Raw genomic sequence first — 84,284 nt, 5'->3', positions numbered from 1 at the left:
CTCCGGGTTTACGCTGGTAACGCGGGGTGGAGCAGCCCGGTAGCTCGTCAGGCTCATAACCTGAAGGCCGCAGGTTCAAATCCTGCCCCCGCAACCAATATTCCCTCTCAAAGGCCCGCCTAACGCGGGCTTTTTGCGTCTTGCCAACGCCTCATGCCTCCAAACCAACAGCAAGCCCTCGCAACAACCCAAACAATGCAACACGGAACCAAGCGTTCTCAATCACCAAGGTCAGCTATCGCAGGCCCAAAACATAAGCGAGCGTTTATAGATCTGCGTTGTAGCGCTTTCGCCGGGATAGGCGACGGCTGCTCAGTCAACGGACTCGCTCAGCGGTGATGATCCATGCGCGGGAGTCGAAGAGCACGCCTTCGCAGGTCATGTGCGCTTCCAGCAAATTACGCAGCCGCTGCAGTGGTTGGTCGGGTGCCTCGTTGGTGTGCATGAGTGCGTCCTTGACCATATAGAGGCCGGCAAGGGCATCGAGGGCGGCCTCGACATTTGCTCCATAAAACACTGGTTCCTTCACCTCGGTGAAGTCGATCGAGGTGAAGCCGGCAGCGCTTAGCAGCTCTTTGGCTATGGTGGGATTGCCAAGCGAGAACGGCTTGCCGGCATTTTCTGGAATTGCGCTTCCCGGAACCAGCGCATGCCTGATGGCGCCAGACCATTCGTTGCGCTCCTGGCTTTGCCATACCATCCAGGCGATGCGTCCACCCGGGCGGATTGCTTGGGCGATGTTGGCGAATGCCACCGGCGGATCGGCAAAGAACATAACGCCGAACCGGCTGATGCATAGGTCGAAGCCGGCTGCTGGAAAGTCGTGGTTTTGAGCGTCACCCAGCTCGAAGCTGACGTTGCGCAACCCCGCCTCAGCGCTACGCTGGCGGGCAATCTCTAGCATCTCGGCGGAAGTGTCCACGCCGACCGCGCTGCCTTGTGTTGCGGCAAGAGCTGCTTCGCGGGTAGTCTGCCCAGCGCCGCAGCCGATATCGAGTACACGGTCATGCGGCCGAACGCCGGCGGCGGCTCGCAAATGCCGGTTATGCCGTGATAGTTCAGCGTCGTAAAAATCAGCACATTGCAGCACTACAAGCCTCCCCTGTCTCGCCTCGATCTCCATCGGGCGCAGTTCTTGCAAGATCTTCCAACAGCTCCAACGGCATTATTCCCACGCAATTCCGAATGGAAAACTGCTGAGCGCTTTTCTGGAACTGCTCTGACGGACGTCGATGACCGTGTTGCAGCTTCCTCATAAACTGATTGCATAATAAGATCAGTTATGCAATATCAATCCAGTTGCGATTTGCAATCGGATGGATTCTGTCATGGAAGAAACGAGATCATTCATCGCCACCGAGACGTCAATCGAGGTCAAGGGAGCGAAACTTCAGACCCAGGCTTTCGGTGATCCCTCCAGCCCGCCCATCATATTGATCATGGGGATGATGGCTTCGATGCTGTGGTGGCCGGACAGGTTCTGCGAGGCGCTTGCCGCCCGTCAACGCTATGTGATCCGATATGACCAGCGCGATACAGGTCTCTCGACACATTATCCGCAAGGCGAGCCCCTTTATTCGTTCAGCGACCTTGCCGACGATGCCATCGCCATTCTCGACGGCTATGGATTGGAAACAGCGCATGTGGTGGGCATGTCGATGGGCGGCGTCGTTGCGCAGGAAGTCTCGTTGCGCCACCCTCGACGTGTTCGGACGCTCACGCTGATCAGCACATCACCGCTCGGCGTCGAGGGCTTGCCTTCCTCGACAAAGGCCTATCAAGAGCATTCCAGGTCTGCCGAAGCAATCGACTGGTCGAACCTCAAGGCCATTGCCGATTTTTTGCGTCGCGATACGGCCATGCTTGCCGGCACCCGGCACCCGCATGATCATGACGCTGCAAATGCCCTGATCGCCCGTGACATGGCCCGGGCACCGTCATTTGCGAGTGCTACGAACCATTTCACGCTCGTGAGCGAGGAAAGGCCCGAAAGACTTCAAGCTTCCGATATCAAGCTGCCGGTGCTTGCGATCCATGGCACGGCCGATCCGCTGTTTCCTGTAGGACACGGCGAGGCCTTCACCAAGGTCGTGCGAGATGCCCGGCTGCACCGGGTCGAGGGTGGAGGGCACGAAATCCACGAGCGCGATATTGACGAGATTGCGCAGGCCATCATCGATCACACGACCTGACAGGCGTCCGGCCCGACAGACGACCGGAAAGCAAGGCATGACCTCGCTTTCCGGTCTGTTGGAGATCAGCTTCTCGGCTTCAGGTTCTCTGCGTCGTAGAGCGGTTTGTAGCCGACGCCGGCGACTTCGACCGGGTAGGTCTCGCCGAAATATTCGACCTTCAGCTTGCGGCCTTCCTGGGCATAGGACCAGGGGAGATAGGCGAGCGCAATGTTCTTGCCGATGGTCGGGCCGTAGGCGATCGAGGTGGTGAAGGAGCGGCGGCCGAGCTCGTCGACCAGGGTTTCGCCGGTTTCGGGATCCATGACTGGCAGGATGCCGACGGGGTAGCGGGCCACGCCGTTGGAGTCGATATTGTCGGTCATCACAAGCGTGCAGAGCATGGCCGGCTGATGCTCGCGGGCGCGGTATTCGAGGTGCTTCGCCTTGCCGCGGAAATCGGCCTCCTTGACCTTCGGGCGGGCGAGATCGGCTTCGAGAAGATTATATTCCGTCAGCAGGTCGGCATTCTGCAGGCGCAGGCTCTTTTCCATGCGGCGGCTGTTGGCATAGGTCTCGACGCCGACGGCAATGGCGCCGGTCGAACGCAGCGCATCCCAGACCGCCAGCGCATCACCATAGGCCATGTGCAGTTCCCAGCCCTGTTCGCCGACATAGGAGATGCGGAATGCGGTGACGTTCTTGCCGGCAATGCGGATCTGCCTGATCGCGGCGAAGGGGAAGTTTTCGTGCGAAAGGCTTTCCGGGTTTTCGACGACCTTCTGCAGGTTGGTGCGGGCATTCGGTCCCCAGATACCGATCGTGACATAGCGTTCGGTGACGTCGGTGATGGTGACGTCAAAGCCCTTGTCCTCGGCAACGCGGCGCATGTAGTGGAAATCGCGCGGGCCGGCATCGGCGCCGTCGATCAGGCGGCAACGGTCGGCCATGCGGATGACGGTAAAATCGGCCCGCACCATGCCCTCGTCGTCGAGGAAGTGGGTGTAGATGCCCTTGCCGATATTGGCATCGCCACCGATCTTGGCCGCACAGAGCCATTCCAGCAGCTCGACATGATCGGGGCCCTCGATGTCGTACATTGCGAAATGCGAGAGGTTGATGATGCCGCAATCTTCGCTGAGCGCCAGATGCTCGGCATTGGAGACGCGCCAGAAATGGCGGTTATCCCATTCGTTTTCGCGCACGGGGATGCGATCGCCATATTTTTCCAGCAGGTGCTCGTTGGCGGCATAGCCATGCGCACGCTCCCAGCCGCCCAGCTCCATGAAATAGCCGCCAAGCTCCTTTTCCCGCTCATAGAAGGGCGAGCGGCGGATGTTGCGGCCGGTCGCGTAGGGCTCGCGCGGATGGACGGCGGGATTGTAGATCTTCTGCGCGGCCTCGGTGCAGCGGCCTTCGATGAATTTCTCTTCCAGCATATGCGGGTAGAAGCGGGAATAATCGATCCTGTTGTGATCGATCGGCGTGCGGCCATCGGTCATCCAGTCGGCGACCAGTTTGCCGAAGCCCGGGCCGTCCTTCACCCAGATGGCGACGCAATACCAGAGGCCGCGGACCTTCTGGCTTTCGCCGACGGATGGGCCGCCATCGGTCGTGACCTGCAGGAGGCCGTTGAAGGAATGGCCCTCATTGTAGCCGAGTTCGCCGAGGATCGGCGTCAGCTCCATGGCGCGTTCGAGCGGCTCGATGATCTGCTCCATATCGAGATCGCGCTGCGAGGGAGAAAGACGGGCCTCGTGCTTCTCGAGGAGATCACGCGGGTGGCAGAGGCGCGGGTTCTTCTCTTCGTAATAGCCCCATTCGATCTGGCCGCCTTCGGCGGTCTTCGGGTCGCCGGTGTCGCGCATATAGGCGGAGTTGCCCTGGTCGCGCATCAGCGGGAAGCCGATTTCCTTGCCGGTATTGGCAAACTCGTTGTAGGGGCCGAAGAAGGTCAGCGGATGGTCGACCGGCATGACCGGCAGGTCCTCGCCGACCATTTCGGCGATCAGGCGGCCCCAGAGACCGGCGCAGACGATCACATATTCGGCTTCGATCGTGCCGCGATGGGTGACGACGCCGCTGATGCGGCCATCCTTAACGATCAGTGACTGGGCCGGCGTATTGGCGAAGGATTGCAGCTTACCGCTCTTCTCGCCCTGGTCGATCAGCTTGCCGGCAACGGTCTGCGAACGGGGAATGACGAGGCCGGCATCCGGGTCCCACATGCCGCCCTGAACCATGCTTTCCTCGATCAGCGGGAATTTTTCCTTGATCTCGGCAGGCTCGATCAGGCGGGCGCGCGTGCCGAAGGCCTTGCCCGAGGTCACTTTGCGCTTGATTTCAGCCATGCGGTCATCATCGCCGACGCGGGCGACTTCCAGGCCGCCGACGCGGGCATAGTGGCCGAGCTTATCGTAGAAATCGATGGAATAGAGGGTCGTCCAGCAGGAAAGGAAATCATGGCTCGTCGTATAGCAGAAGTCGGAGGCATGCGCTGTCGAGCCGATATCTGTCGGGATGCCTGATTTGTCGATGCCGACAATATCGTCCCAGCCGCGCTCGATCAGATGGTGGGCGATCGATGCGCCGACGATACCGCCGAGACCGATGATGACGACCTTCGCCTTTTGAGGAAATACTGCCATTGCGTGCGACCCTGATTGATATTGAATACGGATTTTATGACGTGTGCGGCGGCGACCAGAGCCTGTCTACGACATATTGAAGATGCTTGCACGACGACCGTCATGCTGTCCCGTCCGGAATGGTTGGGTTTATTGGCGACATATGATCAGGAGAACTGTCGCAAAGGCGACTTTGTGACAACCGGAGAGTTGCTGCCGCATTATTGCGGAATCGACTGCATCATGATCTCGCGGCGCAAGACCGGGCCTTCCTCGCCGAAATAGGTGGTCAGCAGCTTGGCGAAATCATCCGACTGGTAGATCTCGGTTAGCGTTTGATCAACGAGCAGGCGGAAGGCGGAGTCATCCTGCCGGAGGGCGATGCCATAAGGCTCATGTGTGAAGAGACGGTTGCCGATGGCGAGTGTGGACGGATTGCGGGCATGAGAAGCGAGATCGAAGAGCAGGGCGCGATCGGCAAAATAGGCATCGATCTTGTGGTTTTCGAGCGCGACCAGGCCGTCCTGATGCGTAGCGAAATCGGCGATCCGCGTCTTCGGCACGTCGGAGCCCAGCGCTTCGCGCAGGGTCGCGCCTGTCGTCGTGTCGGCGCGAACGCCGATCGTGCTCGTTGCGGGGGCGGGCTTGGCGGAGACTTGCGCCAGCCGCTTGTCGAGGAACAAAGCCATCAGATAATCGGGCGAATCCTTGCGCAGCAGGGCGCTTGCGCCGGTGATGAAGATCGGCTGCGAGAAGTCGACGCTTTGACGTCGTCCGAGATTGATGGTGATGGCGCCGCAGAGAAGGTCGACCTGACCACTTTTGACTGCATCGAAGCCATCGGCAAGCGTGGTTTCGACATAGTCCCGCTTCAGATTGGCGACCTTGGTACCGACAGCATCGGCGATCTTGTTGCAAAGATCGATGGCATATCCCGTTGGGTTGCCATCCTTCTTCTTAAAGGAGAAGGGTTCTTCGTCGCTGATATAGCCGATGCGGATCGTGCCCTTTTGCGCGATAGTGTCGAGTGTCTGTGCGGCCACCGCCGTATAGGCAGATATGCCTAGGAGAATGCCTGCCAGAACCAGTCGTCTCATGCAGTTTGCCGGCATGATCCCGATCTCCAAAAGAAAAATGGGCAATCGCAAGGGCTTAGGCGCAGATTATGGGCTGGCAGGTTTTTGTCAACGATGGATTGTTCCCGATGGTTAGCGATCGAGCAGGAGTGGCGCAAGGCTCTCGCTCGATTACAAGGCCTATCTGGAGAAGGCGTGACGATCCGCCCACTCGGAAATCGCTGACGCGATGGCCTCCGGCTGATCTTCCGGCGCATTGTGCCTGGCCGGCCCGCAATTCCTGATCTCGAGGCCGGCTATGTTCTCCCGGCACCAGGCGGTCATCACCTCGCCGATCAGCAATGTCTCTGCCGGTCCTTCGAAGGTCAGCAGCAGCTTCGGGACATCAGCGCTTTCTGCCAGCCAGGCGTCATAGGCTTCGATGCGCATGATCACGTCGGCCGGTTCTCCTTCGATTGGCATCGAGCGGGGCCAGGCGAGCAGCGGCCGTCGGCTGTCGCGCGTCAGATAGGGTGCCGCGTAGACGGTATGATCCTCTTCGCTGAGGCCGTTGAGAACGGTAACCTTCAATGCCTGCTCGATGAAGAAATTCTCGTCCAGCACTTTGGTCTCACCGATACCAGGCGACCGGAGAGCTTCAAAGCGAGGACGCGCGCCCGGAAAATCGTCCCAGGTCATCGGCCGGACGATCGTTTCCATGAAGGCGATGCCGCGCACACGCTCTGGATGGCGAGCTGCCCAATCGAAGCCGAGCGCGCCGCCCCAATCGTGGCCGACGAGCACGACATCGTTCAGCGCCAGGGCGTCGAACCAGGCGTCGAGATAGCGGGCGTGATCGTGGAAGCTGTAGGTAATATCCGGTTTGCCGGAGCGGCCCATGCCGATGAGGTCAGGCGCCAGACGACGGCCCGACGTGGTGACGCCAGGCGACACATTTCGCCAGAGGTAAGATGAGGTGGGATTACCATGTAGGAAGACGAAAGGCGTTCCCGTTCCCGTGTCCTGATAGAAAATGGTTGAATCCAGCACGTTAAGCGAGGGCATGTGGATATCCTTTCCTTGGTAAGAATGGTAAGGTACCTGTCTATCTACCATAATAGTCAGGCGCCTGTCTATATTCATGAAAGAACCTATTTCCCCCCATCTGTCGCTGGGCCTGCTTTTGCGGCTCGTTCATCAGCATTATGCGCAAGCTGTCGATGCCGCGCTGGAGGAGGCCGGCTTTCGTGACATCCGCCCGCCGCATTCCAACGTCTTCACCTTCGCGCGTCCGGAAGGCATCCAGGTGAGCGAACTCACCAAGCTCGCCCATGTGCGCAAGCAGACGATGACCCAGGCGGTGGAGGAGCTGGAGCGCCTGGGTTATGTCGAACGGCAACCGGATCCGAACGACCGGCGTGCGCGGCTGGTGTTTCTGACCGAGCGCGGCAAGGGTGTGCGGCCGGTCGCCATGGCCGCCGGCAAGATGGTGGAGCAGCGTTGGTCCGACATGGCCGGTTCGGGCGAAATCGAAGTGATCAGGCAGGGATTGCAAAATCTGCTGGAGACGCTGCGTGGTGGCGAAAAAGGTAGCGAACAGCCGTCCGACGATGCCGGCGCCTAAAGCAATTGCGGGAAAAGTGCGCAGCGGTTTTCCGTCCGGGATTGCGTGAAAACAAAGGGATAGAGCGGCTCAGAGATTCCGTGGAAAACTGAACCGCTCTAGCGGCTCCCTGTCGCTCGCCGTGATCTGGGCGGGCAGCGCATCACGAAGAGTTTCGGTGCCCTGTCGGAATTTATGGCCTATCTCTCTTCCACCACCGTCAATCCAAGAGGACGTCGATGCAGGAGAGGAACTCGATCAGAAAAACAAGCGGCAGGGTTGGCAAGACAAGCTTTGCATTCGGTGCGGGTTTTGCAATCCTATGCATAGGCTTCAGTTCTGCGCTGGCCTCGCCGGCAGCCGCCCAGACGATCATCGATGACTGGCAGAAGGTGAAGCCGCCGGCGGCGCCGGAGCTGAAGGAGGTTACCGTCGATCCGAAGACGACGGCGCTTCTGATCCTTGATTTCAATGGCGCACAGGACCCGACCAAAGGGCCGTGCAATGCAAAAATCAAGCCGCGTTGTCTGGCGTCCGTCCCCAAGGTCAAAACTCTGCTCGATCAGGCGCGCGCCAAGGAGATGCTCGTCGTCTTCAGTCTGGCCGGCGCTGGCGAGGCGCAGGATATCGCAACGGCGCTGGCGCCTCTGGCGAGCGAACCGATCGTCAAATCCGGCCCGGACAAGTTTATCGGCACCAACCTGCGCAGCATTCTTTCCGACAAAGGCATGAAGACCGTCATCGTCACGGGTACGGCCTCTGAGGGCGCGGTGCTCGATACGGCAACGGATGCCGCATTGAATGGTATGAATATCGTGCTGCCCGTCGACGGCATGTCATCGACAGAGCTCTATGGCGAGCAATATGTGGCCTGGCACATGGTCAATGCGCCCGGCGTCTCCCAGAAGACGACGCTGACCAGCATCGACAGGATCAAGTTCTGATCTCTGGATCGGATAGCGGCATCCCGCTCGTGATGCCAACGGGATGCCGTCATCGATCGATTACACCAGGGCTTCCTCGAACAGGTTCAGCAGCCGCTTCCAATGCCTTTCGGCGCCGGTCTCGTCATAGACGCCATGATCCGGCACGGTCCATCCATGCGCCATTCCGACATAGTTTTCGATGGTGTGATCGACGCCGCCAGTGCGGAGCGCCTCGGCAAGACGCGCCGATTGTTCCGGCGGAAAGCTGTTGTCGACGCCGGCGACACCGATATAGGCGCGCGCCTTGATATTGGCGGCGAGCCGGTGCGGGCTGTCTTCCGCGTCGCTCGCAAGATTGCCGCCGTGGAAGCTTGCGGCTGCCGCGATGCGATCGGGATAAGAGGCAGCGGCAGTCAGCGCGCGGCCCCCGCCCATGCAATAGCCTACAACGCCGGCCGCGCCTTTGGCTCCGGCAGCTGAGAGAGCGTCGAGGAAGGTGGCACTATCGACTTTGGTCATTTCCTGCGTCGTGCCGCGCAGCATCGTCATGATCGTTTCACGGGAGGCCGGATTGCCAAAGGCACCGCCGTCGAAGGGGCCATAGGCGCCGAAGCGATAGAAGAGATCGGGAAGCAGCACGATATAGCCGGCATCAGCCAGCCGCTGCGCCATGCCATCGAGCGCCGCGCGCGGACCCATGGCATCCATATAGAGTATCACGCCATGCTCGGCTGACGCGCCATTCTCGGGGCGGAATATGGCGGCTTTGGCGGTGCCGTCGGCCGTCTTGATTTCGATATCCTGTTTCATCGTCGTTTCCCTTGCGATCTCATTATGGGCTGATGTCCCCGCGGCACATACCACTTTGGCAAACGATATATAGACCCTCAAGATCATGGTTCTTCGAAAAGGCTGAGACCATCAATCAACATCTCTTGAGTTTCGGCGCTTGTCGTCTGTGACATAGTATCGCCAGTAATGACGTCTATGCGACGATCCCCTTGGAGGATGTGATTTCATGTCTTTTCGCCAGATGGTTCCCGGCCTGGCGCTGGCCCTTTCGCTGCTATCGGCAACAGCGTCCGCCGCTCCGCCCGAGCAAGGTCATGGCACGCCTGCAAGCGCCGGTGGCGTGCTCTCGCTCCTGCCGCCTGATGCGGTGAGCGATCATGTGCTGAATGCCGATGGCAAGACCATTCCCTACACGGCGACAGCCGGAACGCTCGATCTTTTCGGCCAGGATGGTCAGCGCAGTGCCGCGATCTTCTACACTGCCTATGTCGCCAAGAACCGCGATACGAGCCGCCCCGTGACCTTCGTGTTCAATGGCGGGCCGGGCGCGGCTTCGGCCTTCCTCAATCTCGGGCTCGTCGGCCCACGCATCGTCGATTTCGGCGCGGACGGGCGCGATGGCGCCCATGCCAAGCTGGTCGACAATCCGCAAAGCTGGCTCGAATTTACCGATCTCGTGCTGATCGATCCGATCGGTACCGGTTGGAGCCGCACTGCCAAGCCCGATGATCAGAATGATTTCTATAGCGTCGACAGCGATGCCGAAAGCCTTGCCAAGGCGATTGCCCTCTACGTCGCCCATAACAGCCGGGCGGCATCGCCGAAATATATTCTCGGGGAGAGCTATGGCGGATTTCGTTCGATTAAGGTTGCCAACAGCCTGCGCGAGGATCAGGGCATTCTGATTTCCGGCGTCGTGATGCTGTCGCCCCTGCTGGAGGGCCGGTTTGTCTTTGGCGGCGGTGAGGATGCGCTTGGCGCAGCCTTGCAACTGCCGTCGCTGGCGGCGGCCGAGCTGGAACGGCAAAATGCCTTCAGCGAGAAGGCGGTTCAGGATGCCGAGGCGTTTGCCCTAAACGAATATCTGCCAATTCTTGCAGGGCGTCCGCCCTCGGGAGATGCCGGCCAAGCCTTCTACGGGCGCGTGGCGAAGCTGACCGGCATACAGCAGGATGTCGTCGCCAAGAACCAGGGCTTTCTCGGCGGGGTCTATCGCAAGCATTCCGATGGCGATGGGGCGGATGTGGCGAGCGCTTATGATGCTTCCTTCCTGGCGCCCGACCCCTATCCGCAGTCGGAGGCCGAGCATGGCGGCGATCCGGTTCTGGATGGCTTCGTCCGCGCCTATGGTGGTGCCTTTTCCGGCTATGCCCGTGACGAGTTGGGCTTCCATACCGACATGACCTACACACTGCTGTCCTCATCCGTGAACAGGGAATGGAAATGGGGTGGGCGCAATGGCGGCTCACGCGGGACCGCCGGTGTTGGCGACGATCTCAAGGAGCTGCTGTCGCTCTCGCCATCATTCCGGGTGATGATTGGGCAGGGTTACAGCGATCTCGTCATTCCCTTCGGCGTGAACAAATATGTGCTCGACCATATGCCACCCGCTTTTGCGGATCGCATGGAGATGAAGCTCTATCGCGGCGGCCATATGTTCTACACGCGGCCAGCGTCGCGCGAGCAGTTCACGGGCGATGCCAAGTCGTTTTATACGGGGCAGGTCAAGGCGGTGCCGACACCGCAATCGAACTGACCGCCATGCGGGGCTCTACCTGGAATGCGGCGGCGTTGGCTGGCCTTCATCTGTTTCTCGCAACCATGGCCTTGATGGTTTCAAAGAGTTCGTCCTTTGCCTGCTGCGGGCTGATATCCCCCGTCGTCGCGGCATAGGACAGGGCTTCGGCCGCACCCAGCATCGCCCAGAGGCCTGCCGATGCAATGGAACCGGTAGTAGCGAAGGGAGCAAGCAACGCACGGCACTTCTCGAGGAAGGCCGTTTCATATTCGCGCTTGATTTTTTCAAGCTCCGGCGAGCCCGCGAGCGCGGCGATAATGCCGGGTATTTCGCGCCCCTGCAGCAGCACGCAATCGACATAGGAGGCCGCTATCACCTCCGCCCGACCTGCCAGTGTCGGGGTACTTGCATCAAGCGCCTTGTCCATCACCTCCGTCTGCCTGATATCGAACTCGCGATAGAGCGCAGCCAGCAGGCCGGAACGGGTCGCGAAGTGGTCGTAGACCACAGGTTTCGTCACGCCGGCACGCTCAGAAAGCCGGCCCAATGTCAGGGCTTCCGTTCCCTCTTCGCCGATGATTTGCCAGGCAACCTGAATGAGCTGCCGGTAGCGCTCCTCCCGCGTCAGCCGGCTGCGGGACTCCGGTTTCTTTGTCTGCATGCTTGACATCGCTATATACCAAAAGTAACTTACTAAAAGTATATAAAACTGAGCCGCCGCTCACAATGTGTCAGCAGGAGTTTTTCACATGCACGCGCTTATCGTCGTCTCCAATCCGAATTCGGCTTCGGCTTCTTTCAGCCACTGCGTCGCGGCCAAAGTCGCCGAGGGTGTAACGGCTTCGGGCGCTACATTCGAAATCGCGGATCTTACGGCGGAAGGTTTTGATCCGAGGTTCAGCGCTGCCGATATCGCAGCCCATCTCAGAGAAGGTCCATCGCCCGAGGATGTCGTTGCCGAGCAGGCGCGGATCGATCGTGCGGATGCACTGGTACTCGTCTATCCCGTCTATTGGTGGTCCATGCCCGGACTTCTCAAGGGATGGATCGACCGGGTGTTCAGCAATGGCTGGGCCTATGACGACATACCGGGTAACGGAACGATCAAAAGGTTAGGCCATCTCCGCGTCCATCTGATCGCCATCGGCGGTGCGACCATGCGCACCTATGCGCGCCACGGCTATTTCGGCGCCATGAGGACGCAGATCGATCATGGAATTTTCGGTTATTGCGGCGCTCCCGTCGCGACCTCCGAATTGTTGCTGACGGAGACGCAGGATATGAGTTCCCATCTCGACACCGCCCGCGCCATCGGGCGAAATCTCTTTGCTGTTTCGCGATCGACGAAGGCAGCGGACGCGGCCTAATCGTGCTGCTGCAGTTGAAAGAGATGCTTGATGCGCGAGCTTAGCGAGGTCACGTGAGTGCCATGGCCGAGCATATCGGCATTGGCGAAGAGATGCTGCTCCGCCTCGATGCGTTTTGCTAGAATGGCGCCGAGCTCTTCGGCAAGGGTCGGCCGATCGTGCAATAGCGGCGCCAGACATTCCTCGCCGATTTCGTAGGTGACGACGAAGGTCAGGGCGCGAACCGTCCCGACTTCACCCGACCCCATCAGCAGCCCGTTCTCCCCGAAATAATCCCCTGGCGCAAGGCGCGTCAGCTCGATCTGGCGATGTCCTTCGCGGCGGGTGATGCTGACGACGCCCGAGCGGACGATCGTGAGTGCCCTCATGCGGGCATCCTGTTCGGCGATGACGGCATCCTTGCGATAGGTCCGGCGCTGCATATGTGACGCCAGATGTTCCTTTTCATCCTCGGTCAGCGAAGAGAACAGGGGGATATTGCTGACCAATCGCCAGGGCGTTCCGGGTGCATGTTGCTTCTCGTCGGCCGCCTCGGGTTTTTGCTCCATCGGAAGCATGATCGTGCCGGGGGGATCGGCGAATTTCAAGTTTGCCGCCTTGGCGTGACGAAATAGCAGATCATAGATCTCGTTCTTCGCGGCTTGGGTCAGCGACATGTCGCGCACGCGAAAAGACAGCTGCAGTTCGATCGCTTGCCCATCGATGGAATTGATGGCGACATTGGGTTCCGGGTTCTTCTGGATCGAATTGCAGCTGATCAAGACGTTCTGCATCACATCCGCGATGATGCGCGGTAGAGTGGTGGGCTGAATCCGAACGGTGACGGTGGCGCCATGGCTCTCATCGGGCGCGGAAAGATTGGTCAGCCGCGTCTTGGCAAGGATACTGTTCGGAATGACGACCAGATCGTTGGTGCCGCTCAGCAATTGCGTGGCGCGCCAATTGGTTTCGACGACGCGGCCCTGGACATCATTTTCGAGCACGATCCAGTCGCCGACGGAGTAGGGGCGGCCGAGATTGAGAGCGATGCCGGAGAAGACGTCGCTCAGGGTGCTCTGCAAGGCAAGGCCGAGAATGATGGCGAAGACGCCCGATGTCGCGATCAAGGTGCCGATGGGCACACTGAAAACATCGCCGACGATGGAGAGAATGGCCCCGAGATAGATGACACCGACGATCAGATCCTGCAGCAGCCGGCCTTCGCGGGGCTTGCGCTCGAAAATCAGGAACAGCCGCACGCAGGCGATCAGTACCCAGGCACCATTGACCCACCAGACGATCTTGGCAAAGCCCGTGAAGGTGCGCAGCGTCACCGAGTCCTGTGGCGGGCTCGGCTCATAGGGCACGATGCCGTGATAGAACAAAAGTGCGGTCAGGCAGACGAAAAAGGCGACCTGACCGATCAGGCGGCCGGCCCGCTGACGACGCAGCATGACGCGGCTGACGAACGTGCCGACGACAACCAGAATGAAGAACTGGACGATCGGATCGCCAAGAAGTGCAATGGACATGGGGACTTGGTCGCACTCGGTCTTTCGGATGGGCGCTAAATTGGCACGAAAGAGGCCGCAGCGCCATATCTGGAAAAAGTATGATTAATTGACGCAGACGCCTTGATCTCAGGACTTGTACCTTGATAATTAGATGACGATTATCATCTTATATCTGTCATCCCGTCCTGCTATCTGCTCTCGCAGCGCCACCTAGCGCTCCGACATCGTTAAGGAATACCCATGACACAGTCTTTCGAGATTCGCGGCGATCTGCTGATCGGCTCAGATTCTACCGGCGGCAACAGAACCGTGCGTGCCATCAACCCGGCAACCGGCGCAAGCCTGGAGCCGGCTTTTGCGATCGCCGGCGAGAGCGACGTTGCCAAAGCGTGCGAACTGGCGGCGCAGGCATTTGACGTTTACCGTGCGACCAGCCCCGAGCAGCGCGCAGTATTCCTCGAAAAGATTGCCGACAATATCATGGAAATCGGCGATGCACTGATTGAGCGGGCGACGGAAGAGACCGGCCTGCCGGTGGCGCGTCTGCAGGGTGAGCGCGCCCGCACCGTCGGCCAGTTGCGGCTCTTCGCACAGGTGGTCCGTGCCGGCGAGTGGCTCGATCTGCGCGTCGATCCGGCCTTGCCGGAGCGCAAGCCGCTGCCTCGGCCGGACCTGCGCCTGCGCCAGATCCCGCTTGGCCCGGTCGCCGTTTTCGGCGCCAGCAATTTCCCGCTCGCCTTCTCGGTTGCCGGTGGTGATACGGCTTCGGCTCTTGCCGCCGGTTGCCCCGTCGTCGTCAAGGGCCATCTTGCCCATCCGGGGACGGGCGAGCTTGTCGGCCGCGCCATTCGCGCCGCCGTCGCCGCTTGTGGTCTGCCGGAAGGCACATTCTCGCTGCTGACCGGCGCCAACGAGACGGGTGCGGCGCTGGTGCGCGATCCCCGCATCAAGGCAGTCGGCTTCACCGGCTCGCGCGGCGGCGGTCTGGCGCTTGGCGCCATTGCCGCTGCCCGGCCGGAACCTATCCCGGTCTATGCCGAGATGAGCAGCGTCAATCCCGTCTTCCTCTTCCCGGCAGCACTTGCCGCGCGCGCCGAGGCGATCGGCACAGGTTTCATCGATTCCCTGACACTCGGTGCCGGTCAGTTCTGCACCAATCCTGGTCTGCTTTTCGCGATCGAAAGCCCCGATCTCGACCGCTTCGTCCAGGCCGCCGGCGATGCGCTGAGCGGCCGTGCGCCCGCACCGATGCTGACACCAGGCATTCACGCCGCCTTCGACAAGGGCGTTGCGGCATTGGCAGAACATGAGGCTGTCAAGACCGTCGCTCACGGTGCCCCGACCGAAGGCGTCAACCGGAGCCCGGGCATCTTCTTCGAGACAGAAGCGGAGGAGTTCCTCGCCGACGAGCGTCTGGGCCACGAAGTTTTCGGCGCAGCAAGCCTTCTCGTGCGTTGCAAAGACGTCGATCAGATGATCGCCGTTGCGGAAAAGCTCGAGGGCCAGCTGACCGCGACGCTGCAGGTCGAAGCGGAAGATTATGCGACGGCCGCCAAGCTGGTGCCGGTGCTGGAGCGCAAGGCTGGGCGCATCCTCGCCAATGGCTGGCCGACCGGTGTCGAAGTCTCCCATGCCATGGTGCATGGCGGGCCTTTCCCGGCGACCTCGGACAGCCGCACGACCTCGGTCGGCACGCTCGCCATCCGCCGCTTCCTGCGCCCGGTCTCCTATCAGGATCTGCCAGAAGGATTGCTGCCGGCTGAGCTGTGTGACGATGGAGTAAAGTCGCTGCCGCATCTGCTGGATGGCGTGCGCAAGTAACTGATCAGAGCCTCATCCGCCCTCGCCCTTCGAGGGGTCCTTCGGACCCTCCTCAGGGTGAGGGCTACTCTCTTCCACCAAACGCACCAAATAAAAATAGCTTCAGCATCATTGCTTCAGGCGAGCGGCTTGTTCCGCCCTCATCCTGAGGCGGGAGCGACTGAGCTTGGCGAAGGAGTGCCCCTCGAAGGACGAGGGTCGGCCCCAAAGCGCCACGCTAGGCACACAAAGCATATTCCAACCTCAAATCTCCGCGTAAACAATCCCTGTGAACGAGCCGGCATGATGCAGCAGTTCTCGCTCGCCCGAACCATCGAGGCTGGCGGAATAGAGATTGCCGCCGATGTCCGTGAAGAACATGCGGTTGTTGGGGAGATCGAGCGAAAGGCCGATGCCTTCGTCCAGGCCCTCGAGGACGACTTCGGAGGTTGCGGCGATATCGTTCATCGCTGCGCGGTTGACGGTATTGCCGCGGGGGAGATTGCCACGGTCGGTCCAGTAGATCGTGCGGGTGGCGAGATCCAGTTCTAGGTCGATCGGTTCCGGCAGTTTGTCGAGCAGGGTTTCGATGTCGCTGCGGCTTGTTGCGGTTTCGCCGGCGGGAATATTGATGCCGGCACGGAAGATGCGGCCGAGACCGGCATCCGGCGGTCCTTTCTGGGTCCAATAGATCTGCCCGAGTGGCAGATCGAGGGCAATGCCGACGCACCAGCGTTCAATATCGGCACTATCTTCCGGGCTGTCGCCGTTCTGCACAAGGGTTTCGATATCGCTGCCGTCGATATTGGCGCGCATGACGCGCATGCCTTCGCGGTCGCACCAATAGAGCTTGCCGTTGTCGCGGTCGAGCTGGATCTGCTTCGGCGTGACGAGCGTGCTGCCCGGCGGGATCAGCGTGATGTGGTTGCCGCCGTCGAGGTCCATGCGCTCAATGGAGCCATCATGGGCGTTGTAGTCGTTGCCCATCTCCGTCCAGTAGATCCAGCCGTTCTCGCTGTCGACGAGAATGCCGTCTGGGCTGCGGCCCTGCCGCTGGACGATGAGCTTCAAATCGGTGCCGTCGATGGCGGAGGAGAGGATTCGTCCGTCGTTGATATCGAGGAAAAACAGTCTTTCGATCTTGTCGGTGGTGGAGGCAGGCGTCCGTGCTTCTGACATGAGAGCATCCTTTCGAGGGGCGGATCTGCGGATCACAGCGCGGCAATCATGGCATCGGTTGATGACAGCATCATTGGCGGCTGCGAGCGGGACGAGCATCTGCTGCGCTGCAGCAAAGATCAAGGGCCGGATTGTCGCGGTGCGCGCGGAGGGCTGTCAAATAAGTGTCATCGGCCTGATATAAATCCCCGACATTCCCTTAGGGCTGCAGCAGTCGAGAGCTGACACCGAAGCCGGAGGTGATTGATATCATGTCGACGCTCCAGCAGGTCGCCTTTCGCGCCGGTTGTTCCGTTGCGACCGCCAGCCGGGTGATGAATCGCACCGGTCCGGTCAGCGACGAGATGGTACGGCGCGTGCGCCGGGCGGCGGCAGAGCTTGGCTATCGCGCCGGCAGTCGCAGCGCCAATGGCCGGCCGGCGATCGGCGTGCTCATTCCCAGCATCACCAATCCGGTTTTCGCAGCTTCGCTCTCGAGTATCCAGAACCGAGCCCTTCACGCGGGGCATAGTGTGTTGATCGCGCAATCGAACTACGATCCAGCACAGGAGGTCGATGCCGTCGCCTCGCTGCTCCAACAGCAGCCGACTGGGTTGATCCTCACGCTCTGCGATCCCGAACGCAGTCTGGTCCTGTCATCCGCCCTCCCGCCGACCGTGCTGCTCGGAAATCTTCCGACCAGCCGCTTCACAGCTGCGGTCGCGACCGATAATTTCGGTGCAGGCCGGGACCTGACCGAGCACCTCCTGCAAAGGGGGCACCGCCGTATCCTGTTCATATCAGGCCACTTCGCGGCATCGGATCGAGCCAAGCTACGCTATCTCGGCTATATCAGGGCGATGGAGGCGGCGGGGCAACAGCCTCTCGATGCCTTGGAGATTTCCTTCGTGAATAGTCTGGAACAGCTCGATCTTTCGGATGCCGTTTCCCGGTTCGGTCCGACGGCGATCATTGCCTCCAACGATCTTCTGGCGCTCGGCGTCATGGGCGCGCTCCGGCGTCAGGGTCTTTCGATCCCGCGCGATATTTCCGTCGCCGGCTTCGACGGGATTTCCCTCGGTTTTCTGGGTGAGGTGTCCCTGACGACGGTGGAAATTCCGGATGGAACCATGGGTGCCGCTGCCGCCTCGCTGCTGCTCGATATGGCTGAGAATGCCGCGCCGCCGCGTCATCTGACCGTGCCCTATCGGCTGCGTTCCGGCGGAACGGTGCGCAATCTCCCCCTCCAATCCTGACATACCTTTGCATATGAAAACGCCGCCTCTCGTTAAGAGGCGGCGCGGATGTTTCAGATGGGTTCGAAAGATCAGCTGCGTGGCAGCAGGCCCTCGACGTCGGAAGCGGCGTCGTCGAGCGCTTCCTTCGGCTCTGCCGAGCCATCGACGATGCGCGAGAGGTTGTCGACGATAGTCTGCGTGACCTTGACGCCGTTGGAGCCCGGGAAGGCGTACCAGGGAACCATGATCGACATCTGGCTGAGGCCGGCCTGGAACAGCGGGTTCTTCTTGTAGAAGTCGCCGAGATATTCGGCCGACTTGGCAGCAAGCTCATTGTTCGGAACATAGCCGGTACCGGGAACGACGACAGAGGCGCCATAGGGGCCAGCGGCAAACTTGGCGAATTTCCAGGCAGCTTCTTCCTTGACCGGATCATGGGTCAGGATGACGACGGCGTTGCCGCCCGTCGGCAGGCGGCCGTTGACCGGGTCGATCAGCGGCAGCTTGGCGGTGCGCAGGTCGAACTTGGCGCCGACATTCTTGATGGTGTTGACGAGAGCACCGGTCGTCTGGAATTCGAAGCCGACCTTGCCGGCTGCAAAGGCCTGTTCGCCGGCAGCCTTGGTGAAGACCGGCATGCCGCCTTCCTTGACGAAGCGCTGGATCAGTTCGACGGCCTTCTGGCCCTCGGGACCGTTGAAGGCGACCTTCGTCTCGTCGTCGCTCAGCATCTTGCCGCCGGCGCCGAAGAGGAGGGCGGAGAACATCCAGTCGTCACCCTGCCAGCGGAAGTCCATGCCGTCGACGCCATTGCCGAGCGCCTTGATCTTGCCGGCAAGCGCGATGACCTCGTCCCAGGTCTTCGGCGGGTTGTCCGGGTTGCCGCCGGCAGCCTTCACCAGGTCGGCGTTGTAATACATGATCGGGTTGGACGTCGCGAAGGCGAGGCCGACCTGCTTGCCCTTGACCTGGGCGAGCTTCAGGATCGTGTCCGAAAAGCCTTGCTCGGCCATATTGCCCTCTTTCTTGACGAGGGGACCGAGGTCGACGGCGACATTGCGCTCGTCGATCATGCGCAGGCGGTTGAGGCCGATGAAGGTGACATCGGGCATCTCGCTGGTGCCGGCCTGGCGCAGGATGGTCTGGATGCCTTCCTCATAGGTGGCCGAAGGAGCGGCGAACTGGATCTTGATGTCGGGATTTTCTTCCATGAACTTCTTCGAGATCGTGTCCATCACGTTCTTGAAGAAGCCCGGCATGGGATAGTGAACCGTCAGGGTTGTTTCGGCGTAGGCCGGGACCGACACGACCATCGAAATGACCGCGGCGGCGAGAATCTGGGTGATATGCTTCATCGCTCGTTCTCCGTTTTCGAATTTCGAACCGGTCAGCCTTTGAGACCGGTCATGGTGATGCCCTCGACGAAACGCTTCTGTGCCAGAAGGAATGCCGCGACGAGGGGAAGGGTGATGATGAGGGTTGCAGCCATCAGCGCGCCGTAGTCGTCGCCGGCTTCGGCGGCGCGGAAATACATGAGACCCAGCGGCGGCGTGAAATATTCCTGCTTGGTGATGACGATCAGCGGCCAGTAGAGATCGTTCCAGTGCGCGACCACCGAAAAGATCGCGAAAGCCGTGACTGCCGGCCAGGCATTCGGCACGATGACGCGGGCGACGATGCCGATTTCAGACATGCCATCGAGGCGGGCGGCATGGATCAGATCGTCAGGCATGGCGCGGAAGAACTGCAGGAACATGAAGATCGCGAAGACCGAGATCGAGAAGGGTGCGACCAGGGCGGCATAGCTGTTCAGCAGCGACAGGCTGTTGAAGCCGACATAGAGCGGCAGCGCCGTCGCATGGATCGGGATCAGCAGCCCGAGCATGACCAGCACCATCATGGTGCGTGCGGCCGGGAATTTCAGCTTCGCCATGGCATAGGCGCAGGGGATGGCGATCAGCACCTGGAAGAAGAAGATCAGGCCGCAGACCAGGACGCCGTTGAACAGCAGCGTGCCCATCGAAACCTTGCTCAGCGCCTTCGCGATATTCTCGACGTAATAGAAATGCGTCGGGATCAGCTTCAGCGCCGAGGTGAAGATATCGTCCTGCGCCTTGCCGGCGGTCGAGATCATGAAGATGTAGGGCGCCAGGAAGATGAGCGAACCAAGGATCAGGATCGCGAGGCGCAGGATGCGGCCGGGAGTGAAGCCTGTCGAGGTCATGTGTAATGCACCTGCCGGTCTTGGACGCGATATTGCAGGAAGGTCAGCACCACGAGGATGGCGAGGAAGACCGTGGTCATCGCCGAGGCGTAGCCGACGCGCAGATAGACGAAGCCTTCCTGGTAGATGGTGAAGAGCAGGACCTCGGAGGCATGGTTCGGACCGCCGTCGGTCAGGGCCTTTACGGTGTCGAAGACCTTCACCGCATTGATGATGCTGATTGTGGTCACAAACAGCGTCGTCGGTCCGAGCATCGGCCAGGTGACGAGCCAAAAGCGGTCGAAGGACGATTTCGCACCATCGACTTCGGCTGCGGCGTAGAGTTCTCGCGGGATGGCGGTGAGGCCTGCGAGAAACAGCACCATGTTGAAGCCGACCGATTGCCAGACGCCGATGATCGACAGGCTGTAGAGCGCGGTCGCCGAGGCGCCGAGCCAGTTCGGGCCACGCACGCCGATCTCGCCGAGCAGCGCGTTGATCGGGCCGATCGTCGGGTGGAAGAGATATTGCCAAACGGTCGCCATCGCGACGATCAGCGAGGCGACGGGAAGGAAGTAGGCCGTGCGGAAGAAGCTGCGGCCGATGCCTTCGCTCTCGATCAGCAGCGCGACGCCGAGGCCGAGCACGATCGAGACGGGTGCCACGATGGCGGTATAGGTCGCCGTATTCCAGAGCGATTTCTGGAAGGCGCGGTCGCGAAGCAGATGCGCGTAGTTCTCAAAAGCCACGAAACGCAGGCTCTTGTCGCCGAGCTGGAAATCCGTGAAGCCGAGTACGACGACGGCGACGATCGGCACGATGATGAAGAGCACGATCAGGATGATGGCGGGCAGGGCGAAGAGCAGCGCAGTTCGGGCTTCGCTGCGTTCGCGTGCCGCGGCCGTCCTCATCGGTACGGATGTGGCGGCAATGCTAGCCATGCGCCTTCTCCCGTGTGGCGTCGACGGTCGTTGGGCTCGCGCGCAGGCGGCGGCCATCTTCGGCGAAGACCATGGCCTGTTCGGCTGCAAGCGTCAGCGCAACCGGCATGCCGGCGGATAGGCCTGCAACTTCTGCCGGTGCGAGCTTGACGACCATGGTTTCGCCGATGGCGTCGAGCTTGGCATAGAGGATGACTTCGGAGCCGAGGAATTCCATGCGCTCGATATGGGCGGCGAGCGCATCCTGGCGGTCCTGGGAGAGCTGCACGAATTCCGGGCGAATGCCGAGGGTCACATTCCTGCCGGCAAAGCTGCTGTCGTCGAGCGCCAGCCGGATGCCACCGAAGGCGACGGTGCCGTTTTCGGCGAGCGCCGGCAGCAGATTGATGCGCGGCTGCCCGACAAAACGGGCGACTTCCACATGGGCCGGGTCGTCATAGATCGTCTGGGGAGAGGCGAGCTGCAGCAGCTGGCCGCCGATCATGACGGCGACGCGGTCGGCCATCGACAGCGCCTCGGCCTGGTCATGCGTGACGTAGACAGTCGGCACGCCCGCGCGGCGGTGCAGATCGACGATCTCGCCGCGGGCATGGACACGCAAATTGGCATCGAGATTGGAAAGCGGCTCGTCCATGAGGAAGACGGCGGGACGGCGGACCATGGCGCGGGCCAGCGCCACGCGCTGGCGCTGGCCGCCCGACATCTGGCCCGGCTTGCGGTCGAGCAGGTGATCGATCTTCAGCGAGACGGCCATGTCGCGGACATCGCGGATGATGCCGGCGCGAGCTGCGCGCTGGCCGGGGATGAGCGAGCCGATGAAGGGCAGGCGCTGGACGCGCGACAGGCGGCGCATGGCGAGCGGCACGGCGATGTTTTCCGAGGCTGTCAGATGCGGATAGAGCGCGTAGGACTGAAAGACCATGGCGATGTTGCGGTCTGCTGCCGCTACGCCGGAAACGTCGCTACCGCCGAGGATGATTTCGCCGTTGTCGGCATGGTGGAGGCCGGCGAGGATGCGCAAGAGCGTGCTCTTGCCGCAGCCCGAGGGGCCGACGAGGGCGATGAATTCGCCGGGCTGGACGTCGAGATCGACGCCCTTGAGGATGGCGTTGCCGCCGAAGGATTTGGCGATGCCGCGAAGCGAAAGCGCACTCATTCGGTCGGCTCCTTTGCCTTGGGGGCGGCCTGCGGATAGACTTCCATGACGACATCATCGAGGAAGTAGGCAGTCATGCCGGGTACGGCGACGAGCTCCGTCGAGACCGTTTCGCCAAGTTCATGGATCGCTGCGCCGATCAGCCGTTCGCCGGGCATTTCGCGCTCCATCTTGTCGAGGATGAAGGCGCCGGGCGGCGCCCAGACTAGGTTGGTGTCGTTGAAGCGGCCTCCCCAGCTCCAGTGCAGGTGGCCACTGCCGAAGAGAGCCACGTCATGGGCTGCGATCAGATCGTAGAGCCTGCGGCGCTGGGCCGGGCGTACGCTCCAGTAGGCGGTATCGCCCTCATCGGGCGTATCCACGAAGAGCGGCTTGTGGGCAAAGAGGGCAATGCGACGCTCGCCACGGCTTTCGAGCATCTCCTGCAGCCAGTCGAACTGCTTCTGCTCCTCGGCATCCTCGAAGCCCATCAGCAGGCTGTTGAGGCCGATCAGCCGCCAGTTGCCGACATCCTTCGCCCAATAATCCGGGCCGACGAGGCGGCGCCAGCGGTCCAGCCGTTCGGGATTGACGGGCTGATAGGAGCCGGGCAGGTGGCCGACATCGTGGTTGCCGGGGACGATGAGCATTGGCACGGAGACCTGCCGCATCATCTCCATGGAGAAGACGAGATCTTCATCCCTATCGGCGCCGTCAACGCTGAGATCGCCGGTATGAACGACGAGATCGGCGCCGCTTGCCTCGATCCATTTCGCCAGCGGCTCCCAATTGCCGTTGAAATGTGGCTTGTTGGGGCTCAAATGGGTGTCGGTGATCTGGATGATCTTCACGGCGCTTCTCCGAGGTCTTCAGAATGGTGCGCCTGCGGAAGGGATTGCCTTCAAATGGGCGCGTCTATGCGCTCTCTTTAGAAGGCGTCCATGTCAGTCAGGTAACAGGTCTTTTCAGCTGTTTTTCAGTTTTGTCATATCGCCGTCAAACGGCGCCGGTGTTCGCTTCGTGCCAAATGGAAGCACTGTACGCGGCGATGTCGGTGCTATAGATCCTTGCGAAAGGGGTCCGCTATGTCAGACGAAGAGAGCCGCATCACCAAACTCGAGGAGACGGTCGCCCATCAGGCCAAGACGATCGAGGAGCTGTCCGACCAGATTGCCGAGCAATGGAAGGTCGTCGAACAGACCAGGCAGAAGCTTGACCGGCTGACCGAACGGTTTTTGACGCTGGAGGAACAATCGCTCGAAGCGCCGGCCATTACCAAGCCGCCGCATTATTGAATCAGGTCACAGCGTCATTCACGTTTCGGTGTTACACGCGGGCGTGTGTAACAAAAGAGCCTGTCTTCCCGTATTTCTTTGTGACCGGAGCATTTGCATCGCGGTCGAGAGGAAATCACCATGAAGATTTTATCGACGGACATGATCCGATTCCGTTCAGCACGCTTTGTTCGTTTCGCCGGCCTGACGGCGGCAGTGTTGCTTGGCGGCGTTGCGTTGCAATTTGTCGGCCGTGCTTCGGCCGAGGACGCACGTGTCATTCCCGCGCCGAGCATGGACGAGAAGGCAGCCTCCGCCAACACGGAGACGGCGGTGCTTGCCGGCGGCTGCTTCTGGGGCGTGCAGGGCGTCTTCCAGCACGTCAATGGCGTCATCAGCGCGACGTCGGGCTATACCGGTGGCAGCAAGGATGCTGCGCATTATGAAATGGTGAGCGGTGGCGACACTGGCCATGCCGAATCCGTGCGCATCGTTTTCGATCCGCACAAGATCAGCTATGGCCATCTGCTGCAGATCTATTTCTCAGTGGCGCATGATCCGACGGAGCTGAACTATCAGGGGCCGGATACCGGGACGCAATATCGTTCGGCTATCTTCCCGACCAGCCAGTCACAGGCCGATATCGCCAAGGCCTATATCGATCAGCTCAACCATGCCAAGGTCTTCGACGCCATGATCGTCACCAAGATCGAGCCGGCGCGGCAATTCTATGCCGCCGAGAGCTATCATCAGGATTTTCTGACGACGCATCCGACGTATCCGTACATCGTCATCAACGATCTGCCGAAGATTAAGAACCTCGAGCATCTCTTTCCTAGGGATTATCGCCCCGACCCGGTTCTGGTGACCGCGAGCGTCGGCGCGAACTGACCGATAGCCGATGAGCTAACCGGCGAGCGATGCCCGCCGGTCACGGCCGCCTTGCAAGAAATGCTCATTACTCTCAGCGCGTCTGGTGTATTGCTGCGCCACCTGACATTCATCGAGAGTGCGCTTCGCCATGATCGTCCGCGACCGGCCGAATCTTTTCCAGCTTTTCTTCATCCTTCGTGGGTCGATCATCCGGCGTATCCTGCCGCAGATCATTGCCATCTTTCTGCTGTCAGCATTGATCGTCTGGGGCCATGAGGAGCGGCCGAACGTCATCGTCTCCTTCAACGGCTCGGCGCTATCGCTGCTCGGTATCGCGCTTTCGATCTTCCTCGGTTTTCGCAACAATGCCTGCTACGACCGTTGGTGGGAGGGGCGGCGCGACTGGGGGCAGCTCGTCAATCTCGCGCGTGGCTTCGCCCGGCAGACGCTGGTGCTGGAGAGCGCGGGCGAGCCGGGCGCCGAGGCGCGCAAGAACCTGCTGCGCCTGACCATGGCGTTTGCACAGGCGCTGGTCTGTCTTCTGCGGCCCGGCAGCGACGAGGCCAAGGTGCTCCGCCTGCTCACTCCGAGCGAGGCGGAGTTTTACCATGCGGCCCGCAACAAGCCCGATCTCATTCTGCGCCTCATGTCTGCCGATCTGGCGCGATTGAAGGCACTGGGCACGATTTCGGATATCCAGTATCAGATGCTGGATATCAGCATCGGGCAGATGGGCGCGGCCCAGGCCGCTTGCGAGCGGCTGCGCAATACGCCGCTGCCTTTCGGCTATACGCTGCTTCTGCATCGGACCGCCTATCTCTTCTGCTTCCTGCTGCCTTTCGGCTATGTCGATACGCTCGGCTGGGGCTCGCCCTTCGTGACGGCCCTGATCGCCTATACCTTCTTTGGCCTGGATGCGCTGGGCGACGAACTGGAAGACCCTTTCGGCCATCGCCCCAATGCGCTCGCCATCGGTGCGCTTGCGGATACGATCGAGATCAATCTGCGCGAAGCGCTGGGAGAAACCGACCTGCCGCCGCTGCCGCAGCCCAAGGATTTCCTGCTGATGTGAAAATCGGCAAAAAATATTCGCTGGGCGATGGAATAGAATCCGGAGTGCTTCCGTATATAGGTGTATGGAACGCAAAGGACGCACATTCGATGTTTTAGGGCAGCTCGGTTCGCTGAGACGTTATGCCCGCTCGCTCGTGCGCAATGCGGACGAGGCCGAGGATCTGGTGCACGACGCGCTGGTCAAGGCCTATGAGCGCAAGGCTTCTTTCAGGCGCGACGGCAATCTGCGCACCTGGCTGCTATCGATCCTGCACAATGTGCATATCGACCGCCTGCGCCAGAAGAAGTCGTTGAACCGCCGTCACGAGGAGGCTGCGGCCGACCTCGAAACGGCATTGCCGGCATCGCAGGATCACACGGTTCGCCTGAACCAGGTCCGCGAAGCTTTCTTCAGTCTGCCCGAGGAGCAGCGCGAGGCGCTGCATCTCGTGGCGATCGAGGATCTCTCCTATCAGGAGGCGGCATCAGCGCTTGGCATTCCTCTGGGCACGCTGATGTCCCGCATTGCCCGGGCTCGCGCGAGCCTGCGCCATTTCGAGGAAACCACCTCCAAGGTTTCACATCTCAGGCTTATCGAGGGAGGCGGCAATGAAAATCGTTGATCCGATCATCGATACCGATCTCGACGCCTATGTCGACGGCGAACTGACGCTTGCGCGCCGTGTCGAGGTGGAATCCTATCTCTCGGAGCATCCGGAGATCGCCGCCAAGGTAATGGCCGATATGAGCATCCGCGGTGAGCTGCGCATGGCCCTGGCCGGAGAAGGCCATGTGGTTCGGGTGGAAACGCGTGAGGCCGCACGGCGGCTGGAGCGCGGGCTGGTCTACGGCCGTATGCTGGGTTCTTTCCAGCGTGTTGCGGCCGTTGCCGTGCTGGTCACGACCGGCTGGGTTGCGCATACGTCCTTCGGCGCCTTTACGGCGAGCGAGGTCAGCGCGTCGACACGGCCGCCAGCCTTCGTCGACGATGCGGTGCGCGCCTACAAGACCACGGCCGTGCGCGAAGAAATCAAGCCGCAGTCGGCGGCTGCAAATTACAATCCGGATGAAATCCGCGCATCGACGGCAATCATTTTGCCGCAGCTGCCGGGCGACTGGCGTGTCACCGATGCGCAAATCTATCCGTCCGAATTCGGTCCGAGCGTCGAAATGATGGTCGATGCCGGCGAAGACGGACATTTGTCACTGTTTGCCGTCCGTCCGGGCAATTTCGCCGTGCAGGATGTCAGTCACATCAAGCGTGACGATGTCCAGGCTGCCTATTGGCAGATCGGGGAAGTCGCCTATGCGCTGATCGGCAACGGCAAGGCGGGTCAGCTTGACGGCGATGCCGAAAAGCTTGCCCGCAGCCTCTACTAGTTTGGATTAAAGGAGAACGACCATGAACCCGACCAATCCGCGATACGGCTACGGAGCCGCCGCCGGCTCTCAGGCGCTCTTCGACGAGGGGCTGCGCCGGCATATGCTGCGCGTCTACAACTACATGGGTATCGGCCTTGTCGTGACGGGCATCGTCGCGCTGATCGTCGGCACGACGCCGGCGCTCTATGTGCCGATCTTCCAGAGCCCGCTGAAGTGGGTCGTCATGCTGGCGCCGCTTGCCTTCGTGTTCTTCTTCTCGTTCCGCATCCAGTCGATGTCGGCCAGCACGGCGCAGATGATGTTCTGGGCCTTCTGTGCCGTCATGGGCCTGTCGCTGGCCTCCGTCTTCCTGGTTTTCACCGGCACGAGCATCGCGCGTACCTTCTTCATCGCCGCGACCATGTTCGGCGCGACCAGCCTCTACGGCTATACGACGAAGCGTGATCTCTCGAACATCGGCTCGTTCCTGATGATGGGTCTGTTCGGCGTCATCATCGCCAGCATCGTCAATATCTTTCTGGGTTCGAGCGCACTGCAGTTCGCCATCTCGATCATCGGTATCGTCGTCTTCGTCGGCCTGACCGCCTGGGATACGCAGAACATCAAGGAGCAGTATGCCGAAAACTACGATCAGGAATCGCAGCAGAAGCTCGCCGTCTTCGGTGCCCTGTCGCTCTATCTGAACTTCGTCAACATCTTCCAGTTGCTGCTGAATTTCACCGGCGAGCGAGAGTAGTTTGAAATTGCCTGCTTGAGCATGGTCAGAGCTAAAGGGCACTCCACGCCTTTGGTGATCATGCTCCGGTAATGCGTCTCCCTGGGGGCTTGTTGAGACGCATGACGCGCCTGCAGTATCTGCGCCGATACTGCAGGCGCAACTTTTTTGGGAGAACGGCACACGGGATGTGCAGCGATATTCGCCGCCACGCGGCAAAGGGGAAGGTGCCGGATTAAGAGAGCACCGTCTAAAGAAAAGGCCCGATAGCGCAGATCTGCTGCCATCGGGCCTTTCATCATTGGAGATATGCGGTTTCTCGTCCGTCAGGTGACGAGCATGGTCTTACCACTCAGCGACACTGCCATCTTCATGGCGCCAGACGGGGTTGCGCCAGCGATGGCCTTCCTTGGCACGCTCGATGACATAGGCTTCGTCGACTTCGATGCCGAGGCCGGGACCTTGCGGGATCGAAACGAAACCATCGGCATAGTGGAACACCTCCTTGTTGGAGATGTAGTCGAGGATGTCGTTGCCCTTGTTGTAGTGGATGCCGAGGCTCTGTTCCTGGATGAAGGCATTGTAGCTGACGGCGTCGACCTGCAGGCAGGCGGCAAGCGCGATCGGGCCGAGCGGGCAATGCGGGGCGAGCGCCACGTCATAGGCCTCGGCCATCGCTGCGATCTTGCGGCATTCGGTGATGCCGCCGGCATGGCTGAGGTCGGGCTGGAGAATGTCGACATAACCGTCCGACAGGACCGACTTGAAGTCCCAGCGCGAATAAAGGCGTTCGCCGAGCGCGATCGGCGTCGAGCAATGATTGGCGATTTCCTTCAGCGCCTCGCGGTTTTCCGACAGCACCGGCTCTTCGATGAACAGCAGCTTGTAGGGTTCCAGTTCCTTGGCGAGTACCTTGGCCATCGGACGATGGACGCGGCCGTGGAAATCGACGCCGATGCCGATATAGGGGCCGATTGCCTCGCGGATGGTGGCGATGGTCTCAACGGCCTTCTCCACTTTGTCATAGGTATCGACGATCTGCATTTCCTCGCAGCCGTTGAGCTTGATCGCCCTGAAGCCGCGGGCAACCACATCCTTGGCATTGTTGGCGACGTCGGAGGGGCGGTCGCCGCCGATCCAGGAATAGACTTTGATCTTGTCACGCACCTGACCGCCGAGCAGCGAATGGATCGGCTGACCCAGCGCCTTACCCTTGATGTCCCAGAGAGCCTGGTCGATGCCGGCCAGCGCCGACATGTGAACGGCGCCGCCGCGGTAGAAACCGGCGCGGTACATGACGGTCCAGTGATCCTCGATCAGGAAAGGGTCTTTGCCGATCAGATAGTCTTCCAGTTCGTGCACGGCGGCCTGTACGGTCAGCGCACGGCCCTCGACCACGGGCTCACCCCAGCCGACGATGCCTTCATCGGTCTCGATCTTCAGGAACAGCCAGCGCGGGGGAACGATATAGGTCGTCAGCTTGGTGATTTTCATGGGAATGATTCCGTTTGGCTTTGGGTTGTGTCAGCGGCGCGAGGCCGCAAATCTCCGGGTTTCGGGATTGGTTATCCGGCCTTCGTCCAGCCGTCGTTCGACAGCGAGATCGCGGGCGGCAAGATCGAGCATGCGATGGGCACAGGCACGTGCGGCATCGCGGTCGCGCAGGCGCAGTGCCTCGACAAGTTCGCCGTGAACGGCAATCGCTTCGTCGCGGCTATCGGCGGCGACGTTGGAGGCGTGCAGAGCATATTTCAGGCCGGCATGCATGGCGCTGGAGAGGCGCCGGAACACCTGGTTGTGACTGGCGCTCAGAAGTACGCTGTGGAAGGTCACGTCGGCTTCGGTAAAGCCTTCCGGATCATCGCCGCTGTCGCGCATCTGCTGCCATGCACTCTCCAGGTCGGCAATTTCGCGGGCCGTGGCGCGCTCGGCCGCATATTCTGCAGCGGCGGGCTCTATGGTGCGGCGCGCTTCGAGAATGGAGCCGAGAATATCGAAATCGGCGATATAGGGACCCATCCATGCCAGCACGTCCTGGTCAAGAATGTTCCAGTCATCCTTGTCGCAAACGGTGGTGCCGATGCGCGGCTTGCCACGCACGAGCCCCTTGGACTCCAGCACCTTGAGGGATTCGCGGATGACCGTGCGGCTGACGCCGTATATTTCGCAGAGATCGTTTTCGCGCGGCAGGGTCGAGCCGGAAGGATAGCGTTCGGCGCAGATGTCTTCGGCGATCGCCGCCGTCACGTTTCTGCGCACGCGCGGACGACGCCCGGGCTGAGCCGATGAGTCGTGCCCCTGTCTTTCGAGCGATTCCACCCTATCTCCTCCACACCGTTTCGCATGTTTTCCCGAACACCTTCTCTTTCGACGAGAGGGGCTTCCATGCGGGCGATGCCTTATCGCGCTTCGCGACCATGTGAACGCGATGATATGGCAATCATCATACATTGGCAATATGCTTGTATGATGATTTAAAAAGGCTTCGATGAGGCTATCCGGGAACAATCCCTCGTCCCATGCTTTTCGAAATCGGCCTCGCTGCTGTTACGGCGGCGTCGTCTTGGGCGGATAGAAGGACTATGGTGACGATGCAGGCGGTCAAGCCGCTTGCCGTCGATCATCAACGGGAGGCGGTTCCGCTCCCGAATTCATTCAACGACAAGGAGGACGACATGCAGATCAATCGCACAGGTTCGGCTCAATGGTCCGGTGGCTTGAAGGACGGCAAGGGTCAGATCTCGACGCAGAGCGGCGCGCTCAATCACTATCCTTACGGTTTTGCCAGCCGCTTCGAAGGCGTTGCCGGCACCAATCCGGAAGAGCTGATCGGCGCGGCCCATGCCGGCTGCTTCACCATGGCCCTGTCGCTGATCCTCAATGAAGCCGGTTTCACCGCCGAAAGCATGGAGACGACGGCCAAGGTGACGCTTGAAAGCGTCGAAGGCGGCTTCGCCATCACCGCAATCCACCTGACGCTGACCGGCAAGGTGCCCGGCGCCGATGAAGCGACCTTCACCGAGCTTGCCAATAAGGCGAAAGCCGGCTGCCCGGTTTCCAAGGCGCTTGCCTCCGTTCCGATCTCTCTGGAAGTTCACGCCGCCTGAGCGGCCTCTAAGGCCTTCGCGTCGCGCTGGCTGGCGCGGCGCGTTTCGTATATATTCCGCATTCGGGGCATTGGGCTGTCATTTCCATCGAAATGCAATGCTCACTTGGAGGGGCGAATGTCTGGAATTCTCTTGATTCACGTCGTCATCAGCTTGGTCGCCATCATCAGCGGCATCGTGGTAGCCTACGGCTTTCTCACCGCCGACCGTCATAATCGTTCGACGCTCGTCTACATGCTGACGACGGCTCTCACCAGCTTGACGGGTTTTCTGTTCCCGTTTCATGGCGTGACGCCGGCGATCATCGTCGGCATTATCTGTCTGCTGATCTTCATTCCGACGGCGCTGGCGCGCTACACATTCCACCTTGCCGGCATATGGCGTGCCGTTTTCGTGATCGGCGCGCTCGTGTTGTTGTTCTTCAACTGTCTGGTGCTCATCATTCAATCGTTCCAGAAGATACCGGAGCTCAATGCGCTGGCGCCCACCGGAAACGAGCCGCCGATTCTCGCGGCGCAGGTGGCGCTTTTGGTGGTCATCGTCTTCGTCGGCTTTTTCAGCCTTCGACGTTTTCATCCGACACTCTTGAGCGCCTGACAACGCAGCGGCCGTGCCGCGATAAAATTTCGGACACTTTCGGCTTCGCCCCGCGAGGCTGTTGTCGATCGTTTAACTGTTGCTTCAAGTAGTCCGGCGCATTCTCGGTTTATTGAATAGCATCTAAAAGCCGCCCAAGTTGTGGTCGGCTTCATTGACATCGGCGCTCTGATGGTTTACGAGTGACGAAAATTGAAAATCGTCACTCGTAAACCATCAGGCCTGCTTATGCTCGATCTTTCCGACGTTAGCGCCGATCCTGCCCGCCAGGAAAACATCACGCGCATTCTCGATGCCGCCGAAAAGCTGTTTCGCCACTATGGCTACAGCAAGACGAACGTCGCCGATATCGCCCGGGATCTCGGCATGTCGACGGCAAATATCTACCGGTTCTTCGGCTCCAAGACGGAAATCCACCAGGCTCTTTGCGGGCGCATGCTCGGCCAGAGCTATCAGATGGCTCTTGGTATCCGTAATCAGCCGATCAGCGCGACCGAGCGGCTACGGGCTTACGCGCTATCTCAGTACAAGATGATATTGGAGACCATGCTGGATGAGCAGAAGGTTCACGAGATGGTCATCGTCGCCATCGAGCGCGACTGGCATGTCATCGAAAAGCATATCGAGCGTACGCAGGCGCTGGTCGCCGAAATCATCGCGGAGGGGATTGCTGCCGGTGAATTCGCCGAACAGGACCCGCATCTTGCCGCCAAATGCTTCGCTGCGACGACCGTCGATCTCTGTCATCCGCAAATGGTGGCCCAGTGCCTTGCCAAATCCTACCAGGCGGATCCCGAAGATATCATCGCATTCGTCATCAGGGCTTTGAAGAAATAGCAATGCGCGCACCGGATGGCCGGCGTGTTTCCACTTTTTGTTCGATTTTAGGAGAGCGACATGGTTTCGCTGACGACCAACACTCTACGGGCCGCTGCCGGTGCGGTTCTACTTGCAGCCTTGGGGCTCGGGCTTTCCGGCTGCAATGAGAAGAAAGAGGAGACGGCGGAGGTGATCCGGCCGGTCAAGGTCGTCGAAATCGCCCAGGCTGATACGACACGCAAGCTCGACTATTCCGGCGCCGTTCGCGCGCGGACGGAAATGAATCTCGGCTTTCGTGTCAACGGCAAGATCATCGAGCGCAAGGTGGATATCGGCCAGAGAGTAAAACCCGGCGATGTGATCGCCCGCATAGATGCCACCGACTATATCCTCGCCGTGCGCCGCTCGCAGGCCGATCTGGATGCGGCCGAAAAGCAGGTACAGACGACCGAGCTTGCCCGCACGCGTGCACAGACGCTCTTTAACAAGAATGTCACCTCGAAGTCGCAGCTCGAGCAGGCGGAGCTTTCCTATGAGCAGGCCGTTTCGACGCGCGATTCCGCGGTGTCGGCATTGACCGAGGCGAAGAATCAGGTCGCCTATGCTGACCTGACCTCCGACATGAATGGTATCGTGACCGCAATCAATGCCGATGTCGGCCAGGTGGTCAGTTCCGGCACACCCGTCATCACCGTTGCCGTCGATGGCGAGAAGGAAGTGCAGGTCGCTGTCCCGGAAATGGACATCGCCCAGTTCAAGGTCGGCAAGGACGTCAAGGCGCGCTTCTGGTCCGACGCGGCGCTCGTGCTGGATGGAAAGGTGCGGGAAGTGTCCGGGAGTGCCGATCAGTCGCGCACCTTCGCGGTGCGTGTGAGCGTGCCGAACGATCCGCGCGTTCTGCTTGGCATGACCGCGACGATCGAGGCGCTTGCCGACAATACGCAGCCCTATGTTTCCATTCCGCTGAGCGCGCTTGCGCAGAGGGACGGGCAGCAGATCGTCTGGCTTGTCGACCGCAGTGCCGGCACCGTGCATTCCCGGACCATCAAGGTCGCGGACTTTTCCGATGACGGCGTGCGCGTGGCCGATGGCCTCAAGACCGGTGATGTCGTCGTTGCAGCCGGCACCCAGTTCATGAGCGAAAACATGAAGGTCAAGCTTCCGAGCGCCGGTGCTCAGCAAGCCTCCGCAGACACCAAAGCCGCTTCGGCGGATATCGTACGCTGATCCGGATAGAGGGGGACGACGTCATGTCCATCAACAGCACCTCCGGCGAGAGGAAGCGTTTCAACCTGTCGCGCTGGGCGATCGCCCATCCAAGCATCGCGCGCTTCCTGTTCGGGCTCATCATCATCGCTGGCGCACTCGGCCTGACCCATATGGGTCAGAAGGAAGATCCGGATTTCACCTTCCGCGTCATGGTCGTGCAGACCGTCTGGCCCGGCGCCTCCCTGCAGGACATGGAAGACCAGGTGGTCAACAAGATCGAGCGCAAGCTACAGGAAACGCCGCATCTCGATTGGGTCAAATCCTACACCCGCGCCGGCTTTGCCATCACCACCATCCAGATCAAGGGCGACACTAACACCGCCGAGGTGAAGGACGCCTTCTATCAGATCCGCAAGAAGGTCGGCGATATCGGCAACGAGCTGCCGTCCGGCCTGCTTGGGCCTTATTTCAACGATGAATTCGGCGATACCTTCATCACGCTGCATTCGATCAGCGGCGACGGCTACACCTATCCGGAGCTGAAGAAATTCGCCATCCAGGCCCGTGACATGCTGCTTTCGACGCCTGGCGTCGAGAAGGCCACCATCATCGGCGATCAGGCGGAGCAGATCTATATCGACGTCTCCTCCAAGGTTCTGGCGGAGCGCGGGCTGACGCTCAACGATCTGAAGAACGCCGTTGTCGGCCAGAACAATGTCGATCCGGCCGGTAATGTCGATACGAGCACGCGCTCCGTGCGTATTTCGGTCGAGGGTGACGTCAACAAGATCGAGGACATCAAGAACCTGCGGCTCAACGCCGGCGGGCAGGTGACTCGTCTCGGCGATATCGCTACCGTCACCGCCGGCCTGCAGGATCCCTATACAGCCAAGTTCCTCTACAATGGCCATCCGAGCGTTCAGCTCGGCGTCGTCATGGCTCCTGGCTTCAAGGTGACCGATGTCGGCAAGTCGGTCGAGGAAACCTATAAGCGCTTCGAAGCCTCGCTGCCGGTCGGCGTTCAGGTCGATCAGATCGCCAACCAGCCTGATGTCGTCACCGACGCGATCAGCGAGTTCATGCATGCGCTGGGCGAAGCTCTCGTCATCGTGCTGATCGTCTCGTTCCTGTCGATCGGCTGGCGTTCCGGCCTGGTGATCGCAATCGCCATTCCGCTGGTGCTGGCCGCCACCTTCGCCATCATGTACGAGTTCGGCATCGACCTGCAGCGCATTTCGCTCGGCGCGCTCATCATTGCGCTCGGCCTGCTGGTCGACGACGCCATGATCGTGGTCGAGCTCATGGAGCGCAAACTGGAAGAGGGCCTCGTCAAGCTCGATGCCGCCAGCTTCGCCTATTCCTCGACTGCCTTCCCGATGCTGACGGGCACGCTGATTACGACAGCCGGCTTTATCCCCGTGGGCTTTGCTGCATCGACGGCCGGCGAATATGTCCGCACGCTCTTCTACGTCGTTGGCATCGCGCTCGTCGTTTCCTGGTTCGTGGCCGTCTATTTCACACCATGGCTTGGCTACATGATCCTCAAGCAGCGCCACCATGCCGGCGAGCATCATGATGTATTCGATACGCGCTTCTATCGCCGTCTGCACTCCTCGGTCGCCTGGGCCGTACGCCACCGCGTCATCGTTCTGCTGCTGACGCTTGCCGCCTTTATCGGCAGCCTCTGGTCGTTCCAGTTCATTCCGCAGAACTTCTTCCCGCAATCGTCGCGTCCGGAAATCCTGGTCGATCTCTGGCTGCCTGAGGGCACCAGCATCAAGGAAGTCGAGCGTCAGGCTCAAGCGCTGGAAGCCCGCATGGCCGACGATCCGGACAAGCGCTTCATCGCTACCTATGTCGGCCAGGGCGCGCCGCGCTTCTTCCTGCCGCTCGATCAGCAGCTCACCAACCCGAACTATGCCCAGATGCTCGTCATGGCCAAGGACGAGCCGGCTCGCGAGCGGCTGATCGCCAAGATGCGCGGCATCCTGGCGGCGGATTTCCCCTCCGTCCGTGGCAAGGTCGACCGCCTGTTCCTCGGCCCGCCCACCGGCTGGCCTGTACAGCTGCGCGTCATGGGTCCTGACCGGCAGGAGGTTCGCCGCATTGCCGACCAGGTGAAGCAGCGCTTTACCCAGAATCCGCTGCTCGGCGCCATCCATGACGACTGGCTCGAGCCGGTGCCGGCCATGAAGCTGGTGATCGACCAGGATCGCGCCCGCGTTCTCGGCGTTACCTCGCAGCGCATCCGCCAGATGCTGCAGGCCTCGATGTCCGGCTTCACGCTCGACAATTATCGCGAGGGTGAGGAAACCGTCGGGATCGTTGCCCGCGAGCCGGAGGCAAGCCGCCATCTGCTGACCTCGGTGAACTCGATCTATATCCCGACGGATTCGGGCGGTTTCGTGCCGTTGTCACAGGTCGCAAAAATCGTGCCCGTCATGGAGCAGAGCATCGAATGGCGCCGCGACCGCCTGCCGACGATTTCCATCCGGGCGACCCTGCCTGACAATGTGCAGTCGAACGACGTGACGGCCAAGCTCTATAACGACATGGCCGATCTGCGAAACAGCCTGCCGGCCGGCTACAAGATCGAGATCCAGGGCGGTGCCGAAGACAGCGCCGAGAGCCAGGCCTCGATCGCCGCCAAGGCGCCGATCATGCTCGTCATCATCGTCGTGCTGCTGATGGCGCAGCTGCAGCACTTCGGCAAGGCGATGCTGGTGCTCGCGACCGGCCCGCTCGGCATTATCGGTGCAGCAGGGGCTCTGCTCATCAGCGGTGCGCCCTTCGGCTTCGTCGCGATCCTCGGCGTCATCGCTCTGCTCGGCATCATCATCCGCAACTCGATCATCCTCGTCGACCAGATAGACCAGGATATCGCGGCCGGGATGGATAGGAAGGAGGCGATCATCGGCTCGGCCGTGCGTCGTTTCCGCCCGATCATGCTGACGGCGCTGACGGCCGTGCTGGCGCTGATCCCGATCTCGCGCGGCGTCTTCTGGGGCCCGCTCGCCTATGCCATGATGGGCGGCATTCTGGTCGCGACCGTGCTGACGATATTCGTCCTGCCCGCCGGCTACGCCCTGTTCTTCGGCCGCGAGCCCAAGAGCAAGTCGGTCGAACCGCCGGCCAAGGAGCAGGCCGACGAGGAGGAGCGGAATACGGTCCAGCTGCCGCCGGCCGTGGCGGCGGAGTAAGGCACCTGAAAGAAACAAATATCCCGGCTTCGAGCCGGGATATTTGTTTGAACCGTTCAGATCGATGGCAGGATCGTCTGTTTACCTTCGGCGATCTTGAGGATCGTCAGAGTTCCGCCCATCGAAACGGCCGTATCGATACCGATGCGGCTGAGACCAAAAACGGGATGCGAACCTGGTGTGTGGCCGTGGACCACCAGCAGCGGCAATTGCGGTCCGCCCGACAGGAACGGCTCACGAATCCACATCAGATCTTCATCCGTCTGCTCACTGAGAGGAAGGCCGGGTATGATGCCGGCATGGACGAAGAGTATCGAGCCGTAAGTGACAGCTATAGTTAGCGAACGCAGCAGGTCGACATGCGCTGCCGGCATTGCCTTAAGCGTCATGTCGCGCAGCTCCGCGACGCTGTAGCCTAGGTCGAAGAGCATATGTCTGGCGTCGATGCCGTAGGATGCGAGCGTCGGCAAGGCACCGAACTCCAGCCAATGGATGTTGGTATCGGGATCGTCCAGAAAGCGCAGGAACACGTCGTCATGATTGCCGCAAAGCGCATAGCGATCAAAGCCTTCAGGCGGCGGCGCGCTAAGATGCGCCAGGACATCGCTGGAACGTGGGCCGCGATCGACATAATCGCCGAGAAACAGCAGAAGCTTTCGGCCGGGAAGGGTGCGCGCATCCGCGATGATGCGCATTTCGGCCTCCATCATCTCATCATAACAGCCATGGATGTCGCTGAGCGCGTAGATCGCCGTGTAATCACGTCCGGTGAGATCGATGCGGTCTCGTTGATGCTGCATGAAATCGACCGTTTCCTGCCGGGTCGCGCCTGAACGGCCGCGGCAGTCCAATTGCTTGACATGGTGTCGAGAAACCCGCCTGTGGCGAGCCTATAGTGGACGGTATTCCAAGCGTCGATCCGCCGCAAGTCTTACGGGCACAGGCATTGGTCTGAACCGCTGAAATTGCAGGGAAATTCAGAACATCTTCGGCGGACCTCGTCCATAACGCGATCCCCAGAACGGTCGCTCAGCCGCGATAGGCGGCTTCGAGCCCGGCAATGTCGAGCTTGACCATGCCCATCCAGGCTCGCATGACGCGAGCGGCCTTGGCGGGATCCGGATCGGCGATATATTTGCGGAGCACCGCCGGCACGACCTGCCAGTAGACGCCGTAGCGATCCGTCACCCAACCGCAATGCACCGGCGTGCCGCCATCGACAAGGCCGTCCCAAAGGTGGTCGACCTCAGCCTGGTCGGCGCAATCCACCTCCAGCGAGATCGCATGATTGTATTCGATGCGGTCGCCGCCGTTCAGTGCCATGAAGCGCTGGCCGGCGAGCGTGAAAGTAACGACCAGAACCTCATCGGACTTGCCGGAGGGCATGTCGACAATGTTCTTCTGTACGTGATCGATCCGGGAATTGGGGAAGAGCGAAACATAGAAATTCGCAGCCTCCTCGGCTTCGCGCGCAAACCACAGGCATGGGGCAATCTTGGACATTGGGTGCTCCTCTCTCGTCGGGTACCCTAAGGACGAAAGAGGAGCGGCAAAGCCGACAGGATTGCGGAATTTTTCGAGTTCGTGCCGACAGTCGAGCGGCTAGACCAAGCGGCCGCCACCATCGATATGCAAGATCTCTCCCGTCACAAAGCGGTTGGCCATCAGGAAGAGGATCGCCTGCGCGATATCTTCCGGCCGGCCGATATTGCGGCTCGGCAGGGTCGAGGCGGTCTGTTCGAGCACCTGCCGCTTGGCCTCGCCCATCAGGCCATCGAGCAGCGGGGTATCCACCCATCCCGGCGAAACCGCGTTGATGCGCATTGGCGACAATTCAATGGCGAGGGCGCGAACCGTGCTTTCGACCGCGGAAACGGCGGCCGCCACGACCGCACCGATGGCGGCGGGACGGGAGGCTAACTGCCCGGAGGTCATGGTGATCGAGCTTGCAGGATGCAGCAGGGGAAGAGCAGCCTTGATGGCGAGTAAGGGCCCGATCAGCCGTTCGTTCATGACCTTCGAGAGATCAGCCTCGGACTGATCCTTCAGCGACTGCAGGTGCACGGTCCCCGCCGTGATCAGCAGATGGTCGATTCTTTCGATCCCCGCAAACATCGCCGGCTGCGGGGCGGCAATATCAGAGACGATCTGGACCGCGCCACCGATCGCCCCGGCGGCTTCCCGAAGACGCTCAGGGTTGCGGGATAGCAGAAAGAGATTTGCGCCGGCTTCCTTAGCCTGTCTGGCCGTTGCCAAGCCGATCCCCGAGGAGCCGCCGATGATGACGATGTTCTGACCTTGGAACGATTGAGGCTGCGGATTGCCCGTTTGAATGGTGCTGGTCTGCAAGACTGGTTCTCCGATTGGGTTGTTGACCGGCCGGAAGATCGTCGATCGGCATATGCTCGGGAAGAAAGCGAATAGCGATGTCATTTATCGTAAAAGACGATAAGATGTGGTCATGGATATGCTTTCCGCCATGCGCATCTTTACCCGCGTCGTGGAACGCGGCAGCCTTTCGGCCGCCGCGCGCGATCTTGGCCTTGGCCAGCCCACCGTCAGCGAGCGTGTCGAAAAGCTGGAGAAGCATCTGGGGGCGCGGCTCCTTTACCGCACGACGCGTTCTGTGCAGGCGACCGATGCCGGTGCGCGCTTCTATGATTATGCCAAGCGCGCCATCGAAGCAGCCGAAGAGGCTGAGGCTTCCGTCGCCTCGGCCGAGACATCGCTGACCGGAACGTTCCGGATCGCCGCGCCGCATGGGCTTGGAGAGATGACATTGCCGAGGCTGCTCGTCGAATTTCAGACGCGGCATCCAGCTTTGGCCATCGATGTGATCCTGAACGATCGCTTCGTCGATCCGATGACCGAAGGCGTGGATCTCTCTATCCGCATCGGTGAGATCGGCAGCGGCAATTTCATCGCCCGCCGACTGGGGACGATGCAGCGACTCATGCTGGCCGCTTCCGGCTATATCGAGCGGCATGGGTTGCCGCGCGAACCGGCAGAGTTGGCAGCCCACCCCTTCATTCGTTTCCCAGGCTTCGCGGCGGATGAGCGGCTGCATCTGACCGGTCCCGACGGCGGCCCGGTGAAGGTGCCCATCCGCACCGCGTGGCGCGTCAACCACTGGCGGCCCCTTATGGAGGCGGTATTGGCGGAAAGGGGAATAGGCGCTCTGTTCACATTTGTCTGCGGCCGGGAGATCGCCGATGGCAAGTTGGTGCCCGTACTTCCTTCCTACGAGTTCAGGCGAGTGAGTGTCCATGCCATCTATCCGCCTGGACCGCGACCGGCCGCCCGGACAAAGGCCTTCCTTGCGTTACTCGCCGAGCGGATCGATCTCCTCCTTGGCGAGGCACATGAGCCTTCTTGAAGGACCTATCAACCGCCTGCCAACCTCTCCGCGAATTCGATCGCCTCTATCAGGCTGCGCTCATTGGCAATGCCCTTGCCGGCAATGTCGAAGGCGGTGCCGTGGTCGACGGAGGTGCGCACGATCGGCAGGCCGAGGGTGATGTTGACGCCGGAAAGGTCAGTCCATTTGCCCGTTACCGGATCGATCTCGAAGCCGAGCAGCTTGACGGGGATATGGCCCTGATCGTGATACATGGCGATGACCGCGTCATACTGGCCGGCGCGCAGCTTGACGAAAACCGTATCGCCGGGAACCGGGCCGACGATATCGAGCCCGTCGGACACCGCCTTGGCAATGGTGGGCGTGGAGATATCGATATCCTGCCGGCCGAAGAGGCCGCCTTCGCCGGCATGCGGGTTGAGCGCCGCCACCGCGATCTTCGGGTTGGCGATGCCGAGGTTTTTGAGAGCCTTGTGTGTGAGGTCGATGACGAGCCGCAGCCGCTCGGGCTTTAGCCGCTTCGGCACGTCTTCCAGCGCGACATGGGTGGTGACGTGGCTGACGCGCATATTGCCATGGGCGAGCATCATCACGGAGCCGCGCGCGCCGGTGAGCTCGGCCAAAAGTTCGGTATGGCCGGCATAATGGAAGCCGGCCTTGTTCAGTGCTTCCTTGTTCAGTGGTGCGGTGACGATGCCGCCGACCTTGCCCGATAGCGCCAGCTGAACGCCCTTTTCGATCGCTTTGAAGGCCATGCGGCCGCCATCGGCGGAAAGCCGGCCCGGCAGGATCGGCTCTCCTTCCGCATCGGCCTGGAGGAAGCAGAGGTTCGGCCAGTCGCCTTCCATCTCAGCTTCGGGGATTTCGATATCGAGGCCGAGCTGTTTTTCGGCGAGCCGCAGGGCGGGGCCACTGCCGATTATTGTAAGTTTAAGCTTACCTTCGCCGAGCCTGCCCTTCAAGCGGGCGACAGCCTTGGCGATGATTTCCGGGCCGATGCCGGCGGGGTCGCCCATGGTGATTGCAAGATGCCGCGTCATGGTTCTTCTCCTCCGGCAATCAGCCCGTTTTCACTCAAGAGATCGCGCCATAGGGTGGGGCCGCCGAATGCGCCTGATTTCGAGATGACCGTCGTGCCTTCCCAGGAACCGCCGACGATCGTCGAGCGCGGCAGGCCGGGTGCTGCCTGGCCGGTGATGCTGAGGGCTGACACATCGAGCGCCGAACAGAGATTGCGCAGGGTCTCGCCGCCCGCGACGATCAATGTCCCTGGGGCGGGCAGTGCCTTGACCATGCCGCCGAAGCTCGCCGCTATCCGCCTTGCAGCATCATCGCGTTCAAGCCCCGTCGGCAGGTCAAGGCTGACCATGGCGACGCCGCTTTGCCGGATTTGATGATCGATAGTATCGGCATCAGCGCCTTCGCCAAGCTTCAGCCAATTGGGGCCACAGGCCTGGAGCTGCGCCAGCGTGATTGGCTGGTCCGAGCCGAACAGGCCGAGCACCGGCCGTTGCAGCTTGCGTGAGATGGGGACTGATGGCGCCGGATGGTGTTCGCCTTTGTCATTTTTGGCGCGGAGCAGATGGTGAGTTGCCAGCTCGATATTGCGAGAGAGAGCGCGGGCAAGGCCGCCGGTGCCGCTCCAAAGGACGGATCCTTCCAGCTCAGATGAGACCCATGCAATGATGGCATCGAGATCCTCGTCCGTATGCGCATCGAAAACATGAATGCCATCCGGGATGGACTGGCCTTCGAGCCCATTAAGTGGTGTGTTGAAGGCCGGCAAACCCTCGGCGCGCAAATGCGCTGTTATATCGCCGCTAATGTCGCGCCAGGCGTCCTTACCGGCATAAAGCACCTGTCGTCCGCCCCGCGTGTGCCGCCCGTGATGCGGGAATGCCGGCGCGAGGATGCAGTGCCGCCAATGGCCGAGCCGGAAGCAGGCGGCAAGCTCCACCGCCCACGGGCCGCGAAACAGGCTGTCCACCTTCTTGAAGGCGAGATCGGCGCCCTGCAGCAACGGCGCGATGCCGCCGACGATCACTTCTGCTTCGGCGGCCGTCTTCTCGCGGGTACCGCTGTCGATCGCGAGACAATCCGGCAGGTTCTCGGAAAGCGCATCGCTGCGCTCCACGTCGATCGGCCCGTAGACGCCGACGAATTCGACGGCGGTATCGAGTGCGCCGGTCAAGTCGTCGGCAATGAGGCGGAGGGTGGGCATGAACTCAACGAGCCTTGCGGGTATGGGATATGGAAGCAAGGCCTTACGGCTGCTTGAACGAAGCGCAATCTTCAGCCTTCCAGGGGCCTTGTCAACGCTTGCTTTGTCATCGTTTCATTGATCGGGACCGTGACAATCATCGTGTTCTCGCAGGCGCCTAACCGAGTGTCGCTAACGACGGCTCGCGCCTGCGAGAAAGTCAGTCCTTCCGCAAGTCAGGAAAGTCGGCGCTCAGCGTAACATCCTTCCAGGCATCGAAATTCGCTTTCAGCGCTTCGAGGCGCTTGTAGGCGATATCGAGTGCCGGAGCACCCAGCAGCAATCGAAGCGGCGGCGCCTCGGCTTCGACCGCCTTTATGATGGCGGCCGCGGCACGCGAGGGATCGCCCGGCTGATTGCCGGAGGATGCCTTCGTGGACTGGCGGCGCTTTCCGGCGGTGTCGTCATAATCCTCGATCCGGATCGGAGACTCGACCATCGAGCTTCCGGCCCAATTGGTGCGAAACGCGCCCGGCTCGACAATCGTCACCTTCAAGCCAAGTGGCGCAACCTCATAGGACAGGGATTCCGAGATCGCTTCCACGGCAAACTTCGTCGCGTGGTAATAGCCTGTGGCAGCGAATGCGACCAAGCCGCCCAACGACGAGATATTGACGATATGGCCCTTTCTGTGGGCGCGCATCCCGGGCAATAGTTCCTTGGTGACATTGATGAGACCGAACAGATTGGTTTCGAACTGTTTGCGCACGCCCTCATCGTCGCCTTCCTCGATGGCGGCGAGATAGCCATAGCCTGCATTGTTGACGAGCACATCGATCCTGCCAAAAGCGTCGATGGAAGCGGCCACGGCCGCGCGGATCGTGGAGATGTCGCTGACATCGAGGCGCAGCGCCAAAGCGCGTCCTTCGTGTTCCGCGACAAGGGTTTCCAGTTTCTCAGGCTGCCTCGCCGTTACGACGGCCCGCCAGCCCCGCTCGAGTACGGATTTTGCAAGTTCATATCCAAGGCCGGCGGAGGATCCGGTGATAAGCCATACGGGTGTGTCGCTCATGGTCTGCTCCTTTGTTTGCATGTTTTGGTAGCCTTCCGTCGAAGGATCGCCTTGAGCAAAACTAGGAGCGACTGGTATCCAAGTGTTAGGGCAGGAGGACCAGAGTTTCATACGATCCTTCCAATTTTGCCTGTTGGCGATATGATGGAGGGGAAATGCCGCCATCATCGAAAGCCGGATTTATGGACCCGTCGACACAGCTGCGAGAGCTGATCAGCCGCCACGCCGCCGTTCCGAAGCAGACAACCGAAGTACAGGGGCTGACGCTTTATAGAGTTGAGCAGCCGACGCTGCCGACGGATACCGTCTACAGTCCAAGAATCTGCATGGTATTGCAGGGGACTAAGACGATCCGGCTCGGAGAGCGGGTTTTCAGCGTCGATTCCTCGCAATATTTCATCGCGACGGTCAATCTGCCGGTGTCTGCTCGGATCGAGCAGGCCGATCCTGCCAGCCCGCACCTGGCGCTTTCCTTCGAACTGGAGAGAGAGGAGATCGCAAAGCTCCTTGCGGAGGCTCCGATGATCCATGCGGCGGAGCCTCGCGATCACGCCGGAATTGCGGTGTCGCAGCAGACGCCGGAGATCGTGAGTGCTGCATTGCGCCTTGTCTCCTGTCTCGACGCGCCTGACGATATCGAGATGATGGCAAAGCTTGCCAAGCTTGAGCTCTATTACCGGCTGCTGCGGGGCGAGCTCGGGCCTATGCTGCGGCAGCTTGCCACGCATGGCACAAATCTGGCGCAGATCGGTCGCGTCACCGACTGGATCAAGGGCCATTTCGCTGAGGCCATGAGTATCGGCAAGCTGGCCGACATGGCGGGAATGAGCCGGACATCGCTGCACCGGCATTTCAAGGCTGTGACATTGATGACGCCGCTGCAATACCGGGCGCTCATCCGGCTGCAGGAAGCGCGTCGCCGGCTGCTCCTTCGCGAAGGCAATGCACGGGAGATCGGATTTGAGGTCGGCTATGACAGCCAGACGCAGTTCACGCGTGAATACCGCAAATTGTTCGGTCGACCGCCGGCGACGGACGCGGCCTTTCTCAGCGGCAGATGACCGAGATTCGCAGGATATTTGTTCTGGAGAGTGAAGCGCACCGGGTTTGCCGATATCTGGCCATGTTCCTGCCTTAGCGGCAGGAGCGATCATGTTTCGTCGCCTTAAGGAGGGCAGGGTGAGCTACGATTTCCATGTGGGCCAGAAGGTCGTCTGCATCGACGATACGTTCAAGCATGTCAGCATCGATCAGCTGATCCGCAAGGGGACGATCTATACCATCCGCTGGGTCGGCGAATACACGCATTATGTGGACGGCACCTTCATCGGCGTGAAGCTGGAGGAAATTCATCGCGGCAATGATGACGGCCCGGAAGGCTATGGCGCCGCCGACATGCCCTATCGCGCCAGCCGCTTCCGCCCGCTGGTGAAGGATAAGATCGCCTCGCTCAGAAAGCTGCTCGCGCCGACGCCGGATGCGCCCGCCGAGCCGAAGGTGAAGACCAAGAAGACGGAAAAGGTCTGAGGGCAGGCGGCATCGGAACCTGCCGCCCCTCTGGATTACACCTGCCGCGCCCGCGCTAGACCGTGTTCGATCAGCCGGCTGACAAGCTCCGCATAGGAGATGCCCGAGGCGCCCATGGCCTTAGGATACATGCTGATATTGGTGAAGCCGGGCATGGTGTTGATCTCGTTGATGACGGTGCTGCCATCCGGCCGCAGAAAGAAATCGACGCGCGCCAGCCCTTCGCATCCGAGCGCTCGAAAGCCATCCGCCGCCATGCGCTTCAACCCCTCTGCCGTCTCAGCCGGAATATCCGCCGGCACGGTGACGACGGCGCCGTTCTGGTCGATATATTTCGCCTCGTAGGAATAGAAGCCGTGGGTCGCTGATGTCGCGATCTCGCCGGGCACGGAGACGAAGAGCGAGCCGTCAGGCTCTTCCAGGACGGCGCATTCGATCTCGCGAGCGCGCACGAATTCTTCCACCAGCACCTTGCGGTCATGCCGGAAGGCCTCGGCCAGCGCGTTCTCGAACGCTTTGGCATCCTGCACCTTGCTGACGCCGACCGACGAGCCCTGGCGCGTCGGCTTGACGAAGACGGGCGAGCCGAGCGTCGCCGCGATCTCATCGAAAACAGGCTTGTCGCCGCGCGTCAGCGTTAAGGAGCGCGCCACCGGCAGGCCGGCCTCGCGCAGCAGGCGTTTTGCCATATCCTTGTCGATCGCATTGGCCGAGCCGAGAATGCCGCAGCCGACGAGGGGCAGGCCAACGATCTGGGCAAGGCCCTGAATGGAGCCATCCTCGCCGTTCAGCCCATGCAGCACCGGAAACAGCACGTCGACCGCAGGCAGCCCGCGCGCGCCAGACGCTTCCAGCGCCATCAGCCGGCCCTTGCCGCCCGGAACCAGGCACACCTCCGTGCCCTCATAGGCAATCGGCTCCGCCAGCGCGCCGCCCTTTTCCTCCACCAGCAGCCAGCGCCCGCCGCGATCGATCAGGATCGGCACGATCTCATATCTGCCGCCATCGATCGCTTTGACGACATTGCGGGCCGACATGACGGAAACCTCATGCTCGGTGGACTGACCGCCAAACAGAACGGCGACGCGTAGTTTCGACATTGAGGCTTTTCTCCCGGGCCAAGAAGGATGTGATGGGAGAAGGGTTTAAACGGGGGATTGCAGCGGAATTGGGGAGGGATGAGGTGTGCTGTCACAAGAACAGATTTGTACGTGCCGGAGTTCGTATCATGCCAGGGCGCGCAGCTCCCCATCTGCATTGTCCAATTTGGGGAAAGGCAGAGCCTGATCGAAGACCGGCCACAATTCGTTGAGGAGGATTTTCGTTGCGCCATCGAAGTGGTTTAGACCAAGCGGCACGGGGAAGTGCAGAATGAAATCAATATCTGCGAGGTCGCCACAGAAGGTGGTCTCGATCGGATTAAGATTATCGTACATCAGGACGATGCCGACGTTTCGCGGTTGGTAGTTCCGCGCAAGCTCGACGAGATCGATCTGCATGGGTGCGTAGGTGTCAATATAGTCCTTTGCGAGCACGATGGGATCCTGTCCAAGTCGCGCACCTTGCCAGCGGCTTTCCAGCGTCGCCCTTTCGATGCGGGCGAACAATTCAGGCCGAAAGCCGGTTTGGGGATTGACCGCGAAAGAGAGGATCGTGGCGTTGCTGCCGCCATGCTTAAGCCGTCGATCGAGCAGCAACCCCATTCTGATCGCCGCGTATCCGCCGGCGCTGGAGCCAATCATTTTGATCGCCGTAATGTCATGTTCGACGATGTAGCGCATGAGGACGTCGAGGATGCGGTCCTGATGCTCAAGATACCAGGAACCCTTCTCTTCCACGAACCAGATGGCATGCGCATCGTAACGGATGACTTTTCGATAATTCTGGAACCTTGTTCCGAACGGCCTGCCGGGCTGTTTGCCGGGGCGGTTTTCCACGCCGTAGGAATTGAAATAGACGATCAGGTTGTTGGATCGATTTTGCCGGACAACCGAAAGCAGTTCTCCCTTTTGCGGAGCCGTCGTCTCAAAAATCGCTCGAAGTCCTCCGCCAATCATGATCGAATTCTATCCTCGGCCACAACGAATCTGATTGGTGTATTATGGCGCAAACGCCAAGTTCAGGTAACGAGCAATTTTACGCTCCAGCTTAGCAATCGGCTTCGGCAACGCGGCGCCCCTTCTCCTCCACAAGCAACCAACGCCCGCCGCGATTAATGAGGATCGGCACGATCTCATATCTTGCGCCATCGATCGCCTTGACGACATTGCGGGCCGACATGACGGAAACCTCATGCTCGGTGGACTGACCGCCAAACAGAAGGGCGACGCGTAGTTTCGACATTGAGGCTTTTCTCCTGGACCAGGATGGATGTGATGGGAGGAGGGTTTGAACGGGAGGTTGCGGCGGAATTGGGGAGGGGCGAGGCCAATCCGTTGATAGCGGTTTTCTATACTTAGATGATGGTGCGCAGACGTCAGACATCGTTCCTAACAGTTATTTTTGCATTGTTATTGCCCTTATTTCATCAATGGTGGATTTATTGTCTGTTGCCACTATAAGATGTCAGAAAGAATCGAGATGACCTACTCTAGGAGAAGTAAGTTGCATATCAGGACCGGCTTGCAATTATTGATCAGATCGAGCGTCTTCGCGGTTCTAAGGTAATTTGTTATTTGACCAGCGTACGTTCTAATCTAGGAGCGAATATTTCTCAGGATGCGGTCAGGATCTTTTTCGACCATCTTCGTCTCCTGCCAGAGCGGCCAATAAAAAAGATTGATCTATTTATTTGCAGCAATGGTGGAGATGGGACGGTTCCGTGGAGGATAATTTCACTTTTAAGAGAGTATGCAGAGACGGTTGGAGTAATTCTGCCGTACAGGGCTTATAGCGCGGCAACCATGCTTGCGCTGGGGGCGGATGAAATTGTCATGCATCCGTTTGCTGAAATGGGTCCGATCGATCCTACGGTTACGAATGGATACAATCCGATAGATCCACAAACTAATCAGCGCATCGGCATTAGCGTTGAAGATGTTAAAGCTTATATTTCTTTCGTAAAAGATACCGTTGGGATTCGACACGAAGACGAACTGATTAAGGCTGTGGAGATACTGTCAGACAAAGTTCATCCATTAGCCATCGGAAACGTGGAGCGATTTATTTCCCAAAGTCGAATGATCGCGCGTAAAATTCTTTTAACACATATGTCTGAGGAGACAAGCAAACATAAGATTGATGAGATTATAGAGACTCTCGCGTCCAAGCTTTATTTCCATGGGCATCCCATTAACAGGAAAGAAGCGAAAGATCTGGGGCTTCAAGTTGCAGAGCATCCCGCGCCGGAGTTGGAAGAACTTATTTGGAATCTTTATCTCGACTACGAAATCGAATTTAAAAATAATGAAATCTACGATCCTGTTGGGCAGTTGTTTGCGAACAGCCCTGCTCCACAGCCCGTACCTGCAGGACCTGTGCCTATTCCAGCTATTCCTTTGGGAACTGCAGTCACAAATGATTTGAGGCTTGCATCTGTCGAGTCAATGAAACTGTCTAGCATTTTCGACGTCAGGAAGAGGCTAGTAGTGGTAGGTCATCAGAGCTTGTTTGAACCCGTTATACGGGAAGAGCAACTTAGCGTACGGTGGAGCCATACAGAGGCACCCTGACAGTATCTCTATCAGTGGTTGTGTGATCTACAGGCAGCTCTTGCCCCGGTTCGTTCTTGGTCCTGCGGCTCGGAATTGCTGTCCCAATACCAGCGGGAATGGAGCGAGTTCCGCCCATTTGGGTCCCAGGAACCATTTCCAGCACAGTCACTTTTTGCTTCGTAAATATCGCTGGCGTTGCAATCGCATACTTAGGGCTGTTGAAGGTGGTGCTCATATTTATCTCCGAAAGCCACATTTCACCCTAGCTCAAAACGGCCGCTCTTTATGGGAATATTGCCGCTTATAGTTAATGCAGATTTAATCTGTCACCATAATGGCACTAGTCAAGTGACGGTTGTGTAATTTGATAAATAAAATTTGAAGCATGCCTGAAGCTTTCGCGCTGTGTAAAAGCTCTCGTTCGGCACGATCTACTTCTAAATTGAACAATTCCCAAGGAAAACTGGTGCTGCTAGAGAGATTTGAACTCTCGGCCTCTCCCTTACCAAGGGAGTGCTCTACCCCTGAGCTATAGCAGCATTCCGTGGCGCGATTGAGTGCGCCGTATTGGGCGAGGCGGCTATTGCCATAGGTCGGGGCGGAGTGCAAGCCGCAAATTGCAAGTTCTGTGAAAGTTCGTTGGAAAAAATGTGTCGGTCTTTTGAAGGCCAGGGTTTTCGGCTATGGGAAAACCATGGCTGCGGACAAGACGAAAATCGATGAAGGGCAGGCTTTGCAGGGCGGTTCGGCCCCCAGCGGGGTCGGCGGCGAGGCGGTCGCGCGGGCGGATGCCAGGCAGGTCACGGAGGCGGACCGTCGGCGCGAGCGTGCTGCGCAGAAGCTGCGGGAGAATCTGGCGCGGCGCAAGCAGCAGGTCAGGGCGCGGCGTGCCGGCCAGGCCGACGAGACGGATGGGCTGCCGGGCGCAAAGCCTGGGGATAGTGCTGAAACCGCCGCAAAAAGGGACGAATCGCAATGATTGATGTCGCCCATCATCAATCGAATTGATGCGTTAATCTATTTCGTCTAAAGAGCGCCTTTTACCAGGTGCACGAAACCTGGCGCTGACATTGGCGCCCGGAACTATCAGGAAAGGCGGGCCTCGCCCGTATTGCTTATATGGATCGTATCAGGATTGTCGGCGGCAATGAGCTCAACGGTATCATTCCGATCTCCGGCGCCAAGAATGCCGCCCTGCCGCTGATGATCGCCTCGCTGCTGACAAGCGATACCCTGACCCTCGAAAACGTGCCGCATCTCGCCGATGTCGAGCTTTTGATGCGCATCCTCGGCAATCACGGCGTCGATGTCGCCGTCAATGGCCGGCGCGAGCGCCAAGAAGACGGCTATTCCCGCACCATCCATTTCACCTGCCGCACCATCGTCGATACGACCGCGCCCTATGAGCTCGTCGCCAAGATGCGCGCGAGCTTCTGGGTCATCGGGCCGCTGCTCGCCCGCGAGGGCCAGGCGCGCGTGTCGCTGCCCGGCGGCTGCGCCATTGGCACACGCCCGGTCGATCTCTTCATTGAGGGCTTGCAGGCGCTCGGCGCCACCATGGAAATCGACGGCGGCTATATCAATGCCACCGCACCGAAGGGCGGCCTCATCGGCGCGCGCTATGACTTCCCGAAGGTTTCCGTTGGTGCGACGCATGTGATGATGATGGCCGCCACGCTTGCCCGCGGCACCACCGTCATCGGCAATGCGGCCCGCGAGCCAGAAATCGTCGATCTCGCCAATTGCCTGATCGCCATGGGCGCCAAGATTTCCGGCGCCGGCACCAGCACGATCACCATCGAGGGCGTCACCTCGCTTTCCGGCGCCCGCCACCGCGTGCTGCCCGACCGTATCGAGACCGGCACCTATGCCATGGCCGTTGCCATGGCCGGCGGCGACGTTACGCTTGAAAACACCGATGTCGCGCTGCTCGACACCGCGCTCGAAAGCCTGCGCCGGGCCGGCGCCACGGTTTCGCCGACCAATAACGGCATCCGCGTCATGCGCAATGGTGGCGGCATCCAGCCGGTCGACGTCGTCACCGATCCGTTCCCCGGCTTTCCGACCGACCTGCAGGCGCAGTTCATGGCGCTGATGACCCGCTCCTCGGGCGTCTCCAACATCACCGAGACCATCTTTGAAAACCGCTTCATGCATGTGCAGGAGCTCGCCCGCCTCGGCGCCAAGATCTCGCTTTCCGGTCAGACCGCCCGCGTCGAAGGCGTTCAGAAGCTGAAGGGTGCGCCCGTGATGGCGACCGATCTTCGTGCTTCCGTCTCGCTCGTCATTGCCGGTCTTGCCGCCGAAGGCGAGACGGTGGTGTCGCGCATCTATCACCTCGATCGCGGCTTCGAGCGGCTGGAAGACAAGCTGACGCGCTGCGGCGCCGTGGTCGAGCGCATCAGCGACTAAGGCTCATCGCTGCCCCCCACAATCGCATATGGTGGGATCATCTTCGGAAACTCCTTCTCCCCTCGGGGAGAAGGTGTGGCGACGATTTCCGTTCGTCTGCGATTGTCCTGCCCCCGAGCAGCCCTCCGGTTTTTGCATGCCGCTGTCGCAAAAGCGCGACAGCATGTTGAACGATCGGGTTTATTTCCATCCGTCGGCGCGAAGAGAGCGGGCAAGCCTGCTTTCTTCGGTTGCGTCTTTTGCGCTCCCATCCTATGTCCAGAATGAAGGAACGCCGGCAACAATGCTTGCCGGGGGGTCCAATGGCGCGATCAGGGATAAAGGACGAATGAGCGATCTCAAGCTAATGGCACTCGACACCGAGGACCTGGATGTCATCTCTGCCTATATGCAGGATAGCGTCTTCAAGGTCGGCGACATGTCCTATGCGCCGAAGCAAGAGCAGTTTTCGCTCGCGGCCAACCGTTTCGTCTGGGAACAATCGGACCAGCGCAGCAAGCCTTATGAACGCCATCGTTCCGCGCTGGTCTTCAAGCGCGTTCAGGGCGTGCGCTCCAACGGCTTCGACCGGCGCAAGCGCGACGAGGTTCTCTCGCTGCTCGCCATCCGCTTCGAGCAGAAGGGCGAGGGGCCAGACGGCACGATCGAGCTTGCCCTTGCCGCCAACGCCACCATCGCACTCGATGTCGAATGCATCGAGGCCCAGCTTGCGGATATCGGCGGGGCATGGGAAACGGCCCACAAACCCCGACATCCCGACGCGGGCGAATAGGCAGCGACGGTTGGATTTTTGCCGCCGCGGGCGGCCGCAGTGAAAGAGGAATATCAGTTTGGCTATCTGGCTGGATCAGGCGTCGGAAGGGTTCGAGCAGCAGTTCGCCGCATTCCTGACGACCAAGCGGGAAGTGTCCGAGGATGTGAATGCCGTCGTGCGCGGCATCATCGATGATGTGCGGGCGCGCGGCGATGCCGCCCTTGCAGATTATTCCAAAAAGTTCGACGGCGTCGATTTCGCCGTAACGCCGATGCGCGTCAGCGAAGCGGAGATCGATGCGGCGATCGCGGCCGTTCCGGCAGAGGTTTTGGGCGCGCTGAAGGTCGCCGCCACCCGCATCGAATCGCATCACCGCCGGCAATTGCCGAAGGATGATATCTATGAAGACGATCTCGGCGTTGGCCTCGGATCGCGCTGGACGGCGATCGAAGCGGTCGGTCTGTATGTGCCCGGCGGTACGGCGAGCTATCCGAGCTCGGTGCTGATGAATGCCGTGCCGGCCAAGGTCGCCGGTGTCGATCGCGTCGTCATCGCCGTGCCGGCGACGGGCGGTGCCGTCAATCCGGCCGTGCTTGCTGCGGCGCGCATGGCCGGCGTCGAGGAGATCTATCGCATTGGTGGCGCGCAGGCGATCGCGGCACTTGCCTATGGTACGGAGACGATCAAGCCGGTCTATAAGATCACCGGCCCCGGCAATGCCTATGTGGCGGCAGCCAAGCGCCAGGTGTTCGGCACTGTTGGTATCGACATGATTGCCGGCCCGTCGGAAGTGCTCGTCATCGCCGACAAGAATAACGATCCGGACTGGATCGCCGCCGATCTGCTGGCGCAGGCGGAGCATGACGAAAGCGCGCAGGCGATCCTGATCACCGACGATGCCGAATTCGGCAGAGCCGTGGAAGCGGCGGTCGAGCGGCAGCTGAAGCAGCTCAGCCGCTCGCAGACGGCAGCGACGAGCTGGCGGGATTTCGGCGCGGTTATCCTAGTCGCCGAAGTGAAGCAGGCCATTCCGCTTGCCAACCGCATTGCGGCCGAGCATCTGGAGCTGGCGGTCGATGATCCCGAGCCGCTTTTGGCCGGTGTTCGCAATGCCGGCGCGATCTTCGTCGGCCGTCATACGCCCGAAGTGATCGGCGATTATGTCGGCGGCTCGAACCATGTGCTGCCGACTGCCCGCTCTGCACGCTTCTCCTCCGGGCTGTCGGTGCTCGATTTCGTCAAGCGCACCTCTATTCTCCGGCTGGGGTCGGAGCAGCTCCGCGCGCTCGGGCCAGCGGCGATCGCGCTTGCCAATTCCGAGGGGCTGGATGCGCATGCGCGGTCGGTTGCGATCCGCCTCAATCTCGAGGGGTAAGGCATGGCAAAGGGCGTCTTCCGGCTGAGCGATGTGGTCCTGGACGACACGATCGGCCGCTCGACGCCTGATGTCGAGCACGAGCGCGCCGTCGCCATCTTCGACCTGATCGAGGAAAACAGCTTCACGCCTGTCGGGCATGAGGGCGGGCCTTATCTACTCAATCTTTCGCTGGTCGACCAGAAGCTGGTCTTCGACATCCGCATGGAAGATGGTGGCGTTGTCGCCACCCATATTCTGTCGCTCACCCCGTTTCGCCGGATCGTGAAGGATTATTTCATGATCTGCGAGAGCTATTACGAGGCGATCCGCTCGGCCACGCCAAGCCGCATCGAGGCGATCGACATGGGCCGGCGCGGCATTCACAACGAAGGCTCGCAGACGCTGATGGACCGGTTGAACGGCAAGATCAGCGTGGATTTCGATACGGCGCGGCGGCTCTTCACGCTCGTTTGCGTGCTCTACTGGCGCGGGTGATTGCCATGGATGAGCCGCAGGCGATCGAGCAGAATGGCAGGTCGGCCGGGGGCAAATCCCCCGGCGCCATCCTCTTCATGTGCGGCCTCAATGCCATCCGTTCGCCCATGGCCGAGGCGATGGCGCGCAGCATGCTGCCGCAGGGCACGTATATCGCCTCGGCCGGGGTACGCGCCGGCGAGCGCAATCCTTTCGTCGATGTGGTGCTTGCCGAGATCGGGCTTTCGCTTGGCCGCCGTCAGCCGCAGACCATGGAAGAGTTGGAGGATGATTTCTTCGATGTCATCATCACGCTGTCTCCTGAGGCGCATCATGCCGCGCTGGAACTGACGCGGGCGAACGCTGTCGACGTCATCTATTGGCCGACGATGGACCCGTCGGCGACGGATGGAACGCGTGAGCAGGTTCTGGATGCCTATCGCGCGGTGAGGGACTATCTTCTCGGCCTGATTGAGAGCAGGCTTGTGGAACATCGCGGCTCGCTTTAGAGCCGCAAATGAAACAAATGCAGAAACCCTTATCAACGTGGTTCACAAAACCGCGGCGATTGTGTAGTTTCCGCGCAAATTTCCGGCGACCCAGCCTTTTTAACAGGAGCGCCGGCCTCAACCGACAGGAAAAGAAGCTTTAATGCCGAAAGAAGAAGTCCTCGAATTTCCCGGTGTCGTCACCGAACTCCTGCCGAACGCGACCTTTCGCGTGAAGCTGGAAAACGAGCACGAGATCATCGCCCACACTGCGGGCCGCATGCGCAAGAACCGCATCCGCGTTCTGGCCGGCGACAAGGTGCTGGTGGAAATGACCCCTTACGACCTGACCAAGGGCCGCATCACCTACCGTTTCAAGTAATCCGCCGTTCGCTGGAGCCGGATGCCGCCGACATTTTCGGCATCATGCTCCGGACCGGCTCTCATTCCCGCATGACAGGTCGAGATCTGATGGCGTTGAAACACAAGCTGATACTGGCCTCCGGATCGCCGCGTCGCGTCGAGCTCCTGCATCAGTCAGGCATCGAGCCCGCGCGTCTCATGCCCATGGATATCGATGAGACGCCGAAGAAATCGGAGCATCCGCGCTCGCTGGCGCGGCGGCTTTCGGCTGAGAAGGGTGATGCCGCCTTTGCGGCAATCAAGAGCGACGCCGCCTGGCAGGGAAGCTATATCCTTTCGGCCGACACGGTCGTCGCCGTCGGGCGGCGCATCCTGCCGAAGGCGGAATTCGTCGATGAGGCGGCTGCGGCGCTGCATCTGCTCTCCGGGCGCGGCCATGTCGTCTATACCGGCATCTGCCTGATCACGCCGGACCGCAAGGCCCGCCAGAAGGTGGTGGAAACCAAGGTGCGTTTCAAGCGGCTTTCCAGCCGGGATATCGACATGTATCTTGCCTCCGGCCAGTGGCGCGGCAAGGCGGGAGCCTATGGCATCCAGGGGCTTGCTGGCTCCTTCGTGCAAAAGCTTGTCGGTTCCTACACCAATGTCGTCGGATTGCCGCTTTATGAAACCATGCTGCTGCTGGCAGGCGAGGGCTTCGATGTCCATGCCGGATGGCAGGAAGGATAGTTATCATGACGAAGGCTGAAGAGATCAAGGTCGGTTCGAAAGTCGAGCCGCTGCGAAAGACGCGTCCCTGTCCGGAATGCGGCCGTCCTTCGCTGCGTGAACATTATCCCTTCTGCTCGGATCGCTGCCGCTCCGTCGATCTCTCGCGGTGGCTCAACGGCTCCTACGCCATCCCCGTCACCGAGGACGAGACGAAGGCCGACGGCTCCGACCAGGACTGAGTGCATTTTCCAAAGGGGCAGGATCTCACGAACCCTTTCATTTTGTTCGCGAATTGGCAAAATTCGATTTCCTGTCAAAAAAGAGTCATTTGCTGCTGGACATGGCCGAACAAGATGCTATAACCCCGCTCGCTTCCGGGGCGAACCAACCGCCCAGCGCCTGCCAAGGCTCTTCCCTCGACGCGAAGCTCGGATGCCCAGATAGCTCAGTTGGTAGAGCAGCGGATTGAAAATCCGCGTGTCGCTGGTTCGATTCCGGCTCTGGGCACCATCTTTTCTCCCCAATCGTGCGGACAATGAAGCTTGACGCTGGCTTCGATCAATTCTTCGCCGAGATCGTGTATTTGCAAAAATATGCGGCAATAGGCCGGTTGAGGTTGCATAACCACTGAGTGCGTTGTATTGCCGCAACAATCTTCTGGTTGTGTTTCATTAATTCGGTGCATGACCCCATCAAGATATTGATGACATTTGGAATCAAGCGTACGAATTATTGACAGATCACCTATTGATTCGTAGCGAGTCATACCGCACTTTAGATACAGCGGGATAAAGTGATCTCGTAAAAGCCGGCGTTAATTGCAATAGCAAGCTACCGAGGCGCCATGTTAAACAACGATGTTCTGTTCAACACGTTCGCCCGTACTTTTGAAGCACGGCGCGAAGTCGAGATGTCATTCTCAGAATACCTGGAAGCGTGCCGGGATGATCCGCTCATGTACGCAAATGCGGCTGAGCGGCTACTGGCAGCCATGGGCGAACCACTGCTGATCGATACGGCCAAGGATACAAGGCTTGGGCGTATTTTCATGAACCGGACCATCCGGACTTATCCGGCTTTTTCGGGCTTTTTCGGCATGGAAGAGACGATCGAACGCATCGTCGCCTTCTTCCGCCACGCGGCCCAGGGGCTGGAGGAGCGCAAGCAGATCCTCTATCTGCTCGGGCCTGTCGGCGGCGGCAAGTCATCGCTCGCCGAGCGGCTGAAATCATTGATGGAAGTTCATCCCATCTATGTGCTCAAGGCCGGAAACGAGCTTAGCCCGGTCTTCGAAAGCCCGCTCAGCCTGTTCGATCCCGTCACCATGGGGCCGATGATCGAGGAGCGCTATGGCATTCCGCGCCGGCGCCTGACAGGGCTCATGAGTCCCTGGTGCCTCAAGCGGCTGGAAGAGTTCGAAGGCGATATTTCCCGCTTCCGTGTCGTCAGGATGCAGCCCTCAAGGCTGCGGCAAATTGCCGTCGCCAAGACGGAACCGGGCGACGAGAACAACCAGGACATTTCCTCGCTGGTCGGCAAGGTGGATATCCGCAAGCTCGAAAGCCTCGCGCAGAACGATCCGGATGCCTACAGCTACTCCGGTGCATTGAACCGTGCCAACCAGGGCATTCTCGAATTCGTTGAAATGTTCAAGGCACCGATCAAGATGCTGCATCCGCTGCTGACGGCGACGCAGGAAGGCAATTACATCGGTACGGAAAATATCGGTGCGATACCCTTCTCCGGCATCATCCTGGCGCACTCAAACGAGTCGGAATGGCAGACATTCAAGGCCAACAAGAACAATGAGGCATTCATTGACCGCATCTGCGTGGTGAAAGTGCCTTATTGCCTGCGGGTCACCGAAGAGCAGAAGATCTATGAGAAGCTGATCGAGGAATCCGAACTCAGCGACGCGCCCTGCGCGCCATCGACCTTGGAGACGCTCGCCCGCTTCACGGTTCTGACGCGGCTGTCCAAGCATGAGAATTCGACCGCCTTCTCCAAGCTTCGGGTCTATGACGGCGAGAGCCTGAAAGAGACCGATCCGAGAGCGCGAAGCGTGCAGGAATATCGTGACTCGGCCGGTGTCGATGAAGGCATGGATGGAGCCTCCACCCGTTTTGCCTTCAAAGTGCTGGCGGCGACCTTCAACTACGATACGACGGAAGTCGGCGCCGATCCGGTGCATCTGATGTACATGTTGGAGCAGGCAATCCGCAGGGAACAGCTGTCGCTTGAAACCGAAAAGCTCTATATCGAGTTTATCAAGAGCGAACTGGCGCCGCGCTATGCAGAGTTCATCGGCAACGAGATCCAGAAGGCCTATCTGGAATCCTATGCGGATTACGGACAGAATCTCTTCGATCGCTATGTCGACTATGCCGACGCCTGGATCGAGGATGTCGATTTCAAGGATCCGGATACCGGCCAGCTTCTCGACCGCGAGCTTTTGAACCAGGAGCTCACCAAGATCGAAAAGCCGGCAGGCATCGCCAATCCGAAGGACTTCCGCAATGAGGTCGTCAAATTCTGCCTGCGGGCACGAGCGAGCCATGGCGGCAAGAATCCGTCCTGGACCAGCTATGAGAAGATCCGCGAAGTCATCGAAAAGCGGATGTTCTCCCAGGTCGAGGACCTTCTGCCCGTCATCTCGTTCGGTTCCAAGAAGGATGGCGAGACGGAGAAGAAACATGGCGAATTCGTCGAGCGGATGGTCGCGCGGGGTTACACCGAGCGTCAGGTCCGGCGCCTTGTGGAATGGTACATGCGTGTGAAACAGGCGGGATGAGCCACCAAGGAAGAAGGAATGCACATTGTTGACAGACGCCTGAACCCAGGCGGAAAAAGTCTGGAAAATCGTCAACGGTTTTTGCGAAGAGCAAAAGCGCTGGTGCAGAGAGCGGTCTATGAATCCTCTCAAAATCGCGACATTCAGGATATTCTGAAGGGTGGCGAAATCAGCATTCCCCTGGATGGAACCGAGGAACCTCGGTTCCATCGCGGCCCGGAGGGCCTGAAGGAACATATTCTTCCCGGTAACAAGGACTTCATCGAAGGCGATATGCTTCCCCGCCCCGAGGGCGGTAGCGGCAAGTCGCGGGCCGGCGGCGATGGAACCGGCGAGGATGCCTTCCGCTTCATCTTGACGCGGGACGAATTCCTCGATCTCTTCCTCGACGATCTCGAATTGCCCGATCTAGCCAAGCGCCGCCTGATGTCGGCGGACCAGATCAATCCGGTGCGCTCGGGCTATTCGGTTACGGGATCACCTGCCAATCTTGCCATCAACCGCACGATGCGGCTTGCCATGATGCGCCGTGTCGCGCTGCATCGCCCGAAGCCGGAAACGGTCGAAAAGCTCATCGAGGAGGCCGAGGAGTGCACGGACGAGAAGCGCCGCGCACAGCTCGAAGACGAGATCAAAAGACTGGAATCGAAGGTCCGGCGCATTCCCTATATCGACCCGATCGATATCCGCTATCGCCGTTTCGAGAACGAGCCGAAGCCGGTGGCGCAAGCCGTCATGTTCTGCCTGATGGACGTCTCCGGCTCGATGACGGAGCACATGAAGGATCTCGCCAAGCGCTTCTACATGCTGCTCTACATTTTCCTGACCCGGCAGTATCGCCGCGTCGAGATCGTCTTCATCCGCCATACCGACGTAGCGGAAGAGGTGGACGAGGAGACCTTCTTCCGCAGCCCGGCAACCGGCGGCACCCAGGTTTCGAGCGCGCTCGAGGCCATGCGGCGGATCGTGCGGGACCGCTTCCCGGCATCCGACTGGAACATCTACGCCGCGCAAGCATCGGATGGTGATAACGCCTATTCCGACAATGCGACGACGGCAGCGCTGATGACGAGCGAGATCCTGCCCGTCTGCCAATATTTCGCCTATCTCGAAGTGGGGGAATCACGCAGCGTCGCGATCTCGTCCGGCTCGGCGATCTGGTCGCTCTACGAGCGGATGCAAGTGGGATGGCCGGTGCTTTCCATGCGGCGTGTCAGCGATCGCAGCCAGATCTATCCGGTTTTCCACGATCTCTTCCAGCGCCGGACGGCGGAAACAAGGAGCGGATAATGGCAAAAAAGGCATCGATGGAGCGGCTTTTCGAAGGCGCGGACTGGGATTTCGCCACCATCCAGCGAATTCACGATGCCTGCGAGAAGATCGCCATCGACGAGCTCGGGCTCGATGTTTACCCCAATCAGATCGAGATCATCACCGCCGAGCAGATGCTCGACGTCTATTCCTCGATCGGCATGCCGCTCTTTTACAAGCACTGGTCCTTCGGAAAGCATTTCGCCCATCATGAGGCCTTCTACCGCAAGGGCCTGCGCGGCCTTGCCTATGAGATCGTCATCAACAGCTCGCCCTGCATCTCCTATCTGATGGAGGAGAATAGTGCGACGATGCAGGCTCTCGTCATCGCGCATGCCGCCTTCGGCCACAATCACTTCTTCAAGAACAATTATCTCTTCAAGCTCTGGACCGATGCCGAAGGCATTCTCGACTATCTCAACTTCGCCAAGAGCTATGTGGCACGCTGTGAGGAGCGCTATGGCCATGCCGCCGTCGAGCGCACGCTGGATGCAGCGCATGCGCTGATGTCGCACGGCGTGCATCGCTATGCCGGCAAGAAGACGCCGGACCTGCGCGACGAGGAGAAGCGCGAGCGCGAGCGGCGCGAATATGACGAGAAGATCTTCAACGATCTATGGCGCACGGTGCCGGCCGGATCGGGCAAGAAAACACAGGATCTCGATCTGGAGCGGCGGCGCTCGCTGGCGGGCCTGCCGCAGGAGAATATCCTCTATTTCCTGGAAAAGATGGCGCCGCGTCTGAAGCCCTGGCAGCGCGAGATCATCCGCATCGTGCGGCATGTCGCCCAATATTTCTATCCGCAGAGTCAGACCAAGGTGATGAACGAGGGCACGGCAACCTACGTGCACTATCGCATCATGACCCGGCTGCACGAACTCGGTGGCATCGGCGACGGCGATTTTCTGGAATTCCTGAAATCGCATACCAATGTGGTTTTCCAGCCGACCTTCAACGATCCCCGCTATTCCGGCCTCAACCCCTACGCGATCGGCTTTGCCATGATGCAGGATATCGAGCGCATCGTGACGAAGCCGGAGGAAGAGGATCGCCAATGGTTCCCGGAAATCGCCGGCACCGGCGATGCAATGGCGGTGCTGCGCGATCTCTGGGCCAATTATCGCGACGAGAGTTTTGTCGCGCAGTTCTTGAGCCCGCACCTGATGCGCAAGATGCGCATGTTCCAGCTGACCGATGATCCGGAGGAAGAGGAGGGGCTGAGGGTTGCTGCCATTCATGATGAGCGTGGCTACCGGCGCATCCGCCGTGAATTGTCACGGCAATATGATGTCGGCTGGATCGATCCGCATATCGAGATCGTCGATGTCGATCTTGCCGGCGACAGGCGGCTGCTGGTCAAGCATACTGTGCTGAACGGCGCGCTGCTCGACGATATGGATGCCAAGCGCGTATTGCAGCATCTGGCCGATCTGTGGAGCTACGATGTGCTGATGCAGGAAGTCGACCGCTCCGGCGCGGTACTTCGCGATCATCTCGTCCACCCGCGCGCCTCCGCGCTTGCAGCATAAGCCTTACGGCTGCTTTTTCGATTGCCGCTGATGGCCGCTCACTTGCGCGCCGTCTTCCGGCCGCAGCTTGAGAAAGCCGGGTATGCCGAGCAGCGGGATCACGGCCATCAGCAAAAATGCAATATGGAATTTCTCCGGCGTCAGCGGCGATCCATCCAAAGTCACCAGACCCAGCAGCATGGCGGCGACGGAGACGCCGAAGCTGACGCTCAATTGCTGCAGCACACCGCCGAGACTGGTCGCGCGGCTGAGTTGAGCCGCCGGAGTATCGGAATAGGATAGCGTATTGGACGTCATGAACTGTCCGGCCCGCGCCAGCCCGAAGATGAAGACATAGACGATGATGAACCAGTGCGGCGTATCGGGTGTGATCAGCGCGAAGCCGGCGACGACGGCGGCACCGAATACGGCGCTCCACGTCAACATGCGATCGAAGCCATAGAGCTTTAGCAGTTTTGCCGAGACCGGCCGCACGGCAAGGGCGCTCAGGGCGCTGACGAAGGTCAATGTACCCGAGACGATCGGACTCAAGCCGAAGCCGACCTGCAGCATCAGCGGCAGCAGGAAAGGCACGCCATTCAGCCCGACACGACAGATGCCGCCGGCAAGCGTGCCGATGCGGAAGGTGCGCAGCTTGAAGAGGGTGAGATCCACGGCTGGAGATTCCACTGTTCTGGCATAGCGGATGAAGCCGACCAGCAGCAGGCCGGCGGCGGCAAGCGCGAGGAGGATGGCCCAGACCGGAATTGCAGGTCGGCCGATATTCTCGATGCCGTATTGCAGCAGCACACAGCCGAGACCGACCATGACGAAACCAGGAAAGTCGAATTTGATGGTCTCGTCGCGTTCGGTATCCTCGACATAGCGCAGCGCCATGGCCATGCCGATCAGGCCGAAGGGCAGGTTCACCCAGAAGATCCAGCGCCAGGACAGATAGGTTGTCAGGAAGCCGCCGAGCACCGGCCCGATCACTGGTCCGATGACGGCGGGCAGGGTCATGTAGGTCATGGCAGTCACGAGCTGGCTGCGTGGGAAGCTGCGAATGAGGATGAGGCGCCCGACCGGCGTCATCATCGCGCCGCCAAAGCCTTGCAGCGCGCGCGTGGCGATAAGCATCGGCAGACTGGTTGCCAGTCCGCAGAGGATCGAACCGATCGTGAAGATGAAGAGGGAAAGCGTGAAGATGCGCCGGGCGCCGAAGCGATCGGCAAACCATCCACTCACCGGAATGAACATGGCAAGCGTCAGAATATAGGTCGTGACCGCCAGATTCATGCGCAGCGGCGTCGTATCGAGGCTCTTGGCGATATCGGGAACGGCAGTGACGAGGATGGTCGAATCCAGCTGTTCCATCAGGAAGGCGACGGCGACCACGGCGGGGATGATGTAGCGCAGGCGGGGATTGCGTTCGACCGCAAAAGTCTGGCTCTGCGGATTGGGATCTATCGAATCCATGAAATGAAATGGCTTTCCAACGTCCGGCTGGGGACCGGCGCGTTTGACGATTTGCATGAATCCCTTCGGAAACCGCCTCGTGCTCTCGGGAAACATGGTGCTGGCGGCCGGTGATCCGCCGACCTTCGGAATCGTTGCCTATATGAGCACTATCGATGGCGCAGCGCAACAGGAACCCAGCCTTTCGAAGGAATCTATGTGATCAGTTAGTCGATGGCGGGGAGGGCAGTGTCCAGCGCGCCTTGTCGAAGACGATCGCGGTTCGGAGCTGTTCCGGCGAGGTTCTGCGCAACTCCAGCTGCAGGTTGAAATTGTTGTCGCTCTGGAATTCCTTGAAAAAGGCAAGCTTGGCGCCGAAGGCTTGCAGCGTCACATCCTGCAACTTGCCGACTGCCTCGAGTGCGGCCTGAAAGTCCAGCCAATGGGTTTCGTTCAGCAATAGGACGACAGTATCGACAAAGGTGCCGGCAACGGCCTTTCCGTCGTCATTGTCAGGCATGATGACCTTGATGCGGATGGTATCGATTTCGCCTGATGGCTTGCCCCTGGCGATGATGAAGAAGGAAGCTGCCTTGGGATCGCCATAGGCGCCCTTCTGGACGGCATAGCTGCACTCCGAAGTGCCGGTGCCCAGTTCGCTTTGCCGCCATTCGCCTACGGACAGGCCGAACTTCTGGAGATCGGCGCAAAGCGTCTGGCCCGATATCCGCCAGCTGCGCACGAAGGCACTCAGCAGCGCGTCGACAGGCTCATCCAGCAGATGGGATCTTTTCTTGACGGATGGCTTGGCGGTGACCGTCGCCGGCTTGACACGGACGCTTGTAGCCGCCGCGGCTAATGTCTTCGGCGCTGCCGCCGCAGGCGTAGCCGCATGGGCCGGCTGCTGTTCTTGCGCAGGCGCGGCGGGCGCTGCTGCATGTTGTTCCGGTTTTGGAAAGAGATTGAGATGATAGCGATCATCCAGCGCCCGCAGATTGCGCATATCGTTGGCAAGGAGCGCGGTTGCCAGGATGATCGAACCGATGACAACGGCGGCAATCCAAAAGACAGCCCTGCTTTTCTTGCGAGGTGGCGCCACCGACATGGTTCAGATCACAGCTACTCCCGAGGAAACTTACCTTGCTGCAATAACTGTATGTTGCGCAGCCATGTTCATGGCTACAGCATATGCGTTTATGAACGATTGATCATTCTAATGTTTCTTTGTCAATTCATGATGTTGCTTAAAGCAGATCGCGACCTTCCGCATCCGGTTCCCGTGTTCCCCGCGTCCGGCTTTTTGCACGTTCTTGGAGCAGTCCGCTCTAGGCGAAATACGCCTTAAGTGCCCTGACGGTGGCGGCATCCGTGCGGCGGACCGATGGCAGAGAGAAGCCGAGAGCGATGACACGCTCATCCGTCTCCGAGGCGGTTGCGGAGCAGGAGGCGTGGATCTCGCTGATCTGCAGGCGCGGCCATAGCTGGCCGACCGTTGCAAGCGTCACGCCGGAGCCGGGCATGATGGAGATGCGGCCGGCGGCGGCTGCAATCGCCTGCTCAAGCATGGCAACGCCTTCGGCCGCAGTCCTTGCGCCGCCGGAGGTCAGAATGCGTTCGAAGCCGAGGGAGATAGCGACATGGACGGCTTCCTCGACGTCGGGCACCAGATCGAAGGCGCGGTGCAGCGTCTTGCCGAGACCTTCCGCTTGGGCGGTGAGCGCCTTGAGCGTGTCAACATCAAGTCGCCCATCCGGCAGGGAAGCGCCGAGCACGACTCCCGGCAAACCGGCAGCTCGTGCGGCATCGATGTCGCGCTTCATGACGTCAAGTTCATCCGCCGAATAGACGAAGCTGCCGGCGCGCGGACGGATAATGGCGTATGCAGGGATAGGTATCTTCGCTGCGGCGGCCATCAGCCCGGCACTCGGCGTCAGCCCGCCGAGAGGAAGCGCGCTGCAAAGCTCGATACGGTCGCCGCCACCCTCGACGGCCGCCTTGAGGCCGGCAATATCCTCGACACAGACCTCAAGCAGCATGGGTGCGCTCTCCGGTATATTGCAGGCCCAGCAGGGCGGCGCCGATGAGGCCCGGTTCCAGCTTGCACTCGCTCGGCACGACGAGCGGCCGGCCGAACTTACGCAGGGTCCGGGCGCGCACCGCCTCGTCCAAACGAGCCAGGAGCGGTTCGACGTTGGAAAGGCCACCGCCGACCGGCACGATGGTCGCGCCAGTTATGTTGACGGTGAGGGCAAGCGGCGAGGCGACCAGATCCACCATGACGTCAATCGTGCGTTCGGCACGGTCTTCGCCCCTGAGCCACTGGCCGATGATCTCCTCGCTGGAAAGTTCCAAGCCGTGAAGCGTCTTGTGCAGGCGTTCGATGCCGCGTGCGCCGCCGACGGTGTCGACGCAGCCCTTCTGGCCACAGCCGCAGGCATAGGCGGGAATAGCGACTGGTGGATTGCCGGCGGAGGAGGCGATGATGGGGCCATGGCCCCATTCCCCGGCAAAGCCGCCGGCAGCATTGACCAGCCGGCCATCCGCGACAAGGCCGCCGCCGACGCCGGTGCCGAGAATGGCGCCGAAGACGATGCGATGGCCACGGCCCGCTCCGGACATGGCCTCCGCCATGGCGAAGCAATCGGCATCATTGGCGATCAGCACGGGATAGCCGAGTTCCGCCTCCAGATCGGCGGCAAGATGCCGGCCGTGAATGCAGGGAATATTGGCGCAGGTGAGTGTCTGCGTATCGGGATCGACGACGCCGGCGATGGAGAAGGAGAGGCAATCCGGCCTCTCGCCGGCTTCGGCAATCACCTCACGCAAGGCATTGACGAATTCGGCGAAATCGTGCCTGGGCGTCGGGCGCCGCGCCAGCGGCACGATGTCCGTCATGGAGCGGGCAATGCCGCCTTTGATGGCGCTGCCGCCAATGTCGAAGGAAACGATCATGGATACCGACCCGCTGGAAACATGGCGCACTTGCTCGCACCCTTTGCCGGTCTTTGCAAGATCAATCCTCTATGAGGCCAATTCCTGACAGTTACAGCGTCATCAGCCGGACGGCAGGGTGATCCTGGCTTCAAAGCCATCGGTCCTGCCGGTCGCCGGCGACAGTAGATCGAGATGGCCGCCGATCTGGCCGACGATGCGCTCGACGATCGAAAGTCCAAGGCCGGAGCCTGCCGCTTTCGTCTTGCCGCGCCAGAAGCGCTTCTTCAGGCCGGCGAGATCATGCGCGGAAAGCACGGCGCCGCCGTTGATGACGCGGACGGTGCGGTCGTCGATCCGGACGGTCACTTCGTCATCCGCCGGCCCATGGATCAAGGCGTTTTCGATGAGATTGCGCATGACGATCGCAAATGCGTCAATATCGACGTTGCGCATCAGCTTCTCCGCCGTTTCGTTCTCCAGAAGGACACGGCCTGCCGTTCCCGTATCGCGGTCGTAATCGCCTATGACGGTTTCGATGATGGCCACGAGATCGGCGGGTTTGTCACCCGTGCCGATCCCGGCCTGGGCGCGGGAAAGCTGCAGCAGCTTTTCCGCGAGCCGGCCGAGATTGGAAAGCGACGTCTCGATGCGGCCGGCGCGTTCCGTCAATTGCCCCTGCGGCAGTTCGGCGATCAGCCTCTGGGTCTGCGCAAGAGCGCCTGCAATCGGGGTGCGCAGCTCATGGGCGCTATTGGCTGTGAATTCGCGTTCGGCTTCCAGCGCCAGGCGCAGGCGCTCCAGCAGCAGATTGACGGAGCGGGCGATCGGCTGCAGTTCGAGCGGCAGCGTCTCGCTCACGAGCGGTGCCATGTTGCCGCCGTCCTTGGTGGCGATCTCCGAGCGCAGGCGGTCGATCGGCCGCAGCGATCGGCCGACGATGACGCCGATGGCGATGATGCTGGCGGGAATGAGGGCCAGTAGCGGCCAGAGCAGCGCAACGCCGCTTTCGCGCGATGCCTCGCGGCGATTCTTGAAGGCGTCGGCGACGTGCAGGAAGATCGTGCCGTCGGCCGAGGATTCGGTATAGATCCGGTATCGCGATGTATTGTGGAAGCCGATCTTCAGCGGCACGTCATAGGCGGTTGGAGGGGCATCGTGGGAGTGCAGGATGACCTTGCCGTTCCCATCGAGTACCTGATAGGTCAGATATTCGCGGTTCAGCCCCTTGTTGAGTTCTTCCAGGCTCTGAGGATCGCCGGAATGGTCGCGGTTGGCGAGATCGTCGAGCACCAGCGGCAGAAGACGCTCGGCGGTTTCCTGCAATGCGCCATCGAATGTTTCCGAGAGTTCCTTGTTGACGACATAGACACCGATGCCGACCGCAATCAGCCAGAAGACGACGACAGTGCCGGTCAGCGCAGTGATCAGGCGCCGGGTGATGCTGGCGCGGCTGGGCTCCTTGTGTTCGGTCATCGCTCACCCAGGCAATAGCCGACGCCGCGGGCCGTCCTTATGCGGTCCTTGCCGATCTTCTTGCGTAGGCGGCTGACATAGACCTCCACCGTGTTGCTCTCGATTTCGGATCCGAAGGCGTAGAGCGCCTCTTCTATCTTGTCCTTGGAGACGATCGCGCCCGGCCGCGTGATCAGCAGGTCGAGCACGGCCCATTCTCGTCCCGTCAGGATCACGTCCTTGCCCGCCAGCTTGACGCGGCGCTGCGGCTGGTCGATTTCGAGGTCGTCGAACCGGAGGGTCGGCTGCGGACTGCCGGCATAACGCCGGGCGACCGCCAGGATACGGGCCGTCAATTCGCCAAGGTTGAACGGCTTGACGAGATAATCATCGGCGCCGCTGTTCAGGCCTTCGATGCGGTCGGAGATCTGATCGCGAGCTGTCAGGATGATGACGGGCGTTTCGTCAGGCTTGCGGCGCAGCCGCTTCAAGAAATCGATGCCGCTGCCATCGGGAAGCTGCAGATCCAACAGGATGAGGCCGTATTGCACCGCACTGGTGACCTCCTCCGCATCGGTCAGGTTCTTGACCCAATCCACGGCATGAGGGCCTGCCGCGATATGGTCGCGAACCGCGCCGCCGATCGTGTCGTCGTCCTCCACCACAAGAATGCGCACATGCACCTCTCAACCGTTGAACGTACCTCAGTTAATGCCGACGAACCTATCGGGTCAATAACGGCTGAAATAAGCCGCGGCGGGATGCACAGTTCATGGCCAGAGCGGTTCAGTTTTTCACGGAATCTCTGAGCCGCTCTATCCCTTTGCTTTCACGCAATCCCGAACGGAAAACCGCTGCGCACTTTTCCTGGAATTGCTCCAGGCTACCCGCCGAAAACGTTCCCGGCGCCTATGGACAGACAGGAACGCGATGGTTACTTGTTTGCGCGGAGAACAATGCGGCCGCGAAGTGGCCGCCACAGGCTATCGGAGGATCGTTCATGCTGAAGGGAATTTCGCCGCTGTTGAATGCGGACGTGCTCTATGCGCTGAAATCGATGGGGCATGGCGACATGCTCGTCGTCGTCGACACGAATTTCCCGGCGGAGGCCATTGCGAGCCAGACGGTCCTGGGCGAGCTGCTGCGCATCGACAACGTGCCCGCTGCCGATGCCGTCGCGGCGATATTGTCGCTGATGCCGCTCGATACCTTCATTGATGACGCCGCGACGCGCATGGAAGTTGTGGGTTCTCCAGAGGAGGTGCCGCAGGTCCAGCGGGAGGTTCAGGCGGTGATCGACAAGGCCGAGGGCAAGCATTGGCCGTTGATGCCGGTCGAGCGTTATGCCTTCTACGAGCGTGCCAAGGATGCCTTTTGCGTCATTCAGACCGGCGAGCGCCGCTTCTACGGCTGTTTCACCTTGACCAAGGGCGTCATCCCGCCGGAGACTGCATGATCCGCCACGGATAGTCTGGATCATCCCGAGCAAGGACGCTGTTTCGGTAAAGGAAGGCGATGGCGAAGAAGCTGGATTCCCAGGGGCGGCTTGACGATGCGGCGCGGGCCGGATGGCTCTACTACGTCGCCGGCCGCACGCAGGATGAAATCGCCGTTGCGATGGGAATATCCCGGCAGTCGGCGCAGCGTCTGGTGTCGCTGGCCGTTGCCGAACGGCTGATCAAGGTTCGGCTGGATCACCCGATCGCCGCCTGTCTGGAATATGCGGCGGAGCTCAAGAAGAAGTTCGGCCTGCGCCATGTCGATATCGTGCCGAGCGATCCCGACAGCACATCTTCGACCATTGGCATCGCCGAGGCCGGTGCTGCCGAAATCGAGCGCTGGCTGCGGCGAGCCGACCCCATCGTGCTGGCGATCGGCACGGGCCGCACGTTGAAGGCTGCAGTCGACCAGCTGCCGGCGATCGAATGTCTGCAGCATCGGGTGGTGTCGCTGACGGGCAATATCGGTCCCGACGGTTCCGCTGCCTATTACAACGTCATCTTCAGCATGGCCGACGTCGTCAAGGCGCGGCACTTTCCGATGCCGCTGCCGGTGCTGGTGTCGTCGGCCGAGGAGCGGGAGCTCCTGCATGCGCAGGCACTGGTGCGCTCGACGCTCGATATTAGCGCTCAGGCCGACGTGACTTTCGTCGGTATCGGGGAGATGGGCGTGGAAGCGCCGCTCTGTCTCGACGGCTTTCTCGAGAGGGACGAGATGCTGGCGTTGATGGATCGGGGCGCTGCCGGCGAGATCTGCGGCTGGGTTTTCGATGGCAATGGCAACCTCATGCCCGATGATGTCAATGAGCGCGTCGCCAGTGCGCCCTTGCCGTCGCGCGATACCTGCAGCGTCATCGGAATCGCAAAGGGTCGGCGCAAATTCCAGGCGATCAAGGCGGCCGTTGTCGGTCAGCAGATCAATGGTTTGATTACCGACGAGGCAGTTGCCGAATTTTTGCTCAAGGTTTGAGCAAAAAATTTAACTCATAAAAACAAAAGGATAGGTTGCTTGCTCGGCAATGCAGCAACGAATCTGCATTGACATTTTGTCGCAAGAAGTGAGTAATTGCCCACGAGCAAAGCGAATGCTCATTTTTAATCTTCTGGGAGGAAGATATGAAATTGAAAACTTTACTGCTGGGCGCCTGCTCGGCTCTGATGTTTGCCGGCCTGGCGTCTGCCGAAACCCTCACGATTGCAACCGTCAACAACGGCGACATGGTCCGTATGCAGAAGCTTACGGACGATTTCAAAGCCAAGAACCCCGGTATCGACCTGCAGTGGGTCACGCTTGAAGAAAACGTATTGCGCCAGAAGGTTACGACCGACATCGCTACCAAGGCGGGCCAGTACGACGTGCTGACCATCGGCACCTATGAAGTACCGATCTGGAGCAAGCTCGGCTGGCTTGCCTCGCTCGACAAGCTTTCCGCCGACAAGAACTATGATGTGGATGACCTTCTCCCGGCCATTCGCAGCGGTCTGACGACCGACGGCAAGCTCTATGCAGCGCCGTTCTACGGCGAAAGCTCGATGGTGATGTACCGCAAGGACCTGTTCGACAAGGCCGGCCTGAAAATGCCGGATGCGCCGACTTGGGACTTTGTTGCCGATGCAGCCCGCAAAATCACCGACAAGGACCATGAAGTCTATGGCATCTGCCTTCGTGGCAAGGCGGGCTGGGGCGAAAACATGGCGTTCCTGACGGCGATGTCGAATTCGTTCGGCGCCCGCTGGTTCGATGAAAAGTGGAAGGCACAGTTCGACCAGCCGGAATGGAAGGACACGCTCGACTTCTACGTCAAGCTGATGAAGGATGCCGGACCTCCGGGTGCATCGTCCAACGGTTTCAACGAGAACCTGGCCCTGTTCCAGTCCGGCAAGTGCGGCATGTGGATCGACGCCACCGTTGCTGCTTCCTTCGTTTCCGATCCGAAGGAATCGAAGGTTGCCGACAAGGTCGGCTTCGCTCTGGCTCCGGATAAGGGCCTCGGCAAGCGCGGCAACTGGCTCTGGGCATGGAACCTCGCCATCCCGGCTTCCTCGAAGAAGACCGAAGCGGCGGAAAAGTTCATTTCCTGGGCCACCAGCAAGGACTACACCAACCTGGTCGCACAGAAGGAAGGCTGGCTGAATGCACCTCCCGGCACCCGCACCTCGCTCTATGCGAATGCGGATTACCAGAAGGCAGCGCCTTTCGCCAAGATGACGCTCGACTCGATCAATTCGGCTGATCCGACGCATCCGACTGTCAAGCCGGTTCCCTATGTCGGCGTTCAGTTCGTCGCCATCCCTGAATTCCAGGGCATCGGCACGGCTGTCGGCCAGCAGTTCTCGGCTGCTCTCGCCGGCCAGATTTCGGTCGATCAGGCTCTGAAGGCTGCCCAGCAGCTGACGGAACGCGAAATGAAGAAGGCCGGCTATCCGAAGTAAGGGCCTTCGAAGCTAAGGAAAGCAGCGCCCCCTCTCGAGCGTTGCTTTCCCCTAGGCCGCCGAGCGCCGAACTGCCCTTGGCGGCCCTTTTGTTTCAGCCGGTCCGCGGCCACCCCCTCCTTTAAAGATAGGTCGGTACTTGCCATGGCAACGTTGCACACCCGTTCCACCGCACGCGTCATGATGGCGCCTTCGGTTCTGCTTCTCTTTGCGTGGATGATCGTCCCGCTCGTAATGACGATCTATTTCTCGACGCTGAACTACAATCTTCTGAACCCCGGCACGCATGATTTCCTCGGGTTTCTCAACTACGAATATTTCATCACCGATCCGGCCTTCCTCAGCTCGCTGATCGTGACGCTGCTGCTTGTCGGTGGTGCGTTGCTGATCACCGTCATTGGCGGCATTGCGCTGGCTCTCCTGCTTGATCAGCCGATCTTCGGCCAGGGCATCGTGCGCATGCTGGTGCTTGCGCCCTTCTTCGTGATGCCGACGGTCGCCGCCCTCATCTGGAAGCACATGTTCATGAACCCGGTGAACGGGCTCCTGGCACATCTCTTCCGTTTTTTCGGGCTCGATCCGCTGACCTGGCTGGAGACGGTTCCGCTTCTGTCGATCATCATCATCATTGCCTGGCAGTGGCTGCCTTTCGCCACGCTCATCCTGCTGACAGCCCTGCAGTCGCTGGATGAGGAGCAGAAGGAAGCCGCCGAGATGGATGGCGCGGGACCGGTTTCGAAATTCATCTACATCATCCTGCCGCATCTCGCCCGCGCCATCACCGTGGTGATCCTGATCGAGACGATCTTCATGCTGTCGGCCTTCGCCGAGATCCTCGTCACCACCAATGGCGGTCCCGGAACGGCGACGACCAACCTCACTTATCTCGTCTATTCACAGATCGTTCTGTCGCAGGATGTTGGCGGCGCATCGGCGGGCGGCATCATCGCCGTCATCCTCGCCAATATCGTCGCGATCTTCCTGATGCGCGCAGTCGGCAAGAATCTGGAGGCTTGAGATGGCACGCAAAATCACCACCCAACGCAAGATCGTCGTATCGGTCGCCGCCTGGATCGTAGCAATCCTCATCTTCTTCCCGATCCTGTGGACGATCCTGACGAGCTTCAAGACGGAAGGCGATGCGATTGCCTCGCCGCCGCAGTTCCTCTTCTTCCACTGGACGCTGGAGAATTATTTCGAGGTGCAGTCGCGCTCGGATTATTTCCTCCATTTCGGCAATTCGGTCATCATCGCCTTCGGTTCCACGATCCTCGGTCTGCTCGTTGCGGTGCCTGCCGCCTGGGCCATGGCGTTCTCGCCGACCAAGCGCACCAAGGACGTGCTGATGTGGATGCTGTCGACGAAGATGATGCCGCCGGTCGGCGCCTTCATTCCGATCTATCTGCTGTTCCAGAGCTTCGGCCTCCTGAACAACCAGTTCGCCAGCCGGGTGGGCATGGTCGTCGTGCTGATGCTCATCAACCTGCCGATCATCGTCTGGATGCTCTATACCTACTTCAAGGAAATTCCCGGCGAAATCCTCGAGGCGGCCCGCATGGATGGGGCGACGCTTGCCAAGGAGATCATCTACGTGCTGACGCCGATGGCGATCCCCGGCCTTGCCTCGACAATGCTGCTCAACATCATCCTCGCCTGGAACGAGGCCTTCTGGACGCTCAATCTCTCCGCGGTAGACGCGGCGCCGCTGAGCACCTTCATCGCCTCCTATTCCAGCCCGGAGGGCCTGTTCTATGCCAAGCTTTCAGCGGCATCGACCATGGCGATCGCTCCGATCCTGATCCTCGGCTGGTTCAGCCAGAAGCAACTCGTTCGCGGCCTGACCTTCGGCGCGGTTAAGTAAGGAAGAGAAACATGGGTAGCATTGTTCTCAAACAAGTCTCCAAGGTCTTCGGCGAAGCCAAGGTCATCCCTTCCATCGATCTTGAGATCGACAATGGCGAGTTCGTCGTTTTCGTCGGCCCTTCGGGCTGTGGCAAGTCCACGCTGCTGCGCCTGATCGCCGGTCTCGAAGATGTCTCCAGCGGCCAGATCATGATTGACGGCAAGGATGGCACCAATCTCAAGCCGTCCGAGCGCGGCCTTGCCATGGTGTTTCAGTCCTACGCGCTCTATCCGCATATGAGTGTGCGCAAGAACATCGCCTTTCCGCTGAAGATGGCGAACATGCCGCAGGCGGAAATCGACAAGAAGGTGGCGGATGCCGCACGCGTCCTGAACCTGACGGATTATCTGGAGCGCAAGCCGCGCCAGCTTTCCGGCGGTCAGCGCCAGCGCGTCGCGATCGGCCGCGCCATCGTGCGTCAGCCGGCAGCCTTCCTCTTCGACGAGCCCTTATCGAACCTGGACGCGGCACTGCGCGTCAACATGCGCCTCGAGATCAGCGAGCTGCATCAGCAGTTGAAGACGACGATGATCTATGTGACGCACGATCAGGTCGAGGCCATGACCATGGCTGACAAGATCGTCGTGCTCAACCGCGGCAATATCGAGCAGGTTGGCTCGCCACTGGAGCTTTATCGCAGCCCGCGCAATCTTTTCGTCGCCGGCTTCATCGGCTCGCCGAAGATGAATTTCGTCAAGGGCGCTTATGCGCAGACCTTTGGCGCCGACACGATCGGCGTCAGGCCGGAACACGTGCTGCTGTCGACCACGTCGGGCGATTGGCAGGGCAAGGTTCTCGTTGCTGAGCATCTCGGCTCCGACACCTTCCTGCATATCGATGTCGACGGGATCGGCACGGTGACCGCTCGCGGTTCGGGTGATTTTCCAGCCCGGGCTGGCGATACCGTCTACCTGACACCGGACAAGGCCCATATTCACCGGTTCAACGCCGAAGGGCTGGCGATTTCAGCCTGAAAGCCAGGGCCGTGTGCGCTTGAGCGGGCACGGCCAACGCATCTGTTCCGGTTCGCATCCATCGATCTGCGTGGACCGGTCAAGCATACCAGCCGGTGCGGCGTTCCCGAGCCGCCCGGAGCCAGAGACCTTCAAAAGGACCAGAGACATGACGTGCAAATTATCGCTCGCAACTCTTAAGCAGGCGGCTGCAAAGGCGGCTATTCCTGCTTATGACCGGAAGTCGCTTTCGGCTGGTATCGTGCATTTCGGTGTCGGCAATTTCCATCGTGCCCATCAGGCAATCTATCTCGACGACCTTTTCAACACCGGCGAGGCCCATGACTGGGCGATCATCGGCGCCGGCGTGCTGCCGTCGGATGCGGCTATGCGCGAGAAGCTGGCTGCCCAGGATTTTCTGACGACAGTGGTCGAGCAGGACAATAATCGCACGGCCGCGCGCGTGACTGCGCCGATGGTCGACATCCTGCCGGTCGGCGATGCCAAGGCAATCATTGCCAAGCTTGCGGATCCCGCGATCCGCATCGTTTCGATGACGATTACCGAGGGTGGTTACTTCATCGATGCCTCCGGCAAGTTCAATCCCGCCCATCCGGCGATCGTGGCCGATGGGCAGAACCCGGATGCGCCGAAGACGGTGTTCGGCCTGATCGTGGCTGGTCTCAAGGCGCGGCGCGCGGCCGGCCTGCAGCCTTTCACCGTCATGTCCTGCGACAACATTCCCCACAATGGCGGCGTCACCAAAGCTGCTGTCGTCGGCACGGCGCGGCTTTCCGATCCGGCCTTTGCCGACTGGATCGCTGCGCATGTCGCCTTTCCGAATGGCATGGTCGATCGCATCACGCCGGCGACGGGTGCGCGTGAAATCGACTTGCTCAAAGAAGCTTTCGATATCGAGGACAACTGGCCCGTCTATTGCGAAGAGTTCAAGCAATGGGTGCTGGAAGACAACTTCCCCGCAGGCCGCCCACCGTTGGAAAAGGTCGGCGTGACCTTCGTGCCCGACGTGACGCCCTATGAGCACATGAAGATCCGCATCCTCAACGGCGGCCATGCGGCGATCGCCTACCCGGCGGCGCTGATGGACATTCACTTCGTGCATGAAGCCATGGAAGAGCCGCTGATCCGCGCCTTCCTCGCCAAGCTCGAAAATGATGAGATCATCACCGTCATCCCGCCGGTGCCGAACACAGTGCTTGCGGATTATTTCAAGCTGATCGAGCGGCGCTTCTCCAATCCGAAGATCGCCGATACCATCCCGCGCCTGGCGCAGGACGGCTCCAACCGCCAGCCGAAGTTCATTCTGCCGTCGACGGCCGACCGCCTTCGTCGCGGCGAGGATATTGTCGGCCTATCGCTCGTCTCGGCGCTGTGGTGCCGCTACTTTGCCGGCAAGAGCGACAGTGGCAAGGAGATCGTCTTCAACGATGCCAGCGCCGATCGGCTGCATGAAGCGGCGCTCAAGGCGAAGGACGATCCGAACGCCTTCCTGGTGTTCGATGATATTTTCGGAGATGTCGCCAAATCCGATCTTTTCCGAAAGCGCTTCGCGCATGCACTGAAAACGCTGTGGGAAAAGGGTACCCGCGTCACCCTGCAGCTATACTTGGACAACAAACTCGCGGAATAATTTTCAAGCGGCCGGACCTCTCCTGTTCCGGCCGTTTTCCATTGCCATGCCGGGTTTCCGGCTGGCGGGACAGCAACAAAATTCAGGTTGGATCTGTGATGGCGGATGCGGGAACAGGGCTCGTAATCTTCGATTGCGACGGCGTGCTTGTCGACAGCGAGCCGTTGTCGGTCGGCGTGCTCATCCAGGCGATGCATGATGTCGGCGTCGAGATGAGCGAGGAGGATGTCTACAGCCGCTTCCTCGGCAAGAGCCTGGCGACGCTCGTCGATACGATGCAGACGGAATTCGACGTCTTCATCGACCAGGCATTCCTCGACCGTATCCGCAATGATCTCTATGAGCGCTTCAAATATGAGCTGAAGCCGATCGATGGCATCAGTGCAACGCTGGATGCACTTTCGCTGCCGCGCTGCGTTGCCTCGTCGAGCCAGCTTGAGCGCATCCGTCTCTCTCTCGGCGTGACCGGTCTGCTCGACAGGCTAGAACCCAATATCTTCAGCGCCAGCATGGTCAAGCGTGGCAAGCCTGCGCCGGATCTCTTTCTCTATGCGGCGGAAAAAATGGGCGTACCGCCGAAGGAATGCATTGTCGTCGAGGATAGTCCTGCGGGGATCACGGCAGCGCGCGCGGCCGGCATGACGGTCTTTGCCTTCACCGGTGGTTCGCATGCTCATTCGCCGAGTTATCGGGCTGAATTGGAGCAGCTTTCCCCGGAAGTCGTGTTTGACGCGATGCCGGAATTGATACAACTTGTCCGCAACAAGAGATAAGTGGGCGGGACCTCTTTTGCATGCGTGATCACGTGGTTGCGGTCGATATCGGCACAGGCAGCGCACGCGCTGGTGTCTTCACCGCGGGCGGTTCACTGCTGGGTAAAAGTGAACATCCGATCCTGATGAACCGCCCGCGCGAGAACCACGCCGAGCATGATTCCGAAGATATATGGACTGCCGTCTGCACCGCCGTTCGCGGAGCCGTGAAGGCATCCGGCGTTGCCGCATCCGCTATCGGTGCTATCGGCTTCGATGCGACCTGCTCGCTGGTTGTGCGCGATCGCGATGGCGAACAGCTCACCGTGTCCACCGGGGGCGAGAAAAGGTTCGACACCATCGTCTGGCTCGATCATCGGGCGCTGGCCGAAGCGGATTACTGTACGGCGACGAAGCACGCGGTTCTTGAATATTCCGGCGAGTTCATGTCGCCGGAAATGGAAATGCCGAAATTGATGTGGCTGAAGGAGAACCTTCCGGAAAGCTGGGCCGAGGCCGGCTACTTTTTCGACCTTGCCGATTTCATGACCTGGAAGGCGACCGGTTCGCTTGCGCGGTCGCGCTCCACGCTGGTGGCGAAATGGAATTATCTGGCGCACCGCCAACCGGGCTGGCAGGCCGATTTTCTCAACGTGATCGGCCTTGGCGATCTGCGCGAGCGCGGCAGTTTGCCCGAGGAGAGCGTCGCGGTCGGCAGGAGCATCGGCACGCTGACAGCGGAAGCGGCCGAGGCTTTGGGGTTGGATCGTAGCTGCCATGTCGGTGCAGGCATGATTGACGCCTATGCAGGCGCGCTCGGCGCACTTGCAGCCCATGCCGGCGATGCCGCCACGTTGGAGCATCAGCTGGCACTGATTGCCGGAACTTCAAGCTGCGTGGTTTCCTTTGCGCGGGAGCGCAAGCGCAGCACCGGCATGTGGGGCCCCTATTACGAAGCAGTCTTTCCGGGCATGTGGCTTGCCGAAGCCGGACAATCTGCCACCGGTGCGCTCCTCGACCATATCGTCAGCATGCATGCAGCCGGCGGACATCCAACAGCGGCACTGCATGACCGCATCGTCCGGCGGATCGCGGAATTGCGGCTGGAGGAGGGGGCTTCCTTCGGCGGGCGTATCCATGTGCTGCCCGATTTTCACGGCAATCGCTCGCCGCTTGCCGATCCGCATGCATTGGGCGTCATCAGCGGCATGACGCTGGACGCCTCCTTCGATGGTCTTTGCAGGCTGTACTGGCGCACCAGCGTCGGCATTGCGCTCGGCATTCGTCATATCCTGGAGCGAATGCGGGATTACGGCTACGTGCCCGACACGCTGCATGTCGCCGGTGGCCATGTGAAGAATTCGGTGCTGATGGAACTCTATTCAGACGTGACCGGCTGCAAGGTCGTTATCCCGAAGATGAACGAGACGGTCTTGCTCGGCACCGCAATCGCCGCCTCGGTCGCCTGCGGTCTCCATGAAAGCCTGGGTGCGGCCGGTGCTGCTATGTACCCGGGCGGTCACGAGCGGCTGCCGAATGCCGAAAAGAAGAAACTCTACGATCGCGATTACCGGCGCTTCCTCGCCATGTACCGCCACCGCGCAGAACTGGACGCCATGGAATAGGCGGCTTACCGGAGCGGCGCCTGGGCGAATATACCTTGAAGTTCCTCTATGCGGCGCGTTCTCATTTCCGCCGCTTCACCTGCGGCGTGAGCGACTGAAATCGCGAGATATTCCATCAGCGCCATTATGGCTGAAAGGTTTTCGCGGCTATTGGCTCGTTGTGGCGGCAAGGACAGCGTGATGTTTGCGAATTCATGCGCCCATTCCGTGAATTGACCGGTTACCAGCAATACCTTGCAGCCCGCGCGACGAGCCGAGCGCGCCAGAAGACGCGATGTGACGAAACCCGGGGAATCGATGACAACGAGCAGCGCATCCTCGGATGGCTTGCCGAACAGCTCGATATAGCTGCCATTGGCGCCGTCGAGGAAAAGGACTTGATCACGGGCAAAGGTCAGGCGGTCGCGGAAATAGTGGCCGATCCCCGCGAGACTGGGATGGGAGGTGATGAAGACATTGCCGGAGGACAGAATTGTCGCAACTGCGTCGCGCCATTGCGGCTGGCCGGCGAGGTTGTAGATATGCTGCAGCATCTCGACCTGTTCGGCAATTTGCGTTGCGAGCGGGCGACCTTCGCTTGCGTCCTTCTGAAGCTGTTCGAGGATATTGGGCAATTGCGACGTGAGGCTCGGTGCATTTTCCTTGAGATGCACCTTTATCCCATCCAGACCGTGATAGCCGAGCGACCGCAGAAACCGTCCTACCGTCATCGGGCTCAGTTCCAGCCTGTCGGCAACGGAGGAAGCCGTCTCGAACGGTAGTTCATTCAGATGCTCGGAGAAATACTTAGCAATTCTTCGTTCGGCCGGAGTGCCGATCTTTATATATTGTCTAAGTTTCTGACTGAGGTCTTCCAAGTTTTGCGCCCCTTTGGTGGTCTTTTCGATGTTCTGTTGCGTCAATTTCTATGTCAATCAGCCATTCAATTTCGATCGGGTCGCCGATCTTGTTGCGGTTGTTGTTCTTAATGTGGCGTACAGGATATATTAGTGCAAACTGTATTACAATAATTCAAATTTTTAATTGGCACATTCATATATCTGCACGGGATATTGATATCGATGCAACCGCTTCTTAAGTGTCCAACTGCCACCAAAAGAGGTAGACCGAATGATTGGCCTTGCTGCCCGCCTCTCCCTGGAAAATCTCTTTGCGCCGGAGACGCGCAAGGTTTTCTGGAAGGTTCTGGGTCTCACATTGCTGGCGCTTCTCGTGCTCTGGTTCGTCCTGCGAGGCGCCTTCAATTCTTTCGTATTGCCTTGGCTGCAGGGCTTTATGCCGTCCACCTCGGATTGGACGGGTTGGCTTACGCTCTTCCTCGCCATCTTCGCCGGCATCGCATTGGCATTGGCCATGGCGCTGCTGATTTCGCCGGTCACAGCCCTGATTGCCGGACTCTTTCTCGATGATGTCGCCGAAGTTGTAGAAAAGCGCGACTATCCAGGCGATGCGCCCGGAACGGCGATGCCGATCGTCGCGGCGATGAAAAGCTCGGTGCGGTTTCTCGGCGTCGTCATCGTCGGCAATATCGTGGCGCTGTTCCTGCTGTTCATTCCGGGCGTCAACCTGATCGCCTTCTTTCTGGTGAACGGCTATCTGCTCGGACGCGAATTCTTCGAGTTCGCCGCCATGCGCTTCCGCTCACCGGACGAGGCGCGGCAATTCCGCGTCAAACACGCCTTCACGGTCTTTCTGGCAGGCCTGGTCATCGCAGCCTTTCTGGCAATTCCGCTTCTCAATCTGCTGACGCCGCTCTTTGCCGCCGGCATGATGGTGCATCTGCACAAGCTGATTTCGCACAAGGAAGCGAACCCGCGCCTTCGATAGGTTCAGCCTGCCGCTTCAGCCTCGATGATCTGCGCCGGAAGTTCGACCAGGGGAGCGGGGATGTCCCAGGTCTTTTCCGGCGAGCGACAGATGTCTGCGATCACGCAGCGCTCGCATTCGGGCTTGCGCGCCTTACAGACATAGCGGCCATGCAGGATCAGCCAATGGTGGGCATGGTAGAGATACTGATCGGGGATGATCTTCATCAGCCGCTGCTCGACTTCGTCGGGCGTCTTGCCGGGGGCGAGCAGCAGCCGGTTGGCGATGCGGAAAATGTGCGTGTCGACCGCCATCGTCGCCTGGCCGAAGGCCATGGACAGGACAACGTTCGCGGTCTTGCGGCCGACGCCGGGCAGGGTTATCAGCTCCTCCCGCGTCCGCGGCACCTCGCCGCCGAAATCGGTGATCAGCCTTTCCGAAAGTGCTACGACATTCTTCGCCTTGTTTCGGTAGAGGCCGATCGTCTTGATATATTCGCGGATGCGCTCCTCGCCGAGATCGAGCATCTTCTGCGGCGTGTCGGCAACGGCAAAGAGGGCGCGCGTCGCCTTATTGACGCCGGCATCCGTCGCCTGTGCTGAAAGCGCGACGGCGACGACGAGCGTGAAAGGGTTGACGTGCTCCAGCTCGCCCTTCGGTTCCGGCCGCTGGATGGAGAAGCGGCGGAAGATCTCTTCCAGGTCCGCCTTGGAATAGAGGCTTTTGGCCGCCGGCTTGCGGCCTGCGGTCGCATTTGACTTTTTCACGGTTTGGGCGCTGGATTTGATCTTTGGATTTGCCATAAACGACCTATACTCAAGTCCTATGACGGAACGCAACGCCGATACGGCTGCAGACGGCAACAGGCCGGTTTTTGCCGCCGAATTGTTTCCCCATCGCTCGCTGCCGCGAAAGGGGTTCAGGGTCATGCTGGCCTTGGCGGGCGGCTTCTGTCTCATCTACAGCATTCTCTTCGTCACGCGAGGCGCCTGGCCGATCGGGATTTTCTTCGGCGCCGATTTCTTCCTGCTCTATGGCGCCTTCTGGCTGAATTATCGGTCGGGCCGTGTGCGCGAAGAGGTGACGATATCGCGCACCAATGTTTCCATCCGCAAATTCTCGCCGACGGGCCGCATGGTGGAACATGATTTCAATCCGTTCTGGACGCGCTTCCTCGTTCGCCGCCACCGCGAGATCGGGGTCGTGTCGATGCATGTCCGCGACAGGAGCCACGACACCGATGTCGGCTCCTTCCTCAATCCGGAGGATCGCGAGAGTTTCGCCAAAGCCTTCAAGCGGGCATTGGCGACCGTGACACAACGGATATGAGCGGTCTTCCCAACCCGGCGGTATCACATTTTTGCAGAGAGACCACTTACGCAAGAAACGGGTGGTTTTAGCCCTCTTGCCGTGGTTTTCTCCTTTTCAAGGAGAAAGATCATGAATGCGATTGCACAGCTGAAGAAAGACATCACCCCGGAAGGTCAGGACTACGACACCGTCCGGGAGGTCATCGAGCTCATCACCGAGGAATATCGCGACCAGCCATCGCTGGAGATGCTCGCCGAGAGGCTCGGCCAGTCGCCGACACAATTGCAGAAGACATTCACGCGCTGGGCCGGACTGTCGCCCAAGGCCTTCCTGCAGGCCGTCACGCTCGATCATGCCAAACGCCTTTTGCGCAAGGAGGATCTACCGCTGCTCGAAACGTCCTTCGAGGTCGGCTTGTCCGGCCCCAGTCGACTGCACGATCTTTTCGTCACACATGAGGCGATGTCGCCTGGCGAATGGAAAGCAAGGGGCAGCGGCCTGGTGATGCGCTATGCGTTTCACATCTCGCCCTTCGGCCTCGCTTTGATCATGGTCACGGATCGCGGCCTTGCCGGTCTCGCCTTCAGCGATTCCGGCAATGAGAAGGCTTGCCTCGCCGACATGACCTGCCGCTGGCCGAATGCCGAGTTCATCGAGGATCCGAATGCGACGGCACCTTATGCGGCCCGCATCTTCGAGCGCTCGAACTGGTCAAGCGACCAGCCGCTGCGCGTCGTGCTGATCGGCTCGGATTTCCAGCTTCGCGTCTGGGAAAGCCTGTTGAAGATCCCGATGGGCCGTGCCGTGACCTATTCCGACATCGCAAGGGATATCGGTCAGCCGACGGCCATGCGGGCCGTAGGTGCTGCCGTCGGCCGCAACCCGATCTCCTTCGTCGTGCCCTGCCACCGAGCGCTCGGCAAGAACGGGCAGCTAACGGGCTATCACTGGGGGCTTACGCGCAAACGGGCGATGCTGGGGTGGGAAGCGGGGGATGCTTGAGGGGTGTTCGAAAGTTTTGAGATCGTTGAGGCTCTGATACCCCCTCTGTCCCTGTTGGGACATCTCCCCCACAAGGGGGGAGATCGTTAGGAGTTTGCTGCTCGCCCAAATGAATGTTTAGCTGCTGTAATTTCAGCATGATCGATGTTTACTTTGAAGTGAGAGATTGCTGCGCATTACCAATCTCCCCACTTGTGGGGGAGATGTCGCGAAAGCGACAGAGGGGGGTACGCACCTTCGACCCGCTCGGAACTGGCAGCCGAAACGCCCTCACGCCGCCTTGGCCATGGCCATCTGCAGCAGCGCCTTGGCAGCGCTTTCATCCGTAATCAAAGTATTGCAGCCGATGCGTTTGATGGTGGCGCTGATCGCCTGGGCGCGGTGAGCGCCGCCGGACGAGATCACGATGTGCTTTGCCTTTTTCAGCGTATCGAGATCGACCGACATGACGCGCTTGTTGATCGGGTGATCGACCGAATTGCCGTCGGCATCGAGGAAATTGAACATGGTGTCGCAGACGCAACCCATGTCGATCAATTCTTCCAGCTCGCGCTTCGAGATGAAGCCCTCCGATAGCGAGGTTGATTGCGGGCCGATATCGCCGCAGCTGACGATGGCGAGATCGAGGTTTTCCGCCAGCCGGTAGATGGCTTCAAGACCGCACTTTTCGATGAGATTGCGCTTGGTCTCGACGGAGTCGACCAGAAGCGGCGCCAGGAACATGTAGCATTCGGCACCGAGCTGGCTTGCCAGGCGCCAGGTATAGTCGATCGGGTTTGTCTGGTGGACGGCGACGATGCCGCCGAGCAGGGAGACCACCTTGCAATTGTCGCGGCGGGTCGGGCGGAAGCTCGCGAGCGAAGCGGTCATCGTCCGGCCCCAGCCGACGCCGATCGTATAATTGTCGGGGATGGCCTCCGTCAGGAACTGGCCGAGCGCCAGGCCGACGCTCTTTGCCTGGGCGTTGACATTGCCACCGGCCGGCTCGGGAACGACGATCGCCTCGTCGAGCCCATAGGTGCGCTCGAGCTTGATCGCCAGTTCCACGCAGTCGTCGATGCCTTCGGTGATCCAGATCTGCACCTCGGCGCGGCGCATGGCCTCGTCCAGCAGGCGGATGACCGTGGTGCGGCTGATGCCGAGCTGCTCGGCAACATCCTTCTGCGTCAGGCCCTGATTGTAATAGAGCCAGGCGGCGCGAAGCCTCAGGGAGGAGGTCTCCGAATAGGCGGTATGGGTTCCGCGTCTCAGTTTGGCCACAGGTCCTCCGGCAAGATTGTCGCATGCGCCGTTTAACGTCATGATCCACCTGAGATGCGAAACGGAATGATGACGGATGACAGGAGCAGGCGAGATCGGCTCTTCTGCTGCCGATATTCTATGACATGAAACTTATGTCAATCGAATTGCACAAATGTCCTTGACTTTTCCGTGCGAGATTGCTGATAGTCAGCACTGAGGAATTCGGTCTTGTCCAGTCGAGGAGGACAATGTGCGAGTGCTGCCGCGAGCAAGTGCCAGGCCGGACGGGGAGCCATATAGGGCGCCCGATGCCGGCGGAAAGCTTGTTTTCGGAAGGTTGTCTCCTCATCGCTCGGCCGTTCACCGGAAATGGAACTTTCGCTGTTTTTATCCCGTTACCAAAACATAGGAGAAGGAAGGCCGCACTCCCCTGACGCCTTCGGTCCCGCCCGGCGCAAGACCGGATTTGCCGCCCGATATCTCCCATTCCAATGGGCCTCATTCAACAAGGATACCTGTTATGACTTCCAAGCTTGATCAACTCCGCGCCATGACGACGGTCGTGGCCGATACCGGCGATATCGAGGCAGTCGCTCGCCTGAAGCCGGTGGATTGCACCACCAACCCGACCATCGTGCTGAAGGCGCTCGGCACGCCGATGTTCGCCGATGCGATCAAGGAAGCCGTTGCCTGGGGCAAGAAGCAGGGTGGTGCCTCCGAAGCCGTCGTTGCCGCCGTTGCCGACCGTCTGGCAATCTCCGTCGGCGCAGCGCTCTCCGGTCTCGTTCCCGGCCGTGTCTCGACGGAAGTTGATGCTGATCTCTCCTTCAACACCGAAGCTTCGCTTGCCAAGGCCCGCGCCATCATCGCTGCCTACAAGGAGCGCGGCATCGAGCGCGACCGCATCCTGATCAAGCTCGCCTCCACCTGGGAAGGCATCCGCGCCGCCGAAGTGCTGCAGAAGGAAGGCATCGACTGCAACCTGACGCTGCTCTTCAGCAAGGCCCAGGCGATTGCTTGCGCCGATGCCAAGGCATTCCTGATCTCGCCCTTCGTCGGCCGCATCCTCGATTGGTACAAGAAGTCGACCGGCAAGGACTACACGGCTGAGGAAGATCCGGGCGTCATCTCGGTGCGCGATATCTACCACTATTACAAGGCCAACGACATCAAGACGATCGTCATGGGCGCCTCCTTCCGCAACACCGGCGAAATCGAAGCGCTGGCCGGCTGCGATCGCCTGACGATCAGCCCGAACCTGCTCGACGAACTTTCCAAGGACGAAGGCAAGCTGGAGCGCAAGCTCTCGCCGGAGCCCAAGGGCTCGGTCGAAAAGATCGCCGTCGACGAAAAGACCTTCCGCTGGATGATGAACGAAGACGCAATGGCAACCGAGAAGCTTTCCGAAGGCATCCGCGCCTTCGCCAAGGATCTCGGCACGCTGCGCGCCATGGTCAGCAAGGAACTGCAGCTCGCTGCGGCTTGAAAATGAGATTGGCTCTCTCTTTGGGGAGCTATGATTTGAGAGGGGTGTCGCGGGGATGCGGCGCCCTTTTTATTTGGGTGATAGGTTGAGGCTTTGAGTTTGACGCGCTTACGATACCCGTCTCTGTCCCTTTCGGGACATCTCCCCCACAAGGGGGAGATCGTTAGGGCGCATCGCTAGTTCTACAAAATGAGGCGCGATCGTATCAGCGGATACGAGGCTTATTATCTTTCGATGACGGTGCCGCAGGTTACCAATCTCCCCCCTTGTGGCAGGGCTATCGCATATGGAGGCGGACGAGCACCATAAGCTCCTTCTCCCCGC

80 protein-coding genes and 3 tRNA genes are annotated in these 84,284 nt (G+C 60.1%); 49 read left to right on the top strand and 34 right to left on the bottom strand.

What is annotated here, in order from left to right; all coding sequences use genetic code 11:
- Window positions 1-20: 20 nt before the first annotated feature.
- Window positions 21-97: transfer RNA gene (locus tag AC13QY_RS30400), tRNA-Met, on the top strand.
- A 219-nt stretch (window positions 98-316) separates the two neighbouring features.
- Here AC13QY_RS30400 and AC13QY_RS30395 read toward each other — a convergent pair.
- Entirely contained in the window at window positions 317-1,123 is an 807-nt protein-coding gene (locus tag AC13QY_RS30395; protein ID WP_488494402.1) for a class I SAM-dependent methyltransferase, read from the bottom strand.
- A 205-nt stretch (window positions 1,124-1,328) separates the two neighbouring features.
- Between AC13QY_RS30395 and AC13QY_RS30390 the strand changes: the two genes are divergently transcribed.
- Complete coding sequence (locus tag AC13QY_RS30390) at window positions 1,329-2,192, top strand: alpha/beta fold hydrolase (protein ID WP_488494401.1); 864 nt, start codon at window positions 1,329-1,331, stop codon at window positions 2,190-2,192.
- A gap of 65 nt (window positions 2,193-2,257) precedes the next feature.
- On the opposite strand, the gene AC13QY_RS30385 is transcribed toward AC13QY_RS30390, so the two are convergent.
- The 3 genes from AC13QY_RS30385 to AC13QY_RS30375 form a co-directional block, all read right to left on the bottom strand.
- Window positions 2,258-4,819: a GcvT family protein gene (locus AC13QY_RS30385; protein WP_488494400.1), complete on the bottom strand. Its 2,562-nt coding sequence runs from the start codon at window positions 4,817-4,819 to the stop codon at window positions 2,258-2,260.
- 200 nt (window positions 4,820-5,019) lie between these two features.
- Window positions 5,020-5,910, bottom strand: a complete 891-nt coding sequence (locus AC13QY_RS30380) for an amino acid ABC transporter substrate-binding protein (RefSeq protein WP_488494399.1) — start codon at window positions 5,908-5,910, stop codon at window positions 5,020-5,022.
- Window positions 5,911-6,054: 144 nt separating this feature from the next.
- Complete coding sequence (locus AC13QY_RS30375; RefSeq protein ID WP_269245752.1) at window positions 6,055-6,918, bottom strand: haloalkane dehalogenase; 864 nt, start codon at window positions 6,916-6,918, stop codon at window positions 6,055-6,057.
- A 76-nt stretch (window positions 6,919-6,994) separates the two neighbouring features.
- On the opposite strand from AC13QY_RS30375, the gene AC13QY_RS30370 reads away from it, so the two are divergent.
- Entirely contained in the window at window positions 6,995-7,477 is a 483-nt protein-coding gene (locus AC13QY_RS30370; RefSeq protein ID WP_269245753.1) for a MarR family winged helix-turn-helix transcriptional regulator, read from the top strand.
- 218 nt (window positions 7,478-7,695) lie between these two features.
- Complete coding sequence (locus tag AC13QY_RS30365; protein WP_269245754.1) at window positions 7,696-8,400, top strand: cysteine hydrolase family protein; 705 nt, start codon at window positions 7,696-7,698, stop codon at window positions 8,398-8,400.
- A gap of 60 nt (window positions 8,401-8,460) precedes the next feature.
- Here AC13QY_RS30365 and AC13QY_RS30360 read toward each other — a convergent pair whose 3' ends face one another.
- The gene (locus tag AC13QY_RS30360) at window positions 8,461-9,192 is read right to left on the bottom strand and encodes a dienelactone hydrolase family protein (RefSeq protein ID WP_269245755.1); all 732 of its coding nucleotides are present in this window, start codon (window positions 9,190-9,192) and stop codon (window positions 8,461-8,463) included.
- A 208-nt stretch (window positions 9,193-9,400) separates the two neighbouring features.
- Here AC13QY_RS30360 and AC13QY_RS30355 point away from each other — a divergent pair, with 208 nt between their 5' ends.
- A complete protein-coding gene (locus AC13QY_RS30355; protein ID WP_269245756.1) occupies window positions 9,401-10,930 on the top strand; it encodes a S10 family peptidase in 1,530 nt (509 codons plus the stop codon).
- 46 nt (window positions 10,931-10,976) lie between these two features.
- On the opposite strand, the gene AC13QY_RS30350 is transcribed toward AC13QY_RS30355, so the two are convergent.
- Window positions 10,977-11,582 carry a TetR/AcrR family transcriptional regulator gene (locus tag AC13QY_RS30350; protein WP_269245757.1) on the bottom strand — a complete coding sequence of 202 codons (606 nt, stop codon included), beginning with the start codon at window positions 11,580-11,582 and terminating at the stop codon, window positions 10,977-10,979.
- A gap of 79 nt (window positions 11,583-11,661) precedes the next feature.
- On the opposite strand from AC13QY_RS30350, the gene AC13QY_RS30345 reads away from it, so the two are divergent.
- The gene (locus AC13QY_RS30345; protein WP_269245758.1) at window positions 11,662-12,279 is read left to right on the top strand and encodes an NAD(P)H-dependent oxidoreductase; all 618 of its coding nucleotides are present in this window, start codon (window positions 11,662-11,664) and stop codon (window positions 12,277-12,279) included.
- Here the strand turns inward: AC13QY_RS30345 and AC13QY_RS30340 are convergent.
- Window positions 12,276-13,790 carry a mechanosensitive ion channel family protein gene (locus AC13QY_RS30340; RefSeq protein ID WP_269245759.1) on the bottom strand — a complete coding sequence of 505 codons (1,515 nt, stop codon included), beginning with the start codon at window positions 13,788-13,790 and terminating at the stop codon, window positions 12,276-12,278. The genes AC13QY_RS30345 and AC13QY_RS30340 overlap by 4 nt on opposite strands.
- Before the next feature lie 222 nt (window positions 13,791-14,012).
- Between AC13QY_RS30340 and AC13QY_RS30335 the strand changes: the two genes are divergently transcribed.
- The gene (locus AC13QY_RS30335; protein ID WP_269245760.1) at window positions 14,013-15,593 is read left to right on the top strand and encodes an aldehyde dehydrogenase (NADP(+)); all 1,581 of its coding nucleotides are present in this window, start codon (window positions 14,013-14,015) and stop codon (window positions 15,591-15,593) included.
- A gap of 243 nt (window positions 15,594-15,836) precedes the next feature.
- Here AC13QY_RS30335 and AC13QY_RS30330 read toward each other — a convergent pair whose 3' ends face one another.
- On the bottom strand, window positions 15,837-16,751 hold the full coding sequence (locus AC13QY_RS30330; RefSeq protein WP_113389325.1) for a YncE family protein: 915 nt from the start codon (window positions 16,749-16,751) through the stop codon (window positions 15,837-15,839).
- A gap of 251 nt (window positions 16,752-17,002) precedes the next feature.
- Here AC13QY_RS30330 and AC13QY_RS30325 point away from each other — a divergent pair, with 251 nt between their 5' ends.
- The gene (locus AC13QY_RS30325; RefSeq protein WP_269245761.1) at window positions 17,003-17,986 is read left to right on the top strand and encodes a LacI family DNA-binding transcriptional regulator; all 984 of its coding nucleotides are present in this window, start codon (window positions 17,003-17,005) and stop codon (window positions 17,984-17,986) included.
- Window positions 17,987-18,057: 71 nt separating this feature from the next.
- Here AC13QY_RS30325 and AC13QY_RS30320 read toward each other — a convergent pair whose 3' ends face one another.
- The 5 genes from AC13QY_RS30320 to AC13QY_RS30300 are packed head-to-tail and all read right to left on the bottom strand — an operon-like array spanning window position 18,058 to window position 23,098.
- Window positions 18,058-19,323, bottom strand: coding sequence for an ABC transporter substrate-binding protein (locus tag AC13QY_RS30320; RefSeq protein WP_145636584.1), 1,266 nt, complete (start codon window positions 19,321-19,323; stop codon window positions 18,058-18,060).
- A 32-nt stretch (window positions 19,324-19,355) separates the two neighbouring features.
- Window positions 19,356-20,192 (bottom strand): carbohydrate ABC transporter permease, encoded by an 837-nt coding sequence (locus tag AC13QY_RS30315; protein ID WP_113396080.1) that lies wholly within the window; start codon window positions 20,190-20,192, stop codon window positions 19,356-19,358.
- Window positions 20,189-21,112 carry a carbohydrate ABC transporter permease gene (locus AC13QY_RS30310; RefSeq protein WP_269245762.1) on the bottom strand — a complete coding sequence of 308 codons (924 nt, stop codon included), beginning with the start codon at window positions 21,110-21,112 and terminating at the stop codon, window positions 20,189-20,191. Before AC13QY_RS30310 ends, AC13QY_RS30315 begins: the two co-directional genes overlap by 4 nt.
- The gene (locus tag AC13QY_RS30305) at window positions 21,105-22,268 is read right to left on the bottom strand and encodes an ABC transporter ATP-binding protein (RefSeq protein WP_269245763.1); all 1,164 of its coding nucleotides are present in this window, start codon (window positions 22,266-22,268) and stop codon (window positions 21,105-21,107) included. Before AC13QY_RS30305 ends, AC13QY_RS30310 begins: the two co-directional genes overlap by 8 nt.
- Complete coding sequence (locus AC13QY_RS30300) at window positions 22,265-23,098, bottom strand: metallophosphoesterase family protein (protein ID WP_488494398.1); 834 nt, start codon at window positions 23,096-23,098, stop codon at window positions 22,265-22,267. Before AC13QY_RS30300 ends, AC13QY_RS30305 begins: the two co-directional genes overlap by 4 nt.
- 234 nt (window positions 23,099-23,332) lie before the next feature.
- Between AC13QY_RS30300 and AC13QY_RS30295 the strand changes: the two genes are divergently transcribed.
- The 6 genes from AC13QY_RS30295 (at window position 23,333) to AC13QY_RS30270 (ending at window position 27,566) form a co-directional block, all read left to right on the top strand.
- Entirely contained in the window at window positions 23,333-23,542 is a 210-nt protein-coding gene (locus AC13QY_RS30295; protein WP_069615920.1) for a SlyX family protein, read from the top strand.
- A 120-nt stretch (window positions 23,543-23,662) separates the two neighbouring features.
- On the top strand, window positions 23,663-24,412 hold the full coding sequence (gene msrA / locus AC13QY_RS30290; RefSeq protein WP_113389272.1) for a peptide-methionine (S)-S-oxide reductase MsrA: 750 nt from the start codon (window positions 23,663-23,665) through the stop codon (window positions 24,410-24,412).
- Between the two features lie 130 nt (window positions 24,413-24,542).
- Window positions 24,543-25,466, top strand: a complete 924-nt coding sequence (locus AC13QY_RS30285) for a bestrophin family protein (RefSeq protein ID WP_113389271.1) — start codon at window positions 24,543-24,545, stop codon at window positions 25,464-25,466.
- 64 nt (window positions 25,467-25,530) lie between these two features.
- Window positions 25,531-26,070: a sigma-70 family RNA polymerase sigma factor gene (locus tag AC13QY_RS30280; RefSeq protein ID WP_113332473.1), complete on the top strand. Its 540-nt coding sequence runs from the start codon at window positions 25,531-25,533 to the stop codon at window positions 26,068-26,070.
- Window positions 26,057-26,827 (top strand): anti-sigma factor family protein, encoded by a 771-nt coding sequence (locus AC13QY_RS30275; protein ID WP_113389270.1) that lies wholly within the window; start codon window positions 26,057-26,059, stop codon window positions 26,825-26,827. Before AC13QY_RS30280 ends, AC13QY_RS30275 begins: the two co-directional genes overlap by 14 nt.
- A 22-nt stretch (window positions 26,828-26,849) precedes the next feature.
- Window positions 26,850-27,566: a Bax inhibitor-1/YccA family protein gene (locus AC13QY_RS30270; RefSeq protein ID WP_112341769.1), complete on the top strand. Its 717-nt coding sequence runs from the start codon at window positions 26,850-26,852 to the stop codon at window positions 27,564-27,566.
- 324 nt (window positions 27,567-27,890) lie between these two features.
- Here the strand turns inward: AC13QY_RS30270 and dgoD are convergent, their stop codons facing one another.
- Window positions 27,891-29,039 carry a galactonate dehydratase gene (dgoD, locus tag AC13QY_RS30265; RefSeq protein WP_488494397.1) on the bottom strand — a complete coding sequence of 383 codons (1,149 nt, stop codon included), beginning with the start codon at window positions 29,037-29,039 and terminating at the stop codon, window positions 27,891-27,893.
- A gap of 30 nt (window positions 29,040-29,069) precedes the next feature.
- Window positions 29,070-29,864 carry a FadR/GntR family transcriptional regulator gene (locus AC13QY_RS30260; protein ID WP_113420147.1) on the bottom strand — a complete coding sequence of 265 codons (795 nt, stop codon included), beginning with the start codon at window positions 29,862-29,864 and terminating at the stop codon, window positions 29,070-29,072.
- 356 nt (window positions 29,865-30,220) lie between these two features.
- On the opposite strand from AC13QY_RS30260, the gene AC13QY_RS30255 reads away from it, so the two are divergent.
- The 5 genes from AC13QY_RS30255 to AC13QY_RS30235 all read left to right on the top strand — a co-directional run bounded on the left by AC13QY_RS30255 (window position 30,221) and on the right by AC13QY_RS30235 (window position 36,477).
- A complete protein-coding gene (locus AC13QY_RS30255; RefSeq protein WP_004117925.1) occupies window positions 30,221-30,652 on the top strand; it encodes an OsmC family protein in 432 nt (143 codons plus the stop codon).
- A 117-nt stretch (window positions 30,653-30,769) separates the two neighbouring features.
- On the top strand, window positions 30,770-31,249 hold the full coding sequence (locus tag AC13QY_RS30250; RefSeq protein ID WP_113354473.1) for a hypothetical protein: 480 nt from the start codon (window positions 30,770-30,772) through the stop codon (window positions 31,247-31,249).
- Window positions 31,250-31,477: 228 nt separating this feature from the next.
- Complete coding sequence (locus AC13QY_RS30245) at window positions 31,478-32,086, top strand: TetR/AcrR family transcriptional regulator (protein WP_113389268.1); 609 nt, start codon at window positions 31,478-31,480, stop codon at window positions 32,084-32,086.
- A 60-nt stretch (window positions 32,087-32,146) separates the two neighbouring features.
- Window positions 32,147-33,295, top strand: a complete 1,149-nt coding sequence (locus tag AC13QY_RS30240; protein ID WP_113332468.1) for an efflux RND transporter periplasmic adaptor subunit — start codon at window positions 32,147-32,149, stop codon at window positions 33,293-33,295.
- Between the two features lie 23 nt (window positions 33,296-33,318).
- A complete protein-coding gene (locus AC13QY_RS30235) occupies window positions 33,319-36,477 on the top strand; it encodes an efflux RND transporter permease subunit (RefSeq protein ID WP_488494396.1) in 3,159 nt (1,052 codons plus the stop codon).
- Between the two features lie 56 nt (window positions 36,478-36,533).
- Here AC13QY_RS30235 and AC13QY_RS30230 read toward each other — a convergent pair whose 3' ends face one another.
- From AC13QY_RS30230 to AC13QY_RS30220, 3 genes are all read right to left on the bottom strand, one after another.
- The gene (locus tag AC13QY_RS30230; protein ID WP_488494395.1) at window positions 36,534-37,277 is read right to left on the bottom strand and encodes a metallophosphoesterase family protein; all 744 of its coding nucleotides are present in this window, start codon (window positions 37,275-37,277) and stop codon (window positions 36,534-36,536) included.
- 229 nt (window positions 37,278-37,506) lie between these two features.
- Window positions 37,507-37,980, bottom strand: coding sequence for a VOC family protein (locus AC13QY_RS30225; RefSeq protein WP_488494394.1), 474 nt, complete (start codon window positions 37,978-37,980; stop codon window positions 37,507-37,509).
- A gap of 99 nt (window positions 37,981-38,079) precedes the next feature.
- Window positions 38,080-38,826, bottom strand: a complete 747-nt coding sequence (locus tag AC13QY_RS30220) for an SDR family oxidoreductase (protein ID WP_113354618.1) — start codon at window positions 38,824-38,826, stop codon at window positions 38,080-38,082.
- A 112-nt stretch (window positions 38,827-38,938) separates the two neighbouring features.
- Between AC13QY_RS30220 and AC13QY_RS30215 the strand changes: the two genes are divergently transcribed.
- The gene (locus AC13QY_RS30215) at window positions 38,939-39,853 is read left to right on the top strand and encodes a LysR family transcriptional regulator (RefSeq protein ID WP_488494393.1); all 915 of its coding nucleotides are present in this window, start codon (window positions 38,939-38,941) and stop codon (window positions 39,851-39,853) included.
- 8 nt (window positions 39,854-39,861) lie between these two features.
- On the opposite strand, the gene pdxA is transcribed toward AC13QY_RS30215, so the two are convergent.
- The 3 genes from pdxA to AC13QY_RS30200 all read right to left on the bottom strand — a co-directional run bounded on the left by pdxA (window position 39,862) and on the right by AC13QY_RS30200 (window position 43,107).
- Complete coding sequence (gene pdxA, locus AC13QY_RS30210) at window positions 39,862-40,875, bottom strand: 4-hydroxythreonine-4-phosphate dehydrogenase PdxA (RefSeq protein WP_488494392.1); 1,014 nt, start codon at window positions 40,873-40,875, stop codon at window positions 39,862-39,864.
- The gene (locus tag AC13QY_RS30205; protein ID WP_488494391.1) at window positions 40,872-42,056 is read right to left on the bottom strand and encodes a four-carbon acid sugar kinase family protein; all 1,185 of its coding nucleotides are present in this window, start codon (window positions 42,054-42,056) and stop codon (window positions 40,872-40,874) included. The genes pdxA and AC13QY_RS30205 overlap by 4 nt, the downstream gene beginning before the upstream one ends.
- Before the next feature lie 199 nt (window positions 42,057-42,255).
- Window positions 42,256-43,107 (bottom strand): oxidoreductase, encoded by an 852-nt coding sequence (locus AC13QY_RS30200; protein WP_488494390.1) that lies wholly within the window; start codon window positions 43,105-43,107, stop codon window positions 42,256-42,258.
- 155 nt (window positions 43,108-43,262) lie between these two features.
- Here AC13QY_RS30200 and AC13QY_RS30195 point away from each other — a divergent pair, with 155 nt between their 5' ends.
- Together AC13QY_RS30195 and AC13QY_RS30190 are read left to right on the top strand one after the other, a co-directional pair.
- Window positions 43,263-44,168, top strand: coding sequence for an AraC family transcriptional regulator (locus AC13QY_RS30195; protein WP_488494389.1), 906 nt, complete (start codon window positions 43,263-43,265; stop codon window positions 44,166-44,168).
- A 118-nt stretch (window positions 44,169-44,286) separates the two neighbouring features.
- The gene (locus AC13QY_RS30190) at window positions 44,287-44,634 is read left to right on the top strand and encodes a CAP-Gly domain-containing protein (protein ID WP_113332530.1); all 348 of its coding nucleotides are present in this window, start codon (window positions 44,287-44,289) and stop codon (window positions 44,632-44,634) included.
- Window positions 44,635-44,669: 35 nt separating this feature from the next.
- On the opposite strand, the gene AC13QY_RS30185 is transcribed toward AC13QY_RS30190, so the two are convergent.
- From AC13QY_RS30185 to AC13QY_RS30175, 3 genes are all read right to left on the bottom strand, one after another.
- Window positions 44,670-45,734 carry a D-alanine--D-alanine ligase family protein gene (locus tag AC13QY_RS30185; RefSeq protein WP_488494388.1) on the bottom strand — a complete coding sequence of 355 codons (1,065 nt, stop codon included), beginning with the start codon at window positions 45,732-45,734 and terminating at the stop codon, window positions 44,670-44,672.
- A 126-nt stretch (window positions 45,735-45,860) separates the two neighbouring features.
- Entirely contained in the window at window positions 45,861-46,415 is a 555-nt protein-coding gene (locus AC13QY_RS30180) for a hypothetical protein (protein ID WP_269245778.1), read from the bottom strand.
- Between the two features lie 367 nt (window positions 46,416-46,782).
- Window positions 46,783-46,977, bottom strand: coding sequence for a hypothetical protein (locus AC13QY_RS30175; RefSeq protein WP_331275834.1), 195 nt, complete (start codon window positions 46,975-46,977; stop codon window positions 46,783-46,785).
- 284 nt (window positions 46,978-47,261) lie between these two features.
- On the opposite strand from AC13QY_RS30175, the gene AC13QY_RS30170 reads away from it, so the two are divergent.
- Window positions 47,262-48,305: an SDH family Clp fold serine proteinase gene (locus AC13QY_RS30170; protein ID WP_488494403.1), complete on the top strand. Its 1,044-nt coding sequence runs from the start codon at window positions 47,262-47,264 to the stop codon at window positions 48,303-48,305.
- 446 nt (window positions 48,306-48,751) lie between these two features.
- Here AC13QY_RS30170 and AC13QY_RS30165 read toward each other — a convergent pair.
- Window positions 48,752-48,826 (bottom strand) — tRNA-Thr (locus AC13QY_RS30165).
- A gap of 155 nt (window positions 48,827-48,981) precedes the next feature.
- Between AC13QY_RS30165 and AC13QY_RS30160 the strand changes: the two genes are divergently transcribed.
- From AC13QY_RS30160 to AC13QY_RS30100, 13 genes are all read left to right on the top strand, one after another.
- On the top strand, window positions 48,982-49,266 hold the full coding sequence (locus AC13QY_RS30160; protein ID WP_269245780.1) for a hypothetical protein: 285 nt from the start codon (window positions 48,982-48,984) through the stop codon (window positions 49,264-49,266).
- A 140-nt stretch (window positions 49,267-49,406) separates the two neighbouring features.
- The gene (gene murA / locus AC13QY_RS30155; protein ID WP_113354483.1) at window positions 49,407-50,699 is read left to right on the top strand and encodes a UDP-N-acetylglucosamine 1-carboxyvinyltransferase; all 1,293 of its coding nucleotides are present in this window, start codon (window positions 49,407-49,409) and stop codon (window positions 50,697-50,699) included.
- A gap of 328 nt (window positions 50,700-51,027) precedes the next feature.
- Complete coding sequence (locus tag AC13QY_RS30150; RefSeq protein ID WP_269245782.1) at window positions 51,028-51,471, top strand: DUF2948 family protein; 444 nt, start codon at window positions 51,028-51,030, stop codon at window positions 51,469-51,471.
- Window positions 51,472-51,529: 58 nt separating this feature from the next.
- On the top strand, window positions 51,530-52,828 hold the full coding sequence (gene hisD, locus AC13QY_RS30145) for a histidinol dehydrogenase (RefSeq protein ID WP_183812655.1): 1,299 nt from the start codon (window positions 51,530-51,532) through the stop codon (window positions 52,826-52,828).
- 3 nt (window positions 52,829-52,831) lie between these two features.
- A complete protein-coding gene (locus AC13QY_RS30140) occupies window positions 52,832-53,305 on the top strand; it encodes a UPF0262 family protein (RefSeq protein ID WP_106998999.1) in 474 nt (157 codons plus the stop codon).
- Between the two features lie 5 nt (window positions 53,306-53,310).
- Window positions 53,311-53,793: an arsenate-mycothiol transferase ArsC gene (locus AC13QY_RS30135; RefSeq protein WP_269245784.1), complete on the top strand. Its 483-nt coding sequence runs from the start codon at window positions 53,311-53,313 to the stop codon at window positions 53,791-53,793.
- 142 nt (window positions 53,794-53,935) lie between these two features.
- Window positions 53,936-54,154, top strand: coding sequence for a translation initiation factor IF-1 (gene infA, locus AC13QY_RS30130; RefSeq protein ID WP_004117876.1), 219 nt, complete (start codon window positions 53,936-53,938; stop codon window positions 54,152-54,154).
- 89 nt (window positions 54,155-54,243) lie between these two features.
- A complete protein-coding gene (locus AC13QY_RS30125; RefSeq protein ID WP_095435914.1) occupies window positions 54,244-54,864 on the top strand; it encodes a Maf-like protein in 621 nt (206 codons plus the stop codon).
- Window positions 54,865-54,869: 5 nt separating this feature from the next.
- Complete coding sequence (gene yacG, locus AC13QY_RS30120) at window positions 54,870-55,085, top strand: DNA gyrase inhibitor YacG (RefSeq protein ID WP_075851761.1); 216 nt, start codon at window positions 54,870-54,872, stop codon at window positions 55,083-55,085.
- Window positions 55,086-55,280: 195 nt separating this feature from the next.
- A tRNA-Phe gene (locus tag AC13QY_RS30115) sits at window positions 55,281-55,356 on the top strand.
- 334 nt (window positions 55,357-55,690) lie between these two features.
- Window positions 55,691-57,637, top strand: coding sequence for a PrkA family serine protein kinase (locus AC13QY_RS30110; RefSeq protein ID WP_488494387.1), 1,947 nt, complete (start codon window positions 55,691-55,693; stop codon window positions 57,635-57,637).
- Window positions 57,638-57,655: 18 nt separating this feature from the next.
- Window positions 57,656-58,927, top strand: coding sequence for a YeaH/YhbH family protein (locus AC13QY_RS30105; protein WP_113332450.1), 1,272 nt, complete (start codon window positions 57,656-57,658; stop codon window positions 58,925-58,927).
- The gene (locus tag AC13QY_RS30100; RefSeq protein WP_488494386.1) at window positions 58,927-60,477 is read left to right on the top strand and encodes a SpoVR family protein; all 1,551 of its coding nucleotides are present in this window, start codon (window positions 58,927-58,929) and stop codon (window positions 60,475-60,477) included. Before AC13QY_RS30105 ends, AC13QY_RS30100 begins: the two co-directional genes overlap by 1 nt.
- A gap of 3 nt (window positions 60,478-60,480) precedes the next feature.
- On the opposite strand, the gene AC13QY_RS30095 is transcribed toward AC13QY_RS30100, so the two are convergent.
- The 6 genes from AC13QY_RS30095 to AC13QY_RS30070 all read right to left on the bottom strand — a co-directional run bounded on the left by AC13QY_RS30095 (window position 60,481) and on the right by AC13QY_RS30070 (window position 66,974).
- A complete protein-coding gene (locus AC13QY_RS30095) occupies window positions 60,481-61,932 on the bottom strand; it encodes a DHA2 family efflux MFS transporter permease subunit (RefSeq protein WP_113389321.1) in 1,452 nt (483 codons plus the stop codon).
- Between the two features lie 202 nt (window positions 61,933-62,134).
- The gene (locus tag AC13QY_RS30090; protein WP_488494385.1) at window positions 62,135-63,016 is read right to left on the bottom strand and encodes a DUF6030 family protein; all 882 of its coding nucleotides are present in this window, start codon (window positions 63,014-63,016) and stop codon (window positions 62,135-62,137) included.
- Window positions 63,017-63,236: 220 nt separating this feature from the next.
- Window positions 63,237-63,947 (bottom strand): copper homeostasis protein CutC, encoded by a 711-nt coding sequence (locus AC13QY_RS30085; protein WP_269245787.1) that lies wholly within the window; start codon window positions 63,945-63,947, stop codon window positions 63,237-63,239.
- Window positions 63,937-64,863, bottom strand: a complete 927-nt coding sequence (locus tag AC13QY_RS30080) for an ROK family protein (RefSeq protein ID WP_488494384.1) — start codon at window positions 64,861-64,863, stop codon at window positions 63,937-63,939. Before AC13QY_RS30080 ends, AC13QY_RS30085 begins: the two co-directional genes overlap by 11 nt.
- Before the next feature lie 102 nt (window positions 64,864-64,965).
- A complete protein-coding gene (locus tag AC13QY_RS30075; RefSeq protein ID WP_113354493.1) occupies window positions 64,966-66,318 on the bottom strand; it encodes an ATP-binding protein in 1,353 nt (450 codons plus the stop codon).
- Window positions 66,315-66,974: a response regulator gene (locus tag AC13QY_RS30070; RefSeq protein ID WP_069615956.1), complete on the bottom strand. Its 660-nt coding sequence runs from the start codon at window positions 66,972-66,974 to the stop codon at window positions 66,315-66,317. The genes AC13QY_RS30075 and AC13QY_RS30070 overlap by 4 nt, the downstream gene beginning before the upstream one ends.
- Before the next feature lie 323 nt (window positions 66,975-67,297).
- On the opposite strand from AC13QY_RS30070, the gene AC13QY_RS30065 reads away from it, so the two are divergent.
- The 9 genes from AC13QY_RS30065 to AC13QY_RS30025 all read left to right on the top strand — a co-directional run bounded on the left by AC13QY_RS30065 (window position 67,298) and on the right by AC13QY_RS30025 (window position 77,113).
- The gene (locus AC13QY_RS30065) at window positions 67,298-67,753 is read left to right on the top strand and encodes an RbsD/FucU family protein (protein WP_113389255.1); all 456 of its coding nucleotides are present in this window, start codon (window positions 67,298-67,300) and stop codon (window positions 67,751-67,753) included.
- A gap of 59 nt (window positions 67,754-67,812) precedes the next feature.
- Window positions 67,813-68,766 carry a sugar-binding transcriptional regulator gene (locus tag AC13QY_RS30060; protein ID WP_113332443.1) on the top strand — a complete coding sequence of 318 codons (954 nt, stop codon included), beginning with the start codon at window positions 67,813-67,815 and terminating at the stop codon, window positions 68,764-68,766.
- A gap of 146 nt (window positions 68,767-68,912) precedes the next feature.
- Entirely contained in the window at window positions 68,913-70,229 is a 1,317-nt protein-coding gene (locus AC13QY_RS30055; protein WP_113332442.1) for an ABC transporter substrate-binding protein, read from the top strand.
- Window positions 70,230-70,373: 144 nt separating this feature from the next.
- Window positions 70,374-71,246 (top strand): carbohydrate ABC transporter permease, encoded by an 873-nt coding sequence (locus AC13QY_RS30050; RefSeq protein ID WP_095435901.1) that lies wholly within the window; start codon window positions 70,374-70,376, stop codon window positions 71,244-71,246.
- 1 nt (window position 71,247) lies between these two features.
- Window positions 71,248-72,090: a carbohydrate ABC transporter permease gene (locus tag AC13QY_RS30045; protein ID WP_112722610.1), complete on the top strand. Its 843-nt coding sequence runs from the start codon at window positions 71,248-71,250 to the stop codon at window positions 72,088-72,090.
- Between the two features lie 11 nt (window positions 72,091-72,101).
- A complete protein-coding gene (locus tag AC13QY_RS30040) occupies window positions 72,102-73,106 on the top strand; it encodes an ABC transporter ATP-binding protein (RefSeq protein ID WP_113354495.1) in 1,005 nt (334 codons plus the stop codon).
- A 148-nt stretch (window positions 73,107-73,254) separates the two neighbouring features.
- The gene (locus AC13QY_RS30035; protein ID WP_488494383.1) at window positions 73,255-74,736 is read left to right on the top strand and encodes a mannitol dehydrogenase family protein; all 1,482 of its coding nucleotides are present in this window, start codon (window positions 73,255-73,257) and stop codon (window positions 74,734-74,736) included.
- A gap of 98 nt (window positions 74,737-74,834) precedes the next feature.
- The gene (locus AC13QY_RS30030) at window positions 74,835-75,509 is read left to right on the top strand and encodes an HAD family hydrolase (RefSeq protein WP_488494382.1); all 675 of its coding nucleotides are present in this window, start codon (window positions 74,835-74,837) and stop codon (window positions 75,507-75,509) included.
- Between the two features lie 20 nt (window positions 75,510-75,529).
- Window positions 75,530-77,113, top strand: a complete 1,584-nt coding sequence (locus tag AC13QY_RS30025; RefSeq protein ID WP_488494381.1) for an FGGY-family carbohydrate kinase — start codon at window positions 75,530-75,532, stop codon at window positions 77,111-77,113.
- A gap of 5 nt (window positions 77,114-77,118) precedes the next feature.
- Here AC13QY_RS30025 and AC13QY_RS30020 read toward each other — a convergent pair whose 3' ends face one another.
- Complete coding sequence (locus AC13QY_RS30020) at window positions 77,119-77,970, bottom strand: MurR/RpiR family transcriptional regulator (protein WP_113332525.1); 852 nt, start codon at window positions 77,968-77,970, stop codon at window positions 77,119-77,121.
- A gap of 253 nt (window positions 77,971-78,223) precedes the next feature.
- On the opposite strand from AC13QY_RS30020, the gene AC13QY_RS30015 reads away from it, so the two are divergent.
- Window positions 78,224-78,940 (top strand): sulfate transporter family protein, encoded by a 717-nt coding sequence (locus AC13QY_RS30015; protein ID WP_113332437.1) that lies wholly within the window; start codon window positions 78,224-78,226, stop codon window positions 78,938-78,940.
- Window positions 78,941-78,942: 2 nt separating this feature from the next.
- Here AC13QY_RS30015 and nth read toward each other — a convergent pair whose 3' ends face one another.
- Window positions 78,943-79,722, bottom strand: a complete 780-nt coding sequence (gene nth, locus AC13QY_RS30010; RefSeq protein WP_488494380.1) for an endonuclease III — start codon at window positions 79,720-79,722, stop codon at window positions 78,943-78,945.
- Window positions 79,723-79,744: 22 nt separating this feature from the next.
- Here nth and AC13QY_RS30005 point away from each other — a divergent pair, with 22 nt between their 5' ends.
- Entirely contained in the window at window positions 79,745-80,248 is a 504-nt protein-coding gene (locus AC13QY_RS30005; RefSeq protein ID WP_145315933.1) for a DUF2244 domain-containing protein, read from the top strand.
- Window positions 80,249-80,359: 111 nt separating this feature from the next.
- Complete coding sequence (locus AC13QY_RS30000; protein WP_069615970.1) at window positions 80,360-81,232, top strand: methylated-DNA--[protein]-cysteine S-methyltransferase; 873 nt, start codon at window positions 80,360-80,362, stop codon at window positions 81,230-81,232.
- 270 nt (window positions 81,233-81,502) lie between these two features.
- Here the strand turns inward: AC13QY_RS30000 and AC13QY_RS29995 are convergent, their stop codons facing one another.
- Window positions 81,503-82,492, bottom strand: a complete 990-nt coding sequence (locus AC13QY_RS29995; protein ID WP_113333625.1) for a sugar-binding transcriptional regulator — start codon at window positions 82,490-82,492, stop codon at window positions 81,503-81,505.
- A 502-nt stretch (window positions 82,493-82,994) separates the two neighbouring features.
- Here AC13QY_RS29995 and tal point away from each other — a divergent pair.
- On the top strand, window positions 82,995-83,960 hold the full coding sequence (gene tal / locus AC13QY_RS29990) for a transaldolase (protein ID WP_069615972.1): 966 nt from the start codon (window positions 82,995-82,997) through the stop codon (window positions 83,958-83,960).
- The last annotated feature ends 324 nt before the right edge of the window (window positions 83,961-84,284 follow it).

Source organism: Martinezella sp. CNPSo 3795 (assembly GCF_057784475.1).
Note: the sequence above shows the minus strand (reverse complement) of the source record. Positions and strands in the feature narration are given on the sequence as shown.

What these genes read in the sequence shown, in the direction of transcription:
- AC13QY_RS30395 (WP_488494402.1), bottom strand. Translation starts at nt 1,123, where the DNA reads ATGGAGATCGAGGCGAGACAGGGGAGGCTTGTAGTGCTGCAATGTGCT.
- AC13QY_RS30390 (WP_488494401.1), top strand. Translation starts at nt 1,329, where the DNA reads ATGGAAGAAACGAGATCATTCATCGCCACCGAGACGTCAATCGAGGTC.
- AC13QY_RS30385 (WP_488494400.1), bottom strand. Translation starts at nt 4,819, where the DNA reads ATGGCAGTATTTCCTCAAAAGGCGAAGGTCGTCATCATCGGTCTCGGC.
- AC13QY_RS30380 (WP_488494399.1), bottom strand. Translation starts at nt 5,910, where the DNA reads ATGCCGGCAAACTGCATGAGACGACTGGTTCTGGCAGGCATTCTCCTA.
- AC13QY_RS30375 (WP_269245752.1), bottom strand. Translation starts at nt 6,918, where the DNA reads ATGCCCTCGCTTAACGTGCTGGATTCAACCATTTTCTATCAGGACACG.
- AC13QY_RS30370 (WP_269245753.1), top strand. Translation starts at nt 6,995, where the DNA reads ATGAAAGAACCTATTTCCCCCCATCTGTCGCTGGGCCTGCTTTTGCGG.
- AC13QY_RS30365 (WP_269245754.1), top strand. Translation starts at nt 7,696, where the DNA reads ATGCAGGAGAGGAACTCGATCAGAAAAACAAGCGGCAGGGTTGGCAAG.
- AC13QY_RS30360 (WP_269245755.1), bottom strand. Translation starts at nt 9,192, where the DNA reads ATGAAACAGGATATCGAAATCAAGACGGCCGACGGCACCGCCAAAGCC.
- AC13QY_RS30355 (WP_269245756.1), top strand. Translation starts at nt 9,401, where the DNA reads ATGTCTTTTCGCCAGATGGTTCCCGGCCTGGCGCTGGCCCTTTCGCTG.
- AC13QY_RS30350 (WP_269245757.1), bottom strand. Translation starts at nt 11,582, where the DNA reads ATGTCAAGCATGCAGACAAAGAAACCGGAGTCCCGCAGCCGGCTGACG.
- AC13QY_RS30345 (WP_269245758.1), top strand. Translation starts at nt 11,662, where the DNA reads ATGCACGCGCTTATCGTCGTCTCCAATCCGAATTCGGCTTCGGCTTCT.
- AC13QY_RS30340 (WP_269245759.1), bottom strand. Translation starts at nt 13,790, where the DNA reads ATGTCCATTGCACTTCTTGGCGATCCGATCGTCCAGTTCTTCATTCTG.
- AC13QY_RS30335 (WP_269245760.1), top strand. Translation starts at nt 14,013, where the DNA reads ATGACACAGTCTTTCGAGATTCGCGGCGATCTGCTGATCGGCTCAGAT.
- AC13QY_RS30330 (WP_113389325.1), bottom strand. Translation starts at nt 16,751, where the DNA reads ATGTCAGAAGCACGGACGCCTGCCTCCACCACCGACAAGATCGAAAGA.
- AC13QY_RS30325 (WP_269245761.1), top strand. Translation starts at nt 17,003, where the DNA reads ATGTCGACGCTCCAGCAGGTCGCCTTTCGCGCCGGTTGTTCCGTTGCG.
- AC13QY_RS30320 (WP_145636584.1), bottom strand. Translation starts at nt 19,323, where the DNA reads ATGAAGCATATCACCCAGATTCTCGCCGCCGCGGTCATTTCGATGGTC.
- AC13QY_RS30315 (WP_113396080.1), bottom strand. Translation starts at nt 20,192, where the DNA reads ATGACCTCGACAGGCTTCACTCCCGGCCGCATCCTGCGCCTCGCGATC.
- AC13QY_RS30310 (WP_269245762.1), bottom strand. Translation starts at nt 21,112, where the DNA reads ATGGCTAGCATTGCCGCCACATCCGTACCGATGAGGACGGCCGCGGCA.
- AC13QY_RS30305 (WP_269245763.1), bottom strand. Translation starts at nt 22,268, where the DNA reads ATGAGTGCGCTTTCGCTTCGCGGCATCGCCAAATCCTTCGGCGGCAAC.
- AC13QY_RS30295 (WP_069615920.1), top strand. Translation starts at nt 23,333, where the DNA reads ATGTCAGACGAAGAGAGCCGCATCACCAAACTCGAGGAGACGGTCGCC.
- msrA (WP_113389272.1), top strand. Translation starts at nt 23,663, where the DNA reads ATGAAGATTTTATCGACGGACATGATCCGATTCCGTTCAGCACGCTTT.
- AC13QY_RS30285 (WP_113389271.1), top strand. Translation starts at nt 24,543, where the DNA reads ATGATCGTCCGCGACCGGCCGAATCTTTTCCAGCTTTTCTTCATCCTT.
- AC13QY_RS30280 (WP_113332473.1), top strand. Translation starts at nt 25,531, where the DNA reads ATGGAACGCAAAGGACGCACATTCGATGTTTTAGGGCAGCTCGGTTCG.
- AC13QY_RS30275 (WP_113389270.1), top strand. Translation starts at nt 26,057, where the DNA reads ATGAAAATCGTTGATCCGATCATCGATACCGATCTCGACGCCTATGTC.
- AC13QY_RS30270 (WP_112341769.1), top strand. Translation starts at nt 26,850, where the DNA reads ATGAACCCGACCAATCCGCGATACGGCTACGGAGCCGCCGCCGGCTCT.
- dgoD (WP_488494397.1), bottom strand. Translation starts at nt 29,039, where the DNA reads ATGAAAATCACCAAGCTGACGACCTATATCGTTCCCCCGCGCTGGCTG.
- AC13QY_RS30255 (WP_004117925.1), top strand. Translation starts at nt 30,221, where the DNA reads ATGCAGATCAATCGCACAGGTTCGGCTCAATGGTCCGGTGGCTTGAAG.
- AC13QY_RS30250 (WP_113354473.1), top strand. Translation starts at nt 30,770, where the DNA reads ATGTCTGGAATTCTCTTGATTCACGTCGTCATCAGCTTGGTCGCCATC.
- AC13QY_RS30245 (WP_113389268.1), top strand. Translation starts at nt 31,478, where the DNA reads ATGCTCGATCTTTCCGACGTTAGCGCCGATCCTGCCCGCCAGGAAAAC.
- AC13QY_RS30240 (WP_113332468.1), top strand. Translation starts at nt 32,147, where the DNA reads ATGGTTTCGCTGACGACCAACACTCTACGGGCCGCTGCCGGTGCGGTT.
- AC13QY_RS30235 (WP_488494396.1), top strand. Translation starts at nt 33,319, where the DNA reads ATGTCCATCAACAGCACCTCCGGCGAGAGGAAGCGTTTCAACCTGTCG.
- AC13QY_RS30230 (WP_488494395.1), bottom strand. Translation starts at nt 37,277, where the DNA reads ATGCAGCATCAACGAGACCGCATCGATCTCACCGGACGTGATTACACG.
- AC13QY_RS30225 (WP_488494394.1), bottom strand. Translation starts at nt 37,980, where the DNA reads ATGTCCAAGATTGCCCCATGCCTGTGGTTTGCGCGCGAAGCCGAGGAG.
- AC13QY_RS30215 (WP_488494393.1), top strand. Translation starts at nt 38,939, where the DNA reads ATGGATATGCTTTCCGCCATGCGCATCTTTACCCGCGTCGTGGAACGC.
- pdxA (WP_488494392.1), bottom strand. Translation starts at nt 40,875, where the DNA reads ATGACGCGGCATCTTGCAATCACCATGGGCGACCCCGCCGGCATCGGC.
- AC13QY_RS30205 (WP_488494391.1), bottom strand. Translation starts at nt 42,056, where the DNA reads ATGCCCACCCTCCGCCTCATTGCCGACGACTTGACCGGCGCACTCGAT.
- AC13QY_RS30200 (WP_488494390.1), bottom strand. Translation starts at nt 43,107, where the DNA reads ATGAGCGACACACCCGTATGGCTTATCACCGGATCCTCCGCCGGCCTT.
- AC13QY_RS30195 (WP_488494389.1), top strand. Translation starts at nt 43,263, where the DNA reads ATGCCGCCATCATCGAAAGCCGGATTTATGGACCCGTCGACACAGCTG.
- AC13QY_RS30185 (WP_488494388.1), bottom strand. Translation starts at nt 45,734, where the DNA reads ATGTCGAAACTACGCGTCGCCGTTCTGTTTGGCGGTCAGTCCACCGAG.
- AC13QY_RS30180 (WP_269245778.1), bottom strand. Translation starts at nt 46,415, where the DNA reads ATGCGCTACATCGTCGAACATGACATTACGGCGATCAAAATGATTGGC.
- AC13QY_RS30175 (WP_331275834.1), bottom strand. Translation starts at nt 46,977, where the DNA reads ATGTCGAAACTACGCGTCGCCCTTCTGTTTGGCGGTCAGTCCACCGAG.
- AC13QY_RS30160 (WP_269245780.1), top strand. Translation starts at nt 48,982, where the DNA reads ATGGCTGCGGACAAGACGAAAATCGATGAAGGGCAGGCTTTGCAGGGC.
- murA (WP_113354483.1), top strand. Translation starts at nt 49,407, where the DNA reads ATGGATCGTATCAGGATTGTCGGCGGCAATGAGCTCAACGGTATCATT.
- AC13QY_RS30150 (WP_269245782.1), top strand. Translation starts at nt 51,028, where the DNA reads ATGAGCGATCTCAAGCTAATGGCACTCGACACCGAGGACCTGGATGTC.
- AC13QY_RS30140 (WP_106998999.1), top strand. Translation starts at nt 52,832, where the DNA reads ATGGCAAAGGGCGTCTTCCGGCTGAGCGATGTGGTCCTGGACGACACG.
- AC13QY_RS30135 (WP_269245784.1), top strand. Translation starts at nt 53,311, where the DNA reads ATGGATGAGCCGCAGGCGATCGAGCAGAATGGCAGGTCGGCCGGGGGC.
- infA (WP_004117876.1), top strand. Translation starts at nt 53,936, where the DNA reads ATGCCGAAAGAAGAAGTCCTCGAATTTCCCGGTGTCGTCACCGAACTC.
- AC13QY_RS30125 (WP_095435914.1), top strand. Translation starts at nt 54,244, where the DNA reads ATGGCGTTGAAACACAAGCTGATACTGGCCTCCGGATCGCCGCGTCGC.
- yacG (WP_075851761.1), top strand. Translation starts at nt 54,870, where the DNA reads ATGACGAAGGCTGAAGAGATCAAGGTCGGTTCGAAAGTCGAGCCGCTG.
- AC13QY_RS30110 (WP_488494387.1), top strand. Translation starts at nt 55,691, where the DNA reads ATGTTAAACAACGATGTTCTGTTCAACACGTTCGCCCGTACTTTTGAA.
- AC13QY_RS30105 (WP_113332450.1), top strand. Translation starts at nt 57,656, where the DNA reads ATGCACATTGTTGACAGACGCCTGAACCCAGGCGGAAAAAGTCTGGAA.
- AC13QY_RS30100 (WP_488494386.1), top strand. Translation starts at nt 58,927, where the DNA reads ATGGCAAAAAAGGCATCGATGGAGCGGCTTTTCGAAGGCGCGGACTGG.
- AC13QY_RS30095 (WP_113389321.1), bottom strand. Translation starts at nt 61,932, where the DNA reads ATGGATTCGATAGATCCCAATCCGCAGAGCCAGACTTTTGCGGTCGAA.
- AC13QY_RS30090 (WP_488494385.1), bottom strand. Translation starts at nt 63,016, where the DNA reads ATGTCGGTGGCGCCACCTCGCAAGAAAAGCAGGGCTGTCTTTTGGATT.
- AC13QY_RS30085 (WP_269245787.1), bottom strand. Translation starts at nt 63,947, where the DNA reads ATGCTGCTTGAGGTCTGTGTCGAGGATATTGCCGGCCTCAAGGCGGCC.
- AC13QY_RS30080 (WP_488494384.1), bottom strand. Translation starts at nt 64,863, where the DNA reads ATGATCGTTTCCTTCGACATTGGCGGCAGCGCCATCAAAGGCGGCATT.
- AC13QY_RS30075 (WP_113354493.1), bottom strand. Translation starts at nt 66,318, where the DNA reads ATGACCGAACACAAGGAGCCCAGCCGCGCCAGCATCACCCGGCGCCTG.
- AC13QY_RS30065 (WP_113389255.1), top strand. Translation starts at nt 67,298, where the DNA reads ATGCTGAAGGGAATTTCGCCGCTGTTGAATGCGGACGTGCTCTATGCG.
- AC13QY_RS30060 (WP_113332443.1), top strand. Translation starts at nt 67,813, where the DNA reads ATGGCGAAGAAGCTGGATTCCCAGGGGCGGCTTGACGATGCGGCGCGG.
- AC13QY_RS30055 (WP_113332442.1), top strand. Translation starts at nt 68,913, where the DNA reads ATGAAATTGAAAACTTTACTGCTGGGCGCCTGCTCGGCTCTGATGTTT.
- AC13QY_RS30050 (WP_095435901.1), top strand. Translation starts at nt 70,374, where the DNA reads ATGGCAACGTTGCACACCCGTTCCACCGCACGCGTCATGATGGCGCCT.
- AC13QY_RS30045 (WP_112722610.1), top strand. Translation starts at nt 71,248, where the DNA reads ATGGCACGCAAAATCACCACCCAACGCAAGATCGTCGTATCGGTCGCC.
- AC13QY_RS30040 (WP_113354495.1), top strand. Translation starts at nt 72,102, where the DNA reads ATGGGTAGCATTGTTCTCAAACAAGTCTCCAAGGTCTTCGGCGAAGCC.
- AC13QY_RS30035 (WP_488494383.1), top strand. Translation starts at nt 73,255, where the DNA reads ATGACGTGCAAATTATCGCTCGCAACTCTTAAGCAGGCGGCTGCAAAG.
- AC13QY_RS30030 (WP_488494382.1), top strand. Translation starts at nt 74,835, where the DNA reads ATGGCGGATGCGGGAACAGGGCTCGTAATCTTCGATTGCGACGGCGTG.
- AC13QY_RS30025 (WP_488494381.1), top strand. Translation starts at nt 75,530, where the DNA reads ATGCGTGATCACGTGGTTGCGGTCGATATCGGCACAGGCAGCGCACGC.
- AC13QY_RS30015 (WP_113332437.1), top strand. Translation starts at nt 78,224, where the DNA reads ATGATTGGCCTTGCTGCCCGCCTCTCCCTGGAAAATCTCTTTGCGCCG.
- nth (WP_488494380.1), bottom strand. Translation starts at nt 79,722, where the DNA reads ATGGCAAATCCAAAGATCAAATCCAGCGCCCAAACCGTGAAAAAGTCA.
- AC13QY_RS30005 (WP_145315933.1), top strand. Translation starts at nt 79,745, where the DNA reads ATGACGGAACGCAACGCCGATACGGCTGCAGACGGCAACAGGCCGGTT.
- AC13QY_RS30000 (WP_069615970.1), top strand. Translation starts at nt 80,360, where the DNA reads ATGAATGCGATTGCACAGCTGAAGAAAGACATCACCCCGGAAGGTCAG.
- tal (WP_069615972.1), top strand. Translation starts at nt 82,995, where the DNA reads ATGACTTCCAAGCTTGATCAACTCCGCGCCATGACGACGGTCGTGGCC.